Annotated in this window: 86 protein-coding genes, 1 pseudogene and 2 riboswitches (2 of these 89 running past the window's edge); of the genes and pseudogenes, 54 read left to right on the top strand and 33 right to left on the bottom strand. The window is 55.3% G+C overall.

The features are described from left to right. A protein-coding gene (locus tag HZS79_RS04695) for a sensor domain-containing diguanylate cyclase (protein WP_162216990.1) crosses the window boundary here: on the bottom strand, positions 1-250 show its 5' end (the start). Its footprint begins 602 nt before the window's first position; 250 of the gene's 852 nt are visible here — the first part of the coding sequence; its start codon is at positions 248-250; the stop codon falls past the left edge of the window. Positions 251-522: 272 nt separating this feature from the next. After that, on the bottom strand, positions 523-1,932 hold the full coding sequence (mapR, locus tag HZS79_RS04690; protein ID WP_179927360.1) for a GntR family transcriptional regulator MpaR: 1,410 nt from the start codon (positions 1,930-1,932) through the stop codon (positions 523-525). A 308-nt stretch (positions 1,933-2,240) separates the two neighbouring features. Between mapR and ccoG the strand changes: the two genes are divergently transcribed. The 4 genes from ccoG to HZS79_RS04670 all read left to right on the top strand — a co-directional run bounded on the left by ccoG (position 2,241) and on the right by HZS79_RS04670 (position 6,887). Beyond that, entirely contained in the window at positions 2,241-3,704 is a 1,464-nt protein-coding gene (gene ccoG / locus HZS79_RS04685) for a cytochrome c oxidase accessory protein CcoG (RefSeq protein WP_179927182.1), read from the top strand. Between the two features lie 66 nt (positions 3,705-3,770). Continuing rightward, positions 3,771-4,106 (top strand): hypothetical protein, encoded by a 336-nt coding sequence (locus tag HZS79_RS04680; protein ID WP_179927181.1) that lies wholly within the window; start codon positions 3,771-3,773, stop codon positions 4,104-4,106. 168 nt (positions 4,107-4,274) lie between these two features. Beyond that, a complete protein-coding gene (locus tag HZS79_RS04675) occupies positions 4,275-6,032 on the top strand; it encodes a sensor domain-containing protein (protein WP_179927180.1) in 1,758 nt (585 codons plus the stop codon). A 90-nt stretch (positions 6,033-6,122) separates the two neighbouring features. After that, a complete protein-coding gene (locus tag HZS79_RS04670) occupies positions 6,123-6,887 on the top strand; it encodes an alpha/beta fold hydrolase (protein WP_218927935.1) in 765 nt (254 codons plus the stop codon). Between the two features lie 107 nt (positions 6,888-6,994). On the opposite strand, the gene HZS79_RS04665 is transcribed toward HZS79_RS04670, so the two are convergent. Both HZS79_RS04665 and HZS79_RS04660 read right to left on the bottom strand, forming a co-directional pair. Beyond that, positions 6,995-8,149, bottom strand: a complete 1,155-nt coding sequence (locus HZS79_RS04665) for a linear amide C-N hydrolase (protein WP_162216994.1) — start codon at positions 8,147-8,149, stop codon at positions 6,995-6,997. A gap of 181 nt (positions 8,150-8,330) precedes the next feature. Further along, complete coding sequence (locus HZS79_RS04660) at positions 8,331-9,092, bottom strand: M48 family metalloprotease (RefSeq protein ID WP_162216995.1); 762 nt, start codon at positions 9,090-9,092, stop codon at positions 8,331-8,333. Positions 9,093-9,339: 247 nt separating this feature from the next. On the opposite strand from HZS79_RS04660, the gene HZS79_RS04655 reads away from it, so the two are divergent. Further along, entirely contained in the window at positions 9,340-10,614 is a 1,275-nt protein-coding gene (locus HZS79_RS04655; RefSeq protein WP_162216996.1) for an O-acetylhomoserine aminocarboxypropyltransferase/cysteine synthase family protein, read from the top strand. A 75-nt stretch (positions 10,615-10,689) separates the two neighbouring features. On the opposite strand, the gene HZS79_RS04650 is transcribed toward HZS79_RS04655, so the two are convergent. Genes HZS79_RS04650 through HZS79_RS04640 form a run of 3 tightly spaced genes read right to left on the bottom strand, consistent with a single transcriptional unit; the run spans position 10,690 to position 14,062 of the window. Then, positions 10,690-11,754 (bottom strand): response regulator, encoded by a 1,065-nt coding sequence (locus tag HZS79_RS04650; protein WP_179927178.1) that lies wholly within the window; start codon positions 11,752-11,754, stop codon positions 10,690-10,692. Next, entirely contained in the window at positions 11,748-13,535 is a 1,788-nt protein-coding gene (locus tag HZS79_RS04645; RefSeq protein ID WP_179927177.1) for a sensor histidine kinase, read from the bottom strand. The genes HZS79_RS04650 and HZS79_RS04645 overlap by 7 nt, the downstream gene beginning before the upstream one ends. Then, complete coding sequence (locus tag HZS79_RS04640) at positions 13,532-14,062, bottom strand: putative pterin-binding protein (protein ID WP_179927176.1); 531 nt, start codon at positions 14,060-14,062, stop codon at positions 13,532-13,534. The genes HZS79_RS04645 and HZS79_RS04640 overlap by 4 nt, the downstream gene beginning before the upstream one ends. Before the next feature lie 195 nt (positions 14,063-14,257). Here HZS79_RS04640 and HZS79_RS04635 point away from each other — a divergent pair, with 195 nt between their 5' ends. The 14 genes from HZS79_RS04635 to HZS79_RS04570 all read left to right on the top strand — a co-directional run bounded on the left by HZS79_RS04635 (position 14,258) and on the right by HZS79_RS04570 (position 43,352). After that, positions 14,258-19,720: a vWA domain-containing protein gene (locus tag HZS79_RS04635; RefSeq protein ID WP_179927175.1), complete on the top strand. Its 5,463-nt coding sequence runs from the start codon at positions 14,258-14,260 to the stop codon at positions 19,718-19,720. Then, complete coding sequence (locus HZS79_RS04630) at positions 19,717-22,041, top strand: hypothetical protein (protein WP_179927174.1); 2,325 nt, start codon at positions 19,717-19,719, stop codon at positions 22,039-22,041. Before HZS79_RS04635 ends, HZS79_RS04630 begins: the two co-directional genes overlap by 4 nt. Before the next feature lie 20 nt (positions 22,042-22,061). Further along, positions 22,062-24,281, top strand: coding sequence for a bifunctional UDP-sugar hydrolase/5'-nucleotidase (locus tag HZS79_RS04625; protein ID WP_179927173.1), 2,220 nt, complete (start codon positions 22,062-22,064; stop codon positions 24,279-24,281). Positions 24,282-24,545: 264 nt separating this feature from the next. Further along, positions 24,546-25,772 (top strand): hypothetical protein, encoded by a 1,227-nt coding sequence (locus HZS79_RS04620; protein ID WP_179927172.1) that lies wholly within the window; start codon positions 24,546-24,548, stop codon positions 25,770-25,772. A gap of 93 nt (positions 25,773-25,865) precedes the next feature. Beyond that, on the top strand, positions 25,866-26,894 hold the full coding sequence (locus tag HZS79_RS04615) for a hypothetical protein (protein ID WP_179927171.1): 1,029 nt from the start codon (positions 25,866-25,868) through the stop codon (positions 26,892-26,894). Positions 26,895-26,928: 34 nt separating this feature from the next. Further along, the gene (locus HZS79_RS04610) at positions 26,929-27,942 is read left to right on the top strand and encodes a hypothetical protein (RefSeq protein WP_179927170.1); all 1,014 of its coding nucleotides are present in this window, start codon (positions 26,929-26,931) and stop codon (positions 27,940-27,942) included. Between the two features lie 127 nt (positions 27,943-28,069). Then, the gene (locus HZS79_RS04605; protein WP_238401335.1) at positions 28,070-28,657 is read left to right on the top strand and encodes a hypothetical protein; all 588 of its coding nucleotides are present in this window, start codon (positions 28,070-28,072) and stop codon (positions 28,655-28,657) included. Positions 28,658-28,692: 35 nt separating this feature from the next. Next, the gene (locus HZS79_RS04600; RefSeq protein WP_179927169.1) at positions 28,693-29,676 is read left to right on the top strand and encodes a hypothetical protein; all 984 of its coding nucleotides are present in this window, start codon (positions 28,693-28,695) and stop codon (positions 29,674-29,676) included. Between the two features lie 30 nt (positions 29,677-29,706). Then, the gene (locus HZS79_RS04595; protein WP_179927168.1) at positions 29,707-34,791 is read left to right on the top strand and encodes a vWA domain-containing protein; all 5,085 of its coding nucleotides are present in this window, start codon (positions 29,707-29,709) and stop codon (positions 34,789-34,791) included. Between the two features lie 61 nt (positions 34,792-34,852). Then, a complete protein-coding gene (locus HZS79_RS04590; RefSeq protein ID WP_162217007.1) occupies positions 34,853-35,359 on the top strand; it encodes a hypothetical protein in 507 nt (168 codons plus the stop codon). Positions 35,360-35,697: 338 nt separating this feature from the next. After that, complete coding sequence (locus HZS79_RS04585; protein WP_162217019.1) at positions 35,698-37,269, top strand: Re/Si-specific NAD(P)(+) transhydrogenase subunit alpha; 1,572 nt, start codon at positions 35,698-35,700, stop codon at positions 37,267-37,269. 16 nt (positions 37,270-37,285) lie between these two features. Next, positions 37,286-38,728 carry an NAD(P)(+) transhydrogenase (Re/Si-specific) subunit beta gene (locus HZS79_RS04580; protein ID WP_162217020.1) on the top strand — a complete coding sequence of 481 codons (1,443 nt, stop codon included), beginning with the start codon at positions 37,286-37,288 and terminating at the stop codon, positions 38,726-38,728. A gap of 256 nt (positions 38,729-38,984) precedes the next feature. After that, complete coding sequence (gene katG / locus HZS79_RS04575) at positions 38,985-41,138, top strand: catalase/peroxidase HPI (protein ID WP_179927167.1); 2,154 nt, start codon at positions 38,985-38,987, stop codon at positions 41,136-41,138. Between the two features lie 189 nt (positions 41,139-41,327). After that, a complete protein-coding gene (locus HZS79_RS04570) occupies positions 41,328-43,352 on the top strand; it encodes a PhoX family protein (RefSeq protein ID WP_162217022.1) in 2,025 nt (674 codons plus the stop codon). A gap of 70 nt (positions 43,353-43,422) precedes the next feature. Here the strand turns inward: HZS79_RS04570 and HZS79_RS04565 are convergent, their stop codons facing one another. Genes HZS79_RS04565 through HZS79_RS04555 form a run of 3 tightly spaced genes read right to left on the bottom strand, consistent with a single transcriptional unit; the run spans position 43,423 to position 45,802 of the window. Continuing rightward, complete coding sequence (locus HZS79_RS04565) at positions 43,423-44,352, bottom strand: 5-oxoprolinase subunit C family protein (RefSeq protein ID WP_179927166.1); 930 nt, start codon at positions 44,350-44,352, stop codon at positions 43,423-43,425. After that, positions 44,349-45,053, bottom strand: coding sequence for a 5-oxoprolinase subunit PxpB (gene pxpB / locus HZS79_RS04560; RefSeq protein WP_179927165.1), 705 nt, complete (start codon positions 45,051-45,053; stop codon positions 44,349-44,351). The genes HZS79_RS04565 and pxpB overlap by 4 nt, the downstream gene beginning before the upstream one ends. Continuing rightward, positions 45,050-45,802: a 5-oxoprolinase subunit PxpA gene (locus tag HZS79_RS04555; RefSeq protein ID WP_179927164.1), complete on the bottom strand. Its 753-nt coding sequence runs from the start codon at positions 45,800-45,802 to the stop codon at positions 45,050-45,052. The genes pxpB and HZS79_RS04555 overlap by 4 nt, the downstream gene beginning before the upstream one ends. Before the next feature lie 826 nt (positions 45,803-46,628). Between HZS79_RS04555 and HZS79_RS04550 the strand changes: the two genes are divergently transcribed. The 4 genes from HZS79_RS04550 (at position 46,629) to HZS79_RS04535 (ending at position 50,628) form a co-directional block, all read left to right on the top strand. Further along, positions 46,629-47,618: a LysR family transcriptional regulator gene (locus HZS79_RS04550; protein WP_179927163.1), complete on the top strand. Its 990-nt coding sequence runs from the start codon at positions 46,629-46,631 to the stop codon at positions 47,616-47,618. Between the two features lie 49 nt (positions 47,619-47,667). Continuing rightward, positions 47,668-48,657 (top strand): TRAP transporter substrate-binding protein, encoded by a 990-nt coding sequence (locus HZS79_RS04545; RefSeq protein WP_162217027.1) that lies wholly within the window; start codon positions 47,668-47,670, stop codon positions 48,655-48,657. Between the two features lie 79 nt (positions 48,658-48,736). Beyond that, complete coding sequence (locus HZS79_RS04540) at positions 48,737-49,300, top strand: TRAP transporter small permease (protein ID WP_179927162.1); 564 nt, start codon at positions 48,737-48,739, stop codon at positions 49,298-49,300. Between the two features lie 23 nt (positions 49,301-49,323). Beyond that, positions 49,324-50,628 carry a TRAP transporter large permease subunit gene (locus HZS79_RS04535; protein WP_179927161.1) on the top strand — a complete coding sequence of 435 codons (1,305 nt, stop codon included), beginning with the start codon at positions 49,324-49,326 and terminating at the stop codon, positions 50,626-50,628. A 16-nt stretch (positions 50,629-50,644) separates the two neighbouring features. Here the strand turns inward: HZS79_RS04535 and HZS79_RS04530 are convergent, their stop codons facing one another. Continuing rightward, a complete protein-coding gene (locus tag HZS79_RS04530; protein ID WP_179927160.1) occupies positions 50,645-52,177 on the bottom strand; it encodes a GGDEF domain-containing protein in 1,533 nt (510 codons plus the stop codon). Positions 52,178-52,378: 201 nt separating this feature from the next. Between HZS79_RS04530 and HZS79_RS04525 the strand changes: the two genes are divergently transcribed. From HZS79_RS04525 to HZS79_RS04485, 9 genes are all read left to right on the top strand, one after another. After that, positions 52,379-55,078, top strand: coding sequence for an EAL domain-containing protein (locus HZS79_RS04525; protein WP_179927159.1), 2,700 nt, complete (start codon positions 52,379-52,381; stop codon positions 55,076-55,078). Positions 55,079-55,195: 117 nt separating this feature from the next. Beyond that, on the top strand, positions 55,196-55,930 hold the full coding sequence (locus tag HZS79_RS04520) for an HAD family hydrolase (protein ID WP_162217032.1): 735 nt from the start codon (positions 55,196-55,198) through the stop codon (positions 55,928-55,930). Further along, on the top strand, positions 55,923-56,633 hold the full coding sequence (locus HZS79_RS04515) for a UTRA domain-containing protein (RefSeq protein WP_162217033.1): 711 nt from the start codon (positions 55,923-55,925) through the stop codon (positions 56,631-56,633). Before HZS79_RS04520 ends, HZS79_RS04515 begins: the two co-directional genes overlap by 8 nt. Before the next feature lie 119 nt (positions 56,634-56,752). After that, positions 56,753-57,790: a putative 2-aminoethylphosphonate ABC transporter substrate-binding protein gene (locus HZS79_RS04510; protein ID WP_179927158.1), complete on the top strand. Its 1,038-nt coding sequence runs from the start codon at positions 56,753-56,755 to the stop codon at positions 57,788-57,790. Between the two features lie 44 nt (positions 57,791-57,834). Then, entirely contained in the window at positions 57,835-58,962 is a 1,128-nt protein-coding gene (locus tag HZS79_RS04505) for a putative 2-aminoethylphosphonate ABC transporter ATP-binding protein (protein WP_179927157.1), read from the top strand. Beyond that, entirely contained in the window at positions 58,959-60,665 is a 1,707-nt protein-coding gene (locus HZS79_RS04500) for a putative 2-aminoethylphosphonate ABC transporter permease subunit (protein WP_179927156.1), read from the top strand. The genes HZS79_RS04505 and HZS79_RS04500 overlap by 4 nt, the downstream gene beginning before the upstream one ends. A gap of 49 nt (positions 60,666-60,714) precedes the next feature. Beyond that, a complete protein-coding gene (locus tag HZS79_RS04495; RefSeq protein ID WP_162217037.1) occupies positions 60,715-61,851 on the top strand; it encodes a 2-aminoethylphosphonate--pyruvate transaminase in 1,137 nt (378 codons plus the stop codon). Further along, positions 61,851-62,669, top strand: a complete 819-nt coding sequence (phnX, locus tag HZS79_RS04490) for a phosphonoacetaldehyde hydrolase (protein WP_179927155.1) — start codon at positions 61,851-61,853, stop codon at positions 62,667-62,669. Before HZS79_RS04495 ends, phnX begins: the two co-directional genes overlap by 1 nt. Continuing rightward, a complete protein-coding gene (locus tag HZS79_RS04485; RefSeq protein ID WP_162217039.1) occupies positions 62,666-63,559 on the top strand; it encodes an EamA family transporter in 894 nt (297 codons plus the stop codon). The genes phnX and HZS79_RS04485 overlap by 4 nt, the downstream gene beginning before the upstream one ends. A gap of 4 nt (positions 63,560-63,563) precedes the next feature. Here the strand turns inward: HZS79_RS04485 and HZS79_RS04480 are convergent, their stop codons facing one another. From HZS79_RS04480 to HZS79_RS04465, 4 genes are all read right to left on the bottom strand, one after another. Continuing rightward, entirely contained in the window at positions 63,564-64,343 is a 780-nt protein-coding gene (locus tag HZS79_RS04480) for a sulfite exporter TauE/SafE family protein (RefSeq protein ID WP_371829563.1), read from the bottom strand. A 77-nt stretch (positions 64,344-64,420) separates the two neighbouring features. Further along, positions 64,421-65,224, bottom strand: a complete 804-nt coding sequence (iolB, locus tag HZS79_RS04475) for a 5-deoxy-glucuronate isomerase (RefSeq protein ID WP_162217040.1) — start codon at positions 65,222-65,224, stop codon at positions 64,421-64,423. An 86-nt stretch (positions 65,225-65,310) separates the two neighbouring features. Next, positions 65,311-66,306 (bottom strand): inositol 2-dehydrogenase, encoded by a 996-nt coding sequence (gene iolG, locus HZS79_RS04470; protein ID WP_162217041.1) that lies wholly within the window; start codon positions 66,304-66,306, stop codon positions 65,311-65,313. 43 nt (positions 66,307-66,349) lie between these two features. After that, a complete protein-coding gene (locus HZS79_RS04465) occupies positions 66,350-67,183 on the bottom strand; it encodes a MurR/RpiR family transcriptional regulator (protein ID WP_162217042.1) in 834 nt (277 codons plus the stop codon). Between the two features lie 238 nt (positions 67,184-67,421). Between HZS79_RS04465 and HZS79_RS04460 the strand changes: the two genes are divergently transcribed. From HZS79_RS04460 to HZS79_RS04415, 10 genes are all read left to right on the top strand, one after another. After that, positions 67,422-68,372: a sugar ABC transporter substrate-binding protein gene (locus HZS79_RS04460; protein ID WP_162217043.1), complete on the top strand. Its 951-nt coding sequence runs from the start codon at positions 67,422-67,424 to the stop codon at positions 68,370-68,372. A 54-nt stretch (positions 68,373-68,426) separates the two neighbouring features. After that, positions 68,427-69,557, top strand: coding sequence for an ABC transporter permease (locus HZS79_RS04455; protein WP_162217044.1), 1,131 nt, complete (start codon positions 68,427-68,429; stop codon positions 69,555-69,557). A 1-nt stretch (position 69,558) separates the two neighbouring features. Next, positions 69,559-70,449, top strand: a complete 891-nt coding sequence (locus HZS79_RS04450) for an ATP-binding cassette domain-containing protein (protein ID WP_179927154.1) — start codon at positions 69,559-69,561, stop codon at positions 70,447-70,449. 9 nt (positions 70,450-70,458) lie between these two features. Continuing rightward, the gene (locus tag HZS79_RS04445) at positions 70,459-71,256 is read left to right on the top strand and encodes a TIM barrel protein (protein ID WP_162217046.1); all 798 of its coding nucleotides are present in this window, start codon (positions 70,459-70,461) and stop codon (positions 71,254-71,256) included. Positions 71,257-71,355: 99 nt separating this feature from the next. Beyond that, entirely contained in the window at positions 71,356-73,314 is a 1,959-nt protein-coding gene (locus tag HZS79_RS04440; protein ID WP_179927153.1) for a bifunctional 5-dehydro-2-deoxygluconokinase/5-dehydro-2-deoxyphosphogluconate aldolase, read from the top strand. 1 nt (position 73,315) lies between these two features. Then, positions 73,316-75,163, top strand: coding sequence for a 3D-(3,5/4)-trihydroxycyclohexane-1,2-dione acylhydrolase (decyclizing) (iolD, locus tag HZS79_RS04435; RefSeq protein ID WP_179927152.1), 1,848 nt, complete (start codon positions 73,316-73,318; stop codon positions 75,161-75,163). Between the two features lie 38 nt (positions 75,164-75,201). Continuing rightward, the gene (iolE, locus tag HZS79_RS04430; RefSeq protein ID WP_179927151.1) at positions 75,202-76,104 is read left to right on the top strand and encodes a myo-inosose-2 dehydratase; all 903 of its coding nucleotides are present in this window, start codon (positions 75,202-75,204) and stop codon (positions 76,102-76,104) included. A gap of 28 nt (positions 76,105-76,132) precedes the next feature. After that, entirely contained in the window at positions 76,133-77,635 is a 1,503-nt protein-coding gene (locus tag HZS79_RS04425) for a CoA-acylating methylmalonate-semialdehyde dehydrogenase (protein WP_162217050.1), read from the top strand. Between the two features lie 73 nt (positions 77,636-77,708). Continuing rightward, positions 77,709-78,830, top strand: coding sequence for a Gfo/Idh/MocA family protein (locus HZS79_RS04420; RefSeq protein ID WP_179927150.1), 1,122 nt, complete (start codon positions 77,709-77,711; stop codon positions 78,828-78,830). Between the two features lie 541 nt (positions 78,831-79,371). Next, positions 79,372-80,277: a cation diffusion facilitator family transporter gene (locus HZS79_RS04415; protein WP_179927149.1), complete on the top strand. Its 906-nt coding sequence runs from the start codon at positions 79,372-79,374 to the stop codon at positions 80,275-80,277. 35 nt (positions 80,278-80,312) lie between these two features. Here HZS79_RS04415 and HZS79_RS04410 read toward each other — a convergent pair. The 8 genes and pseudogenes from HZS79_RS04410 to HZS79_RS04375 all read right to left on the bottom strand — a co-directional run. Continuing rightward, positions 80,313-81,014, bottom strand: a pseudogene (locus HZS79_RS04410) (ATP-binding cassette domain-containing protein); the annotation flags it as partial. Between the two features lie 53 nt (positions 81,015-81,067). After that, positions 81,068-82,108 carry a FecCD family ABC transporter permease gene (locus tag HZS79_RS04405; RefSeq protein ID WP_162217054.1) on the bottom strand — a complete coding sequence of 347 codons (1,041 nt, stop codon included), beginning with the start codon at positions 82,106-82,108 and terminating at the stop codon, positions 81,068-81,070. Further along, positions 82,105-82,983, bottom strand: a complete 879-nt coding sequence (locus tag HZS79_RS04400) for a heme/hemin ABC transporter substrate-binding protein (RefSeq protein WP_179927148.1) — start codon at positions 82,981-82,983, stop codon at positions 82,105-82,107. Before HZS79_RS04400 ends, HZS79_RS04405 begins: the two co-directional genes overlap by 4 nt. Continuing rightward, positions 82,980-84,044 carry a ChuX/HutX family heme-like substrate-binding protein gene (locus HZS79_RS04395; RefSeq protein WP_179927147.1) on the bottom strand — a complete coding sequence of 355 codons (1,065 nt, stop codon included), beginning with the start codon at positions 84,042-84,044 and terminating at the stop codon, positions 82,980-82,982. Before HZS79_RS04395 ends, HZS79_RS04400 begins: the two co-directional genes overlap by 4 nt. 31 nt (positions 84,045-84,075) lie before the next feature. Then, on the bottom strand, positions 84,076-86,049 hold the full coding sequence (locus HZS79_RS04390) for a TonB-dependent receptor domain-containing protein (RefSeq protein WP_179927146.1): 1,974 nt from the start codon (positions 86,047-86,049) through the stop codon (positions 84,076-84,078). Between the two features lie 94 nt (positions 86,050-86,143). Then, positions 86,144-86,311, bottom strand: coding sequence for a hemin uptake protein HemP (gene hemP / locus HZS79_RS04385; protein ID WP_162217058.1), 168 nt, complete (start codon positions 86,309-86,311; stop codon positions 86,144-86,146). Between the two features lie 230 nt (positions 86,312-86,541). Then, complete coding sequence (mgtE, locus tag HZS79_RS04380) at positions 86,542-87,900, bottom strand: magnesium transporter (protein ID WP_162217059.1); 1,359 nt, start codon at positions 87,898-87,900, stop codon at positions 86,542-86,544. Between the two features lie 119 nt (positions 87,901-88,019). After that, a complete protein-coding gene (locus HZS79_RS04375; protein ID WP_179927145.1) occupies positions 88,020-88,685 on the bottom strand; it encodes a TetR/AcrR family transcriptional regulator in 666 nt (221 codons plus the stop codon). A 101-nt stretch (positions 88,686-88,786) separates the two neighbouring features. Between HZS79_RS04375 and HZS79_RS04370 the strand changes: the two genes are divergently transcribed. Further along, positions 88,787-89,947, top strand: coding sequence for an efflux RND transporter periplasmic adaptor subunit (locus tag HZS79_RS04370; protein ID WP_179927144.1), 1,161 nt, complete (start codon positions 88,787-88,789; stop codon positions 89,945-89,947). Beyond that, complete coding sequence (locus HZS79_RS04365; protein WP_179927143.1) at positions 89,934-93,008, top strand: efflux RND transporter permease subunit; 3,075 nt, start codon at positions 89,934-89,936, stop codon at positions 93,006-93,008. The genes HZS79_RS04370 and HZS79_RS04365 overlap by 14 nt, the downstream gene beginning before the upstream one ends. A 19-nt stretch (positions 93,009-93,027) precedes the next feature. Here the strand turns inward: HZS79_RS04365 and HZS79_RS04360 are convergent, their stop codons facing one another. Next, on the bottom strand, positions 93,028-94,269 hold the full coding sequence (locus tag HZS79_RS04360) for a D-amino acid dehydrogenase (RefSeq protein WP_179927142.1): 1,242 nt from the start codon (positions 94,267-94,269) through the stop codon (positions 93,028-93,030). Positions 94,270-94,326: 57 nt separating this feature from the next. Then, positions 94,327-94,434, bottom strand: a riboswitch (glycine riboswitch). A 23-nt stretch (positions 94,435-94,457) separates the two neighbouring features. Next, positions 94,458-94,548: riboswitch (glycine riboswitch) on the bottom strand. 155 nt (positions 94,549-94,703) lie between these two features. On the opposite strand from HZS79_RS04360, the gene HZS79_RS04355 reads away from it, so the two are divergent. Further along, complete coding sequence (locus HZS79_RS04355; RefSeq protein WP_179927141.1) at positions 94,704-94,997, top strand: hypothetical protein; 294 nt, start codon at positions 94,704-94,706, stop codon at positions 94,995-94,997. Positions 94,998-95,026: 29 nt separating this feature from the next. Here HZS79_RS04355 and HZS79_RS04350 read toward each other — a convergent pair whose 3' ends face one another. Next, positions 95,027-95,608: a gamma-glutamylcyclotransferase gene (locus HZS79_RS04350; protein WP_179927140.1), complete on the bottom strand. Its 582-nt coding sequence runs from the start codon at positions 95,606-95,608 to the stop codon at positions 95,027-95,029. 94 nt (positions 95,609-95,702) lie between these two features. Between HZS79_RS04350 and HZS79_RS04345 the strand changes: the two genes are divergently transcribed. Together HZS79_RS04345 and HZS79_RS04340 are read left to right on the top strand one after the other, a co-directional pair. Continuing rightward, positions 95,703-96,569: a sirohydrochlorin chelatase gene (locus tag HZS79_RS04345; RefSeq protein WP_162217066.1), complete on the top strand. Its 867-nt coding sequence runs from the start codon at positions 95,703-95,705 to the stop codon at positions 96,567-96,569. Positions 96,570-96,652: 83 nt separating this feature from the next. Next, entirely contained in the window at positions 96,653-98,242 is a 1,590-nt protein-coding gene (locus HZS79_RS04340) for an ABC-F family ATPase (protein WP_162217067.1), read from the top strand. Between the two features lie 17 nt (positions 98,243-98,259). On the opposite strand, the gene HZS79_RS04335 is transcribed toward HZS79_RS04340, so the two are convergent. Next, positions 98,260-98,853, bottom strand: coding sequence for a cell division protein ZipA C-terminal FtsZ-binding domain-containing protein (locus HZS79_RS04335; protein WP_162217068.1), 594 nt, complete (start codon positions 98,851-98,853; stop codon positions 98,260-98,262). Between the two features lie 298 nt (positions 98,854-99,151). Here HZS79_RS04335 and HZS79_RS04330 point away from each other — a divergent pair, with 298 nt between their 5' ends. Then, complete coding sequence (locus HZS79_RS04330) at positions 99,152-99,997, top strand: helix-turn-helix transcriptional regulator (protein WP_162217069.1); 846 nt, start codon at positions 99,152-99,154, stop codon at positions 99,995-99,997. A gap of 13 nt (positions 99,998-100,010) precedes the next feature. Here the strand turns inward: HZS79_RS04330 and HZS79_RS04325 are convergent, their stop codons facing one another. After that, positions 100,011-101,540 (bottom strand): aldehyde dehydrogenase, encoded by a 1,530-nt coding sequence (locus tag HZS79_RS04325; protein ID WP_162217070.1) that lies wholly within the window; start codon positions 101,538-101,540, stop codon positions 100,011-100,013. After that, positions 101,537-102,784, bottom strand: a complete 1,248-nt coding sequence (locus HZS79_RS04320) for a M20 family metallo-hydrolase (RefSeq protein ID WP_162217071.1) — start codon at positions 102,782-102,784, stop codon at positions 101,537-101,539. The genes HZS79_RS04325 and HZS79_RS04320 overlap by 4 nt, the downstream gene beginning before the upstream one ends. Positions 102,785-102,946: 162 nt before the next feature. Here HZS79_RS04320 and HZS79_RS04315 point away from each other — a divergent pair, with 162 nt between their 5' ends. The 3 genes from HZS79_RS04315 to aguA all read left to right on the top strand — a co-directional run bounded on the left by HZS79_RS04315 (position 102,947) and on the right by aguA (position 106,897). Next, positions 102,947-104,350, top strand: coding sequence for an aminotransferase (locus HZS79_RS04315; RefSeq protein WP_162217072.1), 1,404 nt, complete (start codon positions 102,947-102,949; stop codon positions 104,348-104,350). Positions 104,351-104,420: 70 nt separating this feature from the next. Next, the gene (locus HZS79_RS04310; RefSeq protein ID WP_162217073.1) at positions 104,421-105,767 is read left to right on the top strand and encodes a Na+/H+ antiporter NhaC family protein; all 1,347 of its coding nucleotides are present in this window, start codon (positions 104,421-104,423) and stop codon (positions 105,765-105,767) included. After that, entirely contained in the window at positions 105,764-106,897 is a 1,134-nt protein-coding gene (gene aguA / locus HZS79_RS04305) for an agmatine deiminase (RefSeq protein WP_162217074.1), read from the top strand. The genes HZS79_RS04310 and aguA overlap by 4 nt, the downstream gene beginning before the upstream one ends. A 43-nt stretch (positions 106,898-106,940) precedes the next feature. On the opposite strand, the gene HZS79_RS04300 is transcribed toward aguA, so the two are convergent. The 4 genes from HZS79_RS04300 to HZS79_RS04285 form a co-directional block, all read right to left on the bottom strand. Beyond that, complete coding sequence (locus HZS79_RS04300) at positions 106,941-108,059, bottom strand: alkene reductase (RefSeq protein WP_162217075.1); 1,119 nt, start codon at positions 108,057-108,059, stop codon at positions 106,941-106,943. Between the two features lie 256 nt (positions 108,060-108,315). Beyond that, a complete protein-coding gene (locus HZS79_RS04295) occupies positions 108,316-108,498 on the bottom strand; it encodes a hypothetical protein (RefSeq protein ID WP_162217076.1) in 183 nt (60 codons plus the stop codon). Continuing rightward, a complete protein-coding gene (locus HZS79_RS04290; protein WP_179927139.1) occupies positions 108,495-110,777 on the bottom strand; it encodes a heavy metal translocating P-type ATPase in 2,283 nt (760 codons plus the stop codon). The genes HZS79_RS04295 and HZS79_RS04290 overlap by 4 nt, the downstream gene beginning before the upstream one ends. A 68-nt stretch (positions 110,778-110,845) precedes the next feature. Continuing rightward, on the bottom strand, positions 110,846-111,379 hold the full coding sequence (locus HZS79_RS04285; RefSeq protein WP_162217078.1) for a Spy/CpxP family protein refolding chaperone: 534 nt from the start codon (positions 111,377-111,379) through the stop codon (positions 110,846-110,848). A gap of 274 nt (positions 111,380-111,653) precedes the next feature. Between HZS79_RS04285 and HZS79_RS04280 the strand changes: the two genes are divergently transcribed. The 3 genes from HZS79_RS04280 to cls all read left to right on the top strand — a co-directional run bounded on the left by HZS79_RS04280 (position 111,654) and on the right by cls (position 115,165). Then, the gene (locus tag HZS79_RS04280) at positions 111,654-111,992 is read left to right on the top strand and encodes a hypothetical protein (protein ID WP_162217079.1); all 339 of its coding nucleotides are present in this window, start codon (positions 111,654-111,656) and stop codon (positions 111,990-111,992) included. Between the two features lie 70 nt (positions 111,993-112,062). After that, positions 112,063-113,667 (top strand): multicopper oxidase family protein, encoded by a 1,605-nt coding sequence (locus HZS79_RS04275; protein WP_179927138.1) that lies wholly within the window; start codon positions 112,063-112,065, stop codon positions 113,665-113,667. A gap of 43 nt (positions 113,668-113,710) precedes the next feature. Further along, positions 113,711-115,165 carry a cardiolipin synthase gene (gene cls / locus HZS79_RS04270; protein WP_179927137.1) on the top strand — a complete coding sequence of 485 codons (1,455 nt, stop codon included), beginning with the start codon at positions 113,711-113,713 and terminating at the stop codon, positions 115,163-115,165. 19 nt (positions 115,166-115,184) lie between these two features. On the opposite strand, the gene HZS79_RS04265 is transcribed toward cls, so the two are convergent. Further along, positions 115,185-115,343: the 3' portion of a hypothetical protein gene (locus tag HZS79_RS04265; protein WP_162217083.1), read on the bottom strand. Its footprint extends 213 nt past the window's final position; 159 of the gene's 372 nt are visible here — the last part of the coding sequence; its start codon lies off the right edge, out of view; it ends in the stop codon at positions 115,185-115,187.

The raw sequence follows: 115,343 nt of genomic DNA, 5'->3' as shown, positions 1-115,343 counted from the left end.
ATCGGTTGCGGAAATCAACGTGGGGCTGACCGCTCATCACGCGCATAATGGATGCTTGTGTAAGCGCGAGGTCGTCAGGATGCATGTAATTGGTGATTAGGGTGCCGGTCAGCTCATCAGCACGGTAACCAAGCAGGGTCTCGCAGGCATCACTCACAAATAAGATCTGATTGTCTCCATCAACCACGAAGACAGTATCCAGCATCAGATGAACCAGCTTGGGATAGAGCGCTTGCAGGTCAACGGGCATAGTCTAATCCGGTTAACATTTTGTTCAATGATAGGCAAGTTGCCAAGGTGCAATAAGGCGGCCGTCATCTGATCATAACGCATGGGTCAACGCCTAATACGTTGACCAGAAAAAGTAAGCATATTAACTAGCCTAGGCGATTGGCGAGTGGTTTGTCTGACTGTTTAGCGGATGACGTTATCGACAGGTGTGCCTCATAGCAGGCTCCGTTTTTCACTAAAACACCATATCAGCTAGAAAGCGTTTTGGGCGAACTACAGGGCAGCAGGGATTTACAAGTGGGCTAATAACCGTCCTAAGGTTTCCATGCCCCACTCGCTGCGTGCTGTCCACGGGTGGCCATAGCTTAAGCGTACGCAGTGCCGGAACTGCTGAGTTGCGGAGAAAATGGGGCCTGGCGCCAAGCTAACACCATGGTCGAGCGCCATGTTAAATAAGCGTAGTGAATCAACTTTTTCAGGAAACTCTACCCACAAAAAGTAGCCGCCATCAGGGCGAGTGATACGTGTTTGGGTGGGAAAGTAGCGATCTGCAGACGCCAGCATACTGCCTTGTTGGGCTTCTAGAGCGTGGCGGAGCTTACGTAAGTGACGGTCATAGCCGCCGTGCTGTAAATAGTCGGCAATGGCGGCCTGCGCGGGAATGGAAGGCGAAATAGTCGTCATTAACTTCAGTCGTGAAATAGCTTCGGCGTAGCGCCCCCCCGCTACCCAGCCAACGCGATAGCCAGGCGCCAAGCATTTCGAGAAAGAGCTGCAGTGAATGACTAAACCCTCATTATCAAACGCTTTCACTGGGGTAGGCGGTGTGCTGCCAAAGTACAGCTCGGCATATACATCATCCTCTAGCATGGGGACTTGATGCTGTTTTAATAATTGGTAAAGGCTCTGCTTTCGTTCATTGCTTAGGCTGGCGCCGAGCGGGTTTTGCAGATGGCTCATAAACCAGCAGGCTTTGATAGGTAGTGATGCCAATTGCTCTGCTAACACATCAAGGTCGATACCCTCGCGTGGGTGCACTGGAATCTCCACTGCACGCAGTTTTAGCCGCTCCAATACTTGCAAGCTGGCATAAAACGCCGGGGACTCAACCGCCACTAAGTCGCCAGGTTGGGCCACGCATTGCAGGGCTAAGTTGAGCGCTTCCATTGCGCCATTGGTAATCACCAGTTCTTCCATCGGCAGTTGGATACCGCCCAGCATGTAGCGCAGTGCAATTTGCCGGCACAGATCGGTATGCCCAGTGGTCATATCGGCCACTACCTGCTGGGGGGAAAGCTTGCGTAGCCCCCGTGTCATGCTGGTACTCAGGCGAGAAAGCGGAAACAGCTCAGGGCTGGGAAAGGCCGAACCGAAAGGTACTGTTCGGTCATCCTGCAGGGAATCGAGCACCGAGAACGCTAGCTCGCTGACTTCTACTTCCGCTGGGTCGGTGGGTTGCAGCGTCACACGTGGCTCGCCCAGCAAGCGCCGAGCATGTTCACGAACAAAATAGCCTGAGCGCGCACGCGCGGTAATAAGCCCTTGGTTTTCCAGTAAGTAATAAGCCTGAAAGACCGTGGAGGGACTAATGCCATGATGACGGCTGGCCTGGCGAACCGAGGGAATACGTTCCCCTGGACCAAGTACTCCCTGGCGAATCAGCGCGGCTATCTCATCGGCAAATTGTTCGTAGCGTTTCATGGGGTAGGCCGTGGGTACGTTGAGTGTAACGTTAGGGTGCTCCATCACAACTTTAGGCGGCACAGTGTGGCTCTCTGCTATTGGAAAACGTTACTGTGACGCATTGGGGGAACTTAAAACAGGATCAATTTCATCAATAAAAAGCATATCAGAAGGCGTGCTCATAGGTCTGTTGGTATCAACTGGTACGCAATATTTCTCTAAAACTGCGTCTGTTTGTAACCCAGCTTAGTGGGGATAGTAGTGGTTAATAATCGGCGACGCCCCTCGACCGTATGACCTCCATTCCCTCTTTTCTGGATATCGGTATGACGCAACGCATTCCATTGCAAAACTTAACCACTGAGGCAGCGGTTGAACACCACTCGCCTTCATCTAATGATTCCCGTCACCAGCCTTCTAATAACAATCCGTCCAATAATAAGCCACCCAAGCTTGGGCATATTTATGTGCGAGAAATTGGTGGTTTTTTTCAACGCATCCGGCGCTGCTCAAACTGGTTGTTAATGGCGCTGTATTTTGTCTTGCCATGGATTAATTGGGGGGGCCGGCCGCTGATATGGTTTGATCTTTCTGCGCAAGAGTTCCATATTTTTGCGGCGACGTTTTACACCCAAGATTTTATCCTGCTCACCTGGATCTTGGTATTGTGCGCGTTTGGCCTGTTTTTGATCACGGTAGCGGCGGGTCGCGTGTGGTGTGGTTACAGCTGCCCGCAAAGCGTTTGGACCTTTCTGTTTATCTGGTTTGAGCATCGCTTGGAAGGGCCTCGGCACCGTCGCATACGTCGTGATAACGCGCCGCGCACCTTTGACACGTTTTTGCGCAAAACCGCTAAACATACGGCTTGGCTGCTGATCGCGCTGGCAACGGGGATCGCCTTTGTCGGTTACTTCACGCCGATTAGAGCATTGGTGGTAGATTTTGTTAGCTTGAATGCGCACCCCTGGGCGCTATTTTGGATCGGCTTCTTCACGGTTTTTACGTACCTGAATGCGGGTTGGCTACGTCACCAAGTATGCCTCCATATGTGTCCTTACTCGCGTTTTCAGTCGGCAATGTTCGACGCTAATACACTGATTGTGTCTTATGATGCTGCGCGTGGTGAACCACGTCGCGATCATCATCAAAAGGGTGTTGAGGCCCCCAGTGTTGGTGACTGCATCGATTGTGAGCTGTGTGTTCAGGTATGCCCAACAGGTATCGATATTCGTGATGGACTGCAGTACGAATGCATTGGCTGTGCCGCGTGTATTGATGCCTGTGACAGCGTCATGGCACGCATTAATAAACCGCTTGGCCTCGTGCGATATACCACGGAGCGTGCATTGGAGGGGAAAGAGACTCGTTTCTGGCGTCCTCAGCTAATCGCTTACGCAGTGGCGCTGCTCTCCATGGTGGTGCTGTTAGTTGGCTTCTTGAATACCCGAGTGCCCATTGATGTGGATGTTGCGCGAGACCGCCAAACGCTGTTTGAAAACACTGTAGATGGACGCATCATCAATTACTACAACGTGACGCTGCGTAATCAAGCTGGCCAATCGCATCGCTATGCGTTATCGGCAGAGGGGCTGCCTGGGTTGCATTTGCAGGGAATGGACACCATTGAGGTCGGCGCTAATGAGACGCGTAGCTTGCGCCTTGCGCTCACAGCGGAAGCAGGTGTACTGACTCAACCCAGCCACCCCGTTGAGTTGCGCTTTACATCGCTGGAAGAGCCATCGATAACGAGTGTTAGTGAAACGCGCTTCCTGGGGCCATCAGGGGAGTAGTGGCTTTATCTATCACGCTCTCTTAATTGGGTGCTGGCAGGCCCCTATTGTGCTGGCAGTATCGCGTTGCCGTTGCCGTTGCCGTTGCCGTTGCCGTTGCCGTTGCCGTTGCCGTTGCTGTTGCTGGTGCGCAATGTTGGGGCACTCGCGATGAGCATAGGAGCGGTAAGTCATATTGCGCTTGATGCTCAGTTTTTTACTAGCGAAACAGACACGGCTTTACCCGAAACCACCAGCCATGCGCTGCGACTTTTCATGCTGGTCATGCTTCTTGTCGGTGGCTTTTTGGTGATCACCGCTACATGGTTTCAGTCTTTAGGCCCAACACGCCCCGCGTCGATGATTACATTGGGGAATATGGCCATTCAGGTGCATTTCTTGCTTCTTTTGCCAAGTTATTGAGTATCAATGGTGCCTGGTTAGCCGTGCCTATTTCCAGTGTGGCGTTGTTTGTTAATTTGTATCAAATGGTTACGCTATAAAAATAGCAACTTGGCTAATAATCAGAGATTATGTGAAATGTAAAACACTTTTACGCATGAGTCGTCGCGTCATATTCCAAGGTAGAGCATGGTTACATCCAACCTATATTCTTTAGATGATTTCCCAGTAGGGTGCATGGTGACCGACTATAAACGTCGGATTCTATATAGTAATCACTATCTTGAGCAGTATCACGGTTATTCAACGAATGAATTGTTAGATGCTGATTTGTTCACTTTGTTGAGCAAAGCGTCACAGATTATGTATGACACTTATATAGTGCCGATTCTGATACGTGAAAAGCAGTGTGATGAAATTCGTTTATCTCTAATAACGCGTTCTAACAGCAAGTTACCAATTGTGGTGAGCGTTCATTGTGATGGTAGAGCCAATGAACGACTTTTTTGGAGTATCAGCAGTGCGAGCAGGTCTGACCAGTTATTTGAAGAGCTAACAGAAACCAAGCAGCTTCTTGAGCAAAAGGTCTCTTTATTGCGTACCCTCTCTGACACGGATCAGTTGACTGGCTTACCTAACCGAGCAGCGCTGACCAACCACCTTGATCAGAAAATTCTGAATCTCAAGCAAGACGGTATGGCGTTTGCTCTGGCGTTTGTTGACCTAGATGGTTTCAAAGAAGTTAATGACCGCTATGGGCATCAGATGGGCGATAAAATTCTCCAATTAGTCGCCAAGCGCTTGGCTAACAATCTAAGAAGTGACGACTTGATTGCTCGCTTTGGTGGTGATGAGTTCGTGATTTTTTTAAATGGTCGTTTTAGTGCGGATTTAGTAGAAGAATCCCTGTCTCGGCTGATCAGCAAGCTCGCTGAGCCGTTTGATATAGATTCAGTGTTGTTAAAGCTCTCTGCCAGTATTGGCGTAACGCTGTACCCACAATCGAAAGAAGTTGAGCCAGACCAACTGATTCGACAAGCTGACCAAGCGATGTATCAAGCAAAATTAGCAGGAAAAAATCAGATTTGTCTATTTAATGTGGACAACGAACAAGTACAAAAAGGAAAGAATTCAGAGCTGTCTGCCATTAGGGTAGCTATGGAGGCTGACCAGTTTGAGCTTTATTACCAGCCCAAAATCAATATGCTAACGGGCAGAGTGCTGGGGGCTGAGGCGCTCATACGCTGGAACCATCCCACTGAAGGCTTGAAAGCACCGGCCACTTTTTTACCTGTTCTCAATAACACCTCTACCGGTGTAGAGCTAGGGCGTTGGGTAGTTAATAGCGCGCTTTGCCAGCTTCAAGTGTGGCTCCAACAAGGCCTGGATATACATGTGAGTGTTAATATTGATGGGTATCACTTACAGCATTCCCGGTTTCTTAGTGATTTGAGTGAATTACTTGCAGATTTCCCCAATCTACCAAAGCAGCGGCTGGAGCTTGAAGTTCTGGAAACAAGCACCATCGAGGATGTTAGTCATGTTTACTCGGTGCTCAATGTCTGCAGGATGATGGGAATACGAATCTCGTTAGATGACTTCGGTACAGGCTATTCTTCTTTAAGTCATCTTAGGGATTTGTCGGTCGATACGCTCAAAATAGACCGCAGTTTTGTAAAAAATATGCTGACCAGCGTTGGTGACTTAGCCATTCTAAAAGGCGTGATTGGTTTTGCTCACGCGTTTGAGTGTGACTTAGTCGCTGAAGGCGTTGAAACGCTACAGCATAGCCAACAGCTTATTGATCTTGGCTGTGAGTGTGGTCAAGGATACTTCATTGCCCGCCCTATGCCCGCTAATGCATTTAAGAGATGGGTAGAAGAGTGGAATGAAGGTGAGTTTAAAAGAAAGTTTAAAAGTGCAGGTATTTTTAAATCTGACCTATAAAGTTTAGTCGTTAACGTTTAGTAGAGACAGTGGAGAGGAGCTTGTGTGTTGACGAAAGAGCAAGTTATAGCTCGAAATAAAGTAACCGTTATGGGATCTGGCAATAAAACACTGATGCTGGCTCACGGCTTTGGCTGCGATCAGCATATGTGGCAACACCTTATTCCTCAATTAGAACAGAGTTACACGCTCGTTCTGTTTGATTACGTGGGGGCAGGCCAATCACAGATATCTGCCTTCAGTGAGGCGCGCTACAGTACATTAGAAGGCTATGCCCGAGATGTTACTGATATTTGTGATGCTCTGGATTTAAGTGAGGTGCATTTTGTTGGCCATTCGGTTAGCTGTAATATTGGCTTATTAGCAACAATTGCCCGTCCTGAACGATTTTCCAGTCAGATTATGGTTTGCCCATCGCCTTGCTTCTTAAATATGCCGCCAGACTATCGCGGCGGCTTTGAACGAGCGGACCTTGAAGAACTTATCGGTCTGATGGATCGAAATTATATGGGCTGGGCTAATTATTTGGCACCTCTTATTATGGGGGCCGAAAGCTCCCAGGAATTAATAAGCGACCTCTCCAGCAGCTTTTGCTCAACCGATCCGGTGGTGGCTAAGCTATTTGCGAAAGCTACCTTCTTTTCGGACTATCGTTATCTACTGCCTGAAGCGAAACACGCGACGCTAGTGCTTCAAAGCGCAGTAGACTCCCTTGCCAGCCCAGACGTCGGTCGCTATATCCATACGCATATGCCTAACAGCACGCTGCGTATTATGGCAAGCGAGGGGCACTGCATTCACATGACGCATCCAGAGCTAGTTGTTCGAGAAATTAACGCTTGGCTAAGTGACTGAGGATGAGCTTATAGGCTTGGTTGGGCAAGAGCGTCTTACGACCGGCGCTCTTGCCCATACACAACCAACAAATTGCGTGGATATTATTTGGTTAAAAAGCCCGCTACCTATTGATGAAATGCAACCGTTGCATCACGTGGGCCAGACGCTACGTCCTTGAGTTCAACGTGTCGCACCTCATTAATGTCCGAAAGAGCGTCGAGATCAAATTGAACATAGTTAAGGTTGTCGTAGGTGCGAATGTGGAGTTGACGCTGCTGTAGGTCGATCAGGGATGTCCATGATGTGTATTCAGACGTATAAACGCGATTGTCAGTCACACCTGGCGCAGTAATGTTCTCAATAGAGTCGCGAAAGCGGTTATCGATGGTAATACCACGAGGCCGATCAAAGTTATTCATTACACGTGATAGTGTGGTGATGGCGCTGTCAGCATCTTTGGCTTTCTCGGCAAATTGTGAGTAATAAACGGCACGTACAAACCGACCAACAGAGGTGTTAGAAGCCGGTAGCCCTGCCGTTGCGATGCCTGAGTCTGGCTGTACAAATTTGACGCCATTAAGCTCTAGTTTGGATTGATCTTTATTGCTTAAAAAAGTGTAGTTGTTCAGGTTAGTCATATGCCAGGAAAATTCTGGCCCATTCGTCATGACGCCTAACGGATTATCAATAATGTTTTGTTCACCGTTAGCAAACTCGATCACAATTGATTTTCCAGTGGCGTCGTGCAAAGTGTAATGAAATGGCGTTTTAAGTAAGCCATGGGGGAGTAGGGAGGTTACCAACACAGGCTGCTCCTCCAGTGCCGCTTTCACTTCATCCACCGTGCCGAACTGCGATAGCGTCCATGCGCCTAAGTCGATAGCCGATAACACAGCTTGGGTGTTGTCGACCATATCTGCGGGGCCTTCGGTACTGGCGAACGCCAGCACACTAAAGGTTAATCCTTTGTCGTTAACGCCTTCGGCTACTTTAACATCCCCTGAAACAGGATCGGGCACGCTGATGGAGACAAACGCGTTTTGGCCCGTGAAATCTAATACATGGTGCTTGTCAGCCTGCGACCCAAAGGTTGTTCCTGCTGGGAAGTAGGAGACCTTGTAGGGCAGCTCCATAGGCAGCTCCATCGTGCGGCCCGCATAGAACTTATCATTAGAGTCGGTATAAAGCAGTGATGTGCACGCTAATGCAGTGGGCGCCACAGCAGTGCTGGCAATGGCGATACAAAGTGCCGCTAAACGAGATTTAGAGAGTGGTAGCATCGTATATTTCCTCACAGCATCAATGGTTGGCAACAGAATCCAGTATCAAGTGTAGCTTTGTTTAAGCAAGCGTTTTCAACGCAGTAATGCGTGTGAATGCTTGTGTTCTGAATTCAGGTACTCTTGCCAAGTAAGATCCGATGGGACTTACTTGGCAAGGCTGTGAGGTAGTACGTTGCGCTTAGTTTAGCCTTGCTTCAAGGCGTTCGGCGCGCTCGCCCGGGGCGGGGTGGCTGGAGAAGAAGCTGCTGTTATTGCCATATTTTGCTTCCAGCTTGCGTAGGGCGGTGACGGCGGCACTGGCATCCATGTCATAACGCTGCATCAGCTCGATGGCGTAGTCATCGGCTTCATTTTCCTGACGTTGGGAGAACTGGGCATTCACCAGCTTTTCGCCCAACTCGCCAAGCTCAGAGCTTGAAAGCGCGGCTGCAGAAGAGCTTCCGCTGGCGGCGGCGGCTTCACGTGCGGCAGAGGCAGCGTAAGCAACTTGGAAAGCGCGTTTGGAGTGTCCCAGTACGACGTGACCAATCTCGTGGGCGATAACGTAGCGCACCTCGTCATCGGTCATGTTGTCCATCAGTCCGGTATGTAGCCGGATAGAGCCGTTGGGCACCGCAAAGGCATTAATGTCGTCCAGCTGATAGACATTGTATTCAAGGCTGTGTCCGTCGACGTTTTCCCAGCCTTGGGTCAGGCTTGCTAGCCGCTCGGCATACTGGCTGTTACTGGCGACTAGCTGGTTCTCTGCATCAAGCTGGGCAATCGTCTGGTCGCCGAGTTGCTGCATTTGCTCGTCGCTCATGGTGGCAGCGCCTGCCAGACCGGTACCTGCGGAGAGCATACCGCCCATGTCTGCACCTGATTGACAGCCGCTGAGAGTCAGTGCGGTGGCTAAACCTAAAATGCAGAATGTAGAGCGTACTAAGGGCGTTGTTTGCATCGCCAGTTCCTTTGTCGATAAATAATAAGACGTTGTGAATTCAACATGGCGCTTATAAAAGCGCGCTAATTATACTGTATATCGGTATGCAGCTCTATGCTTCAAACAACGTATGGGGGCTGTCTTCATGAACAAGTGCAACATTTGGCACATCAAGTTTATCTACCCCGACTAAACGACGTTGGCCTTCAGAGTGGCGCTTGTTTAGGATCAAGGATGATCCTTCATCAATTAGCGAGCCGTTCTTATGAAGCCTGAAACCATTGCCCTTCACCATGGCTATGCGCCTGATTCACAAAATGCTGTTGCTGTGCCGATCCATCAGACCACGTCGTTTTCATTTGATAACGCCCAACACGCGGCGGATCTGTTTGATCTGAAAGTGGAAGGGAATATTTACTCGCGCATTATGAACCCAACGTGCGCCGTGCTGGAGCAGCGGGTGGCCGCGCTAGAAGGCGGCATTGCGGGGTTGGCGGTGGCCTCTGGCATGGCGGCGATTACCTATGCGATCCAAACCATCGCTGAAGCGGGCGATAATATCGTCTCGATTAGCGAGCTGTATGGCGGTACTTACAACTTGTTTGCCCACACCTTGCCCCGCCAAGGCATTCAGGTGCGGTTCGCCGACAAAGATGATATCGACGGCCTTGAAGCGCTGATTGACGAGCGCACCAAAGCGGTTTTTTGCGAGAGCATCGGTAATCCATCCGGTGGCGTAGTAGACCTGCAAAAATTGGCTGAAGCAGCGCACCGCCATGGGGTACCGGTGATTGTGGATAACACCACGGCAACGCCGTTCTTGTGCCGGCCCATTGAGCACGGGGCGGATATTGTCGTTCATTCGGCCACTAAATATATCGGTGGCCATGGCACCACGGTAGGTGGTGTGATTGTTGATTCAGGCAAATTCCCCTGGGCGGACAATGCGAAACGTTTTGCGCTGCTAAACGAGCCGGATATCTCCTACCACGGTGTGAGCTATACCCGTGATGTGGGCGAGGCGGCGTTTATCGCCCGTGCACGGGTAGTACCGCTGCGTAATATGGGTGCGGCGCTCTCTGCCCAGGCGGCCTGGAACCTGCTGCAGGGGCTAGAAACGCTGTCACTGCGCATTGAACGCATTTGTGCCAACGCGTTAGCCGTTGCCAAGCACTTGGAAAGCCATCCGCTGGTGAAGTGGGTGCACTATGCGGGCTTGGAAAACCATCCTGACCATGCGCTGGCCCAGCGCTATATGCATGGTCACGCTTCGGGGATTCTTAGCTTTGGTATTGAAGGGGGGCAGGCCGCTGGTGAGCGCTTCTACGATGCTCTGGCGCTGATTCTGCGTTTGGTGAATATCGGCGATGCCAAGAGCTGCTCTTCCATTCCGGCATCTACCACCCACCGCCAGTTAAACGAGCAGGAGTTAAAGGCCGCAGGCGTTTCTCCTGATATGGTTCGTCTGTCGATTGGCATTGAGCATATCGACGACCTGCTAGCAGATATTGATCAAGCGTTAGCGGCTTCTCAAGGGTAAAGCATCTCTGTCTCAGAAGCTGTTCGCATTTTCTCTAACGCTAGGTGACCGCCTAGCGTTATTGCGTTGTTTGAATCAGCTCTGAATAGATAGACTCATTGAGCCAGCCAGTATCACCGCGATCAATTCAGCCTGCCGCCGGGTGTCGGTTTTTTGGAACAGGTTGCGCAGATGAAAGGCCACCGTTGTCGCGGAAACGCCCAACAGCTCGGCAATATCTTCCTTGCGTTGCCCCTCGGCCAAGTGCGTGGCGATAGTCGCTTCGGTCGGGGTAAAACCGAATAGCTCGGCAAGTAGTGGCTCCGGTAGTTGAACGCGCTGATTCGGGTCGATCAGCATGACGGCCACGGCGGGGCTATCAGCGTTGGGCGCGCCATTGGCGAGCGAGCAGATAAATAGCATGAGGTCGCTGTGCCCGCCTAGGCGGGAAAGGCGTAGGCAGTCAGTGCTTTCAGCGCTAAGACGGTTAGCAACTAAGTTTCTTCGCACCGCTTGATGTAACTGTTGGCTGGACGTGTCGCTGATGCCTTCCAAGCTAGGAACTCCGTTTAACGGTGGTTTATCCAGGTTGAGCCTCAAGGCCGCACGGTTGATCAGCAGTGGCTGGCCGCGGTTATCCAGCAGTACTACACCGGCGGCCATCAGGTCTAGCGCGCTTTTGGCCGCAGCAAAGGCGTGCTCGCTGATCTCACTACGTAGATGATGGATGCCTTGGCGCAGATGGTCGAGCTCTCGCGTGCTTTTATCGCGCATGCGGCTTACTTGGCGCAGGCGCGCTTCTAGCGTGGCCAGCAGTAAGTCGTAGTCAATCGGTTTAACCAGATAATCGTCGGCACCTAGACGTTTGCCTTCGATAATGTCAAAGCGGTCTGACAGCGCGGTCAGAAAAATAAACGGTGTATCCGCAAGCTCTGGAAATCCATTTCGCACCTGCTCCAGCAGGGCATAGCCGTTCAGGCGTGGCATGGTGATATCGCACAGAATCACATCGGGCATCGCCTTCAAATGCGCCAGCGCTTCCTCGCCGTCGCTAGCTTCCACCACGCGGTAGCCCGCCTCGCGCAGCTCGTCGCATAAATCGCGGCGTAGCTCTTCGTGATCTTCAGCGCATAGCACTAACGGCGCGCGTTCATTCAGCATATTGATTCCTTATTGCACCACGTATCTGACTGTGTCTGTGCTTGGGGCAGGGTGAGCTGGAAGGTGGTTGCTTCAGGGGTTGAGCTGAGCAATACCAGCTCACCCTGCTGAATGCGGGCCAGTGTGCGGGCAATGTTGAGCCCTAGCCCAAGCCCCTGCTGGTCGGCGCCGTTGGCACCGCGGTAGAAGCGTTCGAAAATATGCGGCTGCTCGGCGCTTGGTATGGCGTCCCCCTGGTTACTGACGCGACAGTAAGCCCAGTGAGCATCGTGTGATAGCTCGATATTGATAGGGTGTCCTGAGCGTGAATATTTGCGAGCGTTGGTCAGCAGATTATCAATAATGTGCTCGGTTAGCGCTTTGTCGCAGCTTACCTGCAGCGTTTTGAGTGCTGGTGGAAGCACCACATTAATTGGTAGTCGATCATTGTCCGATGTCTCCTGGTGCAGGTGGCAGGCCTTTCTGGCTAGTTGAATCAGGTCGTGTGGCTGCTGATAACTGCGTACCTGGCCCGCATCGAGCTGTGCGGTCAACAGCGAGGCATCAACCAGCTCAGTCATATGAGTGGCGGTATCGCGCAGGCGCTGATAGCGGGCTTTGCGCTCTTCTGTTGTATAGCCCGTGGGGTGGCGCATCAAGCGCTGTAGGCCGGAATCAATCACTGCCAGTGAGGTGCGGAACTGGTGGGACACCATGGCGGCAAAGCTACGGTAGAAATCACTGACGCCACGCTCTCGCTCAAGTGCATTTTCCAGGGCAATGGCCGCTTTTTTATAGGGTGTAATATCAGCAAGGCGCATGACGTGCCCACCGGACGGCGTTCGGCGCAACGTCAATTGTCGCCACTCGCCGCCAGCAAGTTCGATATCGCATTGTGAGCTGGCTTGGTGAAGGGGGAGTGTTGCAGACGTGCTAACGCAGGTTTGGCAGAGCCTCGTCACCACATCGGGCAAGGGGGTGCTGGGGGAGAAGATGCGTTCTGTCTCGGGGAGTAGCTGTGCTAAACGCGAGTTGATTAACTGTAACTGCCCGTTGGCGCTAAAGGCCGCAAAGCCATCGGGCGCTGTGTTAATCGAATCTGCCAGCCTGCGCCGCTGCTCTTCTAAGTCCTGGGTACGTGCGCTGACAACGTCTTCCAGGTGATCAAGGTGCTGGGTAAGCGCTTCCTGTGCTTGGCGGCGTTTGCTCAGCGCCCATAGCAATAACAGTGCTAATAGCAGGCCGGTAACCAGGATGCCTACGGCCGAGTAAATTACCTGCATCAGGCTATCGCGGTAGTCGTCCAGGCGCTGGCCGGTAGACTCCCATTCCGCCATCATGACCGCGTTGGCCATGCGGTTTAATGTGGTAAGCAGCGGCTGAATGTTGCGGTACATGTCGTCCGAGGTGAGCTCGTCCAGCAAGAACAGCGGTAGCAGACTGTCGATCTGCGCTAATTGCTCCAGGGTATCATCGAGCAGCGGTTCAAACCCTAGAGCGCGAATATAGCGACGCTGTGGGCCTTGATCCATCAGGGTTAGGCGGCTGTAGAGCACATCCAGGCGTTGCTCTGGCTGGGCGTCAGGGTCATTCATTGCATGGCGGTGCACCGCTTCCTGTAGACGATGACTGGCTAGCTGCGCTTGGGCGATGACCCACAGCATGTTTTCATCCACATGACTGCGCATCGTTTTCTCGACCTCGCCAAGGCGCATTAAAGAAAAGAATAGCAGGATGACAAACAAACCAATTGCCACCAGCGGCAACCAGTAAACCCGCGCCCGGGAAGGGAGGCGGATCATTCCACGGTCAACCCGTTGAGCTGCCACACCCAGCGGTAGTCGTAACGAATATCTTGCAACTCTGTGTGGTCGCTGCGGGGATAAATAATCCACAGCGGCCCTTTATCACGGGGTGTCAGCGCTTCGCCATCCATATGGGTCGCCACCAGCACATCGTATTGATAAAAGTCGTCCAGCGGGATTTCAACGATGTAGTCATTCAACGCGGTGGCAACGACCTGCTCCCCGTCTGCACCTACCCACTCCAGCAAGTCACGCAGTAAAAAGCCTTCAAAGTGATTAACCCCATCGGTCACCGAGGTTTCAGTGGCCAGGGTGTGGGTTGTCAGAGCATCAAGCATTAGCGCATCAAACTGTGCGCTGTCACCAAGGTTCGTGTGACGGATGTTGCCCTCAATGACCAGGATGACGCGTTCTGAAGGCATGGGCAATGGGCGTTCACCCGAAGAGAGGGGGGGATCCGCAAGCAGTTGAGTAGAAAGCACAACGGTGGCCAGCAAGCCTGACAAAAGGTGAACTAATGGCATGTCATTGTTCGCTATTGCGTAATTGATAATGCGTGGTTGGCATTACTGAAGAAGCATTACACCCGTCATTATGACTCTAGCAAAGTGTTTAGGTTTGTAAAATAGCGTTAGTGCTTGTGCCCTATCCAAACGAAGGGGGCGGTAGTTAAGGAGAGTGCTAGCTTTAATAAAAAATGTAACGGGCTGGTCAGTCTTATGTGGGTAACTTCATCGACAGTGCGTTCGGCGAACAGCCTGAAAAATGCTCAAGCTAACGTTGAACGTTGTTTGTTTTTGCTGGTGTTGCTGGCCGTGATATGGCCTGCAAGGGCTTCAGCTTATCCACAGATGGTTTTTGTGCAGGCGCCCAATGATACCCCCGAGCAGGCACAGCCTTTTCGCGGCGAAGCTCGGCTGGTAGGCGAGGTGTATGGCGATAATCGTGACCTGTTTCGTTGGTCGCTGGACGATGCTGAGACGGATCGTCTCTGGCATTTAGAGCTTCAGGGCGATGGTGAGAGTGAACTGGATGCGGAGCTTTTCTGGCCCGGGGAGAAGGGGGGTAGCACCTCTGGCGTCGCGACCTTTGGTGCCGACCCAGTCACCGAGGTCAGCGAAGATAAATCTCTGCTGACGTTGTCTGCCGCGCCGCGCAACGATCGTGTGGTTAGCGAGTCGCTGATTGTGCCAGCCGGTGAGCATCTCATTCGCTTTTTGCCGAAAGAGGCTGGGGGCGCATACCGTTTGACCTTAACGTCTGGTGACCGGATTAATATCCGCGGCACTGTGGGGCCAGACGACGCTGATGACATCGCCGTCGAGCCGGGGCGGCAGTGGTATTTCCAGCTCAATGTCGCCGACGTTACTATCCCTCTGATCCCAGAGGGCGACTCGCACCAGCTATGGCGAGTGGCGCTATTCGGTGAACTGGGTGCTGCCGTCGAAGCATGGATTACGGATGCTGATGGCGAGATGATTGCCGAGGCTGTGGAAGGGTCACCGCTACAACAGCAGTGGGGACGGCTTGATCTGCCTGAAGGTAGCCAGCTGCACGTGCGTCATACGGAAGGTAGCGCCATTGGTCGCCTGGGGGCCAGTATTAACGTAGATGGAATGCGCCGGGAGGAACTCGCCGCTGAAGGCGTGGCAGAAAAGGATGAGAAAGAGGAGGAGACTCCATTCGCGGGCTCCCCCGAGACTCGTCACTGGGTTGGTGAAGGAGAGGTGGTTTCGCTGACGATGGCTCGCAATGAGCGTCGTTACCTCGCCTTCACGGCAGCAGCGAATCAGGCGCTGACGCTTGGTGTTAGCGCTGAGGACATTGATGCCCAACTTGAGGTTTGCCTGAGTGCGGTCGGCAGTCGCGATGACATCTGTCGCACAGGACTAAGCGAAACATTGTTTTCCCAGATGACCCTTCCGGATGGTGATTACGGGTTGGCGCTGCGCCACCGCAGCCGTGAGCCAGCGACCTATACATTGAGCCTGGACAGTGACAAGCCAGTACCGGAGGGCTGGGTCTCTCGCCCCAATGATGCCCGTGAGTGGGCGCTTCCCCTGACGGCGGGTTCATCCATCCACGGGCACTTCGACGGTAGCCAAGAGGCCTGGTTTGCACTGCAGGTTACCGGTGAGACGCAACAGTGGGCCATTTCCACCGAGGGTGAGTTACCGCTGGAACGGCTTACTCTCTATCAAGATGGTGAAAATTCAGCCTTTCTGGACAATCGCAGGCCGCGTCGGGGTAATCAGAATCTCTGGCTGGAGCATGTGCGGCTGCTGCCTGGTCGCTATCTTATCCGACTTGTGGGAGAAGACACCGACTATCGACTCCTCGCCTCACCGACGGGCAAGCCTCAGCCTGGTTTCGAGCAGGAACCTAATGATGATGACCGCGATGCTAACCCGCTGTGGCTGGGCGAGCCAGTGCAGGGCACCTTTCATTCTTCGAGCGATCATGACCGCTTTCATTTCCATCTGCCGGGACATAATCGCGTGGTGTTCGAGCTAGACCCACCCGAGGGCAGTGCGATCGAGATGCAGTTGGAGTGGCAGGGCGAGCGTCGTTTCAGGCTCTCAGGCAATGAGGGCGAACGTGTCCGTATTGACCCTGTATTGCCGCCGGGTGACTACATCATGCTGCTGCAGGGCGAGGAGGCTTCCCGATCTCGCTATAAGGCGCAAGTTTCCATCACTGACCCCTGGACCCACGAGGGTATGCCCATGCCCGCCGAGCGCCCTGAAGAGGCGCCGATGCTGTCGGAAGATGCGGTTATCAGCCGTGATATGGGGGGCGTCAGCAGTAGCGGTGGTTTCCTGCGTTTGCCAGTGACTAAAGAGGATAGAGACGTTTATCTGGAAGGCCGGGTTCGTTCTCTGGGTGGTGCCTATACTGGCCTCGCGTTTCGCACCAATGCAGGTGACGTATTGGAAGTGGCTGATGCAGAAGGTCGTGGTCGTCATGTGGTTACGATACCGGGCAGCGAGGCGGTCACTCTGGAAGTCTCTTTCGGCAGAGCCTCACGATCCGTGACGATTTCGGATCCTGCCTATCCACTACCAGAAACACCCTCACTGGAAGGAAGTCTGGAAACAGCCGTTCAGCGCCTGCCACCTTTTGCATCGACGTGGCAGCGTCTGGGTTCGCGGCTGATATTGAGGAATCCTGGCGAGGAACAACAGACGCTGACGCTGGACTCCCATGTCAGCCATGACGGTGCTACGGTTTCTGGGTTGCCTGAAGAGATCGAGTTAGCGCCGGGGGAGTTGCGTGAGTTGCCGCTTACCTGGACGCTGCCGCCGAACATGTTAGTCAGCTCGCCACTGTCGCTGTTCGTGAGAGCCGGTGAGCAGGTACTTCGCCAGGACCTGGCGCTGGACCCTCAGGCAGCCCCTGTCGCTCCCTTCATCAAGCCTGATGTACCCGAACCATTGCAGGGGCTTGCCAATCTGGCCTGGGGGGCGCTCGGTGCCACCTTCGTTGATCCTGATAGTGGAGAGCCGATCGACGACCTGTCGCAACGCCGGCATGGTTACTCCCACTTCCTGCTCGACGGCATGGCTGGATCGGGCAGTTCGATCCAGGTGGCAAGCGATATAGGGGACGCGCTGCCGCCAATTCGCTTGGCTGGCGAGGGCGGCCGAGTGCTGGGTATCGCTTTCAACCAGCGTTCGACTCACGATCACGGTGACCGGTGGCGCGAGGTGGAGGTAGCGTTGGGGAGTCGTCATGGCACCCTTGAGGTAGTTGAAACCGTGGAATTAGGTTCCGGTGACGGCGAACAATTTTTCGAGCTTGAGACGCCCCATGATGCACGCTATATCCAGCTGCGCCCTTTGAGTGTCTGGGGCGATGAGGGAAGTCGCCGCCGTGCTCATGGTAGCGGGCTGTTGCGGGTGCTCGGTGAACCGGAGGGTGAGCTGGCCCAGCGCCGCCATGATTTGCTCGACCATGAGCTTGGCGGGCATTGGGTCTATACACGTCCGGATATCTCCTCGCTCTATGGATTCCAAGGGCAGCGTTACACCGCAAGAGGCATCATGGGCGAGCGTCAGGTGCGTCGTGGTCAGCGTATCCGCGGGCGCACTATCGAGATGGTCTTCGCCTTCCTGCATCAGCGCGCGGCGCGTATTGATGAACTGCAGTGGATCGAAAACCTCGATTGGGAAGGCCAACCCGTCGAACGGGTGAGGGTTTATACTGCCACTGAAAGTCCGGTGGGCCCCTGGGAAAGGCAAGCTGACTGGACGCTGGAACGGGATGCCGAGGGTGTGGCCAACCTGCCACTGCCCGACTCGCCCCGAGTACGCTACCTCAGGCTGGTTTTCGACGAGCCTGAGGAAGGCGAAGGGCGGCGCGAGAATACTTGGCGTATTCCCGAAAGGTTGAGCGCCTACGAAGCGGACAGTCTGGGCAACCGCCGCTCTGTATTGGGGCATTGGGGCATGGATCACTCCCGTGGCCCGCTAGAGGCCGAGCAGCCCCCCGTTGAGCTGTCTTTGATCGATGTTGAGGACGCCCATAGCCATGTCGATGCGCCGATAATGCTGGAGAGGCGAGTCACAGGAAGGGTCGAAGAGCCGAGAGATGCGCGCCACTATCGGATCGACCTGGAGGAAGGCGATAACACCCTGGCGTTCGCATTGCAGGAATCCCTGCGTGGCAGGTTGCAGGCGAGTCTGACGGATCATGAGGGCACGAAAGTGCCGCTCGCCTGGCAGGATGGTGAGGGCGGCCAACGTTTCGCCGAGGCGGTGGATCTTGCTCCAGGAACCTACCGGCTGGTGGTCGCTGAGCCGCCCCGCTCGGTGGCGATTCTCTGGGATGGCAGCGGCAGCGTGGCAAGTCACCAGCCTGCCATCTATCAGGCGCTCAATCGCTTTGCCGAGGTGCTGAAGCCAGGCCGGGAAGTGTTCAATATGCTTCCCCTGGGGGGGCCGCTGTTGATCGATGGCTGGGCGGAATCACCCATCCAGGTGGCCCAGACGCTAAATGCCTATAGCGGTCGCTTCTCTAGCTCCGATTCCGAACCAGCGCTGAAGCGTGCAACTCGTGCTCTGGAACACCAGGAGGGCGAGAAGGTGATTTTTCTGATCACTGATGCTGAGCAACTGGGTCGTGACATGTCGGTATGGCGTGACCTGGAACGCGTGCGTCCGCGAATTTTTACCCTCGAGATCACCCATGGTAGCCGAAGGGACACCGATGAGTACCGTTGGTACCAGGATCAGATGCTCAGCTGGGCTAATGTGGGCGGAGGCCGTTATCGCTATACCACAGGGCGCAGCGACCTTATCCGCGCCTTCGAGGAGGGGATGCGCGAACTGCGTCAGCCCACCACCTTTGCACTGGAGGTTGATCGCCGCTACCAGGAGCCACCTAAGCCGGGCAGTTTACGAGTGATCAGTGGTGATGAGCCGGTGGTGGCTGCCGGTGTCGTGCACCTGATCTTTGATGCGTCAGGTTCCATGCTACGTCAGATGGAGGGCGGACGGCGCATCGAGGTCGCTCGGCGCATTGTTCAGCAGGTGCTTGATGAGCGCATTCCTCAGAGTGTGCCAGTGGCGCTGCGTGCTTTCGGCCATACCGAGCCACACAGCTGTGCCACTGAGCTACTGGTTGCCCCTGGTGATGACAATCATGCACAGGTGTGGCGTGCCGTCGAGGGTATCCAGGCCATCAACCTGGCGCGCACCCCGCTGGCCGACTCGCTGGATGCCGTGCTCGACGACCTAACGGATTACCAGGGACAGCGGCGGCTGGTGGTCATGCTCACCGATGGCGAGGAGACCTGTGACGGCGACCTAGAGCAGTCGGTGGCCCACCTAATAGAAGAGGGCATCGATGTGCGCCTCAATATTGTTGGCTTTCATATTGATGAGATCGGCCTGCAAGCCGAGTTCGAGCGCTTCGCAGAACTAGGTGGTGGCGAGTACTTCGACAGCCATGACGGCGATGAGCTTATCGAGAGCCTGGCCAGTGCCCTGGCGGCCACCTGGCGGGTGCTGGATGCCGCCGGTGGTGAGGTCGCTAGAGGTCGTGTGGGTGACGATCCTATCGAGTTGGACGTGGGTGAGTACGAGCTAGTGGTGGAGACTCAGGCGGGGATACAGCGCCAGACTTTCGACGTCGGGCCACGCCAGTCTGTAGAGGTTCAACTGGGGGAGGAAGGACAATGATGAGGTCCAAGCTAGACGCCATGTTGACCGCTATTCGGGACACAGTGCTGCTGGCACCCATGCTCTGGCTGGGTAGTGTTGCCATGGCCGACGAAAGCAGCCCAACGGCAGAGCAGCTGAGCGTTGAACTACGTGCTACCGAGCGCCAAGTACGCCTGATTCTAGGGGATGTAATGCGCCATGGCACCTTCGATGCCCCAGCAGTACTGGGTGTCGTGGACAATGATCCCGAGAAGTTGGCTAGCTGGGTGCAGGAGCACACCACCTATGTGCCTTATCAAGGCGTGGTACGAGACGCGTTCGGTGTGCTGCAGGATCGGCTGGGCAATCATCTGGATCGTGCCATGCTGCTGGGTCGCCTGATAGAGGAGTCCGGCCGCGCGGTGCGTCTGGAAGTCATGGATGTGCAGGAGCTTTCACCGGCTGTGCAGTTACTGGATGAGCGCCCCCGCCCGCAGCCGGTATCGATAACCGCAGACACGCAGGAACTGCTTAACCATTTGAGTCCCCGCTCGAACGAATTGCAGCCGGACCGACCTGACCCTGCTGTGTGGAACCGCTTCGATCAGGATCTTCAGGCGCGGGCCATCAGTCTGATAGAACGGCTCGCTGGGGATTCTGGCTTTCCTGCCTGGGATGAGATAAGCCCCGCAGCTGAGCGGGAGGCCGACCCGCGTGTACGTGTCTGGTGGGAGAACGACCAGGGACGTTGGGTGTCCACCGACCTGAGTGAAGGCATGGTTAGCGCAGCGGCAGACTCGCCTTCGGCCGAGAGTCAGAGTCTGTCGGCCGCCAGCCGCCGTTATGCTCATCGCTACCAGCTTGAAGTCATCGCTGAACGCTGGCAAGAGGGCCGCTTCGAGCGGGTCACCTTGCTGGAGCATGATCTGGAAGCGCATGCCCTGGCCATGCAGGCCATTCGGGTCGGTGTTGTTCCAGAGCAGTTCGAAGTCGACGACTTTTACGCAGGAGACCCCGACCAAGCGCTGGCAAACGATCTTCTGGCCAATACCGCCTGGATACCCTATATCCGCTACGGGGAAGAACTGGTACTTGGGGATCTTATTGATGAACAGGGAAGTATCCGGGATCCGATGCTGCCTGCCCAGGCCAGGCAGCTGGAGGAGGCCACCAGCCTGCTTGGGGGCATCAGCGTTGGTGGGCGTGCTAAGCAGAGCGAGTCCCATAATGCTTTTATCGGCCTCTCGCTGGAGGTAACCCATCGTTATGGCGATGAGGTTCTCAATCGGCTGTCGCGCCCCTGGTTTTCCCTAGTTCCAGAGGAGGCGTCAGCCTTCGAGCTTGAGCCCGAACAGCGCCTTGAACGCGCCGTCGCCCTGGTGCGCGACTCCAATATCCTGCTGCAGGTGGCCGAACCCTCTGAGGCGTTGCTATGGCGCTATGGTCTGGGTCTCTTCTTGCGTAATAGCCATGCGCTTAAGGGCATGATTATGGCCCTGGACGATGCCGACTTCGAGACACTCGACGGTGCCATCCATGAGCTGGTAGATCTGCCGCAGACGGCAATGCAGTTCGCCAGGCACCGCTTTACGGCGTCCTTGAATCCTGAACGTTTCTATATCGGTGAGCCTAATCTCCTGATCGAACATGTAGGGCTAAAACACCTGCCGGAGGGCTTCCGGGACTACCGCGCTATCGATCTGGCCCATGTGCCTCTGCACCTTGTTCCGAGTGACGACGACGCTCGGCAGCTGCGCTTCTCGCAGGGGGTGCTGGAAACCTTGCTGGAAGCGGAGCTTTTAGCGCTACGGAACCCTTTACCCGACAGGGATAAGGTGCTCGATGGCGAGAACGCCGCCCTCCATCTGGAGACGGCCATGGCCAGTGGTGAGGTGGGGCTCTGGCTGTCGCCGGGGGAAGCGAGCCGGCTCGCAGATCTCGCGCTGCCCAGGCTTTCGCAACAGGCCATGCAGGCGCAGCTTACCCAAGGACTTCACCTCTATTTCCCACTTATCACAGTGCTAGATGAGTGGTCGGAGGACATCAATGTCCCGCTGGCTTGGTGGGTAGTGGATCCATCCAGCGGTCATGCCCTCGGTTATGGTGGCTTGGGGTGGGGGAATAAGACCGAGTACGGCCTGCTATTTCGGGCGCAGTTCCGTGTGTGGCAGTGGGCCGCAGGTGGCGGCGCGGCCAAGACCCTGAAAGGCACGGTAGCCTTGTGTACCGCTGTCGTATCCGTCTTCGTAATCTCGAAGTTCACTGACGCGATTGTCCAGCGTGCCTTAATTCAGCAGTGGGCCAAGTACTGTCTAGAGGCCGTTAGCCAACGTCGTGGGCCGCCGCGCTTGGGGCCCTAGCTGTCATGGGAGTAAGGCACATGAAACCTGGGTTGATTGCACTGTGGCTTATCGTCGTTAGCCCGCTGTCACTGGGTGCTTCGCCGGAGCTCTGGATCACCGGCGATATCCGCGGCAGCTTGCTGCCCTGCTTTCAGTGCCCTGAGACCTCGGCGCCGGGGCTGGCACGGCAGGTGGGCGTGATGCAGGCGGCGGCCGCCGATGGTATCTGGCTGGATGCTGGAGGCTTTCTCGATGGCGGCGAAGTGGATGTTCTGGGGTTACAAAAGACCCTTGCGCTGGCGGAGGAACTGGGCATGCAGGCCCTGCATCTGACTTGGCGGGATGTCAGCCCAGCCCTGGTTGATAGTCTGCCAAAGATACGTCTTCCGCTTGTCTCGGCCAGCCTCGTCGATGTCCGGGGTGAGCCGCTGGTACCACCGTCGTTGGTGGTCGAGCATGGCAACCAGCGTATCGCGGTTATCGGTATCTCAGGTGTGCCGACGGACTATCATGACCTGCCCGCCTGGCAGGCGTTTAGTGGTATGTTTCGTCTGCGCGAGGCAGGGGAAGCGCTGAGTGAGTCCCTTGAGGGATTGCCTGGTGATGTTGACCGAGTCGTCGTGCTCTACGCCGGCGATCACGGCATCCTGCGTCAACTCATCGACCAGGTAGGTGAGCGTGTCGATGCCTTTGTGATGGGCAGCAGCTTCGGCAACTTGTACAGCGCACCGCCCGAGGCGGTGATTGATGCGCGTAGCCAGCAGGGGCGCCGACTTATCCGGCTAAACCTGCCTGAGCTGACCGCTACTTACCATGACGTGACATTGAGTTCTCCGCCCAACGAAGCAGTGGTAGAGGCTCTGGAGAGAGCTGGCCTTCGCCATGCAAGGCCAGATCGTGAGGCGCGCGCCAACATGGTGTTAGCAGGGGATCCTGACCTTTCGCCGCCGTTTCGGGCTACTCTGCTGGTCGAGCAGTACAACCGTGTCATGGGGCTGAGCCTGCTGGGAATTGAAACCCGCTCCGAGTGGCAGGGGGAGACGGCGCCAGAAGGCGAGGCCTATCTGGTGCTTGACCTGCTGTTCGAGAATCGCAAACCCTTTGACCTGATTCAGCAGGATGGTGGGCAGCGTGCCCTGCGGGTTGGCAACCTGGCGCAGAACCTGGTGCTGCTGTCCGGTGACAGAACCCATGCGGCGATCAATGACTCGCTGAACGGCGCTGAGCTATTGCCCGATACCTTCATATTGCCGCAACCCGGAGAGATCCGCCGTGGTCAGGTGGTGTATCGCCTGCCAAAGGGCGTGTCGGATCCACTATCCCTGCGCTTTTACCATATTGAATATCCGGTACTGGCGCTGGCGCTACAGGAAAGAGAGCCTGACCCTGATGTGCCACCTGATATCGACTTTCAGCGGCATGACTTTCTTGAGCTCGGTGTTGCCAGTATTGAGGACGTCGAGGCGGCTCAATTGAACCAAGCAGCCGATAATCGACGCTTTGTGGCGGTGGAACTGCTCGGCAGAAGCCGACTGACGCGCACTAACCCAGCCAACCATCATGACGCCAATGCCGATCCCGACCAGACGGTCGAAACGCCTCGAGCGGTGCCCTATCTCTATGCCGATCAGCACATCCAGCTGGTCAGCTCGGATGGCTACGTCTACCTGCCGGATTGGGAACTCAGCGATCTTGAGCGTATCCCCGCGTTCCTACCTGATATGTTGACGGGGGGGCGGCTGATCTTCTCACTGCCCGAGCCAGTGGACACCTATCGGGTCGCCCTCTATTTCCCCAATTTCGGCACCATTACAGAGGGCGTTCAAGGATTTCCCGACCCGATGTTCTTCGGCGACAGCGCCAAGGACTTTGTTTACCGCGAACGTGACACCATCATCGACTTCGGCCTCAAGCAATTACGTGTTCGAGTGACCGATATTGAGCGCACCAACGAGGGGCTTGAGGTGGAGGTCGAAGTCTTTAATGAGACCGAAGGACCCGGTTTTTGGCCCATGGAAGACCGTCTGGGGGTTACCCCAGCCTCGTCAGATCAGCGTACATCAGCAACGGCGATTACCGACCCCTACGGCACGCCGCTGGCCTGGAATGCCCACCTGCCACCCGGAGAACCACGGCGCATGTGGCTGCATTTTCCGCTCGATGAAGCGGAGGGCGAAGGGGTGATCGACGTACGTGGGCTTGATGCCAACCCGTCCCAAACGATCATTTGGGATGTCAATCAAGTCATCGCTGAATGAACGGGAGTGCCGGACTATTTGTTCACACACTATAGCCATTGAGTAGTGAAAAATTAACGGTGGCCTGTTCGTTTAAACGGGGCACCACTGTCAAGCATGATTTAACGTTAGGTAACAATAATGTTTCGCTCATTTCCTGAGGTCGACTATATCGGGGGGAGTCGCATGTGTTTATCGCGTTTTATCCATAATCGGCAAAAAAACGGTGTGCAAAACAGTATTCCCAGCATGACTGAACCACGACCCATGAGGCGGTTTCTGAGCATGTTTGGGGTCAGTGCGGCAATGTCCTTCGGCCTGCTTAATGCTGGCGCGACGGCTAACGCGGATGATGTGAGCGAGCGAATGCCGCCGGGCCTTTTGTTTGAGATGGTTGATCCGACCCTTTGCAGCATGCCACCCGTGAGCATATCCGACGCTGATTTGTTAAGTGGCTTACAGGCTGCTTTGGATAGTGGTGACCCCGACATGGCGCCGACAGTATCCGGGCGTTGGGAGGGGGCCGACAGTGGCGATCTTATGGGGCAGGGCTACTTCAACCATAGTGACTCCCGTGGGCTGGTGGTGGCCAGTGAGCTGCTGCTGAGGGGTGAAGGCGACGACCTTCGCTATGTGTGTCTGGTGCTGGCGCCCCACGAAAATACTCGGTTGCTGGAGGGGGCGGCCGACGTGGTGGGTTCAGAAGCGGAGGCCATTGATGGCGATACGTTCATGTTGGTGGCGATGTTCGGGGAGCGTATTGAAGGTGAGTTCGCTCCACTGGCGGAAGTCATCACTGAGCAAGGCAGTGTGACCTTCAAGCAAGCCAGAGAGCATGAATTATCGGGGTATCTTGAAATCAGTGGCCAACTAGAACCGGTACCGGGTAGCGAAGGTGTCAGCGGTGATGTGCGTATTGAGTTGGACCTGCTGGCGCTAGAGCACGATAGCCAGATGAACCCCATCAACTGGGGATCTGATGACTTGGTGGATGCCGCCGCACCGGCGGTGGATGACGCCACCCTTCAAGAGATCAGAGCGCTGTTTTTGGAGGGTATCGATTTTGCTGCTGAGCCACTGATGCTGTCTGAGGACAGCGATATGATTCAGCACGATATTTATCGCTACGATTATCAGATATTTGCAGAGCAATCCCAGCGTGACTTATTAGATAGAGACAGGGACCAGGTCTTCTATCACCAGGATGACCACCTAGTACGTATTACCCGCCCCAGCACTAACATGCCGCTGCCCATGATCAATGAGCTGGTTTCACCAGATTTTGTGCTGGATGAAAACAGTGCAGAAGACTTTCGCGATTTGCTGATCATGCTATATGGCGAACACTTTTTCGATGCAGTGGATGCCGATCCTATCCTTCACCCCAGGCCCGACCAGTGGGCCTTTGTCAACGGTACCTTCTTTGATGATTACACCGCTTTCAATGTGTTTACCAACGATGAAGGCCGTGAGCTGGATGTGCGTTATGAACTTAGGTTTATGGCGCAGTGATCAGTGGCGCGAGATGGGCATGTTGCAAGGCTTTCAGGCCACCACATAGTCCGCTCAAACACCGTGAGTGAGAGCAAAAGTGAGGGTAGGGATATGGATGGGTGGAAACTAACGGTTGTCTTGCCCGCTGTGGCGTTGGCGCTCGCTGGATGTGGTGACAGTGCTGACAACGCAGGCATTAACGCGACGGATAACGCCGACGAACAAACCGATAGCAGCGTGGTAGCCTCCCAAGGCAGTGCCTCACCGGATAGTGAGATGCAAGAGTGGCTCGATAGCCTGGATGAAGGCGCATCGCTACTGACAATCGACGGTACTGTGACGTCAACCGGCGAATACACCACGGCAGACGACCCACGTTATGGCGGTGTCAGTGTGGATGTGTTTCGGCCAGGGCGTGGCGGCGGTTCGGCACGTGCAGGTAGCAATGCGGATGGCCCCTATTCATTGACGATTTATACGGATGCTACCCATCAGGATGAGCCTGACAATGTGGTGAGAGCCTGGGTCACTCTAACCCTTCCCGGTGATGCGAGGGCGAGCGAACGTTACGACATTTCGAGTTTTTCATCAGCCAATGACGATCAGGTTCAAGCTCACCTACGCGGCGATGGTCATGCATGGACATTTGCGCGCCAGATTGAAGGTGAACTGCATCTGGTCGAGCTTGGTGAAAGTGTTACTGCGGCATGGCGTTTTGATGCAGCGGACGGTAACCGGGAAGCTGCTGCACGTGTGGCGGTAGAGGGTGCCGTTTCTGGGTTGGCCTTCACGCCTCAGCCACAGGCTCAGTACGAGTTAACGGTCAACGGCGACAGCGAAACGCACCTAGGACGCATTGCCATCAATACCACCAATACCGGCGACATTCTATCGATAGGGAATCGGATTTCCTTGATGTTACCGAGCGGTATCACGACAGGGGAGTATACGTTGTCAGATCGTGCCAGTGATGATGCGCTGAGAGTCATCCTGTCTCAGCACGCAATTGAGCAGCTTGATGGAACACTAACACTCACGGAACGCGAGGGTATGTTTGACGCAGATATCCGGTTCGAAACCAGTGGCGAAGACAGCGTCTCGCTCAACGGACGCCTCGAAGCACTGGCGCTCAATGAGTAAGTAAACTCACTTGGTTGTTTGGGAGTAGCTCGATATGTGGGATTTTCGCCTTGGGCAGGCCATTGGTCTGATGTTCAAAACCCTGCCTTTTATTGTCTTTCGCCTGGTGGTGTATTTCGGCATCGCGTTGGCGTATGTACTGATGACCGGTGTCGGTGCTGGGGTAGGCTGGGGCGTCGGAGGCTTCGGTGACGAAGGCTTTCGTGCGGCTTCCACGTTCTGGGGCGGCGCCATCGGCTTTGGGATTGTTGGCGCGGTGATGTATGTATTGCGCGAGTACCTTTTGTATGTGGTCAAGGCGGGGCATATCGCTGTGCTGGTGGAATTAATGGAAGGGCAGACGCTGCCTGGAAACCGTGGCCAGATTCAACATGCCAGCCAAGTAGTGAAGGAGCGTTTTGGCCAGGCCAGCGCCCTGTTTGTGGTAGATCAATTAATCAAGGGCGTGCTCAGGTCACTAGTGGGGATAGTCCGAACGGTATTTAGAATTCTGCCCATTCCAGGGGCGCAGCAGTTTTTACGCCTTGTGCAGGCATTTTTACGTATTGCCGTCGGCTTTATTGATGAGGTGATTCTGGCCTACTGCATTCGTATGCGCTCGAACACGCCTTGGGAAAGCTCACGAGATGCGCTAATACTTTACGGTCAGAATCTTAAGCCGATGATGACGAATGCGGCTTGGCTGACGTTAATTATGTATTTGCTGTCGTTTGCGGTCTTTCTGGTGATGTTAGCACCGGCTGCTTTGGTGGCGTATCTGATTCCCGGTGGCTGGTCGGCAACAGGGCTGGTCGTCGCGCTGTTGTTTGCCTGGAGCGTTAAGGTGGCGATATTTGAGCCTCTGGCCGTCGTCTGCATGATGCAGGTGTATTTTAAGGTCATCGAAGGCCAAACCCCGGATCCTGAGTGGGAAGCTAAACTGGATGGGATGTCGAAAAAATTCCGCGAGTTAAAACAGAAAGTAGCTGGCGAAAAAGCCCAGCAACCAGAGGCGGTAGCGCCTTTCAGCGGCGACCAGAGCGCGGATAGCAACAGCAACCGGCCCTAACGGGTTAAATCATCGGGACCCTGCATAACAGTAACAACAAGAGGACGTCATCATGATACCGAGCAACATGCCTTGTACCCGTCTTGCCTCCGCACAGGTTAAGGGGTTGGCCCTCGCGAGTGTCCTTATGTTGCCAGTAGCACAAAGTGTTCTGGCGGATGAGGTTGTCGAGCAGATTGAGCTGGGGCTTGAGCTCTATCAGGAGCAAGAGTACGGCGCGGCAATTACCGAGCTGGAGTTCGCCATTGAAGATATGCGCAAGCTGATGTCAGGACGAATTGCTCAAACCTTCCCAGAGGCACCGGATGGCTGGACGGCACAGGAAGCAAGTTCGAGCAGTGCAGGCGGCAGCGGAGCGGCTGCCATGTTTGGTGCGGGTGGCACTTCCCTTGAGCGCGTCTATCAGCAAGATGATGGCGATGGTCAGTTGACGGCTAGCATGATGCTCGATAGCCCGCTGATTCAAAGCATGGGGGCGCTGTTCAATAACCCCGCAATGATTGCTGCGCAACCTGATATGGAACGCATTCGCCTAGGCCGTGAAGCGGCGGTAGTCAAGTGGGAACCTGAGCGCTCACGCGCAGAAGTCACGCTGCTGCTCGATGGTCGGATTATGATGCAGGTGAAAGGTGAAAACCTGGCATCACAGGATGTTGCCGTTGACCTGATGCGAAGCTGGGACCTTGCTGCGGTGCGTGAGCAAAGCGCTCGCTAGGTCGCCGGCCTGAGTAACAGAGCAAGGAGAGAAGCATGCCGAGTCTGCGTCTTTTGGCCTTCTGTGCTGCAATTGGTGCCTGGGGGGCTGCTTATGGTGGCGACATGGCCGCGGATCAGCGACTGGTTGATGCCGCCTCGCTGAAGGACGTCGCCGCGGTCTTTGCTCCAGAGGGTGCGTGGCAGCACCAAAACGTGGCGGCGCTGGAGGAACAACTGCGTGAGGTGCTAGCGAGTAACGGTGACACTGACAGCGTCTTCTTGGTTGATGCGGATTTTGGCCCATTGAGTAAGGCGCTGTTGGTCGTGCTTAATGAAGAACCCATGATTCCGCACGCTCGTTACCGCCTACGCTATGCCCAGGCCAATGTGACCCCAGAGGCGAGCCCACCACTGATAGTTGAGCTGGTCGAGGTGTCGCGTTTCAATCTCGGCCCAGCACGTCACGCTGAACTTGTCGAGATATTGGGTGAAGAGCAGGTGGCGTCTGTTGATGCCTTCGGTCAGGCTTCCGATGTTTCCTGGCGCCTTATCACTCGGCCCATCATGGGACAGGTTGCGGATATCACACATGCAGCTCGGCGTGAGCTGCCTGAAGATAGTGCTGAGAAGTGTCTAGGTCTGTCTTGCCAAACGATTGAGTCACTCAATGACTCGGTGCGCGATTGGCCAGAACTTGAGCCAGCCGAATTCCCGTTTAAGCCTGAACAGATGGAGCTATCGCTGCTGCAAGCTGGGCTGGAGCAGCTTGGCCTACGCCAACGCGACGAGCAAGGGCGAACCTCTTGGCGCGTACCCGAGTGGCCGGAAAGCGTTACTCCGGGGGAGCCCTTTATTGAAGTCTCTCTGGAAAGGGGGATGGGACAGGACGATGCGTTAGATCTCGTTATTCACCACGACCAGTTGATGGATGATCATACCCGTGCGCTATGGGAACGGCTGGTTATCCTCGGTACAGGTGATGCTGCACGGGTGGTCACCACCCGTGATCAAGAACCCTGGCCGCGTCCGGATTGGTAACGCGCTGTATCAACCGGAAGGAGAGGTGGGATGGTCGCGACGGGCAGGTTTCTGGCGGGCTTGGCCCTGCTGTGGTGGTGCGCACAGTCGGCGCAGGCCTTTCCTCGGCTGACGCTGGAGCGTGAGCCCAACAATACGCTTGATACCGCTCAGGAGTTCCATGGCGAGGCGCGCCTGATAGGTCAGGTGGTGGCCGATGATCAAGATCTTTATCGCTGGCGGCTTGGCGATGACGATCGTGATCACCTGTGGCGTTTTCAGCTACTGGCTGATGACGGAGCCAGTGTCAGCGTCGAGCTTACGCCGTTCCCCGCCCAGGCCCAGACGGGCATTGCCACCTTCGGTAGCGCAACGCCGCCCGAGCAGGTAGAGGACGATACGCCACTGCTGTCGCTGCTGGCCACGCAACAACGCGCAGAGGTGATAGAGAGAGGTCTTCTGATCCCCGCTGCTGATTACTTGATACGCCTGGCAGGTCAGGAGGGCGGCGGTGGTTACCAGCTGGTGGTGTCACGTGAGGCAGCGCTCACTCTGAACCAGCAGAGGGCGGCCGATGAGGCCCCTCAGAATGACGAACCCCCACCACAACTCCCGCCCCAGCTAACGATAGGCAAGCCCGCTGCTTTGCGTCTTGATCCTGGGGAATCACGGCAGCTGACGTTTCAGGTATCCGCGACCTCACCTCCCTTGACGTTGCATATCGATGGTGACGAGGCCGAGCGGCTCGGTATTTGCCTGTTCGATGACCAGCGTCATACGCCGACCTGCCGACACGGTGCCAATGCGCAGCTGTTTGAGGATGCCGCTTTGCCAGCGGGCGATTATCGCGTGGTGTTTGAGCCACCGCGTCGTGGTGATCCCATTGATATCACGGTGTCATTGGAGCAAGGCACCCCGCTTGCTGATGACCAGGTGAGCCTGCCCAATTATTCAGCCGACTGGGCCTATCCGATTGCGCCAATGGACACCCTGACGGGGCAGCTGGGCAGCGATGATGATGCCTGGTTCATGTTTGACCTGGGTGCAGAGCGTCGCCAATGGCAGATTCAGGCACAAAGCGACACTCGCCTTAGCCGTCTGGAACTCTATCAGCCGGAACGACTGGCGATGGATACGTTGTCGTTCAATGCGCTGTTTCCTGGCGAAGATCGCGCGACAGCACACTCCGTGAATAGCGAGACGCTGCGTATCGATAACCTGCAGCTGCTGCCGGGACGCTACCTGGTTCGCCTCAGCGGCAATCATGCCCCTTATCGTGTGAGCCTGACGGCGAAGGAAAGCCCGGCGCCCGGATATGAAGCCGAACCCAATAACCTTCCCCGTCATGCCAACCCGATGTGGCTTGGTGAAGCCATCAGCGGCACCTTCCATCAGGTGCATGATCAAGACTATTTTCAGTTTCATGTGCCTGGCTGGAATCGCGCGCGCTTGACCCTGAAACCGCCTGAAGAGGTGGACACCCACGCCTGGCTGCAGTGGGATGGAGAAACCCGTCATCAAAATGAACACCTGACGCTACGCGCCAACGGCGAACCCCAGCAGGCGTCGTTCTGGTTGTCTCCGGGTGACAGGTTACTGCGGCTGCGTGGCCAGCAGGCCAGTGAAACCAACTATCAGGCACGCCTTGAACTGATCCCCCCCTGGGATCTACGCGATGGTGTGACCCCCGCACCCACCCCCGAACAGGCACCGCTTATCCCTCGCGAAACTCGCATCAGCATCGGGCTGCAAGGGAAAGTGGTAGAGGAAGGCTATCTGCGCTTGCCCGCAGCTGAAACCCAGCGTGAACTGGTGCTGTTCGGTGGCGTAGTCACAGGGGAAAGGCAGCCACGTGGCGGGGAAACCTGGATCACCCTGCGCACGCAGGAGGGTGGCGAAATACCGCTGACGCTTGATACCCGCTCACGCGAGCACAGTGCCATGCTGCCTGCCGGTCAGCCGATCATCATGCAGGTAAGGTTCGGCCCCAATACGCAACCTGTCGATATTGTTGATGCACAGCGTGCGCCACCTTTGCCGCTTCACTTGGCGATGACGGCGGATCATATGGCACTGGCGGCCTTTGATCCCCAAGGGCAGCAGGTCAGCGTTGAACTCACCCTTGACAACCAGGCGGATGCATCGCAAACGCTGGCGCTGGAGGCGCATCTGAGTCACGACGCCGCACGCCTGAGCGGCTTGCCGGCATCGCTTCTTGTGCCGGCAAAGAGCGCCCAAACGCTTTTGCTGACGCTGACGGCTCCCCCGGAGCTCGCCGAAGGCGACTCTCTGGTGGTCTTTTTACGTGCCGGTGAACACGATGAGCGCCTTGCACTGGCGGTCGTGCGAGACGCCACACCGCGTTCACCCCTTGACTGGCAGGATGATAGCTTCGCCCTGCATGGGCTAACTGACTTGGCCTGGGCTGGCTTGGGGGCCGCTTTTGTGGACCCGGAAAGCGGTGAAGATGTGGGGGAGCGCTGGCGGCGCCGAAACACCGAGTTACGTGCCCTGATTGATGGCCTAAGCTCTGCCAGCGCGCTGAGTTGGCGCGAAATGGGCGACCCCTTGCCGCCATTGCGCCTGGCGGGGAGTGGCGGCACCTTGCATGCCTTGCTGTTCAATCAACGCTCACACCATGATATTGCCCGCCGTTGGCGGCATGTGGCCATCGCCGCAGGCAATAGCCCCGATGACTTGACGCCGTTGATGGAGGTCGAGCTGGCGGCACAGACAGAAGAACAGCTGTTCCTGCTTGAAACTCCTGTTGCAGCGCGCTACCTGCAGATCACTCCGCTGTCCGTATGGGGCGAACCACCAGGGCAGGGTGCGATTACCGGCATCGGAATGTTCCGCGCACTGGGTGAACCCCAAGGGCAGCTTGCGCAACAGGCGCATGACCTGCTCGCCGGTGAACACGGTGGGCATTGGCTATACACCTTGCCGGATCTGCGTTCTTTACATGGGCTGGTGGGGCAGCGTCACACGCTTGGCAACCAGGGACGACAGGTTGAGAGCCGTGCGCGCCAAGGCGAACGTATTCATGGCCGTACCATCGAGATGGTGTTTGGCTTTCTCAACCAGCGGGCGGCACGTATCGATGAGCTACGCTGGGTCGATGACCTCGATTGGCAGGGCGACCCGGTAGAACGGGTACGTATTTACACCTCTACCGAAGGCCCGGTTGGCCCTTGGGAGCGTCAGGCCAGCTGGGCGCTTGAGCGTGACGAAGAGGGCGTGGCGCGCCTTGAACTGCCTGATGCCCCCTGGGTTCGCTACCTGAAGCTGGTGTTTGATGAGCCTGACGCTGACCCTGAGCAGCGCAATCCCCGTTGGCGAATTCCGGCCAGCATTCAAGCGATCGAAGCCAGCGACCTGGCCAGCGGTGAATCGATACTGGCCTATTGGGGGCTCGACCATACCCGGGGACCCTTTGACGCGGTTGCTCTGCGTGACGCCAATGGTAATGGCGCAGCCCCACTGGGCGGCGGTCTCGCTGATAGGGAGGCCATGCCAACTGCCGACCTGTGGGCGGAAGGTCGCTTCGAGGAACCTGGAGAGAGCGAGACATATCAGATACGCCTCGAAGAGGGTAACAATACGCTGGTCTTCTTTCTGGCAGAGTCGTTGCGGGGGAGGCTCAGTGCCACCCTGACGAACCCAGAGGGCGAAGCGGTGGCGCTCACCTGGCGCGACGAGCCAGGTGGCCGCCGAGCAAAGGCGGAAGGGCTGGAGCCTGGGCGTTATCAGTTGGCTCTGGCTGAACCACCGCGCTCGATTGTTTTCATCTGGGATGGTAGCGGCAGTATCGGTGTCCACCAGTCCGCCATCTATCAGGCGCTTTTGCGCTTCGCCGAAGGGCTGCGCCCAGGTCGTGAAGTGAGTAACCTGATGGCGTTGGGCGGCCCTTTGCTCATTGATGGCTGGGCCGACTCACCCGCCGCAATGGCCATGGCGCTGGGGCACTACGACATGCGCTTTCACGACTCGGATGCCGAGCCCGCGTTGCGCATTGCAAGCCAGGCATTGGCGCAACGTGATGGGGAGAAAGTGATTTTCCTGATTACCGACGCAGAGCAAGTCGGTCGTGATCTGGGTGCCTGGGAGACGCTTGCGCAGGTCAGGCCGCGTATCTTCAGCATGTCACTGGGGCACGGCGGGCAGCGTGACCCGGATGAACTGCGTTGGTATCAGAACCTGATGCAGGCCTGGTCACGAGTGGGCGATGGCCGCTACGCCTATGCCACGGGGCGCAATGACCTGATCAAGGCGTTTGAACAGGGCATGCGGCAACTGCGCAACCCTACCGACTACCGTCTGGCCATAGAGCAGCGCTATAAAGAGCCGCCCGAACCAGGCAGTTTGCAGGTGGTCAGCGGCTCGTCACCGTCGATTGGCGCAGGTGCCGTGCAACTGATTTTTGATGCCTCGGGTTCCATGCTGCAGCCAATGGAAGGCGGGCGACGGATTGAAGTGGCGCGCAGAATTGTCGACGAGGTGCTGAAAACCCGTATCCCTGACCATGTGCCGGTGGCGCTGCGTGCCTTTGGGCACACCGAGCCCCACAGCTGCGCCACCGAATTGCTGGTGGCCGCTGAGCCAGGCAGTCATGCCCTCGCCCGTGAAGCGGTAGCCGGGTTACAGGCGGTCAATCTGGCACGTACACCCCTGGCAGACTCGCTACTGGCGGTGACCGATGATTTGGCCGCCTATGCCGACCAACCGAGGCTGGTGGTCATGCTCACCGATGGTGAAGAAACCTGTGAAGGCAATGTCGAGGAAGCCGTTGAAGCGCTTTTTGCAAAAGGCGTTAATCTTCAGGTGAATATAGTGGGCTTTCACATTGAGGACACTGCGCTCCAGGCGGAGTTTTCGCGTTTGGCGATGTTAGGCGGCGGAGAGTACTTCGATAGTCGTGATGATCAGCAGCTCGCGGAAGGTCTCAAGGCTGCATTAGCGGCTAAGTGGCTGCTTTTAAATACGGATGGAGACATCGTTGCCAGTGGGCGGGTAGATGGCGAGCCTATTATCTTACCAACGGGGAATTACACGCTGCAGCTAGAGAGGGCAGGAGAAGCGTTACAGCACAGCATTCACATTCCACCAGATGGAAAGATTACGTTTAAATTAGATTAATACCATGCGATAGCGAAAAGGCATCATTAACAAAACATGCGGTTAAACAGGAGCAGAGAAGATGATAAATCAACAACGAGTTATGGGGTGTGCGTTACTCATGGGCGGGCTTATGTTGGTAGCGACCCCTGCGCTAGCTGACGAGATCAGCGGCACAGTGGATGGAGAGCCTCAACAGTGGCATGTCATTACCCACGAAGATGGGTCAACCGCTAACTTTAGCGAGCTGATGCCGGGAATGACGGATGTCACCATTCAAGGACACCGAGAACAAACGTTCGAAACGCAAGGCACATTGAGTATTAGCTTTATAGTAATGGAGGGAGAAGCCAGTAGTGCGATGGTGACCTACTTCCCCGAAAGCTCAATCATGCCCCACTATGGCACGGAAGATGAGGTACCCATTGATATAGAAATGCTTGATATTGACGGCAATGAAGGTCGAGCAAAAGGGCGTATTGCAGCCTCACTTTCCCAAGTGACGTCTATGTCAGAGGGGCATGACCACAGCAATACCATGGATGTTGACGTGTCTTTTGATGTGACGCTTGTACGCGAAGATTTATAGTCTTCGCGTGATGCATTTTGTCACTGGCGGTTACTACTAAGCCCACGTAAGCGTGGGCTTAGTTACATCAGGATTCTTCGCTGATCCCCTCTTGGTAGTTGGGAGTAGTTTTCTCGCTCTTTTGGTGGGTATGGATGCCAATACGCCCCATGTTGTAGTTAAACAACGAACTTGAATCCAAGGTTGAATAGTAACTGGCAGTCGCTGCGTTAGATCCTAGACTGCTATCTGGCGTAATAACTTGCGCTAGCAGTACGCTTCAGCGCTCAATGGCCAGGGGTAAAACGCAAGCGTTTTGGTACTGGCGCTGGAAATGGGCTAATTAAGGGAGAAAGCGTGTGAAAATAGGCGCACCGAAAGAGACAGCTCAAGGAGAAGCGCGTGTAGCGCTTACTCCTGAGAGCGCAAAACAGCTTCAAAAACTGGGCCATGAATGCCTGGTAGAAGCCGGCGCAGGGGCTGCCGCGGGCTTTAATGACGACACGTATCGTGACGCTGGTGTTAGCGTTGTGGAAAGTGCGGAAGCACTGTGGCGTGATGCGGACGTGGTGATTAAAGTCCGTGAACCTTCGGAAACAGAGGCTCACTATTTGCGGGAAGGCCAGACGCTGATTGCGTTTTTCTGGCCAGCACAGAACGAAGCGCTGTTGGAAACCTGTAAAGCTCAAGGCGCGACCGTTATTGCGATGGATATGGTGCCGCGTATTTCCAGAGCGCAGAAAATGGACGCGCTCTCCTCCATGGCCAATATCGCGGGCTACCGTGCGGTAATTGAGGCGGGCAATAACTTTGGCCGTTTCTTTACGGGTCAGGTCACCGCTGCCGGTAAAGTGCCACCAGCTAAAGTGCTGGTAATCGGCGCAGGTGTAGCGGGCTTGGCAGCGATCGGTACCGCGACTAGTCTTGGTGCTGTGGTACGTGCGTTTGATGTGCGGCCTGAGGTGTCCGAGCAGATTGAATCCATGGGCGCTGAATTCCTGTTCCTCGATTTTGAGGACAGCCAGGACGGTTCGGAAAGCGGTGGCTATGCCTCGCCTTCAAGCCCAGAGTTTCGCGAGAAGCAGCTGGAATGTTTCCGCGAACAAGCGCCGGATGTCGACATCGTTATCACCACGGCGCTGATTCCAGGTCGGCCCGCGCCAAAGCTATGGCTGGAAGATATGGTCGCAGCCATGAAGCCTGGCTCGGTGATTATCGACTTAGCCGCTGAAAAAGGTGGTAACTGCGATTTAACCAAGCCGGATGAGCGCGTGGTATCTGATAACGGTGTAGTGGTGGTTGGCTACACCGACTTCCCCTCACGCATGGCAACCCAGGCGTCGCTGCTTTACGCCACCAATATTCGCCACATGCTGACCGACCTCACACCGGAGAAAGACGGTGTCATCCATCACAACATGGAAGACGATGTCATTCGCGGTGCCACGGTAACACACCAGGGCGAAGTCACTTTCCCACCGCCGCCGCCCAAAGTAAAAGCCATCGCCGCGGCGAAGCCAAAGAAAAAAGAGAAAGAACCAACCCCTGAAGAGAAGAAAGCGACTGAGTACGCGGCGTTTAAAGCGCAAACCAAACGTCAAGTAGGCTTACTTGCCGTTGGTGGTGCGCTAATGCTGCTGTTGGGTCAAATAGCCCCTGCCTCATTTATGCAGCACTTCATCGTATTTGTGTTGGCATGTTTCATTGGCTTCCAAGTGATTTGGAAGGTCAGCCATTCGTTGCACACGCCGCTAATGGCGGTCACCAACGCCATCTCCGGCATCATCATTTTAGGGGCAATTTTGCAAATCGGCTCAGGCAGTGGGGTCGTCATTGTGCTGGCTACCATTTCGGTGCTTATTGCGACGATCAATGTTGTGGGTGGCTTCCTGGTGACACGCCGGATGCTCGCCATGTTCCAAAAATCCTAAGCGGCGGAGAAACGATATGTTAGGACAAGGATTCGTATCTGCCGCGGCAATTGCGGCAAGTGTGCTATTTATTTTATCGCTAGGTGGCCTGAGTAATCAGGAAAAAGCCAAGCGTGCCGTATGGTACGGCATTGTGGGCATGGCCGTGGCGGTGTTCTTTACTTCCTTCGGGCCAGGGATTGGTGGCTACTGGTGGTTGATTCCCGCCATGTTGGTCGGTGCCGTGGTCGGTGTTTATGTAGCAGGCAAGGTCGAAATGACCGAAATGCCTCAGTTGGTAGCGGCGCTACATAGCTTTGTGGGGTTGGCGGCTGTCTTTGTTGCCTGGAGTGCGGACTTAGAGCGCCGTCGCGTATTGGCGGCTCAAGCGGCTGACGGCGTGATGCAAGAGTTTTCCGCTTTTGCCGCACTGGTGGCCACAAAAGCACCGGATGAGCTTACTTTCTTACAGCTTGAGGTAGTGTTCGCGATCTTTATTGGCGCGGTGACCTTTACTGGTTCGGTGGTTGCGTTCGGTAAACTGGCGGGCAAAGTGGATGGCAAACCTCGTCAGCTACCGGGTGGGCATATGCTCAACGCAGGGGCTGCCGTGCTGTCGCTGCTGTTAGCGATTATGTACCTCAATGGCGCAGGCTTCTGGACATTGATCGTACTGGCGGCGCTGGCGTTCTTTATCGGTTACCACCTGATTATGGGCATTGGTGGTGCGGATATGCCGGTGGTAGTGTCGATGTTGAATAGCTATTCCGGTTGGGCAGCGGCGGCGATTGGTTTCACGCTTTCCAACGATTTGTTGATCGTTACCGGCGCGCTGGTGGGCTCTTCAGGGGCGATTCTTTCTTACATCATGTGTAAGGCGATGAACCGCAACTTTATCAACGTGATATTGGGTGGTTTTGGCGGCACTCAAGGGCCTGCTGCTGAGATTGAAGGCGAGCAGGTCGCTATCGATGCAGCCGGTGTGGCTAGCGCCTTAAACGATGCGGATAGCGTGATCATTGTGCCGGGTTACGGCATGGCAGTAGCACAAGCGCAAAGTGCGGTGAGCGACTTGGTACGCAAGCTGCGGGCATCGGGTAAAAACGTGCGCTTTGGTATTCACCCTGTGGCGGGGCGTTTGCCCGGGCATATGAACGTGCTCTTGGCAGAAGCCAAAGTACCCTACGATATCGTGCTGGAAATGGACGAGATCAACGACGACTTCGCCAGCACTGACGTGGTGATCGTGATTGGCTCCAACGACATCGTAAACCCCTCTGCTGAAGAAGATCCCAACAGCCCCATCGCCGGTATGCCGGTGTTAAAGGTGTGGGAAGCTAAGCAGGTGTTCGTCAGTAAGCGTGGTCAAGGCACCGGCTACTCCGGTATTGAGAATCCGCTGTTCTTTAAAGAGAACACGCGTATGTTCTACGGCGATGCACGGGATAGCCTGAACGCGTTGCTGCCAATGGTGGAGTAAACGCGAGAACACGCTATCCTGATAGCAATACGGGCAGGGCGTCTAACGCCCTGCTTTTTTTTAATAAGCGACAAGTAATAATTAATAGCTATCGATCTATTGGTTAAATCTAAATTGTGACTATCAATGAGGTGCTTTAAAACTATACATATCAATACAGTATTTGCTGGTTATCTACACGGTAAACAGCAACAAGAGATGCCGATCATCTGTTTCCTTGGCGGGTCCAAGGCAAAGAGCAAGAAGGGAGAGAAATATGAGTGGCAAATGTCCTGTAATGCATGGTGGTAACACGTCTACTGGCACCTCCAACAAAGATTGGTGGCCGGAAGCGTTAAACTTAGACATCCTGCACCAACATGATCGCAAAACTAACCCGATGGACCCAGATTTTGACTATCGGGAAGAGGTCAAAAAGCTCGATTTTGACGCCCTCAAGCAAGATGTTCATGCCTTGATGACTGACAGCCAAGCGTGGTGGCCAGCCGATTGGGGTCACTACGGTGGTCTAATGATCCGCATGGCGTGGCACTCTGCGGGTACGTACCGCATTGCTGATGGCCGTGGCGGCGGTGGTACCGGTAGCCAGCGTTTTGCGCCGTTAAACTCCTGGCCGGATAACGTCAGCCTGGATAAGGCGCGTCGTTTGTTGTGGCCGGTGAAGAAAAAATACGGCAACAAAATCAGCTGGGCTGACCTAATGATTTTGGCAGGCACAGTGGCCTATGAATCCATGGGACTGCCCGCCTACGGTTTCTCGTTTGGTCGTGAAGATATTTGGCACCCAGAGAAAGATATTTACTGGGGGGATGAAAAAGAGTGGTTAGCGCCTTCTGATGAGCGCTACGCTGATGTTGAAAAACCTGAGACCATGGAAAACCCGCTGGCTGCGGTTCAAATGGGGCTTATTTACGTTAATCCAGAAGGGGTGAACGGACAGCCTGATCCACTGAAAACCGCCCAGCAGGTGCGTGAAACCTTCGCCCGTATGGCGATGAACGACGAAGAAACTGCCGCGCTAACAGCGGGTGGTCACACCGTGGGTAAATGCCATGGTAACGGTGATGCCGCAGCGCTAAGCGCTGAGCCAGAAGCGTCTGATGTTGAAACTCAAGGCTTTGGCTGGAACAACCCGCATATGGATGGGAAAGCGAGCAATGCCGTGACTTCCGGTATTGAAGGCGCTTGGACAACCAACCCGACCAAGTTCGACATGGGCTACTTTGACCTGCTGTTTGGCTACGAGTGGGAATTAAGAAAAAGCCCCGCCGGTGCTCATCAATGGGAGCCTATCGACATTAAAGAAGAGGATAAGCCGGTTGATGCAACCGACCCCTCTGTTCGTCACAACCCCATCATGACCGATGCGGATATGGCGATGAAGATGGACCCGACGTATCGCGCCATTTGCGAAAAATTCATCGCCGATCCGGAGTACTTCAAACAGACCTTCGCGAAAGCGTGGTTTAAGCTAACGCACCGTGATATGGGCCCGAAAGCACGCTATATCGGCCCAGAAGCACCGGCTGAAGACCTAATCTGGCAAGATCCAGTGCCCGCAGGTAGCACTGATTACTGCGAAGAAGTGGTCAAGCAGAAAATTGCTGAGAGCGGCTTAAGCATTAGCGACATGGTCAGCACCGCGTGGGATAGCGCGCGCACTTACCGTGGTTCCGATATGCGCGGTGGTGCTAACGGCGCCCGCATTCGCTTGGCTCCTCAGAAGGATTGGCAAGGCAATGAGCCAGAGCGGCTTGCCGATGTACTCAAGGTGTATGAGCAAATCTCTGCTGATACCGGTGCCAGCATTGCTGATGTAATTGTGTTAGCGGGCAGCGTGGGTATTGAAAAGGCGGCAAAAGCAGCGGGCTTTGATGTGCGTGTACCATTCCTCAAAGGCCGTGGTGATGCCACTGATGAGATGACTGACGCTGATTCCTTCGCGCCTTTAGAGCCTCTTGCCGACGGTTTCCGTAACTGGCAGAAGAAAGACTACATCGTCAAACCTGAAGAGATGCTGCTGGATCGCGCCCAGCTGATGGGACTGACCGCACCGGAAATGACCGTGTTATTAGGCGGCATGCGGGTGCTGGGTACCAACTATGGCGGCACCAAGCACGGCGTATTTACCAACCGTGAAGGCCAGTTGACCAACGATTTCTTTGTCAACCTGACTGATATGGGCAATCGCTGGAAACCGGTGGGTAACAACGCTTACGAAATCTGCGATCGTGCCACGGGGGCCGCGAAGTGGACCGCTTCGCGCGTTGACCTAGTGTTTGGCTCTAACTCGCTGCTGCGCTCTTACGCAGAAGTGTATGCCCAGGACGATAATGGCGAGAAGTTTGTCAAAGACTTCGTTGCTGCCTGGACAAAAGTGATGAACGCAGACCGCTTCGACGTCGCGTAAATGTCACTTGCTAGACCAAGCAACACCTTCCTTGTTCAAACCCGCATCGAAAGATGCGGGTTTTTTTGGGTTTTATATAACACGTAAGTTTAACCGCAGTGTCACTTACCGTTCATGAACATTGCTGATGCTTATCCCCTGAATTTGGCGGCTGTAAACCGCACTCGTTTTATTAAAGGGAGAATGATGATGACGCAGCAGCGTACCGTTCCAGGTAAGGTTTCAGCCGTTTTGGCGGAAGGTGACGAGCCACTTAGCAACGCGTCTGATAATGCATATTTTGGCGATGTTCTCGAAAAGCGTTTGAGTCGGCGAGGCGTGCTTAAGGGTGGGCTGGCAACGGTGATTGCTGGTTTGATGGCAACGAAACTTCCCTTCAATAATGCCTTTGCAGCACAGGATGGTATGTCATCGCCTAGCCTAGGGTTTAAGCCAGTTGCTGTTAGCGCTGCAGATAATGTCGTGGTTCCCGAAGGGTATCGTGTACAGAGCTTTATTCCCTGGGGCACTCCTATCAGTGGGGATATGCCGGCCTTTACCCAGAATGCCAGCGGCGAAGACCAAGCACGTCAGGTGGGGAGCCATCACGATGGCATGCACTTCTTTCCGCTAAACGGAAGCTCTACCGATGGCCTGCTCGTTCTGAACCATGAATATGTCGAGCCACGCTTTTTACATGCCGCAGCCAGTGGGTTGGCATTGGATCGTAATGGCTTCCCTCAGCACGAGGATGGCAGTCGGGATACTGACCAGGTTATCAAGGAGATGAATGCCCACGGCATAACGCTGGTACGTATCCGGCAAGGTGAGGGTGGCGAATGGGAAGTTGTGCAGGATGCGCTAAACCGTCGTGTGACCGCACAAACGCCTATGCAGCTTTCTGGGCCAGTGGCTGGCACTGACCATGTGAAAACGAAATACAGCCCAGAAGGCACCATGACACGGGGCACCCTTAATAACTGTGCCCATGGCGTTACCCCATGGAACACCTATTTGGCTGCAGAAGAGAATTGGGCGGGTTATTTCGCCAATGCGGATGCTGACATTGATCGTCGGCAGGCTCGCTATGGGATAGAGACGCGTGAAACAGGGCGCTATCAATGGCATCGTGCAGACCGTGAAGACGATATGTTTGCTCGCTTTGATGCGAGCAGCAAAGGAGCGAGTGCTGCTGACGATTTCCGCAACGAGCCGCATGCCTTTGGCTGGATGGTAGAGATTGATCCTATGGCACCGGGAGCTGACCCCGTTAAGCGCACCCACCTTGGGCGCTTTGCACACGAAGGCGTTATTTTCGCGCCTGCGGTTGAAGGGCAGCCTGTGGTTGCCTATTCGGGGGATGATGCCCGCTTCGAGTACATTTATAAATTTGTTTCTCGTCAGCCATACCAAGCTGCCACTGCGGATGGTTCGCTGTTGGATGAAGGCACCCTATACGTTGCCAAATTCAATGAAGACGGTAGCGGTGAGTGGTTGGCGCTAGCGCCCGGCCAAAACGGTTTGACGCCCGCCAATGGTTTTGCGGACCTGGCGGATATCTTAGTCAATACGCGCAGTGCAGCAGATGTTGCGGGTGCCACCAAGATGGATCGCCCAGAATGGGGCGCGGTCGACCCCGTCACTGGACAGGTCTATTTTACGCTGACCAATAACACCCGTCGGGAAGAGGGCGACGAGCATCCCGCCAACCCGCGTGCTAACAATAACTTTGGGCATATCATTCGCTGGCAGGAAGAGGGCAGTCATGCTGGTGAGCGCTTTCAGTGGGATCTGTTTGTCATCGCTGGGGATCATGCAGACAGCCGCGACCTAGCCGGTCATTCATTGGACAATGACAATATTTTCAGTAGCCCTGATGGTTTATGGATCGATCCTGATCGCCGGGTATGGATACAAACGGATATCAGTGAGTCTGTAATGAATACGGGTATCTTCGAAGTATTCGGCAACAATCAGATGCTGGTAGCAAACCCGGAAACGGGGGAAATAAAGCGCTTTCTGACGGGGCCTGTGGGACAAGAAATTACCGGCGTGGTGACAACGCCAGACCAGCGCACCATGTTTGTTAACGTACAGCACCCAGGGGCGACCACTACCGAGGGTGACTTTGCCACTGGCAACTTCACCAGCCACTGGCCTGAGGGCGGCAGCGCTATTCCACGCTCTGCAACGCTGATCATCACCCGTGAAGATGGCGGTATTGTCGGGGCTTAAGGGGAAGTCACAGTTTCGCTAATAAAGGCACCTTTCGGGGTGCCTTTTGGCATTTTTGAGATGATCTTCATTATTGCCATGCCTGTATCTGCTGCCGATAAGCGACTTGCGCTTGGCTGGCACTAATGGCGGCCAAACGCACCTCGGTTCCCGGCAAGCACTGAGCAAGCAGGGCGCAAGCCATGGGAGTTAGCGCACCTAAACGTGGGTAGCCGCCGATGGTTTGGCGATCATTCATCAAAATAATTGGCTGGCCGTCGGGCGGAATTTGCACGGCGCCAAGTGGTATGCCTTCGGAGACAATGCCACCAAGTGAGCTACGCAAGGGCTTGCCAGTGAGACGAACCCCCATGCGATCGGCGCGGTTATCCACCGTCCAAGCTTGGTTAAAGGCGTTGTACAAGCTGCGTCCGGCGAAATGTGAGGCCTGAGAGCCAAGCACCATGCTGAGTTGGCAGTGCTTTTCCGGCATGGTGGGTTGTGCGCCTTCAGGCAGTGTGCGCTTGGCGGATGAGCTGCCTTGCCAGGTGAGCTGATCACCGGTTTGCAGCGGTTTGCCATCTTCATGCAGGCCACCGATTTGCTCGCGGGCAGTGCAAGCGCGGCTGCCCAGCACCTCTGGCGCGTTTAATCCCCCAGGAAACGCCAGATAGGCTCGCAGACCGCGGCGGGGCTGGCTAAAAATGAGTGTTTGCCCGGAGCGTAATAGAAAGCTCGTGTTAGTGGCGAGTGGCTGGCCATCGACGGTGGCGCCCAGGTCGGCTCCGGTGAGCGCCAGACGCACCTCGTCATTGGCGACTAAGGTGAGGTTTCCGCCCATGACAATTTCAAGCGCCGCGCTATCAGGCGCGTTACCGAGTAGCCAGTTTGCCCAGCGAAATGATATCCAGTCGGCGGCACCGCCCTGGGTGACACCCAAATGACCCACACCAAACCGGCCAGTATCTTGAATGAGTGCCAGCGGCCCGGCCTGCTTAACGGTCAGCATTGCTTGGCTCATGACCGTTCCTCCATCGGCGTTGTATCGCCTCCTGCTGCTTCAAATTCTTTTTTGCTGATCGCTTTAAAGCGCACTTTGTCACCTGGACGCAGCAGCGGTTCACCCCGCTTAGCGTATTCAAACAGCGGTACGGCGGTACGACCTAAAATATTCCAACCGCCCGGGGAAAGGAGTGGGTAGATCGCGGTTTGTCGATCGGCAATGCCCACGCTGCCTGCCGCGACTTTGCGTCGCGGTGTTTTCAAGCGTGGCGTGGCAATATCTTCATCTACCAAGCCCATAAAGCCGTAGCCGGGGGCGAAGCCAAGCGCGAAGACACAGTAATCATGGTTGCAGTGACGCTCAATCAGGGCGTCAACGCTGAGCCCTGCACGTTTTGCCACTCCCCCAAGTTCAGGCCCTACGCTTTCGTCATACCACACGGGGATCTCATGCAGTTGGCCGTTCTGCGATTCGGCGGGCGTTAAATGGCGTAAGGCGCTGCGGATCAGCGTGGTAGCTTGGACAAACGTAAGCCGTAGGCAATCGTAATGCACTAGCAGCGTGGTGTAGGAGGGGATCAGGTCAATGAGTGCTTCACCCAACGCATCGCGTAAGGCCTGGTCGGCAGCGATGATCCACGCCATATTGGATTCATCGATCGTGTCAAACAGCCGAACGGTCAGGACATCCATGGCGGCGGTTTCTAAACGCAGTTTCACGCTGACTCCAGCGCCGTAAAGGCATCACGAATAGCGCGCACGGCAGCGACCGACTCTGGGTTGTCACCATGCACACACAAGGTGTCGCAGGGTAGGTGCAACGCGCTGCCATCGCGGGCGATCAGCGCATCGCCTTTGGCAAGCGCCACGGCTTGCGCAACGATAGTGGTTTGATCGTGATGAACAGCACCCGCCAGGCGGCGAGAGGCGAGGTGGCCGGTCGCTTCATAAGCGCGGTCAGCGAAGGTTTCAAACCACAAGGTAATGCCCATTTTTTTCGCTAACTGACGATGAGGCTCTGGATCGGCGGTTGCCATGACCATGAGCGGAAGCGTGGCATCATAGGCCTGTACGGCGCGCATGACGCCTTCCAGTAACTCAAGATTCGCCGCCATGTCGTTATACATCGCCCCGTGGGGCTTGATATAGCTGAGTGTTGCGCCTTCTGCTTGGCAAATACCAGCCAGTGCACCCACTTGATAGAGCACCATGTCTTCCACTTCGGTGGGGGAACAGGCCATCGAGCGGCGACCGAAGCCCATCAAATCGGGGTAGCCTGGATGTGCGCCGATGCGAACCTTATGCTGCACCGCTAACGCTACGGTGCGACGCATAACGTGAGGATCAGAAGCATGGTAACCACAGGCAATGTTGGCACAGTCAACGTGAGGCATCACCTCGGCATCTAAGCCAATCGACCAATTACCGAAGCTTTCGCCCATGTCGCAGTTCAGCAGCGGGGTTGCCATAGCGCCTCCTGGAAGATATTGAATTTATTAGGAAACCTCTGATTAACTATTGCGCTTGACCATACTGCGTTAAAAATCGCCTCGTGCGCGAGTCCGATCAAAATGCTCATTTACACCCCGTAAACTGCGCTTTTTGACTCGCGACGTCCATGTCGCTCGCTCTTCGAGCAGAGGAGCTGCCCAAATCGGCCTTCCTGCCGATTAGTCGTTGATTTTTGCCTTGTCTGGTCTGCGCTCATCACATTAATCAGAGGCTCCTTAGATTAACTTGTTGTTAATAGCGTTAGTTAAAAAACACTGTTATTAATTGATTAGCGTTGGTGATGTAATTAGTTAGCATGATTATTAGTGTATCGATTTAAAATCCAATATATGAATCTATCTCGATAAGTTCCAATCGTTTTTAGCGATACTAAGTATCGGCGATTTCTATCATGCTGTTATTTATTGGGAAAATAGTTGACCCTGGGTCTTGTTACGATTATCAAATAAATAAAGCGACTCGATAAAAGATTATAAAAATGCGTTCACGCCAGCCTTAATGAGCACTTACCGTGCCAATAATAATCGGCGACCAGTGAGCGACTGTTAGGAGTACAGCATGCATACGCCAGCCGCGGTACAGCTTGTCCCTGGTGCTTCAGGCAGAAGACGTTGCTCTTTCGCCTGTCAGTATCGACATGCTGGCCCTAAGATTGCATTACAAAGCAATGCAACCATTCCACTCAGTGGCACATTGCATTATGGAGCGGCACAGCGTGCGGCGTTATCAGCCCTGTGCAGAAATCCTTGTTGATGTTAGCGCAACCGTTGGTTAGGCAAACTTATGCTTGATTTTAAAGAGCTAGATGCCTTTGTGTGGGCAGTAAAGCTTGGTTCTTTTCGAAAGGCAGCCGTACGTCTGCATATTACGCAACCTTCTGTGTCGGAGCGTATTTCACGCCTTGAAAGTACCGTGGGTGAGCTGCTTCTTGAGCGTTCGGCGCGCCCGATCCAGCCGACGATGCGAGGGCGAGAGTTCTTTTTGCATGCCGAGCGCATACTGCACCAGCGCGATGAAGCACTAAAGCTTTTCGACAGTGACGAGGCATTTTCTGCCCCCCTCCGGCTAGGTACCATCGAAACGATTGCCCACAGCTGGTTTCCTGATTTCATTCAGCGGCTTACCGAGCGTTATCCCAAGCTGATTATTGAGCTCACCGTCGACTATTCACCGGCTCTCAATAATCGATTGATAAGCAATGAACTCGATATTTTGCTAGCCATGAATGGCTACTTGGCCCCAGAGCAAATTGAGTGTGACACGTTAAGTCCCTATGAGATGGGCATGTTTGTCTCACCTCGCCATGCCGCGTTGCTAAGTGAACGCCCAGGCGCTTGGTGTCATGCGCTACCGTTTATTTCCTTTGGTAGGCAAGCGCGTCCCTACGAAGAACTGGTGCGCTATCTGGCCGACTTGGGTGTTCAGCAGCCTCGCATCCATAGTGTCAGCACGCTAATGACCATTGCACGGATGACGATGGAAGGGTTGGGGATTGGGGCGTTACCTGTTGCTACCGTGTTAGATGAGTGGCAGCGGGGCGATCTATGCCGTGTGGCGCTGCCCGCTCCCTTGCCGCCTATGAACTATGATGTGATATGGCGCGGTGCAAACCACCCTCGTTTTTGCCGTGGTGTGGGCCGCATTGCCCAAGAGTGTGCATCCAACTATGCCAGGGAACGGCACACTGAAATGGCAAACACCGATTTCACCGGGCGTTGGGTTCTTCCTAGCGCATCCTCTGCCACCCCTGAAGCAATACCTCCACTAACATGACTCTTCATTAACACGAACTTCCATTAATACGAATAAGAGGACGTCCCCCATGCGTAAACATATAGCAACGCCATTATTGCTCGTTACCGCTTGTAGTCTTGCCGTCGCTGCGACCGCTCATGCAGCTCAATGGACCATGGCGACGCCGTATGGCGATGCGAGCTTTCATACCCAAAATAATAAGCAGTTTGCTGAAGATGTGGCTGAGGCCACCAATGGTGATTTGACCATTACGGTGCACAGTGGGGGTTCACTGGTCTCTCATGGTGAAATTAAACCCTCGGTACGCCGCGGCACCATCGATGCAGGTGAAGTGTTCTTGTCGGTACTTTCGAATGATGATCCGATTTTTGAAGTAGACACGTTGCCAGGCGTTGCAGGCAGTTACGAAGATGCCTATGCCCTATGGGAAGCGACCAAGCCCATGATTACCGAGCTCTTTGCTTACGAAGGGCTCATCCCTCTGTATGCCGTGGCCTGGCCTGCCCAGGGTATTTACACCGCTGAACCGTTAACCGATCCGAATCAGTTTGAAGGTTTACGTGTACGCGCCCCGAACATTAATACCCAGCGGTTTGTGAACAACTTGGGAGGCAGCCCAACAGAAACCGAAGAGTCAGATATTCCTACCGCATTTAGTACTGGCCGCGTGGATGCCATGATCACCTCGAGTGCGACGGGCAACTCCATGGCCGCCTGGGACTATGTTACCGATTACACCGATGCCAATCTTTGGCTGCCTAAAAACATCGTCTTTATTAGCCAGCGTAGCTTTGATCGTTTAGATGAATCGACGCAAGACGCCTTGATGGAGGCTGCTGCGAGGGCTGAAGAGCGCGGCTGGCAGATGAGTCGTGATAATAACGACACAAGCACGGCGGCGCTGATTGACAATGGTATAACGGTTTCCGAGCCCAATGACGCGATTGTTGCAGCGCTGCAAGCGGCAGGCGATGAGCTGTTTGCTGATTGGGAGTCCCGAGCGGACGACGACGCAAAACAAGCCTTAGAAGATTATCGTGAACAGCGTGATCGCTAAAGGTTACTAACTAAGGCTGACTTAAGGGGCGGCTTTTGTGGTCGCCCTGCCGATTCACGCGCTCAATGAGACTGTGAACATGACGTTTAAATTCGACAAACTCTATCGCCTCGGTGCCTGGGGGGCGGCGGCGTGCATGGTGGCTATTTGTGCGCTTATCGCGCTGCAGGTGACGTTTCGGTTAGTAGATGCACTACTTGTGCTTGTGGGGCTGGGTCGGCTTGGTTTGAGTATCACCGGCGTTTCAGAAATGGCGTCCTATTTATTAGTGGGCGCGACGTTTCTTGGCCTTGCCTACACCTTTGTACACCATGCCCACATCCGCGTGACACTGCTTATTTCGCGCCTCCCATCGGTCATTAGGGTCTGGTTTGAAGTTTTTGGGTTGATCGTTGCATTGGCGATTAGTCTGCTACTTGGCTATGGCCTGATTGAGTTAGCCAGAGAGAGTTTGCAATACAACGATGTCTCTTCAGGTTTTCTGTCCATTCCCCTGTGGATCCCTCAAACCGTGTTAGCCACCAGCGTAGGACTGCTGTGCTTAGCCTTGGCTGAAGCGCTGTTGATGGCACTGCGTATCGCTGCCCGCGACCCTGCGAGTTTTCGTGAGGCCACCGCGACTGACGATAGCGAAATGCACTAAGCCGACTACTCTGGAGACTCGCCGTGCTACTACTAAGTTTAGCGACTATTTTTACCCTGGTGTTGCTGTTAGGCAGCGGGGTGTGGATTGCGTTTGCGCTGATCGGGACGGCGTGGATTGCGTTGGAATTTTTTAGTCCCTTTTCGCCGGGCCCTATTTTAGCGTCTGATTTCTGGGGGGCTAGCTATGGCTGGGATCTAACGGCGTTACCGATGTTTATCTGGATGGGAGAGATTCTGTTTCGCTCGGGTCTGGCCGACAATATGTTTCGTGGTTTGTCACCCTGGTTAAACCGCCTGCCGGGCCGCCTGTTGCATACCAATATTATTGGCAGTGGCATGTTTGCCGCTGTTTGTGGCTCGTCTGCTGCTACCTGTGCCACGGTGGGCAAGATGACACTGCCGGAGCTTGAACGGCGCGGCTATGACAGCAATATGGCGATTGGCACCTTGGCCAGCGCATCGACGCTGGGGCTACTGATTCCACCTTCCATCGTACTGATTGTCTACGGTGTGGTTACCGAGCAGTCCATTACACGTCTGTTTATGGCAGGCATTGGGCCTGGCCTGATGATCCTGGCGATGTTTATGACGTATCTGGTGCTATGGGCGCTGTTGAAGGGCAATCGCGCTGGTCTGACCGGTGCTGATGAGTCTGGCATGAGTTTTGTTGAAAAGCTGCGTAATACCTGGGCCCTAGTGCCTATTCTGCTGCTTATTGGCGGTATTATCGTATCGATTTATGGCGGACTGGCATCGCCCACCGAAGCGGCGGCAGTGGGGGTTGTGTTGTCCATGGTTATTGCTCGCTGCAACGGCAGTTTTAATCGTCAGATTTTTGCCAGCTCGCTGTTTGCGGCGGTGCGTACTGCTTGCATGATTGCTTTCATTATCGCAGGTGCGTCATTTCTTACCTCGGCGATGGGCTTTACTCAAGTGCCGATGCAGCTGGCGCGAACGATTGGTGAGATGGGGCTATCGCCCACGATGCTACTGGTAGCCTTAACGTTGCTGCTACTGATTATGGGCTGCTTTCTGGATGGCATCTCGCTCATTCTGCTCGTCACGGCGATTATCATGCCGGTGGTGAGTGCTGCTGGGTTTGATCTGATCTGGTTCGGCATCTACTTAGTTATTGTGGTTGAGATGTCTCAGATTACGCCTCCTGTCGGCTTTAATCTGTTCGTTATTCAAGGGCTGACGGGTAAAGATATCGTCACTATCACCAAAGCCACGTTACCTTTTTTTCTACTGATGATGTTAGCGATTGCGTTAATGCATATGTTCCCTGAAATCGCCTTGCACCTCCCTCAGTCGATGAACCGGTGATGATTGAAACGGGTCATCAGTCACGACCATAGACAGAGATGCCGCGTCGGCCAGAGCGTTTAATGGAATACATGCTTTGGTCGGCCGCATCGATAAGCTCTCGCTCGTCACGAAAGTCCCCGTCGCTTAAGCATGCAATCCCCATGGAGGCCGTGATGTAGATCGCCTCCTGGCCGACGTCTATTATCGGCTGCTCATGTAAGCGCTGTGCAATACGCTCGGCTAAATGCTGGGCAGTTTGCGCCGTTTCATCTGGCAGGATAATTAAAAATTCTTCGCCGCCATATCGCCCAGCCAAGTCACCTGTTCGAATTAATGACGCTAGCGTTTTACCAAAGCTCTCTAAAATGACATCGCCTGTCTGGTGCCCGTATTGGTCGTTCAGCACTTTAAAATGGTCTAAATCAATAAATACAACTGACATGGTACGGCCGTGCTCGTTGCAAAGTGCAAAACGCTCCCGGAGTTGTTCCTCTAACCAAGCTCGATTGGCCAGTTGGGTGAGTGGGTCAATGCGACTGCGCTCTTCTAATGCGGTGTTATGCCGTTGTAATGCGCTTAACTGTTGTTGCTGAGAGTCTAATCTTGCTGTCAGCGCTAGCGCATGTTGATAAAGCAGCTGTTGAGCATCTGCGAGCAGTGTACGGCTATCGACACGCACGGGTAGCGTTAGCTCCAGAATGTCAGTTAGTAATTCAAGCTGCTGAGACAGTTGATAAAAAAGCGCTTCAATAGCCTGTATGGGGATGGTGTCTAGGGCCGCCAATTGTTTGAGTAATAGCGCCAATGCGGTGCTGGGCTCAGGGCTAAGCCAAGCATCCGCCATTGGGCCTGAGAGGCGCAGACAGAGTGTTGCCATATCGTCGGTGAAAAAGCCGTCATGACTTTGATAAATAGCGTGCACCATGTTGTCTGGCAGCCCCCACTTAGCTGCCAGCCATGCGCCGACATGCGTATGGTCACTTCCAAAGCGGTCGTGTTCGGCATGTGTGAGCTGCGCATGAGGGAGTTGATGATCGGCGTAAAGTAATTCGGCTTCGTCAGGGTAGGCGGATAGGAACGCCAAAATGCCGATGTCTTGCAGCAGGGCAAGTGTGAATGTACTACCCGCCTGGGTTGGACATAGTTGGTGCGCCAATTGGCTTGCCACAACGGCAGCAATCACCGCACGCTGCCACGTTTGGAGAGCCGCCTTCTCGGCATGAGGGCCAGGAAATAGCGTGAAGCTAAGCACTGTGGCAAGCGTTGCATCAAGCCCTAGGCGCTGTGTTGCCTCAAGGCTGGTTTGTGCGGGATGTGCAGAACGAAGGTTGTGCACACTATTGGCGACCGCAATGAGGCGCGCAGTTAACCCAGGGTCATGCTCAATGGCACTGGCATAGTCACTGAGGGACGCATTGGGAGAGCGTGCCACTTCCAGGACCTGTAGCGCTACAGCAGGCAGTGAGGGCAGATGTGAAGAGTGCAAAAGCACCTTGCTCAGTAAGCTTGGAAGCTCACCGGTGAGCGAGGCATACAGCGTCTCATCTTTTGCTGAAAGGCCCATCATATTGTCTCCTAACGTGCTGTCCAGCGTAGCGAGCAGCCACCAAGTTATGTACTAAGTGATCTATCATAGAGCCCGCACGTAGGCAGTGTCATGTTTGGGCATTGTAAATCAATAAAATAGCTGTTTATGCTATAGCCCGCTGTAATTGTTGAAATTGCGTAAGTGACCAGCTGCTCTAGAATGACAAAAGCGAGTGCGCCAATGCACACCAGAAACGAAGCGGCAGAGATCTTTCGCCAGTTGGCGGAAGGATTGGGACGAAGCGGCACTCCTGAATTTTACTCAACGCTTGTCGAGCAACTGGCTTCCCTGCTGGGAGTGGATCATGCGTTAATAGCCGTTGTCACCGAGTCTAATATGGCCACAACGTTGGCAGTTTGGACAGATGGCGGCCATCAGACCAATGTTTCTTATCCGCTTGCCGGTACGCCTTGCGAAACTGTTATTGGACGAGAACCTTGCTTATATTCCTGCGATGTCCAGGCGCGCTTTCCCGAAGATGAGCTGCTCTGCCAACTAGGTGCAGAGAGTTACATGGGACTACCACTGTTTTCAGCTGATGGTTCAGCTATTGGTCTTTTGGCGGTGCTTAGTAACCAGCCGATGCAACTTGATGGCCTTGAAAGCGAGATTTTGCGTATTGTCGCCGCTCAAGCTAGCGCAGAGCTAAGCCGCAGCCAAGCTGAGCAAGCACTTCGTCGCAGTGAAAAAGTGGCACGAGAGAGTGAGCGTCGTTTAAACACACTACTGAACCACCTGCCGGGCATGGCATATCGGCGTCTCAATGATCGTCACTGGACGATGCAGTTAGTTAGCCAAGGTGTCGAGGCGCTGACTGGCTACTATCCCGATGAGTTGCTGGATAACCGAGTACAAAGCTTCGCTTCCTTGATTCATGAAGCGGATCAGGAACGGTTATACCTAATGGTGCAAAAAGCCATTCAACAGCGTGAGCCCTACCGAGCGGTTTATAGGTTGCACCATCGTGATGGCAGTTGTCGCTGGGTGTGGGAGCAAGGCCAAGCAGTCATGGGGAGCGCGGGGCATGTTGCTTACCTTGAAGGCTTTATCTCGGATGTGACCGATCAGCAGGAATCACAGCGTGTGCAAGATGCGGTCGTGCAAGTCGCATCCACCGTGACGTCACGAGTAGGTGACGACTATTTTCACCAGCTGATCGCAACGCTGGCCACCTTGCTAGAAGCAGGTGCAGGGTTTATCGCGTTACTGGATCAACCTGTTCCTCCTCGCTCAAGTGGAGCGGCTCATAAAAGCACTCTGTTAACAGCGACAACAGCGCACACTGTTAGTCTGGTGGCGGGTGGTAAGCTGCTTGGCAATCAAACATTTATGCTCTGTGGGACGCCCGCTGAGAAGGTCGTGCTTGAAGGCGAGAGCGTGGTGAAAAGTGGCCAGACGTTTACGTTGCCGGGCACCTCGTTCAGTACTCAGGCATGGATAGGCAGACGGTTGGATAATGCCAACGGCGACGCTATTGGTGTGATGATGGTGTTTTATCAGGCGCCACTCACCACCAACGCATTCGCAACGTCAGTGCTTCAGATTCTCTCCACGGGTGCTGCAACCGAGTTAGAGCGTCGCCGTGACCACCGGCATATGCACCGTCTCGCTTATACCGATGGAACAACAGGCTTGCCTAATCGCGCGCGCTTTATTGAATTATTAGCGAGCATGGGGAGAGACGCGGCGACCCAAGACGATTCACTGTCGCTATTGTTGTTAGATATCAGACGCTTTAAAGAAGTTAACGACCTACATGGCCACCAAGTGGGGGATCAGTTATTAGCCACCGTGGCAAAGCGATTGCAGCAAGCTAATTTGCCAAAGAGTGCCGTTGCGCGTCTTTCCGGTGATGAGTTTACGATACTGCTGCCCAGTGTTGAGGATGACTATCTTCAAGACGTAATGCTGCAGCTATGCGAGCTAATCAAACGCCCCATCCAGCTTGACCATCGTGTTTTTAATCTCGATGTCAGCATTGGCGTTGCCAGCTATCCAAGTGATGTGTCGGACGCTGGCGAGCTGTTTAACGCGGCCAGCATTGCCCTCCACCACGCAAAACGACGTGACAATAGCGTATGTCCCTATACGCAGACGATGCGGCATGCATTAGAGCGCCGACAGTGGATGACTGAACGCCTGCATCAGGCCGTTCTTGAGCGCCGCCTGGAGCTCTACTTTCAGCCTCAGTTTAGCCTTAAAGATAAAACGCTCACAGGGGCTGAGGCGCTGTGCCGTTGGTACGATTCAGAGTGGGGATGGGTAAGCCCTGGTGAGTTTATTCCTCTGGCGGAAGAGCGTGGCTTGATCCGCCTGCTGGGGGATTGGGTGCTAGAAGAAGCGGCAAGCCAGCTAAGCGTTTGGCAGGCGAGTAATACGCCGCTGCCAGGAAGGCTATCAATTAATATTTCCGCCCAGCAGTTTGCTGACCCTCAGCTAACGGCACATGTGGCTAAATTAACTGCCTGCGTACCGTCATGCGCCATTGCGTTAGAACTTACCGAAAGCGATTTTATGCGCGACCCTGATCAAGCGGTCATGATTACGCGGTCCATGCGTAAAGCAGGCTACGCCCTGTTTATTGATGACTTCGGTACGGGCTACTCATCACTCTCTTATTTGCGGCGCTTCGCTGCGGACGCGTTGAAAATAGACATTTCTTTTGTGCGTGACATGCTTGATAACCACCACGACCGAGCGATCGTGCAAACCATTATTGCGATGGCCAATACACTGGAAATGAAAACCCTTGCAGAAGGGGTGGAAAACCCGGCCCAGGCTGATTTGCTTGCAAAAATGGGCTGTAGCGAAGCGCAGGGTTACTGGTTTGGTCGCCCACTACCTGCCGATGAGTTTGCAGCCATGTGGTTGACACCATAACCCGCTTTATCAGCAACAATGAGTCGGCAACTGACCTTATCCGTCATGACGTCATCGTCTTGTCATCACCGTTGGCATAACCTACCCGCCGCCTACTTCGCGAAAAAGGAGTGCCACATGCGCCTTGCTCTGTTTGACCTCGATGACACCCTCCTGGATGGAGACTGCAGTGACCGCTGGAATTTATGGATGATAGAGCAGGGGTGGATCAGCGATTCTGAAGCCTTCATGTCACGTGCGGATCAAATGCAGCTGGCCTATCATGCGGGCAAGCTAAAGCTCGAAGAGTACTTGGCACTGACCTTGGCGCCTCTGCGGGGTCGACGGGTTAGCGATGTTCAGAAAGAAGTTGAGCGTTTTGTTGCGACCCATTTGCAGCCGCGTATTTTTGATCAAGCCTGGCGCTGCCTGGAAGCACACCGTCAGGCAGGCGATACCCTGGTGTTAATTTCCGCTTCATCGAGCCACTTAGTCGCGCCGATTGCCGCCACGTTAGGCATTGAACACGTGCTAGCGGTGGAGCTAGGCGTAGAAAAAGGCCACGATGAAGAGGCAGGCTATTACACTGGCCACAGCAAAGGTGTGCTTTCCTATCGAGGCGGCAAAGTACTCCGCTTTCAGCAGTGGTTGGTTGAGCAGCGCATCACCCCCAGCCACACTACCTTTTACTCCGATTCCCGCAACGACATCCCTCTGCTGCAGTATGTCGACTGTCCGGTGGCCGTTAATCCCGACCCGGTGCTCGCTGAGGTGGCTAGCGTTGAAGGATGGCGGCGCTTAGACTGGCGAACAGCGGCGCCTTCAGGCGCTTCATCGCCCAATGCTTTGCCAGGAACGTCGGTGCATGCCTGATGCTTACTATTTACAGTTAACCGAACAGCTTCGCTATTTGATCGACGAACACGCCATGCAGTGGGCAGGCAAACTTCCAGCCGAGCGAGCGTTAGCAGAACGCTTCGCTACCACCCGTGTCACCCTGCGACAAGCGTTGGCGCAACTAGAAGGCGAGGGGCTGATCCATCGTAGCAATCGGCGAGGCTGGTTTATCTCGCCGGCCCGTTTGGTGTACGACCCGACCCGAGACGCTGGCTTTAACGACTACGTTCGCGCTCAGGGGCGACAGCCGAGAACGGCGGTGCTAAAGCTGGAAACCTGCCCGCACTTATCCGCAGCCCGTGTGCTTGGGCTGCCGGATGATCAGCCATTTCATCATATTCGCCGCCGTCGCTATGTGGATGACCGCGCGGTATTGGTGGAATCACTCTGGGTGGTGCCGGAACGTGCTCCGGAGCTTTTAGAGATGTACACCGACCAATCGCTGTGGGGACTTTTGCGTGGGCGTTGGGGCCATCACTTGGCGAATCGCTCTATTCGCATGGTGTCTGAAGCGTTATCACCAGTGGATGCCGAAGAGTTATTTGTTGCCCCAGGCACCGCGGGCCTTAATATTTGCCGCGCCATTTTTGACGACCAGCAGAGGCCCATTGAGTTTGATGAGGAGCACTGGCTACACGACTCACTTTGCATCAGCGTTGATCTTGCTGGTCAGCAGTAGCGCAAACACGGCGGTAAGAACGGACATCACAACTTAAAAAATCGGTCAAACAAGCGTCATCGCGCTGTCATTTAACAGCGGCAAACTTCTGGTCTATACCAACTGACAGGAAGACCACCATGTTGATGCCACGCCGTTTGTTTCAAACTACTCTGTTAGCGGGCGCTGTTGCCGCGGCGCTTTCCTCACATGCGCAGGCCACTGAATTAACGGTGTACACCGCTGTTGAGTCAGATGACCTGCAAAAATATGCCGAGCGCTTTAACGCTGCCCACCCAGATACCACCATTAACTGGGTGCGTGATTCTACGGGTGTTATTACAGCACGCTTGCTGGCTGAAAAAAATAATCCTCAGGCAGACGTGATTTGGGGATTGGCGGCTACTAGCTTGCTGCTGCTGGAAGAAGAAGGATTGTTAGAGCGCTACGCACCCGCAGGCGTTGAAAACCTCGATCCAAAATTTGTCGATGTGGCCTATCAGAGTGGTGAAGACCCTGCATGGGTAGGTATGGATGCCTGGGTAGCCGCTATTTGCTACAACACCATTGAGGGCGAGCGCCAGGGCGTGCCGATGCCGACCTCTTGGGAAGATTTGACCCAGCCAGAATTTCAAGGCCACGTGATTATGCCTAACCCCAATTCGTCCGGAACCGGCTACCTGGATGTGGCCAGCTGGCTGCAATTGTGGGGCGAAGAGCAGGGTTGGGATTACATGGATCGCCTGCATAACAACATTTCCCGTTACACCCATTCGGGCTCTGCCCCTTGCAGCCTAGCGGCCACCGGTGAAGCGGTTGTCGGCGTATCGTTTGCTTTCCGCGGCGCACGCTTGAAGTCTCAGGGAGCGCCTATTGAAGTTGTCTTCCCCGAAGAGGGCCTGGGTTGGGACATGGAAGCCGCTGGGATTGTGGAAGGCACGGATAAACTCGACGCCGCACAAACGCTGATGGATTGGATCGTATCCCGCGAAGCCAACGAGCTTTATAACGAAGGCTATGCCGTGGTGGCTTACCCAGGCGTGGCACAGCCAATCGAGAATTACCCCTCCGATATTACCGATCGCATGATTGACGCCGACTTCCAGTGGGCGGCGGTTAACCGTGAGCGCGTGCTGGCCGAGTGGCAGCGTCGCTACGATGGTAAAACCGAACAGTAAGTCGCGATCAGTTGCCCCGGCTTAGGCCGGGGCTTGGAGATGTTATGCAAACCACCATGACTTCGCTGCTGGCGGCTGACTCGCCTACGGTGATGACCCCTATTACGCCTCATCTACACATTGAAGCGGTGACCAAGAAATTCGGTAGCTTTACCGCGTTAGACATCATTTCCTTAACGATTAACGAGGGTGAGTTTGTCTGCTTTTTGGGGCCCTCCGGCTGCGGCAAAACCACGCTACTACGAACCATCGCAGGGCTTTCCCAGCAAACGTCGGGCAAGCTTATTCAGCGCGGCATAGACGTTTCCACGCTGCCACCCCAAGCGCGGGACTTCGGCATTGTGTTTCAGTCTTATGCCTTGTTTCCCAACCTGACGGTGTTTAATAACGTGGCCTACGGGCTGCGTAACCGACGAGCTGACCGGGCGCGCATCAACTATCGGGTTACGGAACTTCTCGCCTTGGTAAATCTTAGCGGCAGCGAACACAAGTACCCCGCAGCGCTTTCCGGCGGCCAGCAGCAGCGCGTTGCCCTGGCAAGGGCGCTGGCCACTGAGCCAGGTTTGCTGCTGCTAGATGAGCCCCTATCGGCGCTGGATGCCCGCGTTCGGGGCCATCTTCGCAGTCAGATTAAAGCTCTCCAGGCGCGCCTGGGTGTGACCACCATTATGGTGACTCACGACCAGGAAGAAGCGCTTACTATGGCTGACCGCATCGTGGTGATGAACCATGGGGTAATAGAACAGGTAGGCACGCCCGCCGAGATTTACCACCAGCCTGCCAGCGCTTTCGTGGCCTCATTTATTGGCACCATGAATTTCTTGGATGTAACGGTAAATAGCGCTGATCAGGTGACACTAGCGGCAAAGCCTTTAACCTGCCAACCCCATCACAACATGCCATTGGGGGAAACTGCACGGTTAGCGGTGCGCCCAGAAGCCATTGCGTTAACGCAGCAACAACAGGGGCTATCGGGTGAAGTAATCGATATTGAGTTTTTGGGGGCTTTCCAACGGGTAACGCTGCGCTTAACGGGCGCTGATCAGACGCTGCTGGCCGACGTGCCAAGCCGCGACAGCACCTCCCTCAGCCTGTACGTAGGGCAGACACTGGGTATTCACATACCCGCTGAGGCTGCGCGCCTTTACCCCGTAGGGAGTGATCACCTATGACTGCTAGTTTGTTGTCAAAGTCTTTGCTAAGGCGTGACGCGGCCGTCTCCCCAGAGGCGCTAATCCGTTTGTTAGTACTGCTCGCGGGTATGGCGTTGCTGGTGGTGGGGTTGCTGTTTCCGTTGTTCGCGATGCTGGTGAAAAGCGTTCAGGATCGTAGCGGCGACTTTATTGGTCTTGCCAACTTCATTCGCTATTTTCAAACGCCAGCGCTGGTTAATTCCATCGCCAACTCGTTGAGCGTGGCATTGATGGCCACCGTCACCGTGGTGAGCCTGGCGTTTGTATGCGCTTATGGCATTACCCGCACCTGTATGCCGGGCAAGCGGCTATTTCGTATGCTGGCAATTTTGCCCATTTTGGCGCCGTCGCTGCTGCCCGCAATTAGTTTGGTTTATCTATTTGGCAATCAGGGGTTTCTGCGCGATGTGCTGGCAGGCCATTCAATTTATGGGCCGATCGGCATTGTGATGGGCATGAGTTTTTGGATTTTTCCCCATGCACTAATGTTGCTGACCACCGCGTTGACCAATAGCGATGCACGGCTTTATGAAGCAGCAGAAGCATTGGGCACACCGAAGTGGCGCACCTTCCTGACTATTACACTGCCCGGTGTGCGCTACGGGCTTATTTCCTGCCTGTTCGTGGTGTTTACCCTGGCAATTACCGACTTTGGCGTGCCGAAAATTATTGGCGGTCAGTTCAGCGTTCTCGCCACTGATGTGTATCGCCAGGTGGTGGGCCAGCAGAATTTTCAAATGGGTGCGGTGGTCAGCGTTATCCTGCTGCTGCCGGCGGTGCTCTCGTTTATTGTTGATCGCTGGATACAGCGGCGCCAAGTGGCTCAGCTTTCAGCCCGTGCAGTGCCGTGGCAGCCAACGCCTAGTCCACTACGAGACTGGACCTTTGCGCTGCTGTGCTACACCGTCGCGGGCATCATCTTGCTGGTGATCGGCACGGCGGTGTATGCCTCGCTGATACAGTTCTGGCCCTATAACCTGTCGTTTACGCTGCAGCACTATACCTTTCAAGGCTTAGGCGGCGGTGGCTGGGGTGCGTGGTTTAACTCGCTTAAATTGGCCTTCAGCGTGGCACTGATAGGTACGTTGGTGATCTTCTTTAACGCCTGGCTTATTGAAAAGAGCGAAGGCTACCGCCCGCTGCGCCAGGGGCTGCACTTTATGGCCATGCTGCCCATGGCGGTGCCGGGCATGGTGCTGGGGCTGGCTTATATCTTTTTTTTCAACCAGGCAGGTAACCCTCTTAACTGGCTGTACGGCACCATGGCAATTCTGGTGCTGAACACGCTAGTACACTTCTATACGGTGTGCCACCTCACCTCTGTCACTGCGCTGAAACAGCTGGATCCTGAGTTTGAAGCGGTAGGAGCCTCGCTAAAAGTGCCGTTTTGGACCACTTTTAGCCGCGTGACGCTGCCGGTGTCACTGCCCGCCGTGCTGGATATTTCGGTCTACCTGTTCGTCAACGCAATGACGACAGTCTCTGCAGTGGTGTTCCTCTATAACAGCGATACGCGGCTTGCTTCGGTAGCGGTGCTGCATCTGGACGAGGCGGGCTACTTTTCCAGCGCTGCAGCCATGGCCGTGCTGATTTTCCTGACGTCGCTGGTGGTTAAACTACTCCACTCTGCACTTACCCACGTTCTGTTAAATAACGCCCAGCGGTGGCGCCAAGCGGGCTAGACATCCCGCCGTGTCTGCTGAAGTGTTTGAAAATCTGGTGTAGACCAAAATGATTGAACAAATCAAAGAGCCTTATCTATTAACCCCGGGGCCACTGACCACCTCTCACGCGACCAAAGCGACCATGTTGCGCGACTGGGGCTCCTGGGATGACGATTTTAATAGCGTAACGGCTGATATTCGTACTCAACTGCTTGCCATGGCCGAAGCGGCAAGCGACGAGTATGCCTGCGTGCCCATGCAGGGCAGCGGCACCTTCGCCGTTGAAAGTGCGCTTGCCTGCGCCACCGACCCCAGCGGAAAAGTACTGGTGTTAATGAACGGTGCTTACGGCAAGCGGGCTGCTCAGCTGCTCGATATGATGGGCCGCCGCTATGTGACGCTGGATAAAGGCGACTACTTACCGCCGCAGCCCCAAGAAGTAGCGGCATTGCTACGGCAAGATTCTGAAATTACCGCGGTGTTTCTGGTTCACTGTGAAACCAGTTCCGGCATTTTAAACCCGCTTGACGTTATCGCTGAGGTGGTGAGTGCTCACGGAAAAACGCTGATAGTGGACGCCATGAGCTCGTTTGGGGGTATACCGATCAGTCTGGCAAAAACGCCTATTGATGTACTGATTTCATCTGCCAATAAGTGCATCGAGGGCGTGCCGGGTTTTGGTTTTGTGATCATTCGCCAAACGCTGCTTGCTGCAGGTAAGGGGCGTGCCCACTCGCTGAGCCTGGATTTACACGCCCAGTGGGACTATATGGAGCGCACCGGCCAGTGGCGCTTTACCCCGCCCACGCACACCGTAGTGGCCTTTCAAGCCGCGCTTGTCCAGCACCGAGAAGAGGGCGGTGTGCCAGGGCGCTGTGCGCGCTATACCCGTAACCGAGATGCGCTGGTAAAAGGCATGCGGGCGTTAGGCTTCAGTACGCTTTTAGAAGATGAATGGTTATCGCCCATCATCACCACCTTTTTAAGCCCTACCGACCCTGCGTTTGAGTTTGACACCTTTTACGCCGCCCTGAAGATGCGTGGTTTTTTGATCTACCCAGGCAAGTTGACCGAGGTAGAAAGCTTTCGCATCGGTTGCATTGGTCAGCTAGGCATCACGGTAATTGCACTGCTGCTAAGTGCCATCCGAGAAGCCCTAGCAGACATGGACGTTTCCCTAACTGCTGACCCACGGAGTGCCTAATGCAGTATCAATCCCCGCAGCGCTTGCAAGCTGTTATTTGTGACTGGGCAGGAACACTGGTCGACTTTGGTTCTTTTGCGCCGACCCAGATATTTGTTGAAGCCTTTGCCGAACTGGGCGTGGCGATCAGCCTAGAAGAAGCCCGCGGCCCCATGGGCATGGGCAAGTGGGATCATATTCGCACGTTGTGCGATCAGCCTGCGGTTGCCGAGCGTTTCCACCAGACGGTCGGCCATGCGCCGACAGATGCCGATGTAACGGCACTTTATGAGCGTTTTATGCCGCTGCAGATTGCCAAAATTGCCGATCACTCGGCGGTGATTCCTGGTGCACTTGAGACGCTAACCTGGCTGCGAGAGCAGGGGTTGAAGATCGGTTCATGCTCCGGTTATCCAGCAGTGGTGATGGCAAGCGTTGTGGCGCTAGCCGCCGATAATGGCCTGCAGGTGGATCATGTGGTGGCCACCGATGATGTGCCCAATGGCCGACCGCACCCCGCCCAGGCGCTGGCCAATGTGATTTCGTTAGGCCTCAGCGATGTAGCTGCCTGCATCAAAGTAGATGACACAACACCTGGCATTCTAGAAGGGCGCGGTGCTGGAATGTGGACGGTCGCACTCACCTGTTCTGGTAATGCCCTGGGGCTTAGTTATGACCAATATCAAGTGCTGAGTGATAGCGAGCGGCGTGCTGCCCATGAGCGAGTGGCCGCTCAATTTGCCCCTTCAAAACCGCATTACAGCATCGCCACTATCGCCGAACTGCCCAGTGTTGTTGATGCCATTAATGCCCGTTTACAGCGGGGAGAGCGGCCTTGAGTCCAGCCGCCCTAGGGTTAGTGCTGTTTTCGGTGTTTATGCATGCGGCATGGAACGTGCTGGGTAAGCGCAACGCACCGTCGTTGGCTTTTTTTGCCTTGGCCTACGGCGCGGGTGGGGCGGTGCTTCTCCCATTGCTATGGTTGGGCCCATCACTGGGCGCGCTACCCAACGTATTTTGGGGCTGGCTGGCGCTGTCTGGATTGTGTCAAATGCTCTATATGGGGGGCTTAGCTTGGGCTTATGCGCGTGGGGAAGTCAGCGTGCTTTACCCCATCGCACGGGCGCTGCCGGTGGTGCTTGTACCGCTAGTATCCATTGCGCTGTTAGGCAGCCGCGTGTTGGGTGTGTGGGATGGTCTTGGCATGGCGCTAGTGGTGGCCGGAGCGCTCTGCCTGCCGCTCAGCCACCCAGAGGCGCGCAGGTTAGCCACCTATTTAACGCCAGCCATGGGGTTTGCACTGTTGGCAGCCGCAGGCACCGTGGGGTATTCGCTGATAGATAAGCAGGCACTGGCATTGATGCAGATAGCAGGCCATAGCAGTTTAACCGCAGGCGTGGTGTTTATGGTGCTACAGGCAGTGATGACGTTGACCTGGGCGATTCCGCTGCTGGCGCTGCTACCTGGGGAGCGTCGTCGGCTGCCCGCCATCCGTCAGCAGGGGTCGACTATTCTGGTTGTTACCGGGCTGATGATGACCTGTACTTATGGCTTAGTGCTAATAGCCCTGGCGCTTACAGACGAAGTGAGTTACATCGTGGCGCTGCGCCAGCTGTCAATCCCGGTTGGTGTGTTGATGGGGGTGCTGTGGCTCAAAGAACCCGCTTCTACAGCAAAAGCCCTGGGCACGTCAGTAATGTTGGTAGGGCTAGTGATGGTGGCGTTGTAGGCGATTAGCTTGCAGCCTGCCAAATCAAGTTTAAGCCCACCACGAACATGGCAAAGATGACTAAGCGGTAGAACAGCTTTTCATTGACGCGGCTTTGTAACCACAGGCCGTTGCGCACACCAATCCAGGCTACCGGCACCAGCAGCAGTGATGCCCAAGCGCTGGTCATGTTGACCTCACCAAGCCACATATACGGGCCGAGTTTGATCACGTTAACAATCGCATAGACGATTGTGCAGGTCGCAATAAACGTTTCTTTGCTGAGCTGTCGCGGCATCAAATACATGTTCATGGGCGGTGCACCCGCGTGGGCAATAAAACTGGTAAACCCGCAAACACTGGCGGCTGGCAGCGCCCAGCGGGTGGAGATCGGCTTTTTAGCGACCGGTTTCAGCAGCATATAGGCGGCAAACGCGACTGAAATAATGCCGAGCACCAGGCGCACGCCTTCATCGCTTAGGCTTCCAAACAGCAGGGTGCCGACCGTGACACCAATAATCAGCCCCGGCACAAAGCGCCAAACTTCGGCGTTTGACTGCTTACCCCGCCACGCTTTCACTGCAAATACGTCCATCACTAGCAAAAGCGGCAGCAGCAGGCCCGCTGCTTGGGTGGGGCTAATCGCCAGTGCCATCAGTGGCACCGAGAGCGTACCGAAGCCACCGGCAAAGCCACCCTTTGAAACGCCCGTTAGATAAACGGAAAAGACGATTAACACCCAAGCGATCACGGAGTAGTCGGGGAGCATTGGAGCCTCTGGATACGATGGCTTGAAAAGAGTCATGCAATAAAAAAGCCCCGCGTTCGCGGGGCTGCAAATCATAGCATTAGATAAACGTTAGCGGGCGAATAGCCTTGCTATTAAGCGTTCATTAGCCACTCGTGGTCGGGATCATTATGGAATTTCCACGCTCGCTGGGGCCCTGCCATCACATTTAAGTAGTAGAGCGAGTAGCCATGGGATGCGCCCACAGGATGGTAGCCTTTGGGCACCAAGACACAGCAGCCGTTTTCCACCGCCATCGTTTCATCAAGGCTTCGGTCATCGGTGTAAACGCGCTGAAAGGCGAAGCCTTGTTCAGGGTTAATCCGGTGGTAGTAAGTTTCCTCCAGCAGCGACTCATGGGGTAAGTTATCCACATCGTGTTTATGCGGCGGGTAGCTCGACCAGTTGCCCGCGGGTGTGAATACTTCGACGACCAGCAGGCTATCGGCGGGTTCGGTTTCCGGCAGAATATCGTGTACGTGGCGGGTGTTGGTGCCCTGGCCACGGGTGCTCTGCTTGATGCTGTCCGGTGCGATCAGCCTTGGGGCGTGATTGCCATGCCCCGGGGCAGCGCACACCGCTAGCTCTAAGTCCGTGGTCGCTTCCACCGCGTAGCTAACATGGTCAGGCAGATAAACCGCGTAGGGAGGGATCTGCTCAAAGATATCCATGCGCTTGCCGATGTCTTCAAAGCGGTGCTCGCCGCAGGTCACTGTGGCCCGCCCGGTGAGCAGCACCAGGCAGACTTCCTGGTTATCGCTGCAGGCCTCCAGGCGCTGGCCCTTGGCGAGTTTATGTACCCGAAAGCCAACGTGCGTCCAGCCAGCCGATTCAGGGGTAACGTCAATCACGGTGCCTTGGGCATCTGGGGCGGTGGGGCGTACCAGTAGTGAAGCCATATATCGCTCCTTCTGATGGCTAGCTGCTCGGTTGGCAGCTAGTCGTTTACGATATGAAAGGTCTACACAGACCTGTCTGCGTCTGTTTAGACCGAGGCGTCGAGCAGAATTTTGCGACCTTCCCGCAATGAATGCTCCGCTGCATCGGCTAAGCGCAACGCCTCTAGGCCATCCTGGGCACTCGCAAGTGGCGCACGTTTCTCTTTCCATGCGGCGACAAAGTCGCCAATTTCAAGCTGGTAGGCTTGGGCGTACCGCTCTAAGAAAAACCACTTGGGTTTGTCTTCCACTTGGCCTGCTTCACCAGTAAAACGCAGCCGGGTATCGCTCTCGTTCTGGGCTTGCAGCATGCCTTGGCTGCCAAAGGCTTCGATACGCTGATCGTAGCCGTAGCAGGCGCGCCGTGAGTTGCTGATTTGGCACAGCTTTCCACTGGCGGTGGTAAGGGTGACCATGGCGGTATCCACATCACCTGCTTCACCAATGGCTGGGTCAATGATGCTACTGCCGACGGCAAAAACACTTTCAATAGGCTCATCAAGCAACCAGCGAGCCATATCAAGATCATGAATCATCATGTCGCGGAACAGACCGCCGGACTCAGCCACGTACTCGGCAGGCGGGGGAGAGGGGTCGCGGCTAATAATCGTCAGCGTTTCAAGTGCGCCAATACGCCCTTCGGTAATCGCTTTTTTCAATGCTGCAAACTGAGGATCGTGGCGGCGGTTAAAGCCTAACGCGCAGGTCACCGGGTGTTCGCTAAGTACTTGAAGGGCATCGCGAGTGCGGGCTAGATCCAGGGCGATGGGTTTTTCGCACAGAACTGCCTTACCCGCGCGGGCAGCCCTTTCAAGATACTCCGCGTGAGTGGGCGTGCTTGAAGCAATCAGTACGGCGTCAATGGAGTCATCCGCGAATATTTCATCTACGGAGGCTGCTCGGCTAGCGTACTGCGCGGCCAGGGCTTCTGCGGCAGGCTGATGAAAATCAGCCACGGCAACCAGCGTAACGTTTGGATGTGAATAAATGGCCTGGGCATGCACCTTGCCGATGCGTCCAGCGCCGATAAGCGCGAGTTTCATAAGCTCTCCTGTTTTGTTTTTGCTGTTGGTTTGCTTTGGTTGTTTAGGCCTTGCGCTTTTTGTCTTGCCGCACGCCCAGGGCAATCGCCAAGGTTTGGGTCAAGCAGAGCGACGCAGTCAAACTACGGAAACTTTTTACTTCGGCTTCGTTGACCACGAAGACGACATCCGCGAAACGAGCCAGCGGGCTAAGGTTCGAATCGGTAATCACCACACTAGGTAGACCGCGCTGATGGGCGTCTTCGCAGGCTTTTTGGCTCTCTTCGGCATAGGGAGAAAAGCTAATCGTTAGCAGGGCGTCGTGTTGGCTCATGGCGCGCAGCTGCTCGCCGTACATCCCGCCCAAACCATTGACCAGCAGCGCAGGCTTATCCACATGCGCCAGGGCATAGGTCATGTAGCTCGCTACCATGAAACTTCGTCTTGCGCCCATTACATGAATCGCATGAGCCTTTTCAAAAATATCCAGCGCCTTCTCCAGGCTCTCTGGATCGATACGGCTGGGAAGCTGCTCCAAAACAGCGCGATTGGCATCGGCGAACTCCCATAACAACTGGGTGCTATCCGGTGTTTCCCCAGTGGCGCTGCGTACCGCGCGAATCCGCTCGGTGTAGTTAGGCAACTCATCAACCAGGCGGCTGCGAAACAGCTGCTGCATTTCGGAAAAGCCCTTAAAGCCTAAACTGTTGGCCAATCGAATTAGGGTGGATGGGGTGACATCCGCCTGCTCGGCAATTTTGGCCACGGTGGCCAGGGCAACCTCCTGGGGGTGATCAAGCACAAAACGCGCGGTTTGCTGTAAGCGTTTGCTTAGCGTGGCGTACTCGGCGGTGATCAGCGTTTCCAGCTCGCGGTAGCTTTGTGGTGGCTGTGGCATACAAATTCCTTCGCGTTAACTGATGTACCACTCATTTACTCATGTACGCCTGGGCAGTAGCGCTGAGCAATGTGGCTGGTTGTTAGGCAGTCTAGTTGATTGGAATAAATATTCCATTTATACCAAAGTACAGAATAAATAATTTGCTAGTTTTGCTGTTTGGAATCTATATTCCATAACGCCAGGGCATTTAATGCCACTTCCCTACCAACAACGATAACGTTATGAGGAATTATTTATGGCACGTCTATCTCAATGGCTTCTAGCCTCTGCCGCCACCACGGCATTAATGGCGGGTGCCGCACAAGCGCAGGAACCAGAACAAGAAGCGAGCCGTTTCGTCATGGTGACCCACGGTGTTCCCTCTGACCCTTTCTGGTCAGTAGTAAAAAACGGCGCGGAAGCGGCTGCTGAAACAGTCGGGGCGCGCTTGGAGTATCGCGCGCCTTCTACCTTTGATATGGCCATGATGCAGCAACTCGTGGAAGCGGCGGTGGCGTCAAACCCGGATGGTTTGATCCTTTCATTTACCGATGAAAACGCTTTGGGCGGCGTTGTTCAAAACGCGGTCGACAACGGCATCCCCGTGATCACCATTAACTCTGGTGGTGACGTCGCGCGAAATTATGGTGCCCGGCTGCACGTTGGGCAGAGTGAGTACGAAGCGGGTAGGCAGGCCGCCGAACGCATGCAGGAAATGGGCGTTGAGAAAGGCGTTTGCGTTAATCATGAACAGGGAAATCAGGGCCTTGATCAGCGCTGTGATGGTTTTGTTGATGGCTTTGACGGAAATGCCGATCAATTGGCGACCACGTATGACCCTACCGCCATTCGCAATGCCATCGTGGCGTACTTGAATCAGAACAGTGATGTGAGCGGTGTATTGACCTTGGGTGCATTGGCCGCTGATCCGATGGTTCGTGCCATGCGTGAGCAAGGTGCTACCGATAGCTTCACTCTAGGTACCTTCGATCTCTCCCCTGGCATTCTAGAAGCGCTGGATGCGGGAGAGTTGGACTTTGCGATCGACCAACAGCAGTACATGCAGGGCTACTTGCCCGTTATGTTTCTAGATCAGTTCGTTAAGAACGGTCTGCTACCCGCAGGGGATGTTGCCACCGGCCCAGGGTTTGTCACTCAGGAAAATGCTGCCCAGGTCATTGAGCTGAGTAGCCAGGGCATCCGTTGATAACTACCTAATTTGGAAAGGCTCGGCAGCGTCGAGCCTTGGGAGTCGATCGCCATGAGTTCCACTGAATCGAAACAACCGGTTACGCCAGTAACAGTTCCTCAAGATGAGCGTATCCAGAGAGTCTCTTTCTGGAAGAGAGCGCTGAATCGCCCTGAGCTGGGGGCGCTGGCAGGTGCGGTGTTGGTGCTTTCTTTCTTTATAGTCGCTTCCAGCGGCACTGGGATGTTTACCCCAGCGGGTATTATTAATTTCCTCGAAGTCGCCGCTCAGCTTGGCATTATCGCCACGGCGGCTGCGTTGCTAATGATCGGCGGTGAGTTTGATCTCTCGATTGGTTCGATGATTGGCTTGGCGGGCATTCTGATTGCTATCCCTGCGGTGGAGTATGGCTGGCCGCTATGGGCCGCTATTTTATTGGCGTTTGCCTGTGCAGGCCTGGTGGGCTGGATTAACGGTAATCTGGTCAATAAAACGGGGTTGCCGTCATTTATTGTCACCCTGGGATTTCTGTTTATTTTGCGTGGCCTGGCGATTGGCGTTAGCCGATTGTTAACGGGTAGAACTCAAGTGGGTGGCGTTCAGGCGCATATTCCCGGTGACTGGTTCGCGGCGCTATTTTCCGGCGAGGTGGCCACAGGCCTGTTTACCTGGATGGCAGCCAATGGCTGGATGGCGACCAACTTTGCGGGCAACCCCGTGGTTTCGGGCATTCCGGTCTCTATCGTCTGGTGGCTGGGTTTAACCGCCTTGGCGACCTGGGTGCTGCTTTGCACGCCTTACGGCAATTGGATTTTCGCCAGCGGCGGCGATGCTAACGCTGCGCGCAACTCAGGTGTGCCTGTCCATCGCGTCAAGATCTCACTGTTTATGTTCACGGCCTTCTCCGCCACCATTTTTGCCTGCATTCAGGTAATGGATACTGGCTCGGCAGATACCATTCGCGGCATGTTAAAAGAGCTGGAAGCCATTATTGCGGTGGTGATTGGTGGCGCTTTACTTACAGGGGGCTATGGCTCTGCCATCGGCGCAGCGCTGGGCGCGCTGATCTTCGGCATGGTGCAAATGGGTATCTTCTACACCGGTGTTAACACCGACTGGTTCCAGGTCTTCCTGGGCGTGATGTTGCTGGTGGCCGTGCTGTTTAACAATTATATGCGCAAGAAGGCGATGGAGGCCAAATAACATGACCACTCGTACGCCAATGATTGAAATGCGCAGTGTCAGCAAGCACTTCGGCAGCGTCATCGCCTTAAGCGATATCTCGATGCAGGTCTATTCCGGAGAGGTAATGTGCCTGCTGGGAGATAATGGCGCAGGCAAGTCGACGCTAATCAAAACCCTTTCCGGGGTTCATCAACCCACCCATGGCGAGATGCTACTGGATGGCAAACCCGCCCGTTTCAAGTCCCCTGCTTACGCACTGGATGCTGGTATCGCCACTGTGTTCCAGGATCTTGCCATGGTGCCGTTGATGTCGATTACCCGTAACTTTTTTATGGGGCGCGAGCCGACGGTGGGCTGGGGGCCTTTAAAGCGGATTGATTGGAAGTATGCCGACCGAGTTGCCAAAGAAGAAATGGCTAAAATCGGTATTGATGTGCGCGATCCCAGCCAGCCGGTGGGTACGCTTTCTGGAGGAGAGCGCCAGTGTGTGGCGATTGCCCGTGCCGTCTATTTTGGTGCCAAGGTGCTGATTCTTGATGAGCCCACCTCCGCGCTTGGGGTCAAGCAGGCCTCCGTCGTACTGCGCTACATCGCCAAAGCCCGCGCGGATGGGCTTGCGGTCATCTTTATTACCCACAATGTCCACCATGCTTACCCAGTGGCTGATGCGTTTACCCTATTGTCACGCGGCGGCAGTTTAGGCTCCTTCCGCAAAGAAGAAGTCAGCCGCGAAGAAGTACTCAATATGATGGCGGGTGGTGCTGAGCTTGAAAGCCTGGATGCGGAGCTTGCGGAATTTCAGCGTGACGATAAAGCCAAGAAGGCCAGCTTAGCCGCACAAGACACCCAGCCTGCGGATGAAACAAGCAGCACTGAACCCCCTTCATCGCGAACGGCGAGCGGCTATTAAGGAACCATGATGAATCAACCTACTCCATCATCCCCGTTTACGCTGGCCGTCTGCGCTGAAATGATTTTCCGTGATTTACCCGTGTTGGAACGAATTAAGCGCATTTCTGAGCTGGGTTTTCAAGTCGAAATCTGGGACTGGACTAAGCATGACATCGACGCACTGGCCAATAGCGGGGCGACGTTTTCATCCATGACCGGCTATGTCACCGGCACCCTGGCGGATGCAGCCGGGGCAGATGAACTGCTACGCACCGCCGCAGAGTCGATTGAGGTGGCCAAACGGCTGGGTATTCCACGTCTTAACCTGCACGGCACGGGGTTGGATGGCGAAGGTCTCCCCGTCAAACCTTGCCAACAGATGACCGGCGCGATGTGGTTAAAAGCCCGCGACACACTCAATCGGCTGGCGGATCTTGGCGAGCCGCACGGAGTCACCTTTGTGCTTGAAAACCTTAATACCGAGGTTGACCACCCAGGCGTGCCGTTTGCGCGCCTGGAAGATGTTCTAGCGCTGGTGGAAAGTGTCGATCGGCCTAGCTTGCGCATTATGTTGGACGTTTACCACGCCCAAATTGGCGAAGGTAATCTGATCGAATTAATTCGCCGCTGCGGGCCGTACATTGGTGAAGTGCAGGTGGCTGATGTGCCGGGGCGCTGCGAACCGGGAACCGGCGAGATTAACTATCCGGCCATTGCCAAAGCGCTCAATGATATGGGCTATCGCGGCACCGTAGGGCTGGAAGGCTGGGCCTCTGGCGACGACGACCTCGCGCTCGACCGGTTCCGTGCTGCCTTCTCACTTTAAGCCACGGTTGATCAGCCTTATCGATTGCCACCCCAGACGCTTTTATGCCAGTGCCATTTTGTGACTAGTACCACGAATTCGTGACGTGGGGAGACATTTATGCTGAATAACAATAGTCAACACCGACCGCTTGACCTGATCTGCCTGGGGCGCGTGGCGGTTGACCTCTACGCCGAGCAGATTGGCAGTCGTTTAGAGGACGTATCAAGCTTTGCTAAATACCTCGGTGGAAGCTCAGGTAATGTGGCCTACGGCACCGCGCGCTTGGGCTTGAAGTCCGCCATGCTCTCGCGGGTAGGCGATGAACAGATGGGCAATTTTGTGCGTGAAGAATTAGCGCGGGTTGGAGTAGATACCAGCGCGCTACAAACCGACGCTGAACGCCATACTGGCCTGGTGCTGCTGGCGTTAAAAGATCGCGAGAGTTTCCCACTGCTGTTTTACCGGCGCGACTGTGCCGATATGGCCATCGACGACGACGCAATCGACCCTGAGTTTATCGCCCGAGCAAAAGCGCTAGCAATTACCGGCACCCATCTTTCTACCGATACCACCCGCAGGGCGTGCCGCAAAGCGCTGGATGCCGCCGCTCATTATGGCGTGAAACGGGTGCTGGATATCGATTACCGTCCCGTGCTGTGGGGGCTGACCAACCCCGGCGATGGTGAAACTCGCTTTATCGCCGATGACAAAGTAACCACCGACCTGAAGCGCTGGCTGGCGGATTTTGATCTGATTGTAGGTACCGAAGAGGAGTTTCATATTGCCGGCGGCAGCACGGATACCTTAGCGGCCCTGCGCGCGGTGCGTGCAGTTAGCAAAGCCACCCTGGTATGCAAGCTGGGGCCCATGGGCTGCGTGGTGTTTGAAGGCCCGATTCCTGAATGTATTGAAGACGGTATTTTGGTCAAGGGTGTTCAGGTTGAGGTGCTCAATGTGCTGGGCGCCGGAGATGCCTTTATGAGTGGGCTGCTACGTGGCTGGCTACGCAATGAACCCTGGCAAACCTGCGCTGGTTACGCCAACGCCTGTGGCGCGCTGGTGGTCTCCCGCCACGGCTGTGCCCCAGCCATGCCCACCGAAGACGAGTTGTTCGATTACCTGAAACGCCGCGATGAGGTACCCCGCCCGGATATCGATCAGCGTCTAAATCACTTGCACCGGGTCACTACCCGGGTGCCCGTTCAGTGGCCCGAAGTGCTGGGGCTGGCATTTGACCACCGCCGCCAGCTCACCGATATGGCACGCGAAGAGCATGCTGATAGCGCGCGGCTACCAGCACTCAAAAAACTCTTGGTCACCGCCGCTGAAGAGGGTGCAAAGCTCGGCGGTATTACTACCCCTGCGGTTCTTGTCGATGATGTGCTAGGTCAAGACGCACTCAATCAAGCCAGTGGAAAAGGCTGGTGGATTGGTCGCCCGGTGGAGCTTCCTGGCTCAAGACCACTGCGCTTTCAGCATGGCGATGATTTAGGTGCCTGCCTGCGCAACTGGCCTAGAGAACAGATCATTAAATGTCTGGTGTTCTACCACCCTGACGATGAAGTCTCACTGCGCTTAGAGCAGGAGGAGCGGCTGCGCCAGCTCTACCAGGCGGCCTGTGCTTATGGGCTGGAGCTGCTGATTGAAGTCATTCCCCCCGCCGACATGCCCAATGACGACACCACCTTGCCGCGCAGCCTGCAGCGGCTCTACAACCTGGGCATTCGCCCAGACTGGTGGAAACTACCTGCCATGTCAGATGCAGCCTGGAATGCGGTGGGCGAGACCATTGAGCGGGAAGATACCTACTGCCGTGGGGTCGTACTGCTCGGGCTAGACGCCCCTATGGACGATATGAAACGTGGTTTTGAAGCAGCGGCCAGCCACCCGTGCTGTAAAGGCTTCACCGTTGGGCGCACGCTATTTGCCAGCGCTAGTCGCGATTGGCTGGCTGGGCGTATCGATGATGTCGGCTTGGTAGAGAGGGTCGCCCAGAACTATGCCGAGCTGATAACGGCATGGCGGCAGTTAAGGCAGGCTCAGCCGCAAACGCTGTCTCACAAGGAGGAGGCGTAAAATGAGCACCATTCGACTCACCATGGCCCAGGCGCTGGTCAAGTACCTCGCCGCACAACGTATAGAGATTGATGGCCAAGAAGTAGCGCTGTTTGAAGGCGTGTTTGCGATTTTTGGTCATGGCAATGTGGCGGGCTTAGGCGAAGCGCTTTACCACGTACAAGACGCGCTACCGACCTTTCGCGCCCATAACGAGCAGTCCATGGCCCACGCGGCGATTGCCTTTTCCAAGGCCAATGGCCGCCAGCGCCTAATGGCGGCGACCAGCTCGATTGGCCCAGGGGCGACCAATATGGTCACCGCTGCGGCGCTCGCCCACGCCAACCGTTTGCCGATCCTGCTGCTGCCGGGGGACACCTTTGCCACCCGCGAACCGGATCCGGTGCTCCAGCAGGTGGAGCATTTCGGTGACCCAACCATTAGCGTCAACGACTGTTTTCGCCCAGTATCGCGCTACTTCGACCGCATTAGCCGCCCCGAGCAGTTGCTGACTAGCCTGCCCCAGGCGATGGCCACCCTGCTTGACCCGGAGCACTGCGGCCCCGCGACTCTTGCGCTGCCCCAGGATGTGCAAACCTTTGCCTACGATTACCCGGTGGCCTTTTTTGCCCCCAAGGTGCATCGCATTCGACGCACGCCTCCGGATTTTTATGAGCTACGCCAAGCGGTAGCTGCGCTAAAGCAGGCTAAACGCCCGCTGATCATCGCCGGGGGCGGTGCACACTACGCTGCTGCCTGCGACGCCTTAGCCGAGTTTGCCAAAAAACGTGGTATCCCGGTCGCTGAAACCCAAGCAGGCAAAGGCGCGTTGGCCGATAGCCACCCTTGCGCGGTGGGGGCCATTGGCGTGACCGGCAGCGCAGCGGCTAACCAATTGGCGGAGCAGGCGGATGTCATTCTGGCGGTGGGTACGCGGTTGCAGGACTTCACCACCGGCTCTAGGGCGCTGTTTGAAAGCAGCGATAAAACATTGATAGCTCTCAACGTTGGCCGCTTCGACAGCCTCAAGCACCAAGCGCTGCCGCTTAGCTGCGACGCCTTGATCGGGCTGGGCCAGCTCGACGCGGCACTGGGCGAGTGGCGGGGCAACGATGAATGGCGCGAACAATCCGGAACGCTCAAACGCGAATGGGTTGAGATCGTGCGACGTGTGACCGCCGACCAAGGGCTGGCGCTGCCCACCGATGCTCAGGTAATCGGTGCAGTCAATCGCCAGGCTGGCAACGATACCACCGTGGTATGCGCCGCTGGTGGCTTGCCCGGCGAGCTGCATAAGCTCTGGCAATGCTCGGGCCCGGGCAGCTACCACGTCGAGTATGGATTCTCCTGCATGGGCTATGAAATTGCGGGCGGGCTGGGCGTCAAGATGGCCAAGCCAGAGCGGGAAGTGGTGGTAATGGTAGGCGACGGCAGTTACCTCATGCACAACTCAGAGCTGGCCACATCGGTGATGCTGGGCCACAAGCTGATTGTGGTGGTGTTGGATAACCGTGGCTATGGCTGTATTAATCGCTTGCAGCAGGCCACCGGCGGTGCAGGGTTCAACAACCTGCTGCAAGATTGCCGCACCGTGGAGGCCGGCGCACCGAAAACCGATTTCGCCGCCCACGCTAAAGCGTTGGGCTGTGAGTCTGAATCGGTCACCGGTATTGCGGAGCTGGAGCAGGCGCTGGTGCGCGCTCGCAGCGCCACCTCGACTTATGTGATTGCCCTGGACACCGACCCGTTACCCAGCACCCAAGAAGGCGGCGCCTGGTGGGAAGTGGCCGTGCCCGAGGTTTCCGAGCGAGAAGCGGTCAATAAAGCCTATCAAGGGTACCGCGAAGCCAAGCAGCGCCAAGCCCGTTAGTTCTCGACCTCAACAAACATAATCACAAGGAATACGCTATGCCGACGGTTACTTTAGGCATCAATCCGCTCACCTGGACCAACGATGACTTGCCCAGCCTGGGTGGCGCAACACCGCTGGAAACCTGTTTGAAAGAGGGTCGCGAGGCAGGTTTTAGTGGTTTTGAATTAGGCAACAAGTTTCCCCGAACACCTGACGCCTTGAATCAGGTGCTAAGCGCCCACGACTTGGCGCTTGTGTCGGGCTGGTACTCCGCACGCTTGCTGGAGCGCACGCCTGAAGAAGAGATTGACGCTATTCAGGATCACATGAACCTGCTCAAGCAATGCGGCGCTAAGGTAATGGTGCTATGTGAAGTGACCCACTGTGTACACGGCGATCAGGAGCGCCCGCTCTCCCAGCGCCCGCACCTTTCCGAGCAACAGTGGCAGCGCCTGCTGAGTGGCCTAGAGGTGGTGGGTGACTACCTGAGATCCCAGGGCATTCAGTTGGTGTATCACCATCACCTGGGCACGGTAATCGAAAGCCAGGCCGACGTTGAACGCTTAATGGACAACACCGGTGAAGGCGTGGGGCTGCTGCTTGATTTTGGTCATCTGTGCGGTGCAGGCGGCGATCCGCTCGCCATCGCCAAACGCTACAGCCAGCGCATTCACCATGTGCACTGCAAAGACCTGCGCTTACCGGTGCTGGACGCAGTGCGAAACCGCGACAAAAGCTTTTTAAACGGTGTGCTAGACGGCCTGTTTACGGTGCCGGGGGATGGCAATGTGGATTTTCTGCCCGCCTTAACCCACCTGTGCGAACAGGGCTACCAGGGTTGGTTAGTGGTTGAAGCCGAACAAGACCCGGAAGTTGCCCATCCACTGACTTACGCCCGCCTGGGTTACCGCAACTTACGCCAACTTGCCGAGCAGGCAGGCTTCGACGTTGCCAGCTAAACAGCACCGCTTTTAATCAGGAGCCTGTATGAAGACACTATCCCACTATCTCAATGGTCAGCTCTCCGCCGGTCAGAGTCAGCGCACTTCGCCGGTTTATAATCCGGCTACCGGTGAGCAGAGCGCCCAGGTGGCGCTGGCCACCGCCGATGAAACCCGTGAAGCAGTGCGCATCGCCGATGAGGCCTTTGTCGCCTGGTCAAAAACCTCGCCGCTTAAGCGCTCGCGTATCCTGTTTAAGTTCAAAGCGCTGGTTGAGGAGCACACCGATGAGCTGGCGCGCCTGATTTCCAGCGAGCACGGCAAGGTGTTTTCAGACGCCAAAGGTGAAGTGACCCGTGGCCTGGAAGTGGTCGAGTTTGCCTGTGGCATTCCCCACCTGCAGAAAGGCGAGCACTCCATGAACGTCGGCACCGGCGTTGATAGTTACTCGATGATGCAACCGCTGGGTGTGTGCGCCGGTATCTCGCCGTTCAACTTTCCCGCCATGGTGCCCATGTGGATGTTCCCCATCGCCTTGGCCTGCGGCAACACCTTTGTCATGAAACCTTCGGAAAAAGATCCCTCTACGCCGCTGCGCCTAGCTGAGCTGCTTAAAGAGGCGGGTCTGCCGGACGGTGTCTTTAATGTCGTCAATGGCGATAAAGAAGCGGTGGATGTGCTGCTCACTGATGAGCGTGTCCAGGCTGTGAGCTTTGTGGGCTCTACCCCAATTGCCGAGTACATCTACGCTACCGCATCAGCCCATGGCAAGCGTGTTCAGGCCCTGGGCGGGGCTAAAAACCATATGGTGATCATGCCCGATGCGGATCTCGATCAAGCCGTGGGTGCCCTGATGGGCGCGGCCTATGGCTCGGCAGGCGAGCGCTGCATGGCGATTTCTGTGGCCGTGCCTGTGGGCGAAGAAACCGCCAACCGCCTGCGTGAAAAGCTGGTGGCAGAACTGGATAAACTGACGGTCGGGCCTGGCCTGGTTGATGGCCCAGATAACGATATGGGGCCGTTGATCACCCGCGAGCACCGCGACAAAGTGGCGGACTATATTCAGGTTGGCGTGGATGAAGGCGCAGAGCTAGTGGTCGACGGTCGCCAAACAACGGTTGATGGCGCAGGCGATGGCTACTTTATCGGCGGCAGCCTGTTTGACCATGTCACGCCCAGCATGCGTATTCACTCTGAGGAGATCTTTGGCCCGGTGCTGGCGATTGCTCGCGTGGCGAGCTTCGACGAAGCGGTCGGCATGATCAATGCCCACGAATACGGCAATGGCACGGCGATCTTTACCCGGGATGGCGATGCCGCGCGTCAGTACTGCGAGCAGATCCAGGTCGGCATGGTCGGCGTTAATGTGCCGATTCCGGTGCCCATGGCGTTCCACAGCTTCGGCGGCTGGAAGCGCTCGCTGTTTGGCCCGCTGCATATGCACGGTCCCGACGGTGTGCGTTTCTACACCCGCATGAAGACCATCACCCAGCGTTGGCCCAGCGGCATTCGTGAAGAGACCAACCACTTCACCATGCCGACCATGTAAACAGGACGGGGCATGACATCAATCGACGCCGGGCCCAGCCCGGCGTTATTGTTTTAAAACAGAGGTAACCACAATGAAAACCCTCAAAATTGGCCTAATCGGCACCGGCTTTATGGGCAAAGCCCACGCCATTGCCTTTAATGCGGCGTCCAGCGTTTTTGAGCTACCCGCCAAGCCCGTTTGCGAACTGCTGGCGGATGTCGATCTCGCCACTGCAGAGAGCCGAGCGCGGGCCTGGGGGTTTGCCCGCGCCACCGACGATTGGCGCGCCTTGGTAGAAGATAGAGAGGTGGACGTGGTGGATATCTGCGCGCCTAACTTCCTGCATAAAGAGATGGCCCTGGCCGCCATTGCCGCTGGCAAGCATGTTTACGCCGAAAAACCACTGGCGCTGAGCGCGGCAGACGCCGACGAGATGGTCGTTGCGGCTGAAAAGGCGGGCGTCAAAACCCTGGTGGGCTTTAACTACATTCGCAATTCCGCCACCCAACTGGCCCGCCAGATTGTTGCCAGCGGTGAAATTGGTGAGCTGATTCATTTTCGTGGGCGGCACAACGAGGATTACCTGCTCGACCCGCACAAGCCCCATGATTGGCATACACAGCGGGCGACCGCTGGCGCCGGTGCGTTAGGTGATGTGGGCTCGCATATTCTCAACATGGCCGAGTTTTTAACCGGGCAGCGCATTACCCAGGTATGCGGCCAGTTACAAACCGTTATTGCCACGCGGCCCAATGCTAACGGCAGCGGAATGGCCCCAGTAGAAAACGACGACCAGGCACAGGCCATGCTGCGGTTTGATAAGGGGTTAATCGGTAATATCGAAACGTCCCGGGTGGCGGCTGGCCGAAAAATGGGCTTGGCCTACACGTTAACGGGCACCAAAGGCGCCATTGTGTTTGACCAGGAGCGCATGAGCGAGCTGCAGCTATATCGCCACGGCGATGCGCATGGCAGGCGCGGTTTCACCACTCTTTTAGCAGGCCCAGAACACCCTGACTATGCCGCCTTCAGCCCCGCCCCGGGCCATGGCCTAGGCTATAACGATCAGAAAATTATCGAGGTGCGCGATCTGATCGAAGGCATCATCAACCAACGCCCTCTCTACCCCGACTTTCACGAAGCGGCGCGGGTAAGTCAACTCATAGAGGCGATTGAAGTATCAAGCCAGGTGGGACACTGGGTCTCCCTTTGAAAGTATATGCTTCAACTATTTAATGAGGCGCAAACCGGTCAGCGCAAAAATTATTTGGTCTGCAACTAACTCCGCGGTAATGGCGGCCTGGGTGAGGCTCAGGTGTTGGTGACCAAAAGCGAACTGCACTTGCGGATGCTTAGGATGTTTGCCGATAACGGCTAACGCAAACCGCAGCAGCCAAGGGAGTAGCTGGGGCAAGTGCCGTGGGGGGGCGCTAGAAGGCCGTGTGGGGTAAGCAGAAGTCCTGGCGCCCGGCGGAGTGTTTCCGGCTTAGAAAGAGGGTCGGCCAGTTCTGTCGCAAGGTAGCCTGCATTGCCGAACGAGGCTTCTTTACCTGGTTCATCGTTATCCAGTGCCAGTACTTTGCTGAAGTTTTAGTGCATTGGCCAATAAGACCCGCACCGACCACAATAACGTCAGCGTGATTAGAAGGTGTTGATGGTGTCATATCGTTCTCACAGGTGGGGTATCGTTGGAGCGTCGCATTTTAGGTGTGACTTGGCTACGATAAGTCATTGGTATTAATAAGAGACAGTCTATGACCGCTACGCTTGAACAGCGCGCCTTAAAAATTTCTATTTTGGTTACCCTGGGCGTGTCGACCCTAGGCATTGTGTTTGGCCTTTTATCAGGCTCTCGTTCGGTGCTTTTCGACGGTGTCTTTTCGACGATCGATGCTGCTATGTCAGGGCTGGCGCTTGTGGTGGCACGTATGGTTGTTAAAGAAGCCAGCCAACGTTTCCAGCATGGTTATTGGCACCTTGAGCCTCTTGTCGCGGCACTCAATGGAAGCATCTTATTACTTCTCTGTTTTTATGCTTTTTTAAACGCTGTCCAAGGTTTAATGGAAGGGGGGAATGAACTCGCTTTCGGGGTTGCCATGCTTTACGCAGCGGTTGTAACAACGATTTGTACCGCCATGGCGATCTATCAGCGTCGGCTAAACCGCCAGGTGAAGTCGGAATTGGTGCGTATTGATATGCATGGTTGGGTGATGGCGGCACTTATAACAGCGGCACTGTTGCTGGCCTTTGGCATTGCCTGGATGATGGAGAAAACCGACTATGCCTATCTGACGCCTTATGTAGACTCTCTGCTGCTCACCGTGTTGACCCTGTGCTTGCTGCCCGTGCCTATTGGCATTGTACGACGTGCATTACGTGATATTTTCCTAATTGCTCCCAGCGCGGTGGACAGCGAAGTGCATGCGGCAATGGTGCCTGTCATGCAGCGTGAAGGTATCTTGTCCTACGCCAGTCATGTGGCGAAAAGTGGACGTGGTTACTTCATTGAGATCCACATTGTGACAACACCGACATTTGCAAACGATGAGGGCATTGCTGCCCTAGACAAGATCCGTGAGCAGATCAGTCAGGGTATCTCCATTGCGCCGGAGCATCGCTGGTTTACTGTTGCGTTCACGGCGGATAAACGGTGGATGTGATGCCTCATGAAACGGGAAGGCTAAGGTTAACTATCTCAAGGTGCTAGTAGAAACTGAGGAGGGGACAGGTCTTCACGTGCTATGTGGTTGATGTTGACCTGATAAATTTCCTCAATGCGTCTTGGCGTAAGCACCTGGGCGGGGTTGCCTTGAGCGATACGCCGCCCTTGGTGTAACAGCCACACTTGGTCGGCGTAGGTGCTGGCTAGATTGAGGTCGTGAAGCACACAAACAATCGCCATACAGTGCCGTTCCGCCCAGGCGCGCAGCTGGCGCATTAAACGCTGCTGCTGGCCGATATCGAGAGCGCTGGTGGGCTCATCCAGCAGTAAAAGCCCACCATCCTTTGCGGTGGAAGAGCGCCGTGAAAGCAACTGACAAACACCCCGCGCAATCATTACCCGCTGACGTTCGCCGCCGGAGAGTGAAAGCACGCTGCGTTTGGCAAGGTGCGTCAGGTCTAAATCATGCAGTAGCTCTACAACAAGTGCGCTGCAGGGGTTGCTGCCTAAACTAACTAGCTCAAAGGTTTGCCAATCAAAGCCAGGTAATTCCTGCTGGGCCACCAGTGCGCGACGATTGGCAAGCGTGGTAATCGGCCATTCATCAAGCGGCTTGCCATCCAGGTGTAGCTCGCCTTGTTCACAGGGGCGGAATCCCGACAGCATGCTGAGTAGTGTGCTTTTGCCAGCGCCGTTGGGACCAACAATGGCGAGTAGCTCACCAGGGCGAAGTGTGCCGTCCAGAGGTGCGATAGAAGGCGTGGTAGTGAAGCCAGCTTGGTGGAGGGTTAGCATGCCCGATTCCGCCGCATTAGGAGGTAAAGAAAATAGGGGCCGCCCAGCAGGCTGGTTAACAGCCCTACGGGAATTTCGGCGGGGGCACCCAAGGTGCGCGCCAGGGTATCGGCGACCACTAATAGTAGCGCGCCACCGAGCATTGATGCGGGCAGCAGTAGGCGGTGGCCAGGCCCGAGCCAAAGCCGCAGGCAGTGCGGCACGAGTAAGCCCAAAAAGCCAATCACGCCGGTAAGCGCCACGCACAGCCCTACGCCAAGTGAGGTCGCCACCACAACGCGGCGCTTGAGCCGGGTGGCGTCAAGCCCGGCAGCGTGGGCGGTGGCCTCTCCTAGCTGCAGCAGGTCGAGTTCTTTGGCACTGCGCAACAGCATCCATAGAGCGACGCTAATCAGTAGCAGTGCGAGTGCCGTGGTGCGCCATAGGGCGTTGGTGAGCGTGCCCATTCCCCATAAACTGAGCTGACGGAGCTGTTCGTCGCTGGCAATAAACGCCAGTACACCGCCTCCAGCACCTGCTAAGGTATTGATTGCCAAACCGGCTAGTAGCAGCGACATGACGGCGGCACTACCGCCGCCTTGGCGCTTGGCAATGCCAAACACCACCAAACAGACGCAAAGGGCACCGAGAAAGCCCGCCGCAAACTGGCCGTAAAGGCTACCGGCAGCGCTGCCCTGAAATAGCACAATCCAAAGTGCTACAAATAGCCCTGCGCCGCTTGCGAGCCCAAGCAGAGTAGGGTCGGCCAGTGGGTTGCGAAATAGCCCTTGCATGGCGGCACCACTGCCTGCGAGCATCGCTCCCACGGCAACCCCCAGCAGTAAGCGCGGCAGGCGAAGTTGCCACCACACCTGGACGCTGAGTTCACTGGCGCTGCCGTTGAATACCGACCAGGGTGATACGCCCAACGTACCCGAGGCGGCACCCCAGCCCAGGGCAATTATTAGCGCCAGTGTCAGGCCACTCAACACCCGTGTGGTTCGGCTAAGCGGTAGCGTATAACGGTGGCGGACGTAGGGGGCGCTGGAAATCATGGGGCAACCTGTGCAGTCGCGCTGCCTAGCAGTGCCTCCACATCCTTACGCAATGCGAATAGCTGGTCAGGCGTGCGAGGCCCAAAGCCAAGCAGTGCCTGATCATCAATCACAATAAGCCGCTGCTCTTGCCCCGCAGGCGTTAAGTGCATCCCCGGTAATTGCCATAGCGCGTTTTCACCACCCAGAGCGTCTAACCCCCGCTGGGACATAATCACTAGCGCGGGTGCTTCTTTCGCTAATGCCTCTGCCGCAACGCTCTGGTAGCCCGTCATACCACCAAAGGCATTGTCGAGACCAACGGCCTCCAGGGCTATATGGGCGGCGGTGTCACTGCCAGCGACCCGCGGTGTTAACCCGCTGTGGTGAAGAATAAACATCGCTGGCATATCAGGAAACGGAGGCAGGGTTACCAAGCGTTCAAGGGTGTCAGTGAGAGAAGCGGCCAGCACGTCGCCCTGCTGCTGGCGCTGCGTGTGCTGAGCCACTGCGCGGACTTTCTCGGTAATGGAGGAAAGCGAGGCTGGCGCATCAATCACATCAACCGTTACGCCTACGGCTGACAGTTGCTCCAATACTTCTTGAGGGCCTGACTGGCTGGCTGCCAGCACACGGTTCGGTGCAACAGAGAGCACACTTTCTGCCGACAGCTGGCGCAAATAGCCTACCGAAGGCAGTGCTGCCAGCTCTGGTGGGTGGGTGACCGTGTCGTCGCGGGCAACGACCTCAATATCCGCGTCAAGGGCGGCGATGGTTTCAGCTATATCGCCCCCCAGTACAACCCAGCGCTCGTTGGCTAGCGCCCCTCCCGTGGTTAGCAAGCCCATAAGCAGCACCACGGCAAGTGAACGGCATTTAAAGGGGGTTGCGTTCATGCCACCGCCTCTTGGCTGCCGAGTTCATCCAGCAGTTGTCGCCACTCCCAGCGTTCATTGCTTCCTTCCTGGCGCTGAGCGTAAATCTGCAGGGCGAGAGAACCTTCTGCATCAAAGGCTTCTAGGCTGGTAACGCCGCCGTCGCGGTTAGGTTTACTAACCTGCCACACTTGGTCAATGGCGGTGTCGTTAAGGTGCAGGGTGAACTGCTCACCGAACAGGTTTAGCCAGCCGTGGGCACGTTGAGGTTCAGGTAGCGTGCCAGTGCGAATTTGCACGCAGCCAGGACTGGCCACGAACAGCATCAGTGGCAGCGTGCGTTGACTTGCTTTAGTTAACAGACTTTCCAGAGCATCCACGGGGAGGGAGCGAGTAAAGCGGCCTTCCATTAGCTGGTTGGCTTCGAGACGTTCCAGGTGGTGGCGTTGAAGCAGGGCGAAGAATTGGTGCACATCGCGCATCGCCGCCCATTCGCTGGCCAGCGTGGGCGCATCCGGCAGTGGGCGCTTTAAGCGGGGGACGCATTGGGTAAACGCTGGAGTGTCCATGGTGCCCAGTGCGGCTAGCGCTCCCCAGGGGCGAGGCAGAGGGTTTTCCAGCGCAAAGCTCTTATGAATGGCGCAGCCATGCTGGTTGAAAACTTGCAGGCTCCAGCGCCACTGAGCTTGTTCATTCTCCGTTGACATGGGGGCATGGATAGGATCGCGGATCAGGCAGGCCCAGTGCCAATGGGAATACAGCAGTCGTAAATCTAGGCCGCCTGGGTCAAGCAGCAAGCCGGTTTGTGGCCCGCCGTTTAGTGCGGGGTAATCGCCGGTTTGCTCAAGCACTGCTAAGCGTGAGCGGGTGAGTGCTTTGACACGACCCAGCTGGGGGAGGCGGGCTGCTAGCTCTTTTGGGGCTAAAGGCAGCGTCCAGACATCGCGGCTTAAGCGGGCGGCCTGCAGTTCACCTTCGCTGATCGATAAGCGCTCAGCGATATCAATCGCTGGCAGGCGCGGCTGCGCTGCTCGTGCCGCGTCAAAGGCTTCAAGAATTGCGATCTGTTGAGACTCCATCATACGTCACCTCTGGACTTAACATTGCAGGGAGTTACCACTGCCAGTTGAGGGTGGCGAACAGGCTGCGCCCGTCGCCCAGGCTGCCGTCAGGTCGGTACCACACCTTGTCGCCCAAGTTAGCGAGACGCAGCGAAGTATCAATGGCGGGGGTGAGTCGCCACGCCACGTGCACATCGTGCAGTCCGTAACCGGGCAGGCGTCCATCGTCGCCTTGCTTATCGAAGGATTGGGCAAAGCGGCCTTGCCAACCGATCCGTACATCGCTGCTATAAAGCGCGATGTCATTGCCCACTGTCATTTCCAACGGTGTTTGGCTACCCAGGGCATCGCCGCTGTCACGGTCTTTACCAGATACTTCCGAAAGGCCCGCAAAACTGGTGAGGAGTGGGAATGCGCTAGGTTGCCAAGAAAGTCGGGCGTCATAGCCCCACAGCTGGGCGCGCTGTACATTTACCGCTTGAGTGGTGCCTGCCATGATATCGACCTGAGTGTCGATGAAGTCGTCAGCGCGGGTGTCGAAGTAGCTGGCGCGCACCTGCCAATCGCCTTGGTGCCACACCACGCCGCTTTCCCAGGTGTGGCTGGTTTCAGGCGATAGGCTAGGGTTGGGAATCCAGTAGTTGTCGGGTGTACAGAAGAATGGTCCCGCGCAGAAGCCGGCAAAGTGGCGTTCATTGGCGTAGAGCTCGGAAAGACTCGGGGCGCGGAAAGCTTCGGCGTAGCCGGAGAACAGCATGAGAGAATCATCTGGCCGCCACGCAAGGCGGAAACGCGGCGATAGCTGGTCATGTACGCTGTCAGCATCATGTTGACCGCTGGCATCGTAGCGGTCGTAGCGCGCGCCTATACCGACGTCAAATTGCCCCACACCACCCTCAGCTAGGTAGCTACCGGCAGTGAGGGTGGTGTCTAAATATGCCGCTTGGGTATCGATATCTGCCTTGGGGAAGCCGTTAGCGTTGCCTTCTGGACGTTGGCGCGCCTGCTCTAGCTCCGCACCAAACACCAGCGTTTGCGAGAGCCAACCATGATCAATGCTGTGATAGCCGTCGCTTTGCAGGCCAACACGCTCCAGAGTGCGGCTGGCCTGGGGCTCATCGATATCCTGTTGGCTAAAGGTGAGCTGTGAGGTGATTTCAGTGGCGCCACTTGGCTGCCAACGGTGGCCAAGCTGTACGTTGTTGCTCTCAACATCTCGCTCGCGCAGCGGGTTGCTAGTGCTGGTCGATAACTGCTGCGGGTTGGCGGGTTGGGTGGTGCTCTCGTCATAATGCTGCCAGCTAATAAACACCCGCTGATCGTCGCTTGGCTCCCAGCCGCCTTTTAAGAGAAGGCTATTTAGGCTGGCGTCCTCTGCAGCTTTATCGCCCCCGGCGCGGCGAATATCGCCGGACTTACTATGGCCCACAGAAAACAGTCCATCCACTTGCCCATTAACCGTGTCGCGGCGGCCAAAGGCCGTCAGGCTGCCACGCAGTTCGTCGCTAGCGGTAGCCCCACCGAGAGATAGGCGCGCACCGCTATCTTTGCCGGGGGATAGCAGGTCGCTGGCTTCTACACTGGTAAAACTAACAACACCGCCCATGGCATTACTGCCATACAGGCTGGAAAGTGCACCACGGGCGATTTGTACCTCTTGAATCAGCGCTGGGTCGAGAAAGAAGTTACCCACATGGCCCGTGGAAATATCCTGGCGAATACCATCTAGGCGCACCAACACACCATTTCGTCCGAAGCCCCGCATGCTCAGCGTTTGACCATTACGGCGTCCTTGGCCAGCAACATGCAAGCCGGGTTGGCGGCTCAGCACGTCTTCAACGCGGCTCGCGGTGGCCAGTGTTGCATCACTGCGGTTAAGCACATCGATAATCAGCGGCGCGCGGGAAAGGTCAGTCGGCGCTCGGGTGCCCGTGACTGTAACGGGATCTAAGTCGGTGCCATGGGCGTGGGCAGGCAGCAGAGGGAGTAAGGTAAGGCAAAGGCCTAATGTGTAGGTAGGTTTCATGGGCCAGGCAGTTCCAGCAATAAGTGATGGATAACATGGCTGGCGGGGTGCGATGGGCTACCTGGCTGGCTATAAAAGGATGGGGGTCAATAACTTACGCCGTTAAAATGAGCTTGCCACTTTTCGTGCGTCGCAACACATAACGGCGCTGCTCATGAAGAATAATCAACTGACCGTTTTGATCGAGCAGCGCCTGACTTGTTACCTCGCGGGGGGCGCTAGGCGTGCCTTCTGACGCGGCGTATTGTTTCCTAGGCTGCATGAGAGAGTGTTTCCTGAGTTAATGATAACCATTAGCATTAATTTAGCAGGTTTTCACATCACTCACAACCGCTATACAGACGCTGGCTTTCCACCTATCTAGCCTATGAAGCGCTACCTCGGGAAACGGCATTGAACCCGTCTAAAAATGCTTATCTACGCCATGTAAGCTACGGTTTTCGGCTTGTTTGCGCTCATAAAGTTAATCAAAGAGTCTCTCGTTAGGGTGCATTACCCCAAGATAATTAGGGTGGCTAATCCTAAAAATGACAAAAAGCCGACCACATCGGTAACCGTGGTTAGAATAACCGCACCGGATAACGCGGGATCGATCTTTAATTTTTTCAATACCAGTGGAATTAGCACGCCAGAGAGATTGGCAACACTCATATTGATAAAGATCGCCAGCGTTATCACAAGCGTAATTAGCGGGTCGCCAAACCAAATATGTGAAATGAAGCCAACAACTAATGCCCATACAAAGCCGTTGCTTATCCCTACCCATAACTCTTTGTTATAGAGCCAGCGTTTGTTGTTACCGGCAAGTTGACCAAGCGCCAAGCCGCGTATCACGACGGTTAGGGTTTGACTGCCTGCAATACCCCCCATGCTGGCCACCACCGGCATTAAAATCGCTAAGGCAACTATTTGATCGAGCACTTCTTCAAACTGCCCGATGACGGATGCCGCTAAGAAGGCTGTTAACAGATTAATGCCCAGCCAAATTCCTCGGCTTTTCGCACTTCGTATAATGGGTGTAAACACTTCTTCTTCATCACTGACACCTGCCATATGCTTCAAGGTCATATCGGCATCGTCTTGGGTGATCTCTAATACGTCGGCGGCGTTTAGCTGACCTACTAATAACCCACTACTGTCACATACTGGTACAAAAGGCAGTTCTTTGGAACGCAATAATATGGCAGCATCACTGACTTTCATTTGGTCATTTAGTGTGAAGGGTTCATCCATATAATCATCAACCACGGTTTCTTGTGGTTGCTTAATTAAATCAATCAGTGTCAGTGTGCCGAGTAACCGTTTATCTTTATCAGTGATCATGATTTGCTGTGACTCATCATCGAGTAGATGATGAATCCGGATATAACGTTGAACTGCCTCCAGTGAAACCCCCTGTTTTACGTTAACGGTTTCTGGGTCCATATAACGCCCTACGACATCATCTTCGTAGGCATGAAGGTTCTCAACTTGTGCACGAATATCTTCATCTAGGCTAGCGTAAACGCTGGCTTTAATGGATTCGTCGGCGACATCTAGTACCTCAGCAACTTCTTGAGCATCCAAGCCTTTAACAATCTGCTCTACGTCGCTGGCAGATAAATCTTCAATATAATCAGCACGAATATCTTCATCGACTTCTGCTAGTACTTCACCTATTAAGCTTTCAGGAATAAACTCCCAGAGTGAGTCGCGTGTTTTGGCAGGAAACGATTCAAGTATTCGAGCAATATCTAAGACTGGTAATTCAGTGAAAAAAACATTGAGACCCGCTGAGTCTGAGGCGTCAAGCAACTGCTGAAGATATAATAGCGGCTCCTCAGTATTGGTATATTTTTCATCATCGCGCATAGGGTCCATCCTTATGGTGGATCGTTTTTTCAAGACTCTCGTTAGGCATAGTTCCTGAATTCAGTGTTGAATGCCACACAGCGCCGCGATGCCAACGCTTTTTTGATTAGCAATTCACGTTAGTACTTAGGCGAGTGCTTCGCACCATATGCCGCTAAAAACACATCCACGGCGCTACTGATATGGCGGTGAAGCTCTTTATTGCTGGGGGGCTGGCGAACGCCCATACGGACTTCCGTGACCAGCATGCCTTGCCACATGCTGCACAGCTGCTCGGCGGCCAGCGTGGGAGTGTTTAGTGTTAAACGTCCAGCATGGACAAGCCCTTCCAGTTTCTCCTGCAGCCACTGCTTGGTGGCCCAGGGGCCCGCCTCGAAAAAGGCCTGCAGCAGTTCCGGGTACTGTGTCCCTTGGGCACTCATCACGCGCTCCACCGCCAGTACGTGGGGTTCTAATAAAAAGTTCACAAGGCCTATACCTGCCTCGATCAGCGACTGGCGAACTTCCTCGTGGGTGTCGGGTAGTTTGTCTAACCCTTGACGAATGATGGCGGTTTCACGGCGAATCACGCTGCCGAAAAGTGCTTCTTTGGTCACAAAATGGCCGTACACGGTGACTTTGGAAACGCCCGCCTCACGCGCAACGGCTTCCATGGTGACGCCTTCCAATCCATTGCGGAACAGCAGACACGCCGCCGCGTCCAGCATGGCGTTGTGCTTGGCCATATCTTTCGGGCGGCCAGCGCTGCGTTTTTTGTCAGGAGGGTTATGTTGAGGGTCGGTCATCCAGTGAAATCCGCGTCAATCGAATAAATAAATATTGAACGTAAGCGTACACATATTATAGTGAACAGTATCGTTCAAGAATAAACCATTTCGAGGCCATTATGGGCAAGCCTTCTGAGACATCCTGGGGACATCGATTGCGTGGCACGCTGGTAGCGCTATTGATGATAGGGCTGACACTGGCGGTGATTACGCTGTTAACCAGTCAGCACAGTAGTGCCCAGCAGGTACGTCAGCAGGAGGCTGGTAAGGCTCTTCTACAGGTGGCAACGCAACCGCTTGCGGAAGCCGAACAGCTAAAGCGCGATGTGCGCTTAACCGGGCGCGTGGTGGCGCACCAGTCGGTAGCGTTAGCGTTTGAGCCGGCAGGGCGCGTTCAGTCTGTATTAGCAGACCGTGGCGATACCGTTGAGAAAGGTGATGTTCTGGCCATTCTGGACACCCGCCGCCTGGAAAGTCGTTTAGCCGAAGTGGCAGCGCGCAGCGAAGAAGCTCGCGCCAGTCTCGGCCTTGCCCAACGCCAGGAAGAGCGCGAAGCACAGCTTAACCAGAGTAACTTTGCCAGCCGCACATCGCTGGATCAGGCCCGTACGGATCGGTTAACCCTCCAGGCACGTCTTGCGGCGCTCTCGGCCGAGCGTGACAGCCTTACCGCTGACCTGAATGACAGCACGCTAACAGCGCCCTTTAACGGGCAGGTGGTTGAGCGCCATATAAGCGTCGGAAGCTTAGTAAGTGGCGGCACCGCAGCCTTTGACCTTATCGATGTGGAGCAGTTGGAGGCGCACATCGGGCTGCCTGCACGGCTGGCTGCAACGTTTGTTCCTGGCGAACCGGTAACGCTAAGCGTTAACGGCCAGCCCCTGCGTGGAGAAGTGCGTGCACGGCTGCCTCAGGTGAACAATGACAGCCGTACACAGACGCTAGTGGTGTCGCTTGAGCCTACGTTCGGCGCTGTTCCTGGCGATGTGGCTGAGCTGCGTTATACGATCACCGAGCCATCCAGCGGGTACTGGGTGCCGCTGGATGCTCTGCTTGCCGCCGACCGTGGCGTGTGGAACGTGCTGGTGGCGGAGCCACTAGAAAATGGCCACTACCGCGTCGCGCGGGCTAGCGTTGAATTGCTGCATACGCTAGGCGATCAAGCGTTCGTACGCGGCACGCTTGAGCCCGGTGGGCGGCTGATTACCAGCGGTACCCACCGCATTACCCCAGGGCAGCAGGTCACGGTTAGCGAGGAAGTGGCCCATGCAGCGCATTGAGTGGCTATTTAATCGGCGCTTACTCGCGCTCACGTTGGGGCTGCTTGTGGTTGCTGGGTTATCGGCGATTCAAACGCTTCCGCGTGCAGAAGACCCTCATCTTGTCGCGCGGATGGCCACGGTGCTTGCCCCATACCCAGGCGCGACACCTGAGCAAATAGAAGCCTTAGTTGCGCGGCCTATCGAGGATGAGCTGCGTACAATTGCTGAGATTAAAGTACTAGAAACCACGTCGCGGCAAGGCATCGCTGTTATCAGCCTGGAATTAGAAGATGAGGTGATTGATGTCACCTCCGTATGGAGCCGGGTGCGGGACAAGCTGGGCGATGTCGCCCCAACGTTGCCAGATGGTGTGCAAGCTCCCGAACTGCTGGATGACCGAGGTTATGCGTTTAGCATCGTAGCTGCACTTCACTGGACTCTGGACTCTCCACCCAATCCGCAGCTAATGGAGCGCTACGCCGAGCGCCTGGAAGATCAATTTAGGCGAGTTGCAGGTACCGAATATACCCATCTCTTTGGCGTTGCAGGGGAGCAGGTCGAAGTGATGGTCGACCCCTTGGAGCTGAATGCCCTGGGGCTTTCAGTGGGGCAGCTTGCCGCCATTATTGACGCCAGTGATGGCCGACGTACTGCAGGTGAAGTGGTCACCGATGGACATCGGCTAACGGTGGGGCTAAGTGGAGAGTTTGGCGCGCTAGACAGGTTGCGTGATATCGATGTGGCCACCCATCAGGGGCAAACCGTCACGCTTGGCGAGCTGGCCGAGCTGCGTCGTGGCGTGCAAGACCCGCCAGCCGCCGCTGCCTTGCTGAACGGCAAGTCAGCGGTGTTTGTCGGCGCACGTATGGCGCCAGGGCAGCGTATCGATACCTGGGTGGAGCGGGCGCAGCAACAGCTGGCGGTGTTCGCTGATGAGCTGCCCAGCGGGATTGAGGTTGATGAGGTGTTTGAGCAGGCCAGTTACACCAATCAGCGCTTAAGTGACGTAGCGCTCAGCTTGCTGATGGGGTTAGTGCTGGTGGTGGCCATTCTGTTTTTGACCATGGGCTGGCGTTCGGCGGTAACGGTGGGGCTTGCCATTCCTGCCACGGCGCTGCTCACTTTGGCCTTTTTCAGGCCGCTTGGCATTGATATTCACCAGATGAGTATTACCGGCATTATTGTGGCGCTGGGGCTAATGGTGGATAACGCGATTGTGATCACTAACGCCCTGCGAGAGCGCTTCTTGAAGGGCGATTCGGCGTTTGCCGCCACTCGCGATACGCTTCGCCATTTAGCGGTGCCGCTACTTGCCAGCACCTTAACCACCATTTTGGCATTTATGCCGATTGTGCTCATGCCTGGCCCTGCCGGAGAGTTTGTCGGGCCGCTCGCCATGGCCGTGATGGTGGCATTAGTGAGTTCTTATCTGGTGTCGCTGCTGTTGGTGCCTGCGCTGTCTCCCATGCTGTTAGCCAAGGTCGCGGATAAACCGCCAGCACCTGGAAATAATACCCTCAATAGGATGGTTAAACGAGGCTTTCGCCGTACGATACGCAGCGCATTGCGCCATCCTGTTGCCGCCATGATTATCACGCTATGCGTACCAGTGGGCGGTATCGCGTTGATGCCAACCCTGGACGTGGCCTTTTTCCCTCCGGCCGATCGGGATCAGTTTCATATTGAAGTGCGTTTGCCGCCTGCTAGCAGCATGGCGAATACCCAAGCACTGGCCCTTGAGGTAGAGGCGATGATTCGTGAGCTGCCTGGCATCACTCGCGTATCGGCGTTTATCGGCGAAAGTGCGCCAATGATGTACTACAACGTGATGACCAATGAGGATAATAATCCAGCATTTTTGCATGTGATCGTAGACACGGAGTCGTTAGAGATCACGAACCAGCGGGTGCCAGCGTTGCAGCAAGCGCTTGATCAACGTTTTCCTCAGGCGCAGAGCGTGGTGCGTAAGTATGAACAGGGGCCGCCGTTTAAGGCGCCGATTGAGCTGCGTGTTTATGGCAATGACCTAGCGGTACTGTCATCACTGGGTCTTGAGCTGGCGGGGTTGATGCACCAGTTGCCCCAGGTAACCCACGTGCGGGCTGGTATGCAGCGGGACCTGCCCAGGCTATTACTGGATATCGATCACACGGCACTTAGCGATGCGGGTTTAACACCGCAAAACCTAGCAGAGCAAGTGGGAGCTGCACTGTCGGGTCAGCCTGCAGGTAGAGTATTAGAAGATACCCAGCAGCTCCCAGTGCGCGTGCGCTATGCGGATGATTGGCGTACCGACGCCGAACAGCTTGCCGCGCTGCGCTTGGTCAGTGACCACGTCGCCGAAGGCTTGCCATTGGCAGCGGTAGCAGAGGTGTCGCTAACCCCTGCCTGGAGTGTGATCACCCGCCGCAATGCCGAACGGGTGCAACTGGTGCAAGGCTATTTGGTCGCTGATGCGTTGCCAGCGGTCTCCATGGCACAGTTAGATGCCAGACTTGAGGCTGCACTAGAGGCGGGAGAGATTCGTCTTCCTGCTGGCTACCGCATTGAAACCGGTGGTGAAGCCGCCGAGCGAGACCAAGCCGTCGGCCAACTGCTTGCCTCAGTGGTGTTGCTGGTGATTGCCATGGTGGCCACCGTGGTGCTGGCGTTTAACTCCTTTCGGCGGGCTGCCATTGTGTTTATTGCCGGTGCTCAGGCCATGGGGATGGGGATTGTGGCGCTGCTTCTCAGTGGTCATGCGTTTGGGTTTGTGATTATCGTTGGCATCATGGGCCTGGTGGGTGTGGCGATTAATGCCACCATTATCATTATTGCTGCGTTTGATGACGATGAAGCTGCCCGCCAAGGTGATATCGACGCCATGCTAGCCGTTATCAGCGGCCCCACCAGCCGACACATTATCTCTACGACCATTACCACGTTTGCTGGGTTAATTCCGCTGATGGTAGCCGCAGGCGGTCTGTGGCCCCCCTTTGCGCAAACTGTTGGGTTTGGTTTGGTGTTGGCAACGTTAGTGTCGTTTTTCTTCACGCCAGCGCTTTATCGGCTGTGGGTGGCAAGCGGCGGCCTCAAGTGACCGCCGTTTGCGTGGTTATTTAATGGCTTACCGCGAGGGAGGTTGCCTGGGCAGCGTCTACCGCATCCGCTAGCATCTCGGCGGTAATCGCTGACAGTGTCCAGCCCAGATGGCCGTGACCGGTGTTATAGAACACCGTGGGCAAACGACCAGGGCCAACCTTGGGTAGCATATTAGGTAGCATCGGGCGCAGTCCTGCCCAGGGCACGACACGCTGGGTGCTCACACCTGGGAAGCACTCTTCTACCCAGCGTACCAGCGGTTGAATGCGGTCGTTGCGTATATCGCGATTCGCCCCATTGAATTCAGCGGTACCAGCCACGCGGAAACGGTCGTGCCCTAGGCGGCTGGTCACCAGTTTGGTTTCATCATCTAACAGACTGACTGTCGGCGCTGCTTGCTGAGAGGCCATGTCATCTAGCTGCACAGTGATGGAGTAACCTTTCACTGGGTAAATGTTGACCCTGTCGCCTAGTTTAGCGGCAATGGCTCGGCTGCCGGTACCCGCACATACGACCACACTATCGAAGCGTTGTCGGGTGGTTTCGTTGTCTACCGTAGCATTCACCCAGACCCCATTTTCATCTGCGCCGAGGTCGTTTATCTGATGGCCATAATTGAGCTTTACGCCTCGCTTAGCAGCTGCTTGTGCCAAGCCGTTGGTATACTTATGAATGTCGCCAGTGGCATCGCTTTCGGTATAGAAGCCACCATAGTAATTGCCTGCTAGCGTCGGCTCGATGGTGCGCATTTCATCTGGAGTGACCGATCTGCGTTCAAGGCCACCTTTTGCTAGCAGCTGAGACACGCGTGCTGCGTGATCAAAACCAGCTTTGTCACGGTAGATATGCAAAATGCCCTGCTGTTTAAGGTCGAAGTCGATCTGCTCGTCTTTTGCCCATTGGAATAAGTGCTCTCGGGCAGCAATGGCTAAGCGGGTGGTTTCCGTGGTGTTATCGGCATAGCGGGGAATGGCGGCGATAAACTCTGCAAACCAGCTGAGTTTATGCCAACTAGGGCGAGGGTTAACCAGTAGCGGCGCGTCGTTTTTCAGCATCCAGCGCAGACCTTTAAGCACTGTCGGCCAGTGGTTCCACACTTCAGCATTCGACGCTGAAAGCTGCCCGCCATTGGCAAAGGACGTTTCCATGGCTGCATAGCGGTGTTTCTCAAACACAGTGACATCAAAACCGCGCTTTGCTAGGGCGTAAGCACTTGTAATGCCGGTGATACCACCGCCAATAATCGCAATGCGTTGCATAAGTCTCTCCAGATTGTATGAGCGTCGGGCGATACACCGAGCCAAAAAGTGGCTAGGTGTACCCCTTCCGTCATGGAACCTGAGAGATTCACGCATCAAATGAGGCGCTTGCTCCTTCGGTGGGCTGGGTGACGCAGTCATCAGCCGCTCTTCGGAACGTCTTGGTAGATACTATTTTAGTAAATACCATGGCAATGGCGGTCCGTTGGCCTGAGAGTTTCCGGGGTCGTTGCTCCTTCGGCGCTGGTGCGTGGCACCAGTCTCTCCCGCTATTGCAGTCATCATGTTGTAACGCGTTAGTTGGGAAAGTGAAATAGGGTAAACGTCTTAAGGGTGGGGCGTAAAAGGGGGAGCGTGCTGCTTTGCCGCCATGCTTTGCAACGGTGAGGTTTTAACTGACAATATCGACAACTTTTTAGCGATGGATGAGACGCATGCAGGCAAACGGATTTTTTGATGGCATAGGCGAGGCCATTGGCGCGTCGATTCGCGCAGTCGTCGAGTTTCTTCTGGGTATCTTCGGTAATTTTTTTAGTGCGTTTGACGACTTTATTGATGGCCTTACCCGCTCTTTGGGCATCAATGCTTCGTTCTTCAGCATTCTGGTGCTGGTGATTGGGTTGTGGCTATTGTGGCGGGGCGTTCGGGCGCTGTTGCGAGGCTCCCTGCTGGGAGCCATCGTGCGGATTGTGCTGGCGGTGTTTATCCTGTCGTGGTTAATGATGTAGGTTTGCATCAGCCTGTCCAAGCGGGCGTATCATAAGCTGCGCACCTGTTCTGCGAGTGCGGTGATGTGGGCATCTTCGCTTCCCAGTTCGCGCAGCGCTTGAGCCAGATTCAACAGGTAAGCTTTATTTGAGCCACTAGGGCCATGGGCATGGGCGATTTGTCGCGCGATGTCGACCAACGGCGCCTCGCCAAGAAAGGCGGGATTATCTTCGGTAGCTAAGTAAATTAGCCCTTCTGTTGTTGCCTTTTCCGACTGTGTATCGCCACGTTGTCCTAGGAAAGTGAGTGGCACTTTTTCACGCAGGTAGCCATTCTTTTCACGTACATCCAGCGGTGCCAGCACGTCGGGAGTAATGCGGTACGCCATGCCGTGGCACACTTCCCCTTGGGCACGAATCAACGTAGCGACGCGACCAGGTGCGTCAGGCGTGCCACGGTGATCGTGGGAGCCTTGCCAAAATCGCCGCGCCCAGCCGGTAATGAAAGCGGGCTGGCGTTCTAAGTAGGCAAAGTCGGCCTTCCAGATCAGCGAGCCGTAACCAAACAGCCATATGTCGGCATGGCCATCGAAGAAGTTTCTTTGCTGGTTCAGGGCGGTAGTATCAAACATCGCTATTAAGCATCATGAGCACGGCGTATGAGGTAAAGTGCCTATCTTATCATGCCTTTATTGATGACTTCCTTGACCACCTCCGGAGACCGACATGCGCGCTATTTTTCTCGTCGATAACGGCTCATTACGGCCCCAGGCAACCCACAACCTGCGCCGCGTGGCATCTGCGCTCAGCCAGCAGTTAGGGGAAACCGTGCAGGCGGCTTCCTTGCTGCACTCTAATAAAATCCCTCCTGAAGAGGTTGACGGCATCCCCGCGATTACCCTAGGTCCGGCCGCTGAACGCAGTGCCGAGCAGGGGGCGACAGAGATCATTGTGCTGCCGTTCTTCTTTGGGCCAAGTAAGGCTCTGACTGGCTATCTGCCAGAGCGCATGGCAGCACTGCAGGCACGTTTTCCCCAGGTGAGCGTTCGTGTGGCCCAGCCGCTGGTGGATGAACGGGGCAATAACGACCTGCGTTTAGCCAAGCTGCTGGCCGACAACGTGCGCGACAAGCACCAAACGGGAGCGACGCCACATGTAGCCCTGGTGGATCACGGTAGCCCGATTCCTGAAGTGACCGCCGTGCGCAACCGCTTAGCCGGTCAGTTAAGCGTGTTACTGGCGGATGAGGTTAGCTGCGTCGCAGCGGCATCCATGGAGCGCCGTGAAGGCGACGAATATCGCTTTAACGAGCCGCTGCTGGAGCATTTGTTGGATACGCCAGAGTTCCAATCAGGCTCGGTAATCTTAGCGATGCTGTTTCTCTCGCCTGGGCGTCATGCAGGGGAAGGCGGCGATATCGCCGAGATTTGTGCCGCCGCTGAACAGCGCAACCCAGGTTTGAGCGTGACGACCACAGCGCTGGTTGGCGAGCATCCTGACATTGTTGAGATACTGCACACACGGCTGCGCCAAGCGCTTGATGGTGAACGCTTTCTGCTCGAACTGCCGGCTACGCGAGACAATGCACGCTAGGGGGGAGGTGTAACACTGCTCAAAGGCGCGTAGAATCGCGAGCCTTTGAATGCGCAATTACACTGTTAACCAGGGCCCACATCTTGATCGCAACCGCCAATATCACCATGCAGTTTGGGGCCAAGCCCCTGTTTGAAAATGTTTCCGTCAAATTTAATAACGGCAATCGCTACGGTTTGATTGGCGCCAATGGTTGCGGTAAGTCCACCTTTATGAAGATTTTGGGTGGGGAGCTTGAGCCTTCTTCCGGGCAGGTCATGCTGGATAGCAGCACGCGGCTGGGTAAGCTGCGCCAGGATCAGTTTGCTTATGAGAACGAGCGGGTCATCGACACCGTTATCATGGGTAATGCTGAGCTGTGGAAAGTGGCCGCCGAACGCGAGCGGATCTACTCCCTGGCAGAAATGAGTGAAGCCGACGGAATGGCAGTGGCTGACCTGGAAGTGCGCTTTGCTGAGCTCGACGGCTATACCGCTGAGTCTCGCGCTGGGGAGCTACTGCTGGGGCTAGGTATTCCCATCGAACAGCATACCGGCCCGATGAGCGAAGTTGCTCCCGGCTGGAAACTGCGTGTGCTGCTGGCCCAGGCGCTATTTTCCGACCCAGATGTACTGCTGCTCGACGAACCGACTAACCACTTGGATATCAATACTATCCGCTGGCTGGAAGATATTCTCAAAGCGCGCAGCAGCACTATGGTGATTATTTCTCACGACCGTCACTTCCTGAATAGCGTGTGCACGCACATGGCGGATCTGGATTACGGGGAAATTACCCTGTTCCCAGGCAACTACGATGACTACATGACCGCGGCCACCGCTGCCCGCGAGCGCCAGCATTCGGATAATGCCAAGAAAAAAGCCCAAATTGCCGAGCTTCAACAGTTTGTTAGCCGCTTCTCGGCCAACGCCTCCAAAGCCAAACAGGCCACTTCGCGGGCGCGCCAGATCGACAAAATCAAGCTGGAAGATATCAAGCCGTCCAGCCGAGTTAGTCCGTTTATCCGCTTTGAACAGAATAAAAAGATTCACCGCAATGCAGTGAATGTTGATGCGATTACCAAAGGCTACGACGATCAGAAGCCGCTCTTCGAGCGTTTCTCGATGACCGTAGAGGCCGGTGAGCGGATTGCCATTATCGGCCCCAACGGCATAGGTAAAACCACCCTGCTGAAAACCCTGGCGGGTGATTTACACCCTGATGCTGGTGAAGTGAAGTGGACCGACGCCGCTGAGGTTGGCATGTTTGGTCAAGACCACACCGACGACTTTCCTGTCGATGCCACGCTTTTTGAGTGGATGAGCCAGTGGACCAAAGGCGGCGAACAAATAGTACGCGGTGCGTTGGGGCGGATGCTGTTTTCCAGCGACGACATTAATAAGTCTGTCAGAGTGATTTCAGGTGGTGAGCAGGGGCGCATGCTGTTTGGCAAGCTAACGCTCACCAACCCCAACGTGCTGTTAATGGATGAGCCGACTAACCACCTGGATATGGAATCGATAGAAGCGCTGAACTTAGCGCTGGAAAACTACCCCGGCACGCTGATATTTGTCAGTCACGACCGCGAGTTTGTTTCGTCGCTCGCCACGCGCATTATCGATATGCAGCCCGATGGGCTTGTCGACTTTAGCGGTAGCTACGACGATTACCTGCGTAGCCAGGGTGTTGTTTAATCGCTAACCAGGTTAGCTTAGCCAATAATTTGTGCGTAGGTCGACTCAGAGGCGGGCTGCCGGTCGGCATCGAGCAAGTTGCCGCTAAAGGTGTCGTTTAGCTCTTTGGCGAGCGCTACATAAACGTGCATTTGCTGGTTACGGCGTTTATGTAGTGGCGGCTTAACGAGCAAGCTAATCCCACGAATGGGTTCGTGGGTTTCCCCTTGCAGTAGGTCGGGCATCTCGCCAGGCGGAAAGGCGTTGGCAATCGTGACCGGGTTAGAGGGCTGCTTGCCATTGATTAAGTAAACTTTCTTGACCGCATCGTAGCTGGCCTCTTTTCCCCGTAGCCACTCGGCCAAACGTTCGTCCGTGGTGGCATCGGGGTGGGCAAAAATCACAAAAAGGGAGTGCTGCTTTACTTTCTCTTTACGTGCAGCAGGCGAGGGCGCCTCGGGTTCAGACGAGGGAGGTTGGGGTTGTGCTTTGGGTGTTGGCGGTGGCGTGGCGGCCTTTGCTTTGGCACGTCGTTGTTTGGGAACAACCACGTAGACAAAAATAGCCGCGGCCACGATCCCCAGCACTAATGAAGCCGTGGCGAGCAAAAAAGGAAGCGAAGCGATATCCATCTCATTAAGTCCTGTCTGTCGGCGCTTAGGCCCTATTATTAAATCGTAAAATAGCTGCATTAAGTGTTAACGCGAGTACCACCCAAAGCCAATGCAAGACACCAGCAGAGTGAACAGCGAACCGAGTATTACGCACCTGTATGCTAAAACGTAAGAATCAATAGCCTAGCAGTGAATGCCCACTGCGCCTATGGAGTGGCCCAGTGCGGGCTGTGAATTACCAAGATGCATCATCAGAGTTTACCGTCTTCCCTTAGCGCAGTATCGTTTTGCATAAAGCATAAATGAGGCGCTCATTATGAAATACAGTTCTTCAACAGATGATATTGACAGCGCCTTTCTTGCTAACGCTGGCAGCGCGGCTTGGCATCGCCATCTTGCCAGTCTGGTGCACTCTGCAGGGCAGCGAGATTTTCCCGCTCGGCTGGAGCAGGTGCTGCGCGCGGTAACGGGATTCGATACGATTCTTATTAATACTTATAAAGGGCGTAACAGACCGCTACTGATACACGATGACTACCCCGCGGAAAATCGCCAACAGGCGATCGACCGCTACCTCAGCGGGGCCTACTTACTGGATCCATTTTTTACCGCTATTGATGGCGGGCTGGACAGTGGGGTCTATCGACTGCGGGAGCTGGCGCCAGACCGTTTTGAGTCTAGTGATTATTACGCGCACTACTATCGTTCGTTAGGGCTGGTCGATGAGGTAGGCCTCTTTGCGCGTATCGGAGAAGACGTCTTGATGGTGGTGTCATTAGGGTTTCAGGCTGACGCTCCTCTTAAGCGCCGCTCTCTGCAAATATTGAGAAATGTGGCACCGCTGGTCGAAGTCTTGCTAATAGAGTTTTGGAAATGGCAGGGCGCTATTTTCCAGAAAACTCTGGAAAAAGACGCCCCTGTGGAAGCTGCTTTTGCAAGTTTTGGCCGTGAGCTACTAACAGCGCGTGAACAAGAGATCGTACGCCTGCTACTAGCGGGGCACTCCACCAAGTCAGCGGCTCGTGAGCTTGATATCAGTGACGGAACCGTAAAAGTACATCGCAAACATATTTATCAGCGTTTGGATATTTCCAGCCAATCGCAGCTTTTTCAGCTGTTTCTTGAGCACGTGGCGTTGATCTCCCGACAATTGAGAGGTTAGTACCGCGGTTTCCTTATGTTTTTAGCGACATCCAGATGGTTTTGATCTCGGTGTACTCGTCAAGCGAATGAAGCGATTTATCCCGCCCATTGCCTGATTGCTTAACACCACCGAACGGTACTGTCATATCGGGGCCTGCCCAGTTATTAACGTACACTTGCCCAGACTGGAGCTTGCGTGAAACGCGCATCACACGGTCAATATCCTGACTCCAGACCCCCGCCGCCAAGCCGAAGTCACTATCGTTAGCGAGCGCAAGCGCTTCGTCTTCGTTATCGAAGCCAAAGACCGCTAGCACTGGGCCGAAGATTTCCTCGCGACCTACTACCATCTTGGGCGTAACGTCATCGAAAATCGTGGGTGGGATAAATAGCCCAGGGCCGTTAAGCGGTTCTCCACCGGCTCTTAGCGTGGCTCCCTCTTCCTGGCCCTGGTGTATATAGTCAAGTACTCGGCGGTATTGGGTCTCGTCCACCATGGCACCCATAAAGCTTTCTGGGTCTAGTGGATCTCCCGGCTGCATTTGCTCGGCAGCTTTGACCACGCGGGCCACAAAGTCTTCACGGATACTGTTTTCTACCAACAAACGAGAGCCTGCAATACAGACCTCACCCTGATTGTGGAAAATAGCCGTTGCGGCATGCTGGGCAGCTTTGTCGAGATTCTGGCAGTCTGCAAAGATGATGTTGGGGCTTTTGCCTCCGCACTCTAAATAGACGCGCTTCAGATTTGACTGCCCTGCGTACTGCATCAGCTGTTTACCGACCTGTGTTGATCCGGTAAAAGCGAGGCAGTCGACCTGCATGGAGAGCGCCAGCGCTTTACCTACCGTATGACCATAGCCGGGTAGAACCTGAAAAACGCCCCTGGGCAGGCCTGCTTGCTGGGATAAACTAGCGAGGCGCAGCGCTGACAGCGGTGATTTTTCTGATGGTTTAAGGATGACGCTATTACCTGCTGCTAAGGCAGGGGCGATTTTCCAAGCGGTCATCATCAGCGGGAAGTTCCACGGTACGATTGCCGCAACGACACCCAAGGGTTCACGAACGATAAGCCCTAAATTGTTATCACCCGTGGGGGCAACTTCACCATAAAGTTTGTCGATGCTTTCCGCGGTATAGCGTAAACAGCTGATGGCGCCGTCGATATCACCCAAAGCGCTTGAAATAGGCTTGCCCATATCGAGCGTATCAAGCAGTGCCAGTTCATGCTTATGGTCCTGCATTAAGTCAGCAAGCTTAAGGAGGGTGACTTTACGCTGTGTCGGTGAGCGCTGTGCCCAATCGCCCTGTTGGAAAGCTTCTCGGGCGGCTTGAACCGCGAGTGCAGCGTCAGCATCATCACAGCTGGCCACCTCGGCTAACACGCTTCCGGTCGCAGGGTTAATCGTGGTAAGCGTGTTACCACTCTGGGCATCCACAAAGCGGTCGTTGATATACGCACGGGTTTCGAAATCGAGCTTTTCCGCTAATGCTCGCCACTCTGCCTGGTTGGTTGGGGCTGTGGTTGAAATAATTGTTGAGACAGTGGTTGGGGTGTTCATACGTTAACCTCCAGGCTGTTGGCGTTTTCGATAAGGGCATCACAGAGCGTTTGTGCGCCGAGGGCACAGTGTTCCGGTGTGGAATACTCCGCTTCATTGTGGCTAATACCATCGCGACAGGGTATGAACAGCATCGCAGTGGGGGCCACTCGTGAAACGTAAACAGCATCGTGACCAGCGCCGCTCATCATCCGGCGGTAAGGGATGCCGTGACATTTGGCTGCTCTTTCAAGCGCGGCAACACATTGTTCGTCAAACTTAACCACGGGAGAGGCCCAGGTACGTTCAAGGTTCACTGCTACGCCAAACGTTCCGGTAATGTCTGCTAACTCGCTGCGAAGGCGCTCTTCAAGTATGTCGAGTTGCTCATCCACGACATGCCGAAGATCGACAGTCAGGCTGACGTTGGCAGGGATGACATTGCGCGACGGTGTATCAATTTCCAGACAGCCAAAGGTTACCTTGGTATCGCCGCTGGTATCGTACACTGCATGGGTATACAGACGGTCAATTAATCTTGCGGCTGCCGCTAATGCGTCCTGGCGATAAGACATTGGAGTGGTGCCTGCATGGGCCGCATTACCGTGGATCGTCAGGTCAAACCAGCGCATCCCCTGCACGCCAGTGACAACGCCAATTGCCAGCTCCTCTTCTTCAAGCACTGGGCCTTGCTCAATATGCAGCTCAAAAAAGCTGGCTAGCTGCGGCTCCCCAATAGGCAGGCTACCTTTAAAGCCAGTCTCTTCAAGCGCTTGTCCAAAGGTAACGCCATTGGCATCCTGTCGAGCCAAGGTTTCCTCAACTGCGAAAACACCGGCATAGGTACCAGACGCTACCATGGCTGGTGCAAAGCGACTGCCTTCCTCGTTGGTCCAGACGATAAGTTCGAGCGGACGTTCGGTCACTACATTGTGATCGTGCAGGGAACGAAACACTTCTAATCCGGCGAGTACTCCCAGAACGCCATCGAAGCGTCCGCCTTTGGGTTGAGTATCTAGATGGCTGCCTGTCGCCACAGGTTTAAGGTCGTTACGCTTACCCGGTCGGCGGATAAAAAGATTGCCGACGCCATCAACACGCACTTGGCAGCCAATCTCTTCACACCACTCAATCAGTAGGTGCCTACCGGCAGCATCCTCCTGGGTAAGTGCCAAACGGTTACTTCCGCCGTTGGGTGTGGCGCCGATCTCTGCCATCGCCATTAAACTTGACCAAAGTCGCTGACCATCAATAGAAATCTGCATGGAAGCCTCTTCTTATGCTTATAGGGTGGTCTAAAGGCATTTACCTTAGGTGCCTCGTCGATAAGTCGATATACCCCAATGGGGATATATTCTTGGCATTGCCTACCCCGCTAGCCTGTGAACTCGCCTCAACAACGGCTTCCTATAAACGAGGGCTAAACGATGACCAAGAACAGGCCTACGCATGCTTACGACTCGCAAGATCTGTGGCAGAAGGATAAAGATCACTTTATCCACCCCTTTACAGACTTCAGCCTCTTCAACGAAAAAGGCTGTGACTTAATTACTGACAGCGAAGGCATCTATGTAGAGGATGTCCGTGGGAATCGCTTTATCGATGGCATCGCTGGATTGTGGTGCGTCAATGTAGGTCATGGTCGCGCTGAAATAGGGCAAGCGATGGCTGACCAAGCGACCCGTATGGCTTATTTCTCAACCTTTAACAACCTTTCTAACGCACCCGCCACTGAGCTGGCCGCCAAACTGGCTGAGCTTGCGCCTTCCCACTTAAACCATGTGTTCTACAGTTGCGGTGGATCAACGGCTAACGATGCCACTATCCGCTTAGTGCATTACTACTTCAACCGCTTGGGTAAGCCAACCAAGAAGCAGATTCTGTCACGTAATAACGCCTATCATGGCACTACCTATATGGCGGCAAGCCTCACTGGGATTGAGAGCAATAACTGGGAATTCGATACGCTCGATCACTTAGTAACGCATCTTAGCGAGGCTAACTGCTACCGCCGTCCTGAAGAAATGACGGAAGCCGAGTACTGTGACCATCTCGTTGATGAGCTGGAAAGTGCGATTGAACGAATTGGTGCAGACAATATTGCAGCGTTTATCGCAGAGCCCATTATGGGGGCTGGCGGCGTACTGATGGCTCCTCAGGGGTATCATGCGCGTATGCAGGCGGTGTGTCGTGCCAACCATATTCTTTACATCGCTGATGAGGTCGTCACTGGTTTTGGCCGACTGGGGCACTTCTTTGCCTCTGAGGCAGTGTTTGATACGCAGCCTGACATTATCAACGTAGCGAAAGGTCTCTCTTCTGGCTATGCACCGCTAGGAGCCACGCTGATATCTGACGAGCTGTATGCCGTTCTGAGTACTCCTCAGGGGCCAGGAGGGGTGCTGAGTACCGGATTCACTTATTCAGGGCATCCGGTCAGCTGTGCAGCAGCGCTTAAAAACATTGAGATTATTGAGCGTGAAGGCCTGTGTGAACATGTGCGCGACATTGGCCCCTACCTTGAGCGCAAGCTAAAAACATTAGCGGCTCACGAGACAATCGGCGACATTCGTGGCAGTCATTTTATGATGGCGATTGAAAATGTCGCAGATAAAGCCACCAAAGAGCTGTTGCCCGTTGAAGCGCGGGTGGGTGATCGCGTGGCTGCCGAAGCACAGAAACGTGGTCTGATCATCCGTCCGGTGGGACACCTCAATATTATTTCCCCCCCTTTAATTTGGACGCGTCAAATCGTTGACGAGGTGGTAGCCATTTTAGATGAGTCCTTTGCCGCGACCACGCTCTCACTTAAAGCGGATGGTTACTTGTAACGACCGGTATCAAAGCGGGTACGATTGCACCCGCTTCGAGTCTTAATACAACGATAAAGAGACACGACCCATGGAAGATTATGGAGTTCTAAGCCTAATACCTACCCTGGTTGTCTTGGTAATGGCGATTGTTACCAGACGTACTATCGAGTCACTCCTTGCGGGTGCCATCGTCGGGCTATTAATGTATCAGCCTCTCGACATTGTCACTCAAGGCTCGGATATCCTATTGGATGTACTCGCCAATGACACAGTTACCTGGATTATTCTAGTCTGTGGGCTTTTTGGTAGTTTAATTGCACTCCTCGTGAAAATGGGGGGTGTTTTAAGCTTTGGTAATGCGATTACGAAGCGCATTCATTCTCGGCGCCAGAGCCTTTTAGCAACTTGGGTGTTGGGCTTGATCATCTTTGTTGATGATTATCTTAATGCATTAACGATCAGCGCCTCTATGAAAAAGGTGACAGATCGCTTTAATGTATCACGGGAGAAGTTAGCGTATATCGTTGACTCCACGGCAGCGCCAATCTGTATTCTTGTACCTTTTTCAACCTGGGCTGTTTTCTTTGCGGGGTTACTTGAAGACAACAATGTTGCAGGCAATGGAATGGGTCTGTACATCGAGGCAATACCGTTTATGTTCTACGCTTGGGTGGCAGCTGCGTTGGTGCCCATGGTTGCAATGGGCTGGATTCCCAACTTGGGACCGATGCGTGCTGCCGAGGCCAGAGCGGCGGGTGGCCAACCCCAGCCAGAAGGGGTAGAAGAGAATGCCCTTGAAGTGGGCAATGAGTGCACTAAACACCCTCACTTAATCAACTTCTTACTCCCCATAGCGACGCTGATTTTCTTTACCTGGTACTTTGAAATCGATATTTTACGGGGCGTTATTGTCGCGCTTGTCGTCACCTTAGTATTAATAGCAGTTCAAAAACTCTTAAGCTTTAACGATACGTTCGATACTGCGCTCGATGGCTTTAAAGCGATGATTATGCCACTAGGAACCTTGGTGGCGGGGTTCGTTTTGAAAGAAGTGAATGACTTGCTTGGGTTGACAGGTTTTGTCATCGCGACAGTAGAACCCTTAATGACAGCCAGCATGCTACCGGCCGTCGTGTTTATTACCATGGCGTTTCTGGCCTTTGCTACCGGTTCCTTTTGGGGAATATTTATTATTGCAATGCCCATCGTACTACCGCTAGCCAGTGGTATGGATGCCCATATGCCCCTCGTTGTGGGTGCTTTAATATCCGCCAGTGCTTTTGGAAGCCATGCGTGCTTTTATGGTGACTCAACGGTGCTTTCTGCCCAGGGAGCGGGTTGCTCGCCAATGGCCCATGCGCTGACTCAGCTTCCCTATGTGCTGATTGCAGCCTCTATTGCTGCAGGCATTTTTATGTTGGTAGGTCACCTATGAAACAGACAGTGTCAGCCCCACAACGTGGGGCTCCTTCTCAAAATAGTGAGCTGGTAACGCCAGCGTCTCTTGGCTACTCGATGCCTGCTGAGTTTGCACCCCATGAAGCGTGCTGGATGTTGTGGCCGCAACGCCCTGATACATGGCGCTATGGTGCCAAGCCTGCGCAGCAAGCGTTTGCTGACGTGGCTATTGCGATTGCCGAAAGTGAAACCGTCTTCGTGGGTGTTAATGATGAGCAGTATGAAAATGCCCGTAACCAGCTTCCTGCCCATATTCGTGTGGTCGAGTTGTCCAGTAACGATGCCTGGATGCGTGATGTAGGGCCTACCTTTGTGACTCACCCCGATGGGCATCTTGCCCTGATTGACTGGGAGTTTAATGCCTGGGGCGGTTTGAAAGAAGGGCTCTACTTTCCCTGGGATAAGGATAGGCGTATCCGTTGCAAGATCAGTGAAATGCTGGGTATCCAGCGTTTTGAAGCCCCTCTTGTTCTGGAAGGCGGGGCAATACATGTGGATGGTGAAGGAACCCTGATCACGACAGAAGAGTGTTTGCTGAACCCCAACCGCAACCCAGATATGGACCGAGAAACCATTGAGCGCTGGCTTCAGGAGTATTTGGGAATTAGTAAAGTTATTTGGCTCCCCCGTGGATGTTATCTAGACGAGACCGATGGCCACGTAGACAACCTGTGCTGTTTCATTGCACCTGGGCAAGTCGCGTTGACGTGGTGTGATGATGAGCAGGATCCCCAAGGGATTATCTCGAGAGAAGCGTTAAGCGTGCTGGAAAATGCAACGGATGCCAAAGGCCGGCAGCTAACGGTTCATAAGCTACCGATACCTGGCCCACTCTATATTGCCGAGGATGAAGCCAGTGGTTTAGACCGTCTCAACAGTTCACACCCTAGGCTGCCAGGAGACCGAATGGCGGGGTCTTATGTGAACTTTTATATAGGCAATTCCGTTGTGGTGATGCCGTTGTTAGACCCTCGTCACGACGGCGAAGCGGAAAGCATACTCTCGGCACTCTTTCCTACGAAGCGCGTCATTGGCGTGCCTGCCCGTGAAATACTGCTTGGTGGGGGCAACATACACTGTATTACCCAGCAACAGCCCCGCGTATAGCTACACTTCCCCCAGCTCATCAGCTGGGGGGAGCACAAGACTGTTAGCCCATACGATCGTAGCCGTTATTCATAAACGGATAATCGGTGTAGCCCTTTTCATCACCACCGTAGAACGTTTCATGGTTCGGCTCAGTGAGTGGTGCATTTACTCGGAAGCGTTCCGGCAAATCGGGGTTGGCGATATAAGGGCGGCCAAAGGCCACCGCATCGGTGGTGTTTTGGTTAATCCGTATTTCCGCGCGTTCTGCGTCGTAGTTGCCGCAGTAAATCAGACTGCCGTTAAAGCGCTCACGCATTTGCTCACGAAAGCCATCAGGGAAGGTGATGTCGCCACCGATCCAGTTAGGCTCGTTTAAGTGCAGGTAGGCCAAGCCGCGTTTGGAAAGCTGCTCTGCCAGATAGAAGGCCATGGCTTCAGGCTCATCATCCGTTAGGCCAAACAGTTCGATAAAGGGCGTCAAGCGAATGCCCACGCGCTCTGCACCGAACACCTCAGTGACTGCATCCACGACTTCTAGCGGGAAGCGAGCCCGGTTTTCCAACGAGCCGCCATACTGGTCGGTGCGCTGGTTAGTACCGGTGGCCAGGAACTGATTTAGTAGATAAGCGTTAGCCGCGTGGACTTCCACCATATCGAAGCCTGCGCGTTTGGCGCGAACCGCCGCTTGGCGGTAGTCATCAACAATGCCGGGGATCTCATCGGTTTCCAGTGCGCGGGGTGTGCTGGTAGGGTGCTGGCCAGCCGTCCCGTCTTCAAACTCAACAAAGCACTGAGCGCCTTCCCCCTTTAACGCGCTAGGGGCCACGGGCTGTTGACCATCCGGCTGCACCATTTCATGGGACACGCGCCCAACGTGCCACAGCTGCAGCGCGATACGGCCACCTTTGGCATGTACTGCATCGACAACGCCTTTCCATCCTGCCTCTTGTTCATCCGTCCAAATGCCTGGCGTATACACATAACCCTTGGCAGTGGGAGAGATGTTGGTTGCTTCACTAATAATCAGACCGGCGCCTGCCCGCTGGCCGTAATAGGCTTCCTGCAAGGTGCCCGGCACGCTGTCTGGGGTGCGCGAGCGGGTCAGAGGCGCCATGATCACGCGGTTCGGGATGGATAAACTACCCAGCTGCAGAGGGCTGAAAAGCGTTGCATACGCCATGGGCAAACTCCTTTTGGAAACGGTCAATTACATTGCGGCGAATAGAATAGACCAGTTTACTATTAAATGCTAACCAAGTAAGTGCCAGCCAAGTCATTGTTGACCAATACAGCGCAGCCATGGAATGAGGTGGGTAAAGGTAAAGCAAAGGGGTTGCGTCCACCTTCCCGTGCGAAGCGATCTTTTAAAGCACTTGCTATTGATTCAGGTTATTTATCCCTACGAGCTGCTTGTGAGAGCTGTGAGGAAGGGCCGCTCAATCATCGTTATCCTGACTGTGGCGATGCAAATAGAAATGCAGCACTAGGCAGAGCCCCATAGGCACGAGCAGCAACCAGGTACTGCTGCCGAAAGGGTTGCCACGCCACAGCACGATCAGCATGGCCACCCCCATTAGCACCAAACAGGTGGTCATCATCCAGTGGCGAAGCCGGTTCATCGGAGGACTCCTTGTGGGCTCTCGCGGGTGAAGCGTCGCTTTAGTAACAACGAGTTGCCGATCACCGACAGAGAGCTTGCCGTCATGGCTATAACACCAACCATCGGGTGCAACAGGCCGATAGCAGCGATGGGAATCGCCGCCACGTTATAAGCGCTGGCCCAGATTAAGTTCTGGACGATCTTGCCGTAGGTGGCGCGGCTGAGGTGCATGGCGTCTACCACGGCGGTCAGTTCGCCGCGTACCAGCGTCACGTCGGCGGCTTCGATGGCCACGTCTGCCCCAGCACCGATAGCGATGCCGACGTTGGCTTGGGTGAGGGCGGGGGCGTCATTTATGCCATCGCCAACCATTGCGACGTGGTTGCCGTGTTTTTCCTGTAGGGCACGGATGGCATCCACCTTACCCTCCGGCAACACCCCGGCCTGGACTTCGTCGATGCCAACCTCATCGGCCACGGCATGAGCAGCGCGTTCGTTATCGCCGGTAATCATCACCACGTGCAAGCCCAACGCGTGCATGCCGCGAATGGCTTCTACTGATTGCTCCTTAAGCGTATCGGCCACCGCCACCAGGCCCAGGGCTTGGCCGTCAGCAGCGACAATAACCACGGTGCGCCCCTTGTTCTCAAGCTTCTTCATGGCCTCATCGAGTGCCTCTAAGTCAGACACGCCTTCCTCTTCCAGCAATCGGCGGTTGCCGATTAGCACCGCTTCGTCGCCAACCTTGCCTGAGACACCACGCGCACCTGTTGAACGAAACTCGCTGACGTCCTGGATTTTGATGTCACGTTCTCGAGCACCGTCGACGATGGCACGGGCGATGGGGTGTTCCGAAGCGTTCTCAACACTCGCTGCAAGGGTGAGCAAGCGCGACTCCTCAATTCCTACCGCAACGATGGCATCGGTGAGTTTTGGCTCACCGCGGGTAATGGTGCCGGTCTTGTCGAGCACTATCACTTTGACATCCTTGAAGGTCTGGATTGCTTCGCCGGAACGGATCAGGATGCCGCGTTCGGCACCGATACCTGAGCCCACCATCAGCGCAGTGGGCGTGGCTAGGCCCAGAGCGCAGGGGCAGGCGATGACCAGCACAGCAATGGCGGCAAGGATCGCCAGCACCGGGGTGGCGGCTTCAGGGTTAACCCAGGGCAAGAATGTGGATCCCCATTCGAGGATCGGCCGCAGGGTGTCCGGGAATACTGCCCAGGTGACCAGGCTCACCAGGGCGATAGCCAGAACCGCTGGCACAAAGCGGCCGGTCATGCGGTCGGCGAACTCCTGGATAGGCACCCGGGAACCCTGGGCTTGGTCGATGAGCTTGACCACCTGGGAGAGAAATGTATCGCCGCCGACTCGCGTGGCTTTCACGCGCAAGCGTCCCTCCTTATTAATGGTGGCACCGATCACGCTGTCACCAGCGCTTTTGTAGACTGGTATTGACTCGCCTGTGGCAATGGACTCGTCAAGATGACTTTCGCCCTCGACCACCTCGCCGTCTGTGGGGATTTTATCGCCCGGCCGAACGATCATGATATCGCCTGGAGCCAGCTCCTTGACCGGCACTTCGACTTCCTCGCCATCGCGTTCCACGCGAGCCGTCTTGGCACCCAATGTCATCAGGCGGCGGATGGCCTGGGAGGCGCGCCCCTTGGCTAGGGCCTCTAGGTAACGGCCGAGTAGGTGAAAAGTCATGATGGTAGCGGCCATCTCGATGAACGAGGTCATGGGCGTAATAAAGCCAACCAAACCGATCAAATAGGGGGGAAGGCTGCCCATGGAGATCAACACATCCATGTTGAAGGTGCGGTTCTTCAGCGAGCGCCAGGTTGATTTGTGGGTGGCGATACCGCCATAAAGAAACACCACTGGAAAGGCCAGTAGGGCGACAATCGCCAGATAGCCGGGGATTGGCTGCCAGAACATGTGCGGTATCATCAGCAGCATGATCAGGGTGGTGGGTAGCGCGGCGATGATCAGCCGTTTGCGAGCCTGAGAAAGGTAGGCCTCTTCGATCTCGGCGTCGCTGTCGCTGCCCTCCGTATCATCGCTCTGTACGGCAGCTACGTCGTAGCCAGCACCTTCCACGGCGCTTTTGAGTGCGCTGCTGTCCGGGCCGCCTGCTTCAATGGTGATACTGACGTGGTGGTTGGCAATATTGATCTGGATCTTATCTACGCCATCAAGGCGTTCTAGTGTCTTGCGCACGATACCGGCACAGTGGTCGCTGCCCATGCCGGGTACCGTCAGGGTAATCGTGTTCGGTGGCGAATCGTTCATCGCACGCCTCCTGCGGGTGTAGCCGCTCTGTGGCTGCTCGGGTGCTCTGGCGTTTCTATCGAAGCGATTCAGTGATGGGCGTCGTGGTTGTCGGGATCGACGTCACTCTCTAGTGTGGCTTGCTGAAGTTGCTGGCGCTGCTCGTCGGTCATGAGGTCATGCATGGCATTACGCATGCGCACCATCTCGGCCATCATTTCGCCGTGTAGCTCGGCCATCCGACTATGTTTCGCCTGAACGGCCTCGGGGTCGGGGCGTTCGCTATGCATCTCGGCCATCAGGTCGTCGCGCAGGTTCATTAGGCGGCCCTTGCGCTCGAACTGGGCGGGGCGGTGTTCCTGCATCAGCTTGCGCATCTCGCTGCGCTGCTCTGAGTCGAGCATCTCCTGCGGCATACCCATACCGGCTCCACCCATCATCGGGCAGGGCATTATCCCGCCACTCATTATGCCGAATCCCATACCTCCTTGGCCGCCGCCCATCATGCCGCTTCCCTGGCCGGAGTGGCTGCCTGGCATACCTTGGGCCAAGGCAGTGCTGGTACCACTGATACTCAGTACCAGAACCAAGCCAATGGTGAGGGTTTGCTTGCGGATAGTCATGATCGTTCTCCTTTCTCGGTAGGCTCATATTGGGAAGTGCTATGTATAAAAGCGCTTTTGTCTTAAGTATTGATGCTATGTGCAGCACGTAGGTCAATTTTTGATATAACGTTTAGGCATGCCTCAGGCGCATCAGGACGTAAAACAAGACAGTTTATTGACGTGTATCAATTCAGTGATTCGCTAACCTGCATGCTGCACTTGGGTTGCTTGTGACTACTTCGCCATGAAATACTCTTCATGTCTTCGACCCCATAGTGATAACGCCTTCCTCATGACTGGTTCCGCTTTTAAATGGCTTCTTTGCGTGCTGCTAGGCTTTGCCTTAGCGCAGCCGATAACGGTCATGGCGATTGATTATCATGAAAATACACCTTGCCTGGTCACTGGAGTTGATCAAGCAAGTGGGGCAGCTGAGCTTAATGGGGTGGTCAGTGGTGGTGACCACGATACTTCTCATGCACCAGAGTGCGGCATGCCCTGTGCTCAATGCGCGGCAAATTTGGCCATGCCCATCGAAGACGTAACCTCTGCTATGCCTGCCTTGCCTTGTTACTTAGTTAACTGGTTACCGGCCCATCGCGCCCCCCTTGAACGTCCTCCTCGCGTTTAACCCTTCATCGCTGAACGTTCCGCTCGTTTGTAGCGGGCCATGATGATGGTTTCAATCACGAGGAATACTTATGAAACGCCGCGAATTCCTTCGCTACACTACCCTGGGTGGTCTTGCCCTCTCAGGATCTGGCCTATTGGTTCACGCGTTGGCTGGACGACATAGCCAGACGTTACCAACAGCTCTGCTAGATAACGCTAGCATTCCTGCAGGGCAGCCCCTTCAGCCACTGCCTCGGATTGTAAATTTGAGTGATCAGGTTGGGCGCTTTCGCAGTGTGTTAACCCCAGCTGCCCATGCGGTGCCAATGGGCGATGGGCTGGAGGCAAAGTTGTGGCTCTACAATGGAAAAGTGGCACCGCTGATTGAAGTGCGCGAGGGGGATGAGCTGGACATTACCCTAATGAATGAGCTTGCTCAGGAAACCACGCTGCATTGGCATGGGGTGCCAGTCCCCCAGGCCCAAGATGGAGCTCCTTGGGACGCTGTCGCATCAGGTGAGTCACGACATTATCGCTATATCCTTCATAGGGGGAGTGCAGGGTTACACTGGTTCCATCCCCACCCGCATGAAGGCACTGCTCGACAGGTAGCTCATGGCTTAGCGGGTGCATTGTTGGTCAAGCCTCGGCTAGACGTGCTGCCGGTAGAGGTGGAGGAGCATCTGTTAGTGGTCAGCGACCTACGCCTGACCACGGAAGGCGAGGTTGCACCGCATACCGCCGAGGACTGGATGAATGGTCGCGAGGGCGAGTTGCTGCTGGTCAATGGTCAGCGTGAGCCGCGCCTCGATATTGCACCCGGCACAACTCTGCGCCTGCGGCTGATCAATGCCTGTGCTGGCCGCTACTTACGGCTACGCCTGGAAGATCACGAACTGACCCTAATCGGCACTGACGGTGGGCTGATCGAACGGCCGCAGCCACTCGAGGAGTTGTTGATCACCCCGGGTGAGCGAGTCGATCTGCTAGTACGGATAAGCGAGAAATCTGAAAGGAGTTTTGAACTGGCGAGTCATCCCTATGCACGTGGTTGGATGGGGGCTCAACCGGCCCATCTGGACGAGATTGCTCCGCTATTATCGATTCATACCCTTAACGCTGGAGTATACCCCGCCGTCGCGTTACCTGACCCCTTGTCCCATATCGAACCCCTGGGCGAACCAGCGGTGAGACGTCGAGTGGAACTGACCGAGGTGATGCCAGATCATGGCGATCATAATGAGGCGAGTGGTGATCCGCATGCCAGCCACGGAGGTAGTGACAGTCATCACGGGACCCATAGGCCGAGGCATGGGGCGAGCCACACTAGCGACGATGATGGCGCGGTTCGGCCCGGGGTGGATTTCCTGATCAACGGCCGTGCCTTTGCCATGGACGAGGTCTTGTTCGAAGGCCAGGTCGGCGAGGTGGAGGAGTGGGAAGTCTTCAATAACTCTCACATGGACCACCCCTTTCACGTGCACGGAACTCATTTCCAGGTGATAGCGACCCGCGATGCCGACGCTGATTGGCGCGAGGCGCCTTGGCTGGCCTGGAAAGACACTGTCAACTTGGCGCCCTATCAACGCATGAAGCTGCGCCTAGTCTTCCGAGAACCCGGCGACTGGCTGTTCCACTGCCACATCATCGAACACGAGGAGCTGGGAATGATGGCGACAATCCGTATCGGCTGAGTCAGAGGCTATTGCTCTCCCTGTCGGGAGGTATGGGAGATATATGGGCAACAAGAGAGAGAGGCTAAAACCTCGTCCCTGGCGAAAGCTACTATTGTTGGTGGGCATCGCCCACCTGATAGGCCTTATTTCATCACTTGATGCGATGATGTCGAGCCGTACCTCTCAGGGGGCGGTGGCCTGGATCGTTTCACTAAACACATTGCCCTATGTGGCGGTTCCGGCCTACTGGGTGTTCGGCCGAGCGAGGTTCCAGGGCTATGTCTCGGCACGGCGCGACGAGAACTCGGTACTGGGGCAGGCACTGGCCGAGAAATTGGCAGAATTGCGCGCTCATGGGGTTTCGGCCGCACATGCTGACAAACATCTGTTGGGTGTGGAACAGTTGGCCAAGCTGCCTTTTCTCGGTGGTAACCGAGTAAAGCTACTGATCGACGGTGAGCAGACCTTCGAGAGCTTGTTTGCCGGTATTGAGGCCGCTGAGCGCTATCTGCTGGTGCAGTTTTATATCGTGCGGGCTGATGAAGTGGGATTGGAGCTGCAAGCACGGCTGATCGAGAAGGCCAAGGAGGGAGTGGAGGTCTTCTTTCTATACGATGAAATCGGCAGCTATGCGTTGCCGAACCGCTATCTCCAGACGCTGGAAGAGGCGGGTGTGCGAGTGCATCGCTTTCACTCCACGCGGGGGGCGGGCAATCGCTTCCAGCTCAACTTTCGCAACCACCGCAAAATCGTGGTGGCCGATGGGGAAAGGGCCTGGGTCGGCGGGCTCAATGTCGGCGATGAGTACCTGAAAGGCCACCCGCGAATCGGCCCATGGCGTGACACCCACCTGATGATCGAGGGGCCTGCGGCCCTGGCGCTGCAACTGGTATTTCTCGAAGATTGGTACTGGGCGACCGAGGAACTGCCCGAGCTTCCCTGGTCACCGGTGGTCCCAAGTGGACATGGTACACCGGTATTAATTCTTCCGAGTGGACCTGCAGACCGTTTTGAGACCGCCAGCCTGATGATTCAACAGGCGATCCACGCCGCGCATGAGCGTATCTGGATATCCAGCCCGTACTTTGTTCCAGATGAGGGGGTGCTATCTATGCTTAAGCTAGCGGCGCTAAGCGGTGTAGAGGTAAAAATCCTAATCCCTGAGCGTCCAGATAATCTGCTGACCTATTTTGCTGCCTATGCTTTTCTCGATTCGCTGCTTAATGCAGGGGTTGAGGTCTATCGCTATGAGGAGGGTTTCCTTCATGGAAAGGCCTTCCTGGTTGACGACATCGGTGCTGGGGTAGGGACCGTTAATCTCGACAACCGTTCTTTTCGTCTCAACTTCGAAGTCACGGCGCTTGTGATGGACCCTGGCTTTGCCGCCGAGGTTGATTCGATGTTCAAAGCGGACTTCTCGCGAGCTCGGCAGATGCAGCCAGAGGAGCTTGATGATAAGCCGCTCTGGCATCGAGTAGCCGCTCGGGGAGCGTATCTCCTGGCCCCTGTGCTCTAAGGCGGGGCTGGCAGGCTGCTTAGGCTCTCTGCCAAGGCCAGCGGCGCTTGGCTGGCGTATTGATCTGTTCAATAGCGTTGGTCAGCGCCAGCATGATGGCGCTCAGCTGGCGGTGGCAAGCAGCGCTACTTAGCACGCCAGGGCACTGCTTGAGGAGTAAGTCGCACTGCTGAGAGGC

It is taken from the genome of Vreelandella zhaodongensis (assembly GCF_013415115.1).
GTDB classification, from domain to species: Bacteria; Pseudomonadota; Gammaproteobacteria; order Pseudomonadales; family Halomonadaceae; genus Vreelandella; species Vreelandella zhaodongensis.
This window is presented reverse-complemented; position numbering and strand designations above follow the sequence as displayed.

Bases quoted from the DNA above. Each gene is read 5' to 3' on its own strand.
- mapR (WP_179927360.1), bottom strand. From the start codon at position 1,932: ATGAAACGCTACGAACAATTTGCCGATGAGATAGCCGCGCTGATTCGC.
- ccoG (WP_179927182.1), top strand. From the start codon at position 2,241: ATGACGCAACGCATTCCATTGCAAAACTTAACCACTGAGGCAGCGGTT.
- HZS79_RS04675 (WP_179927180.1), top strand. From the start codon at position 4,275: ATGGTTACATCCAACCTATATTCTTTAGATGATTTCCCAGTAGGGTGC.
- HZS79_RS04670 (WP_218927935.1), top strand. From the start codon at position 6,123: ATGGGATCTGGCAATAAAACACTGATGCTGGCTCACGGCTTTGGCTGC.
- HZS79_RS04665 (WP_162216994.1), bottom strand. From the start codon at position 8,149: ATGCTACCACTCTCTAAATCTCGTTTAGCGGCACTTTGTATCGCCATT.
- HZS79_RS04660 (WP_162216995.1), bottom strand. From the start codon at position 9,092: ATGCAAACAACGCCCTTAGTACGCTCTACATTCTGCATTTTAGGTTTA.
- HZS79_RS04655 (WP_162216996.1), top strand. From the start codon at position 9,340: ATGAAGCCTGAAACCATTGCCCTTCACCATGGCTATGCGCCTGATTCA.
- HZS79_RS04650 (WP_179927178.1), bottom strand. From the start codon at position 11,754: ATGCTGAATGAACGCGCGCCGTTAGTGCTATGCGCTGAAGATCACGAA.
- HZS79_RS04645 (WP_179927177.1), bottom strand. From the start codon at position 13,535: ATGATCCGCCTCCCTTCCCGGGCGCGGGTTTACTGGTTGCCGCTGGTG.
- HZS79_RS04640 (WP_179927176.1), bottom strand. From the start codon at position 14,062: ATGCCATTAGTTCACCTTTTGTCAGGCTTGCTGGCCACCGTTGTGCTT.
- HZS79_RS04635 (WP_179927175.1), top strand. From the start codon at position 14,258: ATGTGGGTAACTTCATCGACAGTGCGTTCGGCGAACAGCCTGAAAAAT.
- HZS79_RS04630 (WP_179927174.1), top strand. From the start codon at position 19,717: ATGATGAGGTCCAAGCTAGACGCCATGTTGACCGCTATTCGGGACACA.
- HZS79_RS04625 (WP_179927173.1), top strand. From the start codon at position 22,062: ATGAAACCTGGGTTGATTGCACTGTGGCTTATCGTCGTTAGCCCGCTG.
- HZS79_RS04620 (WP_179927172.1), top strand. From the start codon at position 24,546: ATGTTTGGGGTCAGTGCGGCAATGTCCTTCGGCCTGCTTAATGCTGGC.
- HZS79_RS04615 (WP_179927171.1), top strand. From the start codon at position 25,866: ATGGATGGGTGGAAACTAACGGTTGTCTTGCCCGCTGTGGCGTTGGCG.
- HZS79_RS04610 (WP_179927170.1), top strand. From the start codon at position 26,929: ATGTGGGATTTTCGCCTTGGGCAGGCCATTGGTCTGATGTTCAAAACC.
- HZS79_RS04605 (WP_238401335.1), top strand. From the start codon at position 28,070: ATGTTGCCAGTAGCACAAAGTGTTCTGGCGGATGAGGTTGTCGAGCAG.
- HZS79_RS04600 (WP_179927169.1), top strand. From the start codon at position 28,693: ATGCCGAGTCTGCGTCTTTTGGCCTTCTGTGCTGCAATTGGTGCCTGG.
- HZS79_RS04595 (WP_179927168.1), top strand. From the start codon at position 29,707: ATGGTCGCGACGGGCAGGTTTCTGGCGGGCTTGGCCCTGCTGTGGTGG.
- HZS79_RS04590 (WP_162217007.1), top strand. From the start codon at position 34,853: ATGATAAATCAACAACGAGTTATGGGGTGTGCGTTACTCATGGGCGGG.
- HZS79_RS04580 (WP_162217020.1), top strand. From the start codon at position 37,286: ATGTTAGGACAAGGATTCGTATCTGCCGCGGCAATTGCGGCAAGTGTG.
- katG (WP_179927167.1), top strand. From the start codon at position 38,985: ATGAGTGGCAAATGTCCTGTAATGCATGGTGGTAACACGTCTACTGGC.
- HZS79_RS04570 (WP_162217022.1), top strand. From the start codon at position 41,328: ATGACGCAGCAGCGTACCGTTCCAGGTAAGGTTTCAGCCGTTTTGGCG.
- HZS79_RS04565 (WP_179927166.1), bottom strand. From the start codon at position 44,352: ATGAGCCAAGCAATGCTGACCGTTAAGCAGGCCGGGCCGCTGGCACTC.
- HZS79_RS04555 (WP_179927164.1), bottom strand. From the start codon at position 45,802: ATGGCAACCCCGCTGCTGAACTGCGACATGGGCGAAAGCTTCGGTAAT.
- HZS79_RS04550 (WP_179927163.1), top strand. From the start codon at position 46,629: ATGCTTGATTTTAAAGAGCTAGATGCCTTTGTGTGGGCAGTAAAGCTT.
- HZS79_RS04545 (WP_162217027.1), top strand. From the start codon at position 47,668: ATGCGTAAACATATAGCAACGCCATTATTGCTCGTTACCGCTTGTAGT.
- HZS79_RS04540 (WP_179927162.1), top strand. From the start codon at position 48,737: ATGACGTTTAAATTCGACAAACTCTATCGCCTCGGTGCCTGGGGGGCG.
- HZS79_RS04530 (WP_179927160.1), bottom strand. From the start codon at position 52,177: ATGATGGGCCTTTCAGCAAAAGATGAGACGCTGTATGCCTCGCTCACC.
- HZS79_RS04525 (WP_179927159.1), top strand. From the start codon at position 52,379: ATGCACACCAGAAACGAAGCGGCAGAGATCTTTCGCCAGTTGGCGGAA.
- HZS79_RS04520 (WP_162217032.1), top strand. From the start codon at position 55,196: ATGCGCCTTGCTCTGTTTGACCTCGATGACACCCTCCTGGATGGAGAC.
- HZS79_RS04515 (WP_162217033.1), top strand. From the start codon at position 55,923: ATGCCTGATGCTTACTATTTACAGTTAACCGAACAGCTTCGCTATTTG.
- HZS79_RS04510 (WP_179927158.1), top strand. From the start codon at position 56,753: ATGTTGATGCCACGCCGTTTGTTTCAAACTACTCTGTTAGCGGGCGCT.
- HZS79_RS04505 (WP_179927157.1), top strand. From the start codon at position 57,835: ATGCAAACCACCATGACTTCGCTGCTGGCGGCTGACTCGCCTACGGTG.
- HZS79_RS04500 (WP_179927156.1), top strand. From the start codon at position 58,959: ATGACTGCTAGTTTGTTGTCAAAGTCTTTGCTAAGGCGTGACGCGGCC.
- HZS79_RS04495 (WP_162217037.1), top strand. From the start codon at position 60,715: ATGATTGAACAAATCAAAGAGCCTTATCTATTAACCCCGGGGCCACTG.
- phnX (WP_179927155.1), top strand. From the start codon at position 61,851: ATGCAGTATCAATCCCCGCAGCGCTTGCAAGCTGTTATTTGTGACTGG.
- HZS79_RS04480 (WP_371829563.1), bottom strand. From the start codon at position 64,343: ATGACTCTTTTCAAGCCATCGTATCCAGAGGCTCCAATGCTCCCCGAC.
- iolB (WP_162217040.1), bottom strand. From the start codon at position 65,224: ATGGCTTCACTACTGGTACGCCCCACCGCCCCAGATGCCCAAGGCACC.
- iolG (WP_162217041.1), bottom strand. From the start codon at position 66,306: ATGAAACTCGCGCTTATCGGCGCTGGACGCATCGGCAAGGTGCATGCC.
- HZS79_RS04465 (WP_162217042.1), bottom strand. From the start codon at position 67,183: ATGCCACAGCCACCACAAAGCTACCGCGAGCTGGAAACGCTGATCACC.
- HZS79_RS04460 (WP_162217043.1), top strand. From the start codon at position 67,422: ATGGCACGTCTATCTCAATGGCTTCTAGCCTCTGCCGCCACCACGGCA.
- HZS79_RS04455 (WP_162217044.1), top strand. From the start codon at position 68,427: ATGAGTTCCACTGAATCGAAACAACCGGTTACGCCAGTAACAGTTCCT.
- HZS79_RS04450 (WP_179927154.1), top strand. From the start codon at position 69,559: ATGACCACTCGTACGCCAATGATTGAAATGCGCAGTGTCAGCAAGCAC.
- HZS79_RS04445 (WP_162217046.1), top strand. From the start codon at position 70,459: ATGAATCAACCTACTCCATCATCCCCGTTTACGCTGGCCGTCTGCGCT.
- HZS79_RS04440 (WP_179927153.1), top strand. From the start codon at position 71,356: ATGCTGAATAACAATAGTCAACACCGACCGCTTGACCTGATCTGCCTG.
- iolD (WP_179927152.1), top strand. From the start codon at position 73,316: ATGAGCACCATTCGACTCACCATGGCCCAGGCGCTGGTCAAGTACCTC.
- iolE (WP_179927151.1), top strand. From the start codon at position 75,202: ATGCCGACGGTTACTTTAGGCATCAATCCGCTCACCTGGACCAACGAT.
- HZS79_RS04425 (WP_162217050.1), top strand. From the start codon at position 76,133: ATGAAGACACTATCCCACTATCTCAATGGTCAGCTCTCCGCCGGTCAG.
- HZS79_RS04420 (WP_179927150.1), top strand. From the start codon at position 77,709: ATGAAAACCCTCAAAATTGGCCTAATCGGCACCGGCTTTATGGGCAAA.
- HZS79_RS04415 (WP_179927149.1), top strand. From the start codon at position 79,372: ATGACCGCTACGCTTGAACAGCGCGCCTTAAAAATTTCTATTTTGGTT.
- HZS79_RS04405 (WP_162217054.1), bottom strand. From the start codon at position 82,108: ATGATTTCCAGCGCCCCCTACGTCCGCCACCGTTATACGCTACCGCTT.
- HZS79_RS04400 (WP_179927148.1), bottom strand. From the start codon at position 82,983: ATGAACGCAACCCCCTTTAAATGCCGTTCACTTGCCGTGGTGCTGCTT.
- HZS79_RS04395 (WP_179927147.1), bottom strand. From the start codon at position 84,044: ATGATGGAGTCTCAACAGATCGCAATTCTTGAAGCCTTTGACGCGGCA.
- HZS79_RS04390 (WP_179927146.1), bottom strand. From the start codon at position 86,049: ATGAAACCTACCTACACATTAGGCCTTTGCCTTACCTTACTCCCTCTG.
- hemP (WP_162217058.1), bottom strand. From the start codon at position 86,311: ATGCAGCCTAGGAAACAATACGCCGCGTCAGAAGGCACGCCTAGCGCC.
- mgtE (WP_162217059.1), bottom strand. From the start codon at position 87,900: ATGCGCGATGATGAAAAATATACCAATACTGAGGAGCCGCTATTATAT.
- HZS79_RS04375 (WP_179927145.1), bottom strand. From the start codon at position 88,685: ATGACCGACCCTCAACATAACCCTCCTGACAAAAAACGCAGCGCTGGC.
- HZS79_RS04370 (WP_179927144.1), top strand. From the start codon at position 88,787: ATGGGCAAGCCTTCTGAGACATCCTGGGGACATCGATTGCGTGGCACG.
- HZS79_RS04365 (WP_179927143.1), top strand. From the start codon at position 89,934: ATGCAGCGCATTGAGTGGCTATTTAATCGGCGCTTACTCGCGCTCACG.
- HZS79_RS04360 (WP_179927142.1), bottom strand. From the start codon at position 94,269: ATGCAACGCATTGCGATTATTGGCGGTGGTATCACCGGCATTACAAGT.
- HZS79_RS04355 (WP_179927141.1), top strand. From the start codon at position 94,704: ATGCAGGCAAACGGATTTTTTGATGGCATAGGCGAGGCCATTGGCGCG.
- HZS79_RS04350 (WP_179927140.1), bottom strand. From the start codon at position 95,608: ATGTTTGATACTACCGCCCTGAACCAGCAAAGAAACTTCTTCGATGGC.
- HZS79_RS04345 (WP_162217066.1), top strand. From the start codon at position 95,703: ATGCGCGCTATTTTTCTCGTCGATAACGGCTCATTACGGCCCCAGGCA.
- HZS79_RS04335 (WP_162217068.1), bottom strand. From the start codon at position 98,853: ATGGATATCGCTTCGCTTCCTTTTTTGCTCGCCACGGCTTCATTAGTG.
- HZS79_RS04330 (WP_162217069.1), top strand. From the start codon at position 99,152: ATGAAATACAGTTCTTCAACAGATGATATTGACAGCGCCTTTCTTGCT.
- HZS79_RS04325 (WP_162217070.1), bottom strand. From the start codon at position 101,540: ATGAACACCCCAACCACTGTCTCAACAATTATTTCAACCACAGCCCCA.
- HZS79_RS04320 (WP_162217071.1), bottom strand. From the start codon at position 102,784: ATGCAGATTTCTATTGATGGTCAGCGACTTTGGTCAAGTTTAATGGCG.
- HZS79_RS04315 (WP_162217072.1), top strand. From the start codon at position 102,947: ATGACCAAGAACAGGCCTACGCATGCTTACGACTCGCAAGATCTGTGG.
- HZS79_RS04310 (WP_162217073.1), top strand. From the start codon at position 104,421: ATGGAAGATTATGGAGTTCTAAGCCTAATACCTACCCTGGTTGTCTTG.
- aguA (WP_162217074.1), top strand. From the start codon at position 105,764: ATGAAACAGACAGTGTCAGCCCCACAACGTGGGGCTCCTTCTCAAAAT.
- HZS79_RS04300 (WP_162217075.1), bottom strand. From the start codon at position 108,059: ATGGCGTATGCAACGCTTTTCAGCCCTCTGCAGCTGGGTAGTTTATCC.
- HZS79_RS04295 (WP_162217076.1), bottom strand. From the start codon at position 108,498: ATGAACCGGCTTCGCCACTGGATGATGACCACCTGTTTGGTGCTAATG.
- HZS79_RS04290 (WP_179927139.1), bottom strand. From the start codon at position 110,777: ATGAACGATTCGCCACCGAACACGATTACCCTGACGGTACCCGGCATG.
- HZS79_RS04285 (WP_162217078.1), bottom strand. From the start codon at position 111,379: ATGACTATCCGCAAGCAAACCCTCACCATTGGCTTGGTTCTGGTACTG.
- HZS79_RS04280 (WP_162217079.1), top strand. From the start codon at position 111,654: ATGACTGGTTCCGCTTTTAAATGGCTTCTTTGCGTGCTGCTAGGCTTT.
- HZS79_RS04275 (WP_179927138.1), top strand. From the start codon at position 112,063: ATGAAACGCCGCGAATTCCTTCGCTACACTACCCTGGGTGGTCTTGCC.
- cls (WP_179927137.1), top strand. From the start codon at position 113,711: ATGGGCAACAAGAGAGAGAGGCTAAAACCTCGTCCCTGGCGAAAGCTA.